Consider the following 94,047-nt stretch of genomic DNA (forward strand, 5'->3'; position numbering starts at 1 on the left):
CTTATATTCTATAAGTGGGTTTAAAGCCTCTGAGAGTAAAATATGATTATTGGGTTCATTATAAATATACCTACGAAGTTTAATGGTTGACTGTAATGCAGTAATTGAAAAAACAAGAAGTAAAGTTGTAAATATTAAACTAGTTATTTTAATTAAGCTAATATTGGGCTTAATTTCTAAGTTTTTAATGTTACATAATCGAATGATAGAGTAGATTATAGTAATAAAAACGATGAAATGTAATGTTGATTGGTAAAAAGGGTGTTCTGTTTGTGTATGCAAAAAAATAGGTAGTAGTATCAATAATAAGCAAGCTTTATAATTATTGATACCATTATAGATAAGGTAGAAAAAATAGCTAAATAGTACTAAAAAGCTCACAGCTATTAAAACCCCACCTTCCACTATCCAAAGTAGCAGTTCATTATGAGGGTGTGGGATTCTCTTTCCATAATTAATGTTTTCTCGAACAGCTGATTTTTTTGCTGAGTATTTCAAAATTTCATTATGGAAACTGCCGTACCCATGGCCAGTAAGCGGTTTCTGTAAAAAAAGTCCTAAGCTATCACTATATATATATAATCTAATTTGTGGTGTGCTAATCACATCTTTTTTTACTACGTATTCATTTCCTGAACTATTTGGAAGGTTTTTTGCTAAAAAATGAGCTAATAGAATAAGAGTTGTGAACAAAACAATAGATTTGTAGCTTTTCTCTTTTAAATAAGTAAACAAATAATAAAAAGCAATGATTGCGCCTGCCAACAAACCGGTTCTTGATTGAGTAAGAAAAAGAACCCAAATATTTACAAAAGCAATAGCCGTCAATAGTACCGTGAAATTACTTTTCTTAACTACCTTTAATAAATATAGTGCTATTGCCAACCCTGTTGACGTATAGCTTGCTAATACGTTTACTTGCTGAAATATACCAGTAGGCCTGCCATACTCAATTTTTATTGCAAAATAGCTATGCTTGGTCATTAGATAATTTTGATACAGAGAAAAGCAAGATGATATGAACGTTGAAATACAGATAACAAAAAGTAAAAGGGTTATTTGCTCTTTTGAAGGATTATATTGGCATAAAGAAAAATAATAAACCAAACCTAGGATTATAGTAAAAAAGCGCGGTAGGGCTTTGAAGGATTGAGCATTATCGCTCCAAAGAAAAGGGATTGTAATTGCAAGTAAAAAAAAACATGAAGCTATAAAGAATTTATCAATTGTGAATTTATTTTTTAGGCAGGCAATGTGTATTAAGGTAAATGTTACAATACCAAGGCTAAACAACGTAAAAGCATTAAACGGCAGAGAGTAGCCTGAACCACCAATGTTTGGTATGTAAAATAGAATACTAATAATAAAAAGAGGGGAAAAAATAAATGTTGTTCTATAGATGTTATTCAAACTTGATACCAAATAATAAGAGCGCAAGTGCGCTCTTATTCATTATACTAGTTACAGCTAGTTGGTTTATGTTCATCATCAGCATCTGTTGAACAAGTCCATGCACCAGCTGTTGAGCGAGTTAAAGTAACTATTTTACCGCTAACAGCTGGACCACCAGCTACGGTACCTTTGATTGTGCCTGCGCCATCAGCAGGTGTTGAAGCAATTACCGTTGCAGAACAAGCTTTATTGTTTATTCCCATTTGGGCTGCAGTCATAGTTGCAGAAGCAGTCCCTTCATTCATCTTTATTTCGAAAGCAGTTTTACCTGGTGATATTTCAGCTAAACAAGCCGTAACTTGTGATTTAGATGTGTAATTTTGATACGCAGGCAATGCAATTGCAGCAAGAATACCGATGATTGCTACTACAATCATTAATTCAATTAGGGTGAAACCCTGTTGTTTTTGAGTCATTGTTTTCATGTTTCCTCTCCTAAAGGATAGATTTTTGTAACTTAAATCACTTAAGCGACAAAATGCCTCACTTAATTTAACTGATTTACTTTACAGTTTTACTTAAAATTAATTTTATTACACTTTAGCTTTAGAGTATGAAACACAAAAGCCGTATGTGAATTCATTATGTTTAGTACTAACTATAAAAGTTTACTAAGTGCACTACATGTTGTAGCAACAAATAGTATAGGCATAAAGTAAGTAGTTTAGTTGCTTTAGTTTTTAATTATGTCTTTAAAAACTAAAGGTACTAGTTATTTATGACTACCTTTTAAAATAAAATAGTACAACAGAATTAGTCTACCATTTTATTTTAGTATTTAGCACGTATCTTCTTATAAAAAAGCGATTTTATTTAACAAAACGTTACAAAGTAAGCCTTTCGGGTTATTTAATGCTTTTTTACTTAACTTGTCAATCGATTAGCGGTATTAATTGGCAGTTGTTGCTTTAAAATTGTTCAAAACGCATCGATAAATCGATTGATTGTAAGTTTTTTGTTAACGCTCCGCTTGATATAAAATCGACACCGGCTTGTGAATAAGTTTTGAGCGTTTCGAGGGTCATATTGCCTGAAACCTCTAATTTTGCGCGCTTGTTGGTCAAAATTACGGCTTGTTTAATTTGCTCTACGCTAAAGTTGTCGAGCATTATTATGTCGGCGCCAGCTTCAATTGCTTGCTTAAGTTCAGGGAGTGATTCTACTTCGACCTCGACAGGTTTGTTTGGGTGGTTTTGTTTAGCTTGAGCTACTGCTTTGTTTATTGTGCCACAAGCCGCTATGTGATTTTCTTTAATTAAAAAAGCATCAAATAATCCAATTCGATGGTTTGCACCCCCGCCACATTTTACTGCGTATTTTTGAAGAGCGCGCAGACCAGGTATGGTTTTGCGTGTATCGAGTAGTTGCGTAGTTGTACCACTTAACTCTTTTACGTAATGCGCTGTAGTAGTTGCTGTACCCGATAAGGTTTGCACAAAGTTAAGGGCAGTTCGTTCGGCAGTTAATATTGAACGAGCCGAGCCAATAGCGGTAAATAATGTGCTGTTTGCTTTAACTGCGTCGCCGTCGTTTATTAGTACATTAACCTTAACGCTTGGGTCTACTTGTTTGAATACTTCAAGGATGATGTCTTTTCCACAAAAAATGCAGTCTTCGCGGGTAATTACTTTGGCGTTGGCTTGCTCGCTCTGAGGGATAAGCTGCGCGGTAATATCGCCTTCTTGCGCGGTTTGATAATTTAGATCTTCGTCGAGTGCAAGAGTGACAAGTTGGCTAACTAAAGAGTGCGGGATAGACATAATAAAAGCTCATAAGCGTTAATAAATTAAGCAAATTTTACTATGTTTATAAAAGAAAGAGAAGCGATTGCCTTTTCGCCAATATAAAGATAAGCGCTTGAAGTAAATTCGCACCTACGTGTGGGTTTGAATTATCTGTAGGTGAGGTTTTATACCTCGCTTGTTACTATCATTTTTATAATAAATCCATTAGCATCAGTGCTATGTATATCTTGATATTTATATAATAAACGTATCATGAAAATAGATTTAAGCGGTGTTTTAAGTACGGTAGCGCAGCGGCCTTGTTCGCATTTTGATGAGCGCCCTGATGAGGCTGATATTTCTTTATTGGTGATTCACAATATATCATTGCCAGCAGGGCAGTTTGGTACATCTTTCGTTGATGAGTTATTTATGGGTAGCATTGATTGCAATGCTCATCCGAGTTTTAGTGACTTAAATAATTTACGTGTATCGGCCCATTGCTTTATAAAGCGCACCGGTGAGGTTATACAATACGTGCCTTTTGAAAAGCGCGCTTGGCATGCAGGGCAATCTGAGTTTGAGGGGGTACCTGCTTGTAATAACTTTAGCATTGGCATTGAGCTTGAAGGTACCGACACCGCTCCATATTCTTTAGCACAGTACAAAACATTAACTATTATTAGTAAATCTATAATGCAACGCTATCCAAAAATTACCCCTTCGCGTATTGTTGGGCATTGCGATATTGCCCCTGGGCGTAAAACAGATCCTGGCAGTAGCTTTAATTGGCCATTGTTTTTTAATATGCTTGAACAACTAAGTTAAGAGAGTTATTCCCATGATTTTAGTTTCTATAATAATTGCATTAATACTAGAGCGCTTAGGCGCTCGGTCTAATTACTGGCAGATAAGTTATTACGCAAATGGTTATTTAAATCGCTCTAATAAATTACTTGGTGATAAGGGCTTATTTAGCTCAGCACCGGGCTTTTTAATTTGGCTTTTGCTTCCGGTGATTGCGATGGCGCTAATTTATTGTTTGTCAGATTTTGTATTGTGGCAGTTGGGCATTAATATCGCGGTGCTTTTGGTTTGCTTTGGTTGTGCTAAGCAGCGTGCTTTATATAAGTCGTACTTAAATGCGTTAACGCGAGATGACGGTACTGCTGCATCTTTATATGCGTTGCAAATAGGTCAAAAGCGTACAGAAGGCATCGATGGTGGTGAGACCTTTGGGCAAACATTGGCGTGGGTAAACTTTAGATTTTACTGTGCGGTTATTTTTTGGTTCGTTGTTTTAGGCGCGCCAGGCGCGGTTTTATATGCACTGGTACGTACTTTAGCTGATTTAGTACGAGAAGATCATAAAGTAATATTTGCTAAGCGTTTTAAACTTATACATAAACTACTGTTCTGGCTCGACTGGTTACCTGCACGCATTACAAGCTTTGGTTATTTAGTAATAGGTAACTTTAATAAAGGCACAAGCTGTTGGCTACGTTACGTACTTAACTTTAAATCTCCAAACCGAGAAGTAGTAACATGTACTGCACTGGCTGCAGAGCAAGTTGAAAAGCGTTATTACGGCTGTACCTACGAGGCCACTTGTATGATTAAGCTTGTTAAGCGCAATGTATTATTTTACTTAGTACTTATAGCACTACTTACATTATTTGGTGGACTGTCTTAAGTTAATACCTTTTTAATAAAGTACCTTATGCAATGTAAGGTGCTTTAATCTCTTCCTGCAATTTTTAAACACAATAAAATAGAGCTAATATTCTAATTCCTTCTGGTCAGACCAATTGTTTCCATCCTATTAACGTTATAACAATTTTTGTAAATTGCGCATTGTTTAATCTTCGTTCAAAATGCGTTACGCTACTTTAATTGCTCAAGCTACCTGTAAATTGACAGCTAATAAGGTTTTTGATACCGTATTGAAAATTTTTGGTATGACCAATTTACCTTTTGGGTAAATCATACTACTCAAAGCCCCGCTTTATGGGCTCTTGGTATTTATACAACGCGGACGTTGATTCATGTCTTTAAAGATCAAAGCAGCAAAGTTATCTGATGTTATTTTACAGCAACTCGAGAACATGATTCTTGAAGGCTCGTTAGCACCAGGTGAAAAGTTGCCACCAGAGCGTGAACTAGCAAAGCAATTTGAAGTGTCTCGCCCGTCACTGCGTGAGGCAATTCAAAAATTAGAAGCGAAAGGTTTAGTTACGCGTCGCCAGGGTGGCGGCACGTTTGTAAAAAATCAGCTCGAAGAAGGGCTTACTGATCCACTTTTTGATTTGATTAGTAAACACCCTGAGTCGCAGTTTGATTTACTTGAATTTCGTCATGCATTAGAAGGGATTGCTGCTTACTACGCGGCACTGCGCGGGACCAGCAACGATTTTAGCAAAGTGAAAGAAAGCTTTGATAAAATTGCCCTTGTTAATGATGATTTACAGCAAAAAGCAAAAGCAATTAATGCATTTCACTTTAGCGTGGCAGAAGCCTCGCATAATGTGGTGTTACTGCATTTAGTAAGAGGCATGAAAGCGCTGCTTGAGCAAAATGTATTGCAAAATTTAACTGTTTTATTAAAAAAGTCAGATATTAGCAGTCAATTAGCCCAACACAGGCGTTTATTAATGGATGCCGTTATTGACGGTAATCCAGAACAAGCCCGTTTAGCAAGTAATGCGCACTTAGCATTTATAGAAGAAGCACTACTTGAAGCAGGCAAAGAACATTCGCGAATTGAACGTAGTTTAAGACGCACTAAACAAAATTAAGTTAGTACATAACTACTTTGAACACACAAATTAAGTAGCTGTGATATTAAATTAACAATATTCGTATTTTAAACATAAGGAAACCTCCATATGTCTGAAGTCAATAAAATTGACGTAGACGCGCTAGAAACACAAGAGTGGTTACAAGCTCTTGAATCAGTTGTGCGCGAAGAAGGTGTTGAACGAGCTCAGTTTTTACTTGAGCAAGTATTAGAGCAAGCCCGTTTAGACGGCGTTGATATGCCAACGGGTATTACCACGAACTACGTTAATACTATTCCTGTAGATCAAGAACCTGCTTACCCGGGTGATGTAAATCTTGAGCGTCGTATTCGTTCAATTATACGTTGGAACGCGATTATGATCGTTCTACGTGCATCTAAAAAAGATCTCGACTTAGGCGGCCATATGGCGTCTTACCAATCATCTGCTGCATTTTATGAAGTGTGTTTTAACCACTTTTTTAAAGCGCCAAATGATGTAGACGGTGGTGACTTAGTTTATTACCAAGGTCATATTTCTCCAGGTATTTATGCACGTGCATTTGTTGAAGGTCGTTTATCGGCTGCACAACTAGATAACTTCCGCCAAGAAGTTGATGGCGAAGGCTTACCATCGTACCCTCACCCTAAGTTAATGCCTGAATTTTGGCAGTTCCCTACGGTATCAATGGGCTTAGGTCCTATTTCGTCTATTTACCAAGCACGCTTCTTAAAATACTTAGATGGTCGTGGCTTAAAAGATACTAAAAACCAACGTGTATACGCGTTTTTAGGTGACGGTGAAATGGATGAGCCAGAATCACGCGGTGCAATCTCTTTTGCTGCACGTGAAAAACTAGATAACCTTTGTTACTTAGTTAACTGTAACTTACAGCGTTTAGATGGCCCAGTTATGGGTAACGGTAAAATTATTCAAGAGCTAGAAGGCTTGTTTAAAGGCGCTGGCTGGAACGTAATTAAACTAGTGTGGGGCAGCGGTTGGGATATTCTTCTAGCTAAAGACACAACGGGTAAATTACTACAGTTAATGAACGAAACTGTTGATGGCGATTACCAAACATATAAAGCTAAAGATGGCGCGTACGTACGCGAAAACTTCTTTGGTCGTTACCCAGAAACAGCTGCACTTGTTGCTGACATGACAGATGACGAAATTTTCGCGCTTAAGCGTGGTGGTCATGAGTCATCAAAATTATTTGCTGCATTTAAAAAAGCAGAAGACACTAAAGGCCGTCCAACTGTAATTCTTGCTAAAACTGTAAAAGGTTACGGCATGGGTGAAGCAGCTGAAGGTAAAAACATTGCGCACCAAGTGAAAAAAATGGACATGTCGCATGTTGCGCATTTACGTTCACGCCTTGGTCTTGATGATTTAGTATCTGAAGAGCAACTTGCAGAACTACCTTATTTAGAGCTTGAAGAAGGTTCACCTGAGTATAAATATCTACATGCGCGTCGTGATGAACTTAAAGGTTATACACCTAAGCGTATTCCACGTTTTAGTGAAAAACTTACGTTGCCAGAAGTAGACGCGTTTAAGCCGCTACTTGAAGAACAAAAACGTGATATTTCAACCACTATGGGTTTTGTTCGTGCACTTAATATCTTATTAAAAGATAAAGGCATTGGTAAAAACATCGTACCAATTATTGCCGATGAAGCGCGTACATTTGGTATGGAAGGTTTATTCCGTCAAATCGGTATTTACAATCCGCATGGCCAAAACTATACGCCACAGGATCGTGATATTGTTTCTTACTATAAAGAAACTGTATCTGGGCAAGTGCTTCAAGAAGGTATTAATGAGTTAGGTGCAATGTCGTCATGGGTTGCTGCTGCAACTTCATACAGCACTAACGATTTACCAATGATCCCATTCTACATTTACTACTCTATGTTTGGTTTCCAACGCGTTGGTGACATGGCATGGATGGCGGGCGATCAACAAGCACGTGGTTTCTTATTAGGTGCTACTGCGGGTCGTACAACGTTAAATGGTGAAGGCTTGCAACACGAAGATGGTCACAGTCATATTCTTGCTAATACGGTTCCTAACTGTATTTCTTATGACCCAACTTACGCGTTTGAAGTAGCTGTTATTGTACAAGACGGTATTCGTCGTATGTACGGTGATGACCAAGAAAATATTTACTACTACCTAACGCTTATGAACGAAAACTACCATCAGCCAGCTATGCCAGAAGGCGCTGAAGAAGGTATCCGTAAAGGTATTTACAAGCTTGAAAGTTACGAAGGTAAAAAAGCCAACGTACAGCTATTAAGCTCAGGTACTATTATGACTGAAGTGCGTAAAGCCGCTACGATTCTAAGCGAAGAGTATGGCATTGCGTCTGACGTGTTCTCTGTAACGTCTTTCAACGAATTAACGCGTGAAGGTCAAGATGTTGAACGTTTCAACATGCTTAATCCTGAAGGCGAGCAAAAAACAGCATTCATCACAAGCGTATTAAACGACTCTGTGACTGTTGCAGCAACGGATTACATGAAAAACTACGCAGAACAAGCGCGTTCATTCATTCCAAGCAGCAACTACAAAGTGTTAGGTACAGATGGTTACGGTCGTTCTGATAGCCGTGAAAACCTACGTCGTCACTTTGAAGTTAACGCGGGCTACGTTGTTGTTGCTACGTTATCTGAACTTGCTAAACGCGGTGAAGTTGAGAAGTCAGTAGTTGTTGAAGCACTTAAAAAGTTCAACATCGACACTAACAAACTTAACCCACTGTACGCATAAGAGGTTTGCAATGAGTATTGAAATTAAAGTACCAGATATTGGTGACGATGAAGTAGAAGTAACCGAAATATTAGTAAGCGTTGGCGACAAAGTAGATGTGGACCAATCATTATTAAATGTTGAAGGCGACAAAGCATCAATGGAAATACCTGCTTCGCAAGCGGGTACAGTTAAAGAAATTAAAGTAAACGTTGGCGACACCGTTACAACAGGCTCTTTAGTATTTTTGTTTGAAGGCGAGAGTGAAAGCACTGGTGAAGAAAAAGCATCAGCCGCTGCTCCAGCTAAATCTGAAGAGGCAGCACCTGCTGCTTCTACAGGTTCTTCAACTAAAGAAGTAACCGTACCAGATATTGGCGATGATGAAGTTGAAGTAACTGAAATCATGGTTGCTGTTGGTGACACCGTTTCAGAAGAGCAATCTATCTTAAACGTTGAAGGCGACAAGGCAGCAATGGAAGTTCCAGCTCCATTTGCCGGTATAGTTAAAGAAATTAAAGTCGCCGCTGGCGATACAGTTAAAACAGGCTCATTAGTGTTTGTCTTTGAAGTAGCAGGAAGCGAATCTGCAGCACCGGCTAAAGAGTCGGCTCCTGTAGAAGCGCCAGCAGCTAGCTCAACAGCAAATGCAGCACCAAGTACTAAAGACGTTAATGTACCTGATATTGGTGGCGATGAAGTTGAAGTAACTGAAATTATGGTTGCAGTTGGCGATACGGTTGAAGAAGATCAATCAATCTTAAACGTTGAAGGCGACAAAGCTGCAATGGAAGTACCAGCTCCATTTGCAGGTACAGTTAAAGAAATTAAAGTAGCCGCTGGCGATAAAGTATCGACTGGCTCATTAATTTTTGTATTTGAAGTTGCAGGCAGCGCGCCAGTAGCAGCACCTGCACCAGCTGAAAAATCAGCACCTGCAGCTGCGGCTAAAACTGAGCCGGCACCGGCTCAAGCAGCACCAGCAAAAGCAAGTAATGAAAGCTTCACAGAAAACAACGCGTATGCTCATGCATCACCTGTTGTTCGCCGTTTAGCGCGTGAGTTTGGTATTAACCTGGCTAATGTTAAAGGCACTGGTCGCAAAGCCCGTATAGTTAAAGAAGACGTGCAAAACTACGTTAAAAACTTAGTTAAGCAAGTTGAGTCTGGTCAATTGTCAGCAGGTAGTAGCGCTGGTGGTAGCGAGCTTGGTCTTATTCCATGGCCTAAAGTTGATTTTGCTAAGTTTGGCGAAATTGAAGAGCAAAAGCTGTCTCGTATTCAAAAGCTATCAGGCAAAAACTTACACCGTAACTGGGTGCAAATCCCACATGTTACACAGTTTGACGAAGCTGATATCACAAGCCTAGAAGTATTCCGTAAAGAGCAAAATGTGCTTAGCGAGAAGAAAAAGCTGGGTGTTAAAATTACGCCGCTTGTGTTTGTAATGAAAGCAGCTGCAAAAGCACTTGCTGAATTTCCAAAATTCAACTCATCGCTTTCTGAGGACGGCGAAAGCTTAATCCTTAAAAAGTACATTAACATTGGTGTTGCAGTTGATACGCCAAACGGTTTAGTTGTACCAGTGTTTAAAGATGTTGATAAAAAAGGCATTATTGAACTATCACGCGAATTAATGGAAGTATCTGTTAAAGCACGTGACGGTAAGCTTACATCGTCTGATATGCAAGGTGGTTGTTTTACTATTTCTAGCCTTGGCGGTATTGGCGGTACGGCATTTACGCCGATTGTTAATGCACCAGAAGTGGCTATTTTAGGTGTGTCTAAATCTGAAATGAAACCTAAATGGAATGGCAAAGAGTTTGAACCAAAACTAATGGTTCCGCTGTCTATGTCATACGACCATAGGGTTATTGACGGAGCCTTAGCTGCACGCTTTACTGTGACTCTTGCAAGTTACATGAGCGATATTCGCCAATTGGTGATGTAATCGCTGGACAATGAATAGAATCAAATCCCAGCCAGTTGTTTTTAGCTGGGATTTTTACCATTTGCAATGATACAATCTTTGCACAAATTTGTGATCTGCTCTCACTTTCTGCCTTGCAGAAACATGGCAGTTAAACTTTAGGGCAGTGTCCCGTTCAAACAATTAAGGTAATAGCATGAGCAACGAATTAAAAACTCAAGTTGTTGTACTAGGCGGTGGTCCTGGTGGTTACTCTGCGGCATTCCGCGCTGCTGACTTGGGCTTAGAAGTTACATTGGTAGAATCTCGTGAAACATTAGGCGGCGTATGTCTTAATGTTGGTTGTATTCCTTCAAAAGCACTTTTACACGTAGCTAAAGTGATTGATGATGCAGCTGAAATGTCATCTCATGGTGTTACTTTTGGCGCACCAAAGATCGATCTTGACCAAGTTCGTACTTGGAAAGATTCTGTAGTTGGCCAGTTAACTGGTGGACTAGAGGGCATGGCTAAAATGCGTAAAGTGAAAGTTGTATCTGGTTACGGCAAATTCACTGGCAGCAATACTTTAGTAGTTGAAGGCGAGAAAGACTCTACAACTATCACGTTTGATAACGCGATTATTGCAGCAGGTTCTAAACCAGTTAACTTACCTTTCATCCCACAAGATGACCGTGTAATTGATTCAACTGGCGCGCTAGAGCTTAAAGATGTACCAGAAAAACTACTTGTACTTGGTGGTGGTATTATCGGTCTTGAAATGGGTACGGTTTACCGTGCACTAGGTTCTGCAATTGATGTTGTAGAATTTGCTGACCAATTAGTTCCAGCAGCTGATAAAGACATTATCAAAATTTACCAAAAATACGTAAGCAAAAAATTCAACGTAATGCTTTCAACTAAAGTTGTTGGTGTTGAAGCTAAAAAAGATGGCTTATACGTAACGTTTGAAGGTAAAAACGCACCAGCAGAACCTGTACGTTACGACAAAGTGCTTGTTGCAGTTGGCCGTACTCCAAACGGTAACTTACTTGATGCTGAAAAAGCGGGCGTAAACGTTGATGAGCGTGGCTTTATTAATGTTGATAAGCAATTACGTACTAACGTAAGCCATATTTTTGCAATTGGTGACTTAGTTGGCCAGCCTATGCTTGCGCATAAAGCGGTTCATGAAGGTCATGTTGCTGCAGAAGTTATTTCTGGTCAGAAGCATTTCTTCGACCCTAAATGTATTCCTTCGATTGCGTATACTGACCCAGAAATCGCTTGGGTAGGTGTTACTGAGAAAGAAGCAAAAGAGCAAGGCCTAAAAATTGAAACTGCGGTATTCCCGTGGGCAGCATCTGGCCGTGCTATTGCATCATCTCGTACTGAAGGTTCTACTAAACTTATTTTTGATAAAGAAAGTGGCCGTATAATCGGTGGTGCTATGATCGGTATTAACGCGGGCGAAATGCTTGGCGAAATCGGTTTAGGTATTGAAATGGGTGCTGATGGTGAAGACTTAGCGCTTACTATTCATGCTCACCCTACATTGAATGAATCAATCGGCCTTGCAGCTGAAATTTTTGAAGGTTCGATCACTGACTTACCAAACAAAAAAGCAGTTAAAAAGAAGTAATTTAACTTTTTAGCATTTGTTTGAAAACCCAAGCCTGGCTTGGGTTTTTTTATGGGTGAAAGAGCAGGTTTTAAATTACAGTGTTTTAATTATGCGTAGGTGCGGCTTTATGCCGCGTTTTTTAAATTCAAAAAATTGCGCGAGGTAAACTCGCGACTACGGGGGCGCTTGTTAAATTAAAAACTTGCGCGAGGTAAACTCCGCATACGGGTTTTTATTACTTTGTTGATGCCTAACCTGAGCGCTAGAATATCCATCTCACAGCCCTTACATATCTATTATCACCAAATATAGCTACAATGCGCGCCTAATTAATTGAAGGTAAATACAGTGAAAAACTCAGTTTTAGCATTACGCGCTCAACAAATAAGTGAATCCCGTCGAGAGTTTAATGCTCGAGGCGGTAAATTAGATCGCTGTGAGCAATGCTTAATAGCTAAGCACTACTGTATTTGTAAAGGTGTTGAGCATGCAGATTGTAAAGCAGCTGTGTGCTTATTAATGTATCACAATGAAAGTTTTAAACCTTCTAATACTGGGCGCTTAATTGCTGAAATAGTGCCAGATAACCATGCCTTTAGATGGGATAGAACAGACCCTAACCCCGCTCTTTTAGCTTTGATAAGCGATTCACAATATCAGCCAATGGTAGTATTCCCTGCTGAAGATGTAGAAGAGGGCAGGGCCATTACCGAAATAAGTATTGAAGAGGGTAAAAAACCGCTATTTATATTTTTAGATGGTACCTGGCGTGAAGCTAAAAAAATGATTCGCAAAAGCCCATACTTAGATAACTTGCCTGTACTTTCTGTTACTGCTGATAAACTATCTGATTATCGATTACGTGTTGCCCCTCATGCGCATCAACTAGGCACTGCTGAAGTGGCTATTATGGTGCTAGCGCTTGCGGGAGAAATGGATGCATCTTCTAAATTAGAACAGCATTTTATTAAGTTTCGTGATGCGTATTTGCTTGGTAAGCGCAATAAAGGCCGACCGCTAGAAGAGTAGTTTTACGCAGTTAAGCGAAAGCTTGCTGCTCTTTTAAGTGAGCAAGTGCTTTATTTTGAATTGCTCTGAAGCCTTCCTCAGATGTTAATTGTAAAACCGTATTATATAATTGGCTTACGCTATTGTGAGCCTGAATAAACGAGGTGCAGTCCTCACCAATCATATCCTTAGCCTCTTCGACTCGCTTTAAAAAGTAACAGCTAATATCGGTTTTTCCCTTAAAGTGAGTAGTCGCAATAGCGTTTGCTATTCTATTAAGCTGATAACTAAATTCATCAGGTCGAGAACCCTCACCCCATTTACTAATAGAAATATCGCTTTCTAACTGGATAATTACGTTAAGTATGTTTTTAAACTCACTCATTGGCATATTTAAAAAGTTATAACCTTTGGGGCTAAATAAAGCTTTATACGGATTTTCGTTGGGAGTTTGGGCACTAAAAACACCAATTGGTTTTGCTGTACTTGCGTCTGATACTTTACATAAAAAGGTATTGCTTTGCGGCATTTTAAAATTCATATCCATTGAGTATTTATGATCCTTGCGTTACTTAGTTATCGGCGCAATTAATGAAAAACTTAGCGAAATTTAAAATATTAATAAAGTATTTGAAGGTATTAATATTGATTAGCTGGGATGCAGTATTACCCTGCAAAAGTTAGTGGTAGTTGCTTAGAGCTTTACTAAACCCAAATTTTAGGCAAAGAAAAGCGCGCTCTATCTCTAGGCGCGCTTGCGGAATCTTCTAATTTTCTGCATCCTGCAATTGAACTTAATCAACTCCAATTTTTACTAATCCATGTTTATTACTATATTACTTTTTAGTTCTATGTAATGTAGACCATCCGGGCCTGTATCCTTAAATTCCTAAACATCCTGTAGGGTAAATACTATTACCAAATCCTTAATTACACTTCCTAGTGTATCCCTATTTTAACCAATCCATTGTGTTGCCTTAAAGGCCTGTCCATTTATTCCTTAAACATCCTGTTAAACAACTTAGCCGTGTTGTTATCCTTTTCGCATCTTCCTGACGCTGTCCTTTTTACAACATTGCGTTGTGATACTCATCCTGAGCCTGTCCTAAAATCCGTGTTGTCCTGGTAACCTAATCATTGGTTGGTTGAGTAAGCAGTCCATTTCCTTTTACTCAATAAGCGTCATTGCTTGGTTGATGCGTAAATTATAGTGCAATAGAGCAACTAAAATAGGGATAAAACTACGTTCAATTAGTATTTATGCAATAGTAATAATGTAAAAGTTCAATTAATACATGTTGTTAGGTTGTTTTTGTGTGTTTTTTATCTTGATTTTTACTCATTAGCTGTCACATCCGTGAGACATCTCTTACACTGCATTTCCTTTTTGGGCGTTATTTACATATTTACATTTATTTAAAGTGTGCACTTTTTGAATGAGCGCGGTAGAATTCGATGATAATAACAATTATTTAGGTGAAATAATGAAGACAGTATTTACACTTGTTTTAGGGTTAGCAGCATCGGCACCAGCCTTTGCAAGTGACGTTGTTAATATATATTCTTTTCGTCAGCCGTTTTTGATTCAGCCAATTTTAGACGATTTTACAAAACAAACGGGAATAAAAACCAATGTTGTTTTTGCTAAAAAAGGGTTAATTGAGCGTGTTAAACGTGAAGGTAAACATAGTAAAGCCGATTTAGTATTAACCTCTAATTTTAGTGCGCTTATTCAATTAGAAGATTTAAAATTAACACAAACTATAAAAAGTGACAGTGTAAATAATAACGTGCCTGCAGCTTTTCGTGACGGTGATGGCCAATGGGTCGCGCTTACTAAGCGAGTGCGTAATGTGTATTCATCAAAAGAGCGAATTGGTGCGTTACCTAAGCTCACTTATGAAGATTTAGCAGATCCTAAATACAAAGGACAAATTTGTACGCGATCAGGCAAACATCCATATAACTTAGGTTTAGTGGCTTCTATGATTGCACACCATGGTGAAGCGCAAACCAAAGAGTGGCTTGAAGGTGTTAAGGCTAATTTAGCACGCAAACCTCAAGGTAACGATCGTGCTCAAGTTAAAGCCGTTAAAGAAGGTTTATGTAACTTGGCATTAGGTAATAGTTACTACCTTGGTAAAATGCTAGAAGATAAAGAACAAAAAGGTTGGGCAGAGGCCGTAAATATTAACTTTCCGAATCAAACTAATCGTGGCTCACACATAAATGTTTCGGGTGCGGTTATTACCAAATATGCTAAAAACCCTGAAAATGCATTAAAGCTCATAGAATATATGACCGACAGCAAAGCACAAAACATGTATGCCTCATTAAATATGGAGTATCCAGTTAAGTCGGGTGTTGAACTATCAAGTTTGGTTGCCTCTTGGGGGAGTTTTAAAGAAGACAGCTTGCCACTTGATGAGATTAGTAAATATCGTCCGTTAGCGCTTAAGCTAATTGATGAGGTGAAGTTCGATCTTTAATGACTAATAAATTTAAGCTGTCTAAATGGCAGCTCTTTGCGTGGTCGACTGGCTTAATTCTATCGGCCCCGTTGTTTTTTCTTCTTTTTGAATCTCTACAAGGTAGCTCTGAGGTGTTTTCTCACCTGTGGGATACCGTGCTTTGGGATTACATAACCAATACCGTATTGCTTGTTTTAGGTGTTTGCGTCCTTAGCTGCGCCATAGCTTTGCCACTTGGATGGCTAACGGCTTACTGTAGTTTCCCGGGTAAAAAACAGTTTGAATGGGCACTTATGCTGCCCCTTGCTATGCCCACCTATATTATTGCCTATGTATACACTGATTTATTAGATTATGCGGGCCCGGTGCAAATAGCGCTGAGAGAATGGTTTGGCTGGCAATCGCCTAATGACTATTGGTTTTTTGATATACGTACATTACCCGGGGCCATCGTTATGATTGCCTTGGTGCTTTATCCGTATTTATTTTTGATTTTTAAAACGGCTCTTCGCGAGCAGTCATTCAAATTAGTACAAGCTAGCCAGTTAATGGGATTATCTCCTTGGCAAAGTTTCTTTAAAGTAAGCTTAGTACTCTCTCGTGGGGCTATTGTGGCGGCTCTTGCGCTTATAAGTATGGAAACCATGGCTGACTTTGCAACAGTGAGTTATTTTGCCGTAAGTACATTAACGACTGCCGTATACGATACGTGGTTTGGTTATTACTCACTTACAGCGGCAGCTAAAATATCGGGTGTGATGTTATTACTGTTATTTTTAGCATTAATGGCAGAGCGCTTTAGTCGTCGTAACCAAGCGGTATTTGAGCGCCAATCAAGTGTAAATAGTGAATCTCTCTATGTATTAAAAGGAAAGTCAGCTTGGCTCGCAACGGCATTTTGTAGCTTTATTTTACTTATCGCGTTTGTAACTCCTATTGCAGTACTTATAAATTACGCCATTACCTACTTTGATAAAGCATGGAATGTAGAGTTTTTTAGTTACGCTTGGCAAAGTTTAAAAGTGGCAGGGGTTGTGAGCCTAATAACGATTACGTTGAGTATTTTTGTCGTTTTTTATCAGCGTGTGGCAAAGCAAACGTATCCGCTTATTCCTGGGCGTTTAGCAAGCACAGGCTATGCGTTGCCTGGCACAGTACTCGCTATTGCGGTTTTGTTACCTCTTACATTGTTAGAGAACACCATCAACACAGCGCTCGAGCCGTATAACTTAGACATTGGCTTGCTGCTTACAGGTAGCATTCTTACTATTATTATTGCTTATATTGTTAGGTTTTACGCTATTGCACACGGAGCAATTGAGTCGAGTTTTTTACGTATTAGCCCATCACTTGATATGGCAAGCCAATCAATGGGTAAAAGCCAAGGACAAACACTGCGTTTAGTGCACCTACCTTTACTGCGAAGAGGATTGCTTACTGCTGCGTTATTGGTATTTATTGAGTGCATGAAAGAACTGCCAGCTGCGCTATTGCTCAGACCGTTTAATTTTGAAAGCTTAGCTACTCATGTATTTCAGTATGTGAGTGACGAGCAGTTAGAGCTTGCTTCTATATCGGCATTATTTATTGTTATTGTTGGGTTTATTCCTTTGTATTTTATTAATCGTTCTATGGAGCAGCGTAGTTAAATGAGTAGTTTAATTTTACAAGGCGTGAGCTATCACTATAACGGTACAAAGGTTATTCACGATTTAGATTTAACAGTGGGTAAAGATGAAATTGTTTGTCTACTCGGAGCGAGTGGGTGCGGCAAAACGACCACGTTAAAAGCGATTGCAGGTTTAATTGAAGCTAAGCAAGGGTCTATTTTTATAGACGGTAAATTAGTGAGTGATGAGCAATCGTTTGTCTCGCCTGAGCACCGTAACATCGGCATGATGTTTCAAGATTATGCGTTGTTTCCGCATTTGACGGTGGCAAATAATATCGCATTTGGGCTTAGTAAAATGAGTAAAGCTCAAAAGCAGCAACGCGTTGATGAAATGCTTAAGCTGGTACATTTAATTGGCTGTGCTGACAGGTTTCCGCATCAGTTATCGGGTGGCCAACAGCAGCGTGTAGCTATTGCTCGTGCATTAGCTTATAAACCTAGTTTATTGCTACTTGATGAACCTTTTTCAAATATAGATACGCAAGTACGCTTTGAATTAATTGCCGATATACGTCGAATTATTAAGGCAACCCAAGTATCTGCTGTGTTTGTTACACATTCAAAAGAAGAGGCGTTTGCCTTTTCAGATACACTTGCCATTATGCATCGCGGTAAAATTGAGCAACAAGGCACGCCTGAGCAGCTTTTTGCAGCTCCATGTTCAAAGGAGGTTGCAGAGTTTCTGGGTCAAGGCATATACTTGAGCGCAGAAGTATTAACAGCAACTGAATACAAAACACCATTTGGTTTAGTCGAATCTTATATTGAGAGTAAGCATAACGTAAGCGTAGGGCTTATATATGTACGCCCTCATCAAATAGAATTAGTGGCAGATAACCAAAGTGACAAATTCAGCAAGCGAGCTACAATCATAAGTCGTCGCTTTATTGGTTCGGCGTATGTTTATTCACTTGTTATTGATGAACAAGAAATTGAAGTTGCTGCACAATATGGCCAGTCATTTGAAAATAATGAACAGGTTATAATAAAAATAAAACCTCACACGGTGAATTTTTTCGAATCGTAATTAATTTGTTATTCGCTGTGTTTTTATCTGTAAAACTAAGGAATAACAATGGCGCAAGCGCAATCAGGGATTTGTGCTGAAGCAAACTTACACGGTTTGCACTTATTTTTTAATGTGTTTGATGGTCAAGATGAATCACTTCGCGCAAAGTTAAAACAAGTAAGCGCTATTGAAGAAGAATTTAGCGATCAATTTTCAGAATCAATGCTCTCTTGCATGGTTGCTATTGGTGCGCAATATTGGCCGCATATCCTCCCTGAATACATCCCAAGCGAGCTACAGAGCTTTCCTAATATAAACCATAGCGATCATCAAATGAGCGTACAACCGTGCGATTTATTTGTGCAAATTCGCTCTGACCGTGAAGACGTTAACCATTTATTTGCGCTGCAAATTTTAAAACTATTTGCTCCCGATGTTGAGCTGGTGGAGCAAATTCGTAATTTTCGCTTTTTAGATGGTCGTGATTTTAATGGTTTTATTTATGGTGGCGACACCGCACATGGAAGAAAAAAGCGCGCTACGGCTTTAATTAGTAACCCTGGTAATTTTGAAGATCAGGGGAGTTATATTCATGTACAGCGTTATAAGCATGACTTAACTATGTGGCAGCATTTATCATTGAGCGAGCAAGAACAAATAATGGGGCGTACGCGCCTTGATAACACGCTAATTACCCCTGCGATCGAAACCAGCCATGCTTCGCGAAGTGAGCTAAAAGACGAAGACGGACAACCGCTACTATTAAATCAGAGCATGCCTTATGGCGATGTGTATGAGCAGGGAATGTTATCAATTACATGCGCTTGTACGGGCACCGCATTTGAAAAAGTACTTAATAGTCGTTTAGGGGAAGGGGATCGTTACGACCACTGGCTTGATTTTACTCAAGCCGATATGGGTTCTGCTTTCTTTGCGCCTTCAGTCGGGTTTTTAAAACAAATTTAGTTTGCTATTAAACCGTATCAAATAAAATGCGAACACGTTCAAGTGTTACATCTATTTCAGATATTTTAGCAGGAGCGATAAAAATAGTATCGTCGCCTGCAATTGTTCCTAGTACGCCATCTGCTTTACCTAATGAATCTAATAAACGAGCGATAAGCTGAGCGGCGCCTGGACTGGTACGAATAATGATCATCATTTCGTTGTGCATAATGTCGATTACTAATTGGCGTAATGGGCTTTTAGCCGTAGGTACACCCATTTCAGCAGGTAAGCAGTAAACCATTTCTTGTTTGGCGTTACGTGTGCGTACAGCACCAAATTTACTTAGCATGCGCGATACTTTACTTTGGCTTATATTGTCAAAGCCTTGATCTTTTAATGCATCAACTATTTCGCCTTGAGAGCCAAAATTTTCTTCTTTTAATAGTGATTTAAATGCTTTTACCAGTGCTTCTTGTTTATCTTGTGGTTGCATAGTCTTTATTCGTTTTTGTTATTTATGCCGCAAATTCTACACAAAAATGAATAATTATGCAGCAGTTGTTTAGTTAACTTGCCAGTTTGATGCGTTAAATCACAAAAGTTTACGACTATGGTCGAAAATATACTTGAAATAGACAGGATAAATTTGTTTTTAGTCGCTAATTTCATTATCTTAAGAGCCACAAATGTTTCCTACCTCAAATTACGGAGAATTCCAATGAAAGTTGCTGTATTAGGTGCTGCAGGCGGTATCGGCCAAGCGTTGTCTTTATTATTAAAAACAGGCTTACCAGCTGGCTCTGAATTATCACTTTATGATGTTGCACCAGTAGTACCAGGTGTTGCGGTTGACCTTTCTCACATCCCAACAGATGTTAAAGTAGCAGGCTTTGGCGCAGACGAATTAAACAAAGCGCTTGAAGGCTCTGACATCGTTCTTATCCCAGCGGGTATGCCACGTAAACCAGGTATGGATCGTGCTGATTTATTTAATGTAAATGCTGGTATCATCAAAACTTTAGCAGAAGGCATTGTTGCTAGCTGTCCTAAAGCGTTAGTAGGTATTATTACTAACCCAGTAAATGGCACAGTTCCAATCGTTGCTGAAGTATTCAAAAAAGCAGGTACTTACGACGCTAAACGCGTATTCGGTATTACTACGCTTGACGTTATTCGTTCAGAAGCATTTGTTGCTGAACTTAAAGGCGTAGACGTAGCAACTGTTAAAGTACCAGTAATTGGTGGTCACTCAGGCACAACTATTCTTCCTCTACTTTCTCAAGTTGAAGGTGTTTCTTTCACTGATGAAGAAGTTGCTGCACTTACTCCACGTATCCAAAATGCGGGTACTGAAGTTGTAAATGCTAAAGCAGGCGGTGGTTCAGCTACGCTATCTATGGGTGCTGCTGCAGCTCGTTTTTGTATGTCTTTAGTTAAAGGCCTACAGGGTGAAGAAGTTGTAGATTACGCTTACGTTGCTGTTGAAAATGGCGATGCAGAGTACTTTGCACATCCAGTACGTTTAGGTAAAAACGGCGTAGAAGAAATTCTTTCTTACGGCGAACTAAGCGCATTTGAAACAAAAGCAAAAAATGACATGCTTGAAACACTGAAAAAAGACATCAAAGAAGGTGTTGATTTCATGGCGTAATAGCCAAAGTAGAATAACAAAAAAGCCTGCATTTGCAGGCTTTTTTATTGCTCAGAATTAATTTCACACTGTGTAACTGGTTAAAACTAGTGGTCGCGGTCAACCGCAATACGGGCAAGGCTTATGAGTGCTTGCTTATAGTCAGACTCAGCTAAAAAGTCTAAACACGCAATAGCTTTGTCAGCTTCAAGCTCTGCTTTTTGCATTGTAAATTCAAGCGCATTAGTTTGCTTTAGTGCAGATAAAATGTCTTCTAAATGCTCCATACCATTACTGTGCTCTATTGCATCACGAATAAGCTGCGTTTGCTGCTCGCTACCATGTTGCATGGCATAAATAAGTGGAAGCGTTGGTTTGCCTTCAGCTAAATCATCACCAATGTTTTTACCCAACTGCTCAGCATCTGCATTGTAATCGAGTACATCATCTACTAGCTGAAACGCAGTACCTAAATGCATACCATATAGGTTTAGTGCATCGAGAGTAGTTTGGTCTTGCTCAGTAATAATGGCAGCAAGGCCTGTCGCTGCTTCAAACAACTTAGCTGTTTTAGAGTAAATAACCTGCATATAACTGGCTTCGGTTGTATCTGGGTCGTTGCAGTTCATTAACTGCAATACTTCACCTTCAGCAATAATGTTTGTTGCATCGGCAAGTACTTGCATAACCTGCATTTTTCCAAGGCCAACCATAAGCTGAAATGAACGAGTGTAAATAAAGTCACCAACCAATACGCTAGCAGCATTACCAAATTCAGCATTTGCTGTAGGTGTGCCACGTCGTAAGTTTGATTCATCTACAACATCATCATGCAATAGCGTTGCTGTATGAATAAACTCAACAATTGTTGCAAGTGTTATGTGATCTTTACCCTGATAACCGAGCGCTTTGGCTGCTAAAATCGCGAGCATTGGACGAACGCGTTTGCCGCCACTGCTAACTATATATAAACCAAGCTGATTAACTAACGCCACATCTGAGCGCATTTGCGCATGTATAAGTTGATTGACGTCATTCATATCGCTTTCGATTAACGCCTGGATAGCTTTTATATCCATTGATCTCCGAGCCAATTTTTATGTGTGAACGGCGCAGATTGTACAACAAAAAATGCACTAGCTCGATATTTTGTGACGATTGATTGAAAAAACACTATTAAAGTACTTAATTTAGACTGAATTAGCCAAGATAACTGATTAATTGATAATCAATATACAGTTTATGGTGTGCTTAGATATTAAGCTGTGAGGGTCATATTTGAGTACATTAATTTATTTCGACTAAGAGTTAAAAAGCGCTTGGCAAAAGGGCTAATTAATATAAAATGGGGTAAATATTGAATTGCTCTCAAAGCAGCTACTTTTTATTCATTTTAATTACAAAATAGGCTTGCTAGTTATTTCGCGTTAGCGTAAACTTCGCGCCCTATCGAAGAATATTTTAGTTGCGCCGATTTGAGGGTGCACAGACGGAGTTAATTATGTACGCGGTTTTCCAAAGTGGTGGTAAACAGCATCGTGTGACTGAAGGTCAAACGATTCGTCTTGAAAAATTAGACGTTGAAACTGGTGCGGCAGTAGAATTTGATTCAGTACTTTTAGTTGCTGATGGTGAGAAAATCGAGATCGGTGTACCGTTCGTAAACGGTGGCAAGATAACAGCTGAGGTTGTTTCACATGGTCGCGGTGAGAAGATTAAGGTTGTTAAATTTAGACGCCGTAAGCATTCTCGTAAGCAAATGGGCCATCGTCAATGGTTCACTGAAGTTAAAATCACTAGCATTAGCGCTTAATTAGAGGTACTTAGAAATGGCACATAAAAAAGCAGCTGGTAGTACTCGTAACGGTCGCGATTCAGAAAGCAAACGCCTAGGTGTTAAGCGTTTTGGTGGCGAATCAGTTCTAGCGGGTAGCATCATTGTTCGTCAGCGTGGAACTCGTTTCCACCCTGGTACTAACGTAGGTATCGGTAAAGACCACACTATCTTCGCAAAAGCAGATGGTAAAGTTCAGTTTGAACAAAAAGGTCCTTTAAACCGTAAATACGTAACTATCGTAACTGAGTAATCAGTAAGGTAGTTAAAAACCCCGCCTTTGCGGGGTTTTTTGTTTTGTAGTCAGTCAAAATATATACCCAAGCCTGCATTTGTGTTGGCTTGGGTATATAATAGAGTTATTAAACAAGCCAATCCCTAAAGTGAGTAATCATGAAGTTTGTAGATGAAGTAGAAATTCGCGCAGAAGCTGGAGACGGTGGCAGCGGCATCGTGTCTTTCCGTCGTGAAAAATATGTTCCAGATGGTGGACCAGACGGCGGTGACGGTGGAGACGGTGGTAGTGTTTATCTACAAGCTGATGAAAACTTAAATACCCTAATTGATTATCAGTTTGAGCGCTTTCATAGAGCTGAACGTGGTACTAATGGTCGTAGCCGTAACTGTACAGGCCGAAAAGCCGATGACTTATTTGTTATGGTGCCTGTAGGCACGCGCATCATGGATGTTGATACCCAAGAGGGACTTGGCGACTTAACTCAAGATGGTCAACGAATTTTGGTTGCAAAAGGTGGTTTCCACGGCTTGGGGAATGCACGTTTTAAATCAAGTACTAACCGAGCACCTCGTCAAAAAACATTGGGCACACCCGGTGAAGTACGTAACTTAAAGTTAGAGTTACTATTATTAGCTGATGTAGGCTTACTAGGATTACCAAATGCAGGTAAATCTACGTTTATCCGCAGTGTATCTGCAGCAAGACCAAAAGTAGCTGATTACCCATTCACGACGCTTATTCCTAATTTAGGTGTGGTACGTCCAGAAGCAAATAAATCATTTGTTATAGCCGATATTCCGGGTCTAATTGAAGGTGCATCTGATGGTGCAGGCCTAGGTATTCGCTTCTTGAAGCATTTAGAGCGTTGTCGTGTGTTATTGCACATTATTGATGTAATGCCGGTAGATGGTTCAAACCCTGTTGATAATGCATTCTCGATTATTAACGAGCTACACCAATACAGTCCTAAATTAGCTGAAAAACCACGCTGGTTAGTGTTTAATAAAATAGATTTATTACCAGCAGATGAAGCAAAAGCGCTATGCGAAGCGATTGCAGAAGAGCTGGGCGAAACTGAAAATATTTATCACATTTCAGCAATTAATAAACTTAATACTCAACCTTTAATCCACAACATAATGACACTACTTGATAGCATGCCTAAAGAGAAGTTTGTACAAGTTGAAGATGAAGAAGTTGAATTCAAGTGGGATACCTATCATGAAAAAGCCACTAAAGGTAAAGGCAATGATGATGATTGGGACGACTGGGATGAAGATGATTACGACGTAGAAGTTGTCTACGAGCGTTAATTAAATAAAATTTATTAAAAAGGAGCTTATGCTCCTTTTTCTTTGTTTAAGAATAAAGTACTAGGTGTTTATTATGATAATTTCAATGATTGCAGCAATGGCAAATAACCGTGTAATTGGCCTAGATAATAAAATGCCATGGCATTTACCTGCGGATCTTCAGCATTTTAAAAAAATAACTACGGGTAAACCAGTGATCATGGGTCGTAAAACTTTTGAGTCAATAGGCCGTCCTTTACCTGGGCGTCGTAATATTATTATTACTCGAAACAGCGAATATACTGCACAGGGTATTGAAGTGGTAACTACACCAGAGGCCGCACTAGAACTAGTTTGTGCTGTTGAAGAAGTAATGATTATTGGTGGCGGTAATATTTATGAGCAATTTTTACCAAAAGCAGAACGCTTGTATTTAACCTTTATTGATTTAGATATTAAAGGCGATACACAGTTTCCTGATTACAATAAAGTTGCTAATTGGGACGTGAAAGAAGAGCAAGAAAACCTTCCTGATGAAAAAAACAAATCTAGTTATAAATTCGTAACTTTGTATAAAGAACATTAACATTATTGCGTAATTTTTGATAGATTGATATAATATTTGATAGTCTATATAAGAACAAAGTATTATAAAGGGTTTGTCATGTTTAAATTACCAAAGCTAGTTGCACTTACTGCTGTTGTCGCTGTAAGTTCTTTTTCGTATACAGCACCTGCAAATGCTGAAGATCAATTAGCAGTATCTATTTGTGAATATATTGCGGCAGACGATAAAAACCGATTACGCAGCAAGCTTAAAAGCTCTCGTGTAAAAATTCGTAATATTTATGATGCAGTACAATGTAATGGTAATAACTTATTACGTCATGCTGTTGCTAGTAATGCAGTGGATACTGGTGAGTATATAGTTAAAAACTTATCAAAAAGTGCTCTAACAGATGGTGCTGATATTGCTTGGGCTGAAGGCAACTTTGCTAGCTCACCACTTATTGCAGTGATTAAAGATCGCGCTGGTCTTTAATTATAAAAAGGTTTTATAACTCTACCTTCAGTAAGGTATTGTTAAATATTGATTAGTCTGAAGTTGTTATTAATAACAATCTCAGGCTTTTTTATTTAGCTAATGTAATCCCACCCCTAACAAAATCATTAATAAGTTCACTATTTACCTATCTATTTTATATTCCCAAAGTGTAGAGTCTTCACTTTAAAAGCAGCTTCAAATTTACTTCTTCAAAAGAGGTAACTTTATTCAGCTGGTATCTATTTTGTATCTGCTAGTTTATTTACAAACTTAATCACTAAGGATAGATATGAAAGCTGTAATTCCAGTAGCAGGCTTAGGGACGAGAATGCTCCCTATGACAAAAGCTATTCCAAAAGAAATGCTCCCTATAGTTGATAAACCTCTAATTCAATATATTGTCAGCGAATGTGTATCTGCCGGTATTAAAGATATTGTATTAGTTACACACAGCTCTAAAAATGCAATCGAAAACCATTTTGATACAAGTTACGAGCTAGAAGCTACTCTTGAAAAACGTGTTAAACGTGCTTTATTAGATGAGATTCGCTCTATTTGTCCGCCTGATGTCACCATTATGAGTGTACGCCAAGGTGAAGCTAAAGGGCTAGGGCATGCTATTTTGTGTGCTAAGCCAATAGTCGGCGATAATGATTTTGTCGTACTCCTGCCAGATGTGATACTTGATGCCTATACTGCCGATCAAGAAACTGAAAACTTAGCGGCCATGATTAAACGCTTTAAAGAAACTCAAGCAAGCCAAATAATGCTTGAGCCGGTAGCTAAAGAAGACGTGAGTAAATATGGCATTGCTGATATAAACGGTGTTGAGTTAATGCCAGGTAAAAGTGCTGCAATTAAAGCAATGGTTGAAAAACCTGATGCTGATTTAGCACCTTCGAATCTTGCTGTTGTAGGGCGATATGTACTGAGTAAGAATATTTGGCCTTTACTCGCAAAAACGTCTGTAGGTGCTGGCGGTGAAATACAACTTACAGATTCTATTGACGCATTAATGGCACAAGAAACCGTTGAAGCATTCCATATGAGTGGTCGCTCTCACGATTGCGGAGATAAGTTAGGCTACTTAAAAGCAATTGTAGAGTACAGCATGCGGGATAAAAAGTTAGGTAATGACTTTTCTCGCTTTATAAATGATTTGAATTTACCTTAACTACAGAGCAATAAATTTATGAAAACTATAGAAGCTAAAATAGTTTTCATAAAATGTAGTGAACTCGGTCTATAAACCTTTGCTAGACTACTCTGGGTTACTAAGTTAGTTACACTTTACCTACACTGTAATAGGTTACGTAGTATGATTGTTACTTATTCTGTATTGATCTTTTAAAGGAACCACCATGATTGAGCAAGGCCAAGAATTACCATCGGTTACGTTAACGCAATTAACTGACGACGGTATGCAATCTCTTACAAATAAAGAGTTGTTTGAAGGTAAAAAAGTCGTGTTATTTGCAGTGCCAGGTGCATTTACACCAACGTGTTCAAATGCACATCTACCTGAATTTATTACTCTTGCTGATAAAATTAAAGCAAAAGGTGTTGATGCTATTTACTGTGTATCTGTTAATGACGCATTTGTTATGAAAGCATGGGGCGACTCGCAAAACGCGCAAGAAATTACCATGCTTGCCGATGGCGATGGAAGTTTCACTAAATCGTTAGGGCTTGATAAAGATACCGCTAGTTTTGGTGGTTTACGTTCAACGCGTTACGCTATGATTGTTGAAAATGCAGTAGTAACTGGTTTATTTGTAGAGCAAGACAAAGAGTTTGTTGTAAGCCGCGCAGAATCAGTACTAGAGAAGCTATAACAGTAATAAAGTGTAGGTTTTAGCTTTAATTAATCAGCTACTTACTATTTAAAAACCGATGTTGGAAACAACATCGGTTTTTTATTTACGGCTCAAATTTTAAATTACGGTTGGTATTGTCCGCTAAGTGTTAAACCAGAGAAAGTGCTATAAGCGTTAACGCTTAAGTGCCAAGTACCTGCTTGTGGATTGGTAAATGTACATGTTTCTGCGTTGCCATTTTTATAAGGGCGACAATCGTACGTAGTGGTTGTTGGTTGGCTGCCATATTTTACAAATAAGTCTGCATCGCCACTTCCACCCGACGTTGTTACTGTAAACGTACTCATTCCTGAAGGTACATCTAACGTGTAATGTTTCCACTGACCAGTATTGGCTGTCACATCGCTTATAGTGCCGCCGCCAGCTTGTGGAGTGCCTGTACCGCCACCAGACGATGAACCACCAGTAATATTACCTACCAAGCTCACAGCTGAATACGCAGAGTAGCCGTTAAGCATTACGTGGTAAGTGCCCGCAGTAGGGTTATCAATAGAACACTCTTCGCTATTACCGCCTTTATAAGGGCGACAGTCATAGGTAGTAGTTGTAGGTTTACTGCCCGCACGTACGTATAAATCAGCATCACCAGTACCACCACTCATAGTGAATGTTACGTTAGTTGCACCACTTGGTACGGTCATAGTGTAAAACGCTTGTGCATTTGCAGCCCCACTTAAACCTGTTTTAGCTTCACCATTAATAAGCTCGCTATCACCGCCTGTAGGCGGAGTAGTGCCGCCACTTGCTGCTGCAACAGCTGCGGCTGCATCAACAATACCCGTACCACAGCTAGTACATGTAGCAGGGAATGAACGGGTTGTTGATTTTAAAATACTTTCTATTTCGTCAGGCGTTGCATCTGGTTTTGCTTGCTTAATAAGTGCCGCAACACCTGCTACGTGAGGCGCAGCCATTGATGTACCTTGCGAATAACCGTAACTGTCGCTTGAAGGTATAGACGAACCTGAATTGTAAGTTGATAGAACACCTTCAGAGTCGTTTGCAAAACTTTGCGCGCCACCCGGTGCTGCAACATCAATATTGCTACCGTAGTTTGAGTAATAAGCTCGACCGCCATTACGACCTACTGATGCTACGTTTACTACACCATTACAGTTACCTGGGTTGTAGTTTGCAGAGTTATCGTTATCGTTACCTGCAGCAATAACTACCACAGTGCCGTTACTACGCGCGGTGTTAATTGCATTTTGAGTTGTCGAGCTACATGAACCGCTGCCACCTAAACTCATATTTATTACATCTGCAGGGTTTGAGTTAGCAGGAATGCCTGAAACACTTCCGCCAGATGCCCAAATAATACCATCTGCAATATCAGAGGTTAAACCACCACACTTACCAAGTACACGAACAGGCACTACTTTTGCGTTATAAGCTACGCCTGCAACACCTTCACCGTTATTGGTTACCGCAGCAACTGTGCCGGCTACGTGCGTGCCGTGCCAGCTAGAGTTTTGTGCACCGTTAGTGCCACATTCATTCGCAGCAACTGCATCACCAGGATCACGTGCATCGCTATCGCGACCACCGCCATCGTTAGCTACTGATAGGTTAGAGATCATATCGTAACCCGGTAAAATGTTAGCATTTAAATCGGCATGTGGGCGGTAACCCGTATCTAGTACAGCTACAACTACACCGCTACCCGTTGCGGTATCCCATGCTGTAGGTAAGTTTAAACCACCGGCTTGCTCGTAGTAATGCCATTGGTCATCAAAGCGTGGATCGTTAGGAGTTGAAAACGGCTTTAACATTTGATCCACTTCAATGTATTCAACATTGCCTGAATCAACCATTTCTTGCATAAACTCTTGGGCCTCTGCCGCACTTAATTTTTTATCAGCACGCATTACGTGGTGGTTATTAAGTGCCATTGCACGAATATATTTTGCTTTTACTTTGCCTTTTTTAGAAGCGAAGTTTTTAACAAAGCTTTGTGCGCGCTTTTTCATGCTAGACGGGCTTGCGTCAGCAGTTGAAAAGCTCGCCATTTCGTTATTATTTTTATATTTAATAATGAACTGAGTTTCGAAACTGCCTTGGCTTTGTAGTTTAGCCGATGTTTCAGCCATTGAACTTGAAACTGATTGAGCCATGCCAGATGTTGCTGCAAAAAGCGTACTAACTGTAATTGCAATTGCGCATCTTTTAAAAGTTTTACTAGTTGTCATAATTATCCCTAGATTTTTATTTATTATTTCGTGATATAAGATCACGATGCGGGAACAAAAGTAAACGATCTGTTAACTAGGTTAAAATATCAATTTATTATGTACCTCTTTCATTTAGTTATAACCCAGGTTTTTAGCGGTTTACTCGTTGTTTAGTATTTGTCATATAAATTAAAAATAAGCATAAAGGGTTGTTTTATTGTGAGGGTAATTATTCCCTACTTATTAGTGATGTGTTTTTGTTGTGTTATTACTAATAATTCAAATGCTGCGTTGTTAGCTATTAAACTTTGCTATAATCGAGCAAATTTTTTAATGAGATAAATAAATGACCCAAGTAGATGTAATTGTAATAGGTGCGGGAGCAGCAGGATTAATGTGTGCAGCGCAAGCTGGATACCGTGGCCGAAGCGTTACAGTACTTGATATGGGGAAAAAACCAGGTCGTAAAATTTTAATAAGTGGTGGTGGGCGTTGCAATTTTACAAATGAAAATGCAACCCCGGATAACTACTTATGCACAAACTCTCATTTTGTTAAATCATGCTTAAGTCGTTATACACAGCATGACTTTATTGAGCTGGTGGACAGACATGGCTTGGCGTATCACCATAAAACACTAGGCCAGCTTTTTTGCGATAACAATGCACAAGACATTGTTGATATTTTACTAACCGAATGTGAGTGGGCCGGAGTAAATATAAAGCTACGCAGTGAAGTGATCAGTGTATCAAAAACCGAAACCGGCTATAGCGTTACCACAGAGCAAGAAACCTTAAGCTGTGAGTCGTTAGTTATAGCATCAGGTGGCTTAACCATGCCAAAACTAGGGGCTACACCAATAGGTTATAAAATTGCAGAGCAGTTTGGCTTAAGCGTGTTACCAACTATGGCTGCACTTGTGCCGTTTACTCTGCATCAGCATGATAAAGAGCGTTTTGAAGGGCTTTCGGGAATTAGTATTCCTTGTGAAGTTTCAAGCGAAGACGGCACCGTATTTAAAGAAAATATCCTCTTTACTCACCGAGGGTTATCGGGCCCTGCAATATTGCAAATAAGCTCATTTTGGCGAGCAGGGCAGGCTGTAACTATAAACCTATTACCTGAAATTGATTTAAGGCAGCAACTTGCTGATTGGCGAGAAACGCAAGCCCAAAAGTCCTTAAAAAATAGCCTTGCGACTATTTTACCTAAACGCTTTATAGAAATACTGCACGAAAGCAAAGCGATACCAGATTGTAATATTAATCAGCTTACACATGCCCAAATAGATGAGTTAGTAAATTACATTCATGCGTGGCAAATTAAACCCAATGGCACAGAAGGTTATAGAACAGCAGAAGTAACATTGGGCGGTGTAGATACCGACGAGTTGAGCTCAAAAACCTTTGAAGCTAAAAAAGCTAAAGGCCTATACTTTATAGGCGAAGTAACTGACGTAACGGGCTGGCTTGGGGGCTACAATTTCCAGTATGCTTGGAGCTGTGGATTTGCTTGTGGGCAGTACGCTTAGGTTGTGTAGAGACAATAAAGTTTGTAACCTTGGGGTGATCGCTTCACCCCTTAACCTTGGTAAAAAATATTATTTAAAATATGATTAAAAGTTAACCACTTGAATTTAATGTATCTTATTCCTTAAAAATAAAGTCATAATTTAAGTCATAAAAGCAATAAAATAGCGATTGAAAAACAAGCAAATAAGTCATATTTTTATTCTTTTTTTGACCTCATTTCTTTAATGAATTGTTCATGTTTAGCTAATTCTTCAGGTATTCGATCATAACAGGTTATATCCTGACTTTTTTTCTTGTTTTTAACTTTGCAAAATGACAACCATCTATCAAAAATATAAGATTTACGCCAGAGGGTGATTTTACTTTTAGCTTCCCTTCCAATAATTGTGGGAGCTATGGCTTTTACTGTATTACTATAAATGCTATTCGCTGGAAACTTATCGCTCATTTTTTTAACATAGTTTGAGTCATCTGTAGACCTAAAAACAATAAATGAGCCTCGACTCCTAAATTGAAGTTCATTTAGCAGATGTATATCTGGTAAGTTTTCAATTATGGTACAGGAACTATTTTTAGCTCCCATTTTATAGATCTTACTATCATATAAACATAAGGTAATAGTGCTTGATATTGGTAAGAAAACTTGCAATCCACATTTAGACAAACCACTGATATCTATTGAGTGTAAGTTACGAAGATACCAGTTGTAATGAACCACAGGATGATCTGATATCACAAACTCAGTGGCTGTTTCATTAATTAGTATGTGCCACTCTAAATCTAAGAGAAGAGGCACTTTGAGCGCAGCTTCCAGTGTTTGCAGTTGAAGAAAATATTTTGGGTTATCAAAAGAAACTTTTATACCGTCTAGAGCTTCTTTATCAAAACCATTTAATTGACCTAATTGATTTATTAATTCATTAAAATAATTGTCAATATTATCTAGCGAGGAAGAATATGCATTTGGTGTACGGCTTAATTGAACTAAAATAAACCGAAGAAGGTCTACTCGCCCTTCAAAATCCAATTGTCCATCAACTTCCCTTGTAATTATTTTTAAAGCCTGAGCGCCTGGCCCTTCAATATAATCACGCAAAAAATTTTCGATCGTGTTGTCTTTATCATAGAAGTTATTCTCGAATAGTTCAGCTCCAACATTAGATGGCCGTAACTTATTCCTAGTTGAATCGAATATATTAATAGCACCATCGTTATAGCTAAAGTTTTTAAGTAAACACCTGGGTACGAAGTGCTGCTTCCTTGTTATCTTTTTCATTTATATTTTCCCTACAATGTAGCGGCAATTATTAATAACCTCTAGCTATTTAATGCTAACGATCTTAGGTTTTGATTCTCGTAATAATCTAATTCTATCTTCTATATCTAGAAAATTCATCATCGCAGTTAACAGCATTGTTTGCTCTGCATATGCTTCATCTAGCCTTTGATTAGCAACATCTAACTCATGTCGGTATTTATCTTTTAGCCTTTTTTCTTTTGATTTATCTTCTTTAATTCTCTCCAAGTCAGTGCTAACAGAGCGTTTACGAGCCTTACCAGTTTTTTTAGCCTGAGTTTGTTTCTCTGATGAGATTGCATCCAAAACCTCAAGATACAAGTGGTACAGTGATTTTGGCCACCCATTAAGAAAAAAACCGCCAAACTGGCGGTTAAAAGGTCTACACAATACTGTAAAAGTTATAACTACATAGTTACTTTAATAGTTCGAGCACATCAAAACAGGCACCCATTGTATGGTAATCAGTTTTACCTATTGGGCTTTTCATCGTGTCTATTTTTTTATTGTCAGCGGTTAAAATTCTAAACCAGGCTCCGTATTTATGATCAACTAAATGCTGCCACGAATACTGCCAAATTTTGCCATACCATTGCTGATATTTTTCATCCCCTGTTGCTTGATAAAGATACGCGGCACAACACAGAGTTTCGGCTTGCACCCAAAAGTATTTATCGTCATCGCAAATAGCTTTATCAGGGGCAAAGCCGTAGCAAATACCGCCGTGTTTTTTATCCCACGCTACATTTATTGAGTTATCAAATAAGGCTTGAGCGCGTTCAATAAGCCATTTTTGTGGCTTATGCTTATTTAAAAACATAAGCAGTTTTGACCACTCTGTTTGATGTCCAGGTTGAAAGCCCCACGGACGAAATAAATTTTTAGGATCGTCTTTGTTGTACTCTAAATCGACCTGCCAATTTATATCGTAATGCTCCCAAATTAGCCCACCCATTAAATTAGCTTGGCGATTAACCATGTTGTCGGCAAGTGTGAGCGCACGGTTTAAAAATATTTCGTCTTTTGTGGCTTCATAGGCGGCAATAAGTGCTTCGCAGGTGTGCATGTTGGCGTTTTGGCCGCGGTATGAATCACATGTTGTGAAGTCACTGTTATGCTGATCTTTATATAAACCGGCTTTTGCATCCCAAAAATGTGTTTCCATTGTTTGAAATGTATCGTTTAGGTATTCGCGCGCCTCTGTAACGCCCACACGGTATGCCCAGCTGTACGCTAAAATAACAAATGCAAAGCCATAGCAATGATTGGTGTTATCAAGCACGGTAGCTTGAGCGTTTTCAACTTTTAATAACCAGTTGTAGCCACCTGTTTGCTCAACAAGGTGATGCTTACGAATAAACTCAATCCCCGATTTAACACGATTAAGATACTTTTCGTCATTAAAGGTTTGATACGCGCGTGCATAGTTAAATACAAAACGAGTAGAGCTTACTAAGTGGCGAGTGTGTTTATCAAATACCTCACCATTATCAGAAAAGTTTTGGTAAAAACCACCGTGTTCGTCGTCAATGTTTGGCTCATAAAACGCTAGTGTGTCGCTAATGTGCTGCGTTAAAAACTCACGGCTTTTAAAGTTATCAGGTGTACTTTTCATAGTGCGCTCCTAAAATCGTTAAGCGATTTTTCATTAGGTAAGGAGTTAAATGCCCCTTTGTAAGATGCGGCGTGGGCACCACATAACGAAGCAAATTCAAAAATAGTTGTTAGTATTTCAGGCGTGTTGCAAAGCTCGCTAAAAGAGCTGGGTGTCAGGTTTTGTAAGCCTAGTTGATACAGCAGTCCACCTACAAACGCATCTCCTGCAGCGGTAGCATCAACCATAGTAACCTTTTTAGGGTGAAGCGTTTGCTTGGCATTTTTTGTATACCAATGCATAGGGTTGCCTGCATCGGTAACTACAAATAGCTCACAACCGTTATTAAGTGTTTGGGTAATAAACTCATCGCTCGATTGCTCACCCGCTAAGTATTCAAGCTCTTCTTTTGAGGCTTTAATAATTGAGCAGTCTTTTAATAACGGTAAAATATGCTCGCGAGGGTTGGCATCGCTTGGCCATAAATTGAGGCGCAAGTTAATATCAAAGCTCACAATTGAGTTATTTTGTTTTGCAAATTTAACACCGTAAGCGGTGGTGTTTCTGATGTTTTTGTCGGTTAATGTGTTTGAGCAAATATGAAAAATATCGCATTGCTCAAACCATTCGCTACTAAAGTCATCGTTACTAAAGTGCAAATCGGCGGTGTTATCACGGTAAAACTCAAACGTGCGATCGCCATCGTTATCGAGTGATACAAACGCGAGAGCTGTTTTTGCTTGGTTGGTAAAACGCATAAAGTCGGTTTTTACACCTTGCTCTTTTAATGCATTATGTAAAAAGTCGCCAAAGCTATCAGTGCTTAGCATTCCTGCAAAGTAGGCATTACCGCCTAGCTTTGCAATGGCAACGCTTACGTTTGCAGGTGCGCCACCTGCAAACTTTGTAAACGCTTCGTGTTCGTTGCTGTTTTGGCTCAATTTATTTGAAAGTAAATCAACCAGTACTTCACCAAAGCATATTGTGTGTTTCATGATCTTGCCTTAGTTGTTAGTCAAGTAGCCAATGTAATGCTATTGCAGCCGTCCACGAGAAATCTTTACCACCACAGCCTGCACCTGTTTCTGGGTTAAAATATTCGTAGTAGCCTGACTTAACAACTAGGTTGCGAGTGTCATCTTGAATTTTTTCAGCCGTTGTTGCAAAGCCTGCTTCTTTAAGGCCTATGGCTATCATCCAGTTGATGTGTAACCAAATCGGGCCGCGCCAGTAGCGTTGTGGCTCGTATTTTTCCTCTTTAGGGTGAGTAGATGCCACACTAAATTGGCTCGATTCAATAAAATCTTCGGTGGCTGTATTAATTATTTTAGTTTGCTCATCGCTTGTTAAACCTGCATATACAGTTAATAGCGCGGCTGATGTTTTAACTTTAGCCAAGCTGTTAGTTAATACATCTCTGCAATAAAAGTACTGGCTTTGTTCACACCATAAAGTGTTTATGGCTTGCTCTGTTATTTGTAAGCGCTGTGCTAAGTAATCAGTGCGAGTATCGTTTAAGCCAAGTTGTTCACCCATTTTGAGTAAATCTTTGGTTGCACGGTGTAAAATAGCAATAATACCTAGGTCATTCATTTTGTACGGACAGGTTTCGTAAATTACTTTACTGTCAAAGTTGTTACGTTTAAAAAAGTCTACAAGGTATAAAAAGCGGTCGTACTCACTTTTATGTGGGCGCTGAGAAGAATCTACATGACTTGTATCACGGCGCGTATATTCCCAATCTACACATGGCACAGCATGAAGAGCATCATCCCACGATGGGCTGTTATCCATGCCCGATTCCCACGGGTGGTAGGTTACTACTAAGCCTGTTTTTTCAGGATCTCGATCGTTGTACCACCATAAATGATAATCAACTACTTGTGAAAATAACGCTTTAACTTTTTGTTCTGCAAGTGCTTTATCTTTAGCGCTGGCAAGCATTTCTTTCATTACGGTGGCGACTACTGGCGGCTGTGAAATAGACGTACTTTTAATTTTTTTATCCGAACCCCATACGTCAGGACCAGGAAAATAAGTATCAGAATCTTTATGAAACAAGATGTGCGGCACCATGCCATCATCCCATTGGCCTGAAAATAACACATCAATTTCTTGCCATGCGCGGCTTTCGTCTGATTTCATCCAGCCTAGTGCTGTAATGGCTGAATCCCAGTTCCACTGAAACGGGTATAGGCCATGTGTTGGTACTGTATAGCCACCTAAGTCATTTGCTATAAGTGTTTTAGTAGCAAGGTCTGCAAGCGATGAAGCCGTTGCTGAGTCAATTTTACCGCTGTTTATAGTAGTCATATTGGGTGCTCTTTGTGTGTTATTTCCGATTTGGATAATATTAAAGCACTCATTATGGGTTGTAAATGTTTTTTTTCTGTGCTTAAATCCTGTTCGAAGTAACAAAAAACTAACATGTTTACTTGATTATTTCGGCTTTGCTTAGCCACACTCTAAGTAAATACACACAGACAACTAGCACAATTGGAGAATACCCGTGAATAAAACAACGATCGCCTCTATTGTATCTTTATGCCTTGCACAGGGCGCTTATGCAGCAGAAGAAGCTGCACCAGATACAGCAAAAAAAGCTAACAACGTTGAGCGTATTATCGTCTCTGGTACCAGTAAAGGGCGTGTTATTTCAGACACTCCACAATCAGTAACATCTATTAGCGAAGACGAGCTGGTAAAGCTGTCTTCAAGTAGCCAAGCGGATGTGCTTCGCTATATTCCGGGTATTAAAGTAGAAGGCGGTGGCGGTGAAGTCGCTACTAACCTACAAGTAAGAGGATTACCTTCATCGGGTCAGTTTCAATTTACGCCGCTATCTTATGATGGTTCACCTACGCTGAGTGTTTTTGGTTTGAACTCATCGGCGTTTGATGTGTATTACCGTAATGATTTGGGTATTGAACGCGTAGAGTTTGTGCGTGGTGGTGTATCTAATTTATTTGGCCAAGGCTCTGTGGCCGGCATTATTAACTATATTTCTAAAACGGGCAGTGACGATCCGCAAAGCAACGTACAAATGGAGCTTTCTGATCAAGGGCGTACTCGCTTAGATTTTGCAACGAGCGGCCCGCTTAACGAAGACGGCTTATATTATGCGCTTTCTGGTTTTTACCGTTACGACGAGGGCCCTTTAGATACAGGCCTTGAGACTAAAGGTACACAGTTGCGTGGTAATATTCGTAAAGAATTTGATGATGGCTCTGGCTCATTTACTGTTTACGGACAGTACATTGACGACCAAGCGCAGTTTTACTTACCTATTCCACTTGATGGCGACAGCCGCGAGCGCTTAATTGGTAACGATGGTCGTGAAGTCGAATCACTGCAAACGGCGCAAGTATCTAACTTAACGTACGATACAGCAAATGGTCGTTATGAATCGCCAATCAGCGATGGTGTAGTTACTAAAGGTGGCTCTATTTCAGTGGTGTTTGAAAAAGAGCTCGCTAACGATTTTACCATTAATATGCGCAGTAAATACGCTAAATACCAACACGAATTTAATCTATTTTTAGACGGCGACGGTATTATTAATGTACCTGAAAGCCAAGACGACTTTTTAGCTAATAGAGGGCTAGGTGATGCAAGCGGTGCTGAGTTTTCTTATGTTAATTCAGGTGTCGCACTTGCAAGTGATGACTTACTATTTGCTAACCGTATTTTAGACCGCGATCGCCCAGCTGAAGATTTTTCTGCAGAGTTTAATATCATCAAAAGTATTTTTGTAGGTGATTTTAGCCACGATATTACAGTTGGTACATTTTTCTCGCACAGTGAAGCCGACGACGATAACGTTATTACAACTTATTTAGGTGAATTTAATAACAACCCTCGCTTAATCGACTTAACGTATACAGATGTTAATGGCGACGAGGTTCAGTACACACAAAATGGTATTAGTGGCCCAGGCATTTCTTATACTAATCAAACCATTAGCGCTACCCGCCGAGCATTGTACGTAGCGGATCAAATGGAAAGTGACGACTGGATTTTTGACTTTGGTGTTCGCTACGAAGAAATTGAAGGCAAAATTAGTCGCGAAGGCAGCCAAGTAGTTCAGATTTCTGATGATCCGACGCTTGCACCTAACTTACAAGTTAACACTACGGGCAGTGGTGTAATGACTTACGGCGAAGTCGACACGTCTGAGTTTGCTGTATCAGGGGCGGCGTTATATCGCTTAACTGATAATTTAAATGTATATGCCAATGCATCTCGCGGGTTTTTCTTCCCAGAAATTAGAGGTGTTCAGTTCAATGATTTAGGCGAGCCTGCCAGCTATGAAGCTGAAATTGTTGAGCAAGGCGAGCTAGGTGTTAAGTTTTTTGATAACGACTTTAGCGGCAGCATTGCGTTATTTAGAACTGACTTAAAAGACAGACGCAGCGTAGACTTTGTAAATGATGGTAATGGGGGCGTATTAGAGCTGCCAGTTATGCAATCAACTAAAGCAACGGGTGTTGAGCTTACCGGTCGTTACGATATTACCGATGAGTGGGCTGTTGATGCCAATATGACCTATACCGATCACGAATTTACTGAATTTGACTCAGACCCTTCTATTATTGGTAACGAATTACGTCGTAAACCAAAAATATTATTTAACTCATCTATTAGCTACACCGCAGATAACTGGGATGCATCGATTTACCATAACTTTACCGGTAAAAACTATGCTAACGACTCAAACTCGGTAGAACTTGATTCATTCCACTTATTTAGATTTGATGCAGGCTATAACTGGCAAGTTGCACCAGAGCAAACAGTACGCTTAAGCGTTGGGGTATTTAACCTGTTTGATTCTGACGGTGTTACTGAAGGTTCGCCTCGTCTAGGTAACAGCCAAACGGCAGATAACCCATACTTTGTAGGTCGCCCAATTCTCCCACGACGCGTTACTTTAAGAGTTAAATACGACTTTTAAATAAATGCTTTATGCCTATTAACTCACTTTGGGGTTAATAGGCTTTTTGCATTGTGATGCATTTTTCAGCTAAGTTAGCTACAGGTTTATCTTTTTAACTAGGCTCGTTTATTCAAAAAGGTAAGGGCAGGTAGCCGTTTGGTATTTTAATTTTGAAAAGGCGCAGTGTTTTCATATTGTGAATACGCGAATAAATTATGAATATATTAGATTTTTCAATAGTTGCTCTTTATCTTGGTGCCTTATTGGTAATGGGATTTATGCTACGCGAACAAACCAACAAAAGTGATTACTTTTTAGGGGGTAAAAGCTTAGGTTGGAAACCTTTGGCTTTGTCGGTAATGGCCACTCAGCTTTCGGCTATTAGCTTTATTTCGGCTCCTGCATTTGTTGGTTTGCGTGAAGGCGGTGGTATGCAATGGCTCTCGTATGAGTTGGGTGTTCCGCTGGCGATGATTTTAATTTTAGCGACTATTTTACCCAAGCTTTATAAAAGCGGCATTGTCAGTATTTACGATTATCTAGAAATGCGCTTTGGCCGCTCAACCCGTGTGCTTATTAGTGTGGTGTTTCAATTTAGCCGTGCGTTTGCGACCGGCATTATGATTTACGCGGTATCGCTTATTTTACAAGGCACCATGGGAATAGAAGCATGGCAAGCTATTGTATTAACGGGTGTTATAACCGTTTTGTATTCACTGCAAGGTGGGATGAAAGCTGTAGTATACGGTGATGCAATTCAAATGATCATCATTGTACTGGGTACTATTGCTTGTATTGGATTTGGACTATATCACTTAGGTGGGGTTGATACCTTTATTGCCAATGTTGATTCGAGCCGATTAGAAGCGATTAAGTTTGATTCATTTGGTTTTAGTGGTGATGGCTTTGGCTTTTTACCGATGATTTTTGGTGGTGTGGTACTTTACGCTTCTTACTATGGGTGTGACCAAACACAAGCGCAGCGTGCGCTCAGTGCAAAAGATCCTAAAAACCTACGCTACATGATTTTAGCAAATGGTGTAGTGCGCTTCCCTATTACTATTTTATATTGCGTGTCGGGTTTAATTGTTGGCACTCTGGCAATGAGTAACCCTGAATTTTTAGCAAAAATTCCAGCAGATAACCCTGATTGGATGATGCCTATATTTATTTTAGATTACCTACCGCATGGCTTAATTGGTTTATTGGTTGTCGCTATTTTGTCGGCAGCGATGTCGTCACTTAGTTCTGCAATTAATTCACTTTCGGCGGTAAGTATTGAAGATTACAGCCGTATATCTAATAAAGAGCTAGACCAACCATCTTACTTAAAGTTAGCTAAATACTTAGGTTTAGCATGGGGCGCAATTACCTTAGTACTATCACTTTTTGCCGGTGACATTGCGCCGACCATTATTGAAGCTATTAACAAAGTCGGCTCGTTATTTTATGGCCCAATACTGGCGGTATTTTTAGTTGCTGTATTAAGTAAACGCAGTGCTGCATTGCATGCCAATATTGGCTTAATTAGTGGTGTATTAATTAATTTGTTGGTGTCGGTATTTGCGCCTGATATTTTCTGGTTTTGGTGGAATTTTATCGGTTTTGTAAGCGCTGCGGTGATTATTTATGTTACGAGTCGTTTAATTCCAAGAGAGGTAAACGAAGTCACAAAAGTACAAAATGCCGAGACCGTATCAAACTCAATTTTAACTGGCAAAGATATCGTTATGCTACTTAGCATGTTTGTTGTGATGATATTAATTTGTTTAGCTATTCCTTCAATTTTTTCGTGAGCTGTGACTAATGGATTCTAAAAAGTCGTTTTTAATTGATTTATTTACCACTGCGGTAAATGCCTGTAAACCAAGTGCTTGCATGAGTAAGTATTTAGAAAATATAGATGCAAGCAAAGGTTTGTGTGTAGTAGGGGCGGGTAAAGCCGCCGCTGAAATGGCTGCCGAAGTTAATCGCTTTTATGGTGATAAATGTTTTGGCGCAGTGGTAACGCGTTATGGCTACGAAAGTAGCGGCGATACTGGGCGAATTAAAGTGCTTAGTGCAAACCACCCAACACCAGACGATAACAGCTTAGCAGCTGGCAAAGAGTTATTGGAGCTTGTAAAAAATAATCCGGCTGATATTCCTATTTTGTTTATTATTTCGGGAGGCGGTTCGTCGTTGATGTGCCTACCTGTTGATGATGTGCCTTTTTCACAAAAGCAAAAGCTTAATCAGTTTTTACTTAGAAGTGGTGCAAGCGTTGATGAAATAAATGTAGTGCGTAAGCAGTTGTCACTTGTTAAAGGCGGTAAGTTAGCGCAGGCCGCTAAGTCGGATTACGTTACGCTCATTATTTCAGATGTAGTAGGGGACAAACCAAGTGATATAGCATCAGGCCCTACTATTAGCGATGGCAGTACTAAAGCCGATGCACTGGCTATTTTACAAAAGTACAATTGGCCGGTAATTGCAGAGGTTGAAGCGCATTTATTAAAACCAGAGCAAGAACGAGTTGCTGACACCGTGGGTGAGTACTTTATTGTTGCAAATGCGCAGCATGCTATTGATAGCGCTATAAGTGTTGCACAGCACGAAGGCTGGGAAACCGAGGTACTAGGGTATGATATTCAAGGCGAGGCTAAAGAAGTTGCAAAGCAACATGCGGCTATCGCTCTTGATCAAAAAGCCCAAGGCAAGCGCGTTATGTTGTTCTCTGGTGGCGAGCTTACAGTAACCGTTGCTGATGTTTATGGCGATGGCGGGCCCAATCAAGAATACTTAATGGCGTTGGCTGAGGTACTTAATGGCGAAGCGGGTATTTACGCACTTGCTTGTGATACCGATGGTGTAGATGGTAGTAAAGATGTAGCGGGTGCGTATATAAATAACAGTACGATTGCTCGCGCACAAGATGCTGGCGAAAACTTACACGCACAGTTAGAAGGTCATAATAGCCATCAGTTTTTTAAAGCCATTGATGATTTAATCATTACTGGGCCAACTAACACAAATGTGAATGATTTTAGAGTGATAGTGATTGAGTAGGCGCAGTTTGCCCACTTGTTCTTTATAATGGTTTCACGTAATCTTGTGCTCCAATTTTGTTAGGGTTAATAGCTATGTTTTCGTTAAACAACAGTAACTTATTACGCTCTGGTTTTGAGCTTGGAAAAGGCGAAAAGCTATTTCAAGATATTGAGCGCGATATTATAAAAGTGGTGTTTTGGGAAAAGTGCGTAACTCAAAGTCATATTGTGAGCGCAACTCGTATTCCACAGCAAACTGTGTCGCGTTTACTTAAGTCGTTAACCCAACACGGTGTAATTGTACAAACTGATACGCTAATTCCTAATAAAAAAGGTAAGCCTGGGTTTGGCATTGCCCTTAATCCCGATTACGGATTTACCTTTGGCTTAGCTATTTTGCTTGATGCTATTTCGCTTGCTGTAATGGATTTTACGGGAAAGGTGGTTTACACCCATATGCAGCTAATGTCGGATATGAGCATTAATAATGTGCTTAAATGTGCACAAAAGCTGGTAGAAGATATAAGCGCTGAGCGTGACATTCCAAGTGAAAAAGTACTGGGAATGGGCGTGGGTATCTCTGGCTTTTTTAGCTCAATGGATGGGAAAATGAATACCCACCATATGCTAGAAGAGTGGTCGCAGGTTGATATTATCGATATTGTGTCGCAGCATTTTCAACTCCCTACTTGGGTTGTTAACGATGCTACAGGCGCAGCCGCAGGTGAAGGTGTTGCTGGTATTGGACGCGAGTATAAAAACTTTGTTTATATGTTTGTGTCGGCCGCATTTGGTGGTGGTATTGTAAATAATGGCGACGTACTGCGCGGTACATACGGAAACGCAGGTGAGCTTGGCGACATGCTACCGCCTAAATTATATGCCCACCCCAATCTTGAATTACTAAAACGTATTTTGAAAAAAAATGGCGTAGCGGTTACTTCTATTTACGACCTGCATGACAACTTTGACCCCGATTGGCCAGGTGTTGAAGAGTGGCTGTTTAAAGTTCAAGACTCATTTGATTTAGTGGCAACCTGTTGCTCTGCATTATTAGATGCTGAAGCGATTATTATTGGTGGCCATATTCCAAAAGAGTTGGCTGAAAAAGTTATTGCACGAACTGAGGTTTATGCACAATTTAGACGTGGCGCTAAACGCCCTATGCCAAAGCTGGTGGTGTCTAATATTGATAATTTTCCGGTATCAATTGGCGCAGCCACATTGCCATTTAGAGAGTTGTGTTTGTAGCTTAATACCAATCCGCAATAATACTTAATCATTTTGCGGGGCTAAACGTGTCGCTACCTGCGTTAAAAAATTCTCATTTACGACTGCATGGATGCAGAAGGTAGAGCAATGCAGGAGCAATTGCCGAGAACAACTAAATATCGAATTTTTTGCCTAGCTATCAACACGTTTTTCCAGCCTCAAAATAGCTTATTTAATTAAGCGAATTGGTATAAGAAATACACATTTTAAAAACGAAAAAGCCGATATCGTTTTATGTAATATCGGCTTTTTTGTGTGGGTTATTTACTCTTCAACGAATGCTTCGCCTTGTGTCATCCACTTTGCAGCTGGTTTGCCTTTTAAGTAATGATCAAAGTACTGCATCATACGTACTGAAAAATCGACCTGATTAGGAAACTTTTTCAAGTGGTGTGGTTCACCTTCGTATTGTAAAAAGGTTGCATCTTTACCAGCGCGGCGAAGTGCTAAGTAGTACTGCACGCCTTCGTGCCAAGGCACTGCATCGTCTTTATCGCCAAACATAATTAAAATAGGGGTATTTACTTTATCTGCAAAAAACACCGGTGAGTTTTCTATGTACAGTTCTGGTGCTTCAAATAAGTTTTTACCTATACGGCTTTGCCCTGTTTCGTATTGAAACTGACGAGCAAGACCTGATTTTAAACGTATGCCACTATAAGCACTGGTCATGTTTGATACTGGCGCGCCAGATACAACCGCTTTAAACATATCTGTTTGGGTTATCATAAACGCACTTTGATAGCCTGCCCAAGAGTGACCTTGTAAGCCTATTTTATCAGGGTCGGCTATGCCTAAATCTATTAATTTTTGGGTGGCGTTTATCATGGTTTGCGTTGACGATTTACCCGGGTGACCTATTTCAAAACGAATATCAGGTAAAAATACCGCATAACCATTTGAGGTAAACATAGGGAAATTAGGGCGATGGTTTAATTCCATTTTTGGAAAATCAAACATACGCTGGCTCATGTAACGGTAAAAATACACAACCACAGGCACTTTATCGCCTTTTTTATATCCCGCAGGTTTTATTAGTACGCCTTGTAAGTCTTCGCCATCAAAACCTTTATAGCTTATTAGTTCTGGCTTTTCGCCCCAGGCAAAATTACTAATTTGTGGGTTTAGCGTGGTCACTTGTTTTGGTGAACTAAAGCTAAAATCTGTTTGGTAGTAATCAGGAAATTGGCTATAAGTTTGCGAGGTAAATAAGTACTTGTCAGCCTTTTTGGCTTTTTTAACCATATCAAAGCGTTTATTACCGCTAAGCACCTTAGTTAGTGTGTTAGTGGTTAAGTCGAGCTTTGCAACTTCGCTTTGTTTAGTTTGTAAGTTAATAGCAGAGACAAGTAATGTATCGCCTTTTTTAAAGCCCACTCTGGTTTTATCAAGCTTAATAACACGGTACTGCGTATTGCTTTGCTTACCATTAGTTAGGCGTTCAGCTTGCTTAGTTTTTACATCAAACGCCCAAATATCGTATTTACTATAAGCAAGCACTTGGCTGCTATCGGTCATCCAACCTGCAAAACCATAACTAGGTTGAGTAGATGGGTAGTCGTGTTTATCATCAGCAAAGGTTGCCTGAATCGCTTTTGTAAGCGATGTTACTTTATTATTTTTTAAATCTTTTAACTGTATTTGGCTATCGCTAAAATAAGCCGCAAACTCACCATTCGGGGCAAGGCTCGGTCTAAACGGGTAGTTACTTATAATTGGAGTTTGTTTACCGGTGTTTATATTTACCGCAAAGTAATCAGCAAAAAAACCGCCGTACATAATTTTTTTTAGGTAGGGGATGTTAGATGAGCCAAGTAAAGATGCATCTCGCTGAGGGTTTAGTGCAACCTCAGGCATGTTTGGTGTACTAAGTTGCGCAACTTTTTGCGAGTTAACGTGATACACCGCACTGTAATGGCGATTTTTATTAACTTCGTTCCATTGCTGCTCTTCACGTGGTTTTATTTGCGCATCATTGTTGTGCCATACATTAAGACCTTTATGCTCACGTATGGTATCAAAGTCGTACAATGAAGCTTCGTCGGTATACTCTTTAGCTTTTACTTTAGCTGCTAATTTTGGATGGTTTTCAAAATATAAGCGCTCGCCATTTTCTGACCATTTAAGGGAAGCTGTTTTACCTAGAGTCCATGTTTTATTAGGTGAGGCTATTGTTGAAAGTTTATCGTTTTTATATAGCTGTAAAGTGTAGCTTCGACGGCGCGTGTCATCATTTACATAGTTGCCCAATGTAAACGCTGCAATATTGTCAGTGGGGTGCCACGCTATTTTATTTGCGATTACGCCCGGTTCATCAATTAATACGCTGCTATTAAAGTCACTGAGCTCAATTAACGCTATTTGGTTGTTATTACCATCGCTGTAACTTTGACTCACTAATAGCTGGCTGTTAGCTGAGTTAATAGCGTAGCTAAATACGTTTTCTATTGTATGAGTGCGTTTATCAGATAAATTTACGATAACAAGCGCATAGCTCTTATCTTTTTTATCGGGCGTGATAGCGTTGTCTTCTTCGTTTTTAGTGCTATCGGTTTTATCTTCTACTTTTGCGTCATCGTCTTTTTTATTTAAACGATAAGCAAGCCACATACCGTCATCAGATAACGTGTAATCTTTTACATCAGCAAAGCTTTGTTGGGCACCTGATTGTGTGTTTACGAGTACCAGGTTGTTTTGAAGTGTGTCTTTTTTTTTGGTTGTTTCTTTTTCAAGTAAGGTAGGTACTTGTGTAAAAGCGACCCAGTTAGCGGCTTTATTAATATGAGGCTTAGTGCCGCGTTCTACTTCTGCGATGAGTGTATTGCTTTGTAGTGAGTAAACTTGACCAGTTGCATTTCCACGATACGGCGTTGCACTAAAAGTGAGTACTTGACCATTGTCAGATAGTTGTGTGCTTTTAGCTGATTTAAAACTAAATACGTCTTTAAATTGTAGCGATTCTTTGGCGTGTATGCCGGTGCTAGTTAAGCTGGCAACGAGTGCCGTGCTTAATAAGGTGAGTTTTGTTTTCATTATTGATTCTCGTATTATGACATTGTTTCATTGTAACGAGTTTGGTTCATAATTCGAGCGGATCAGTTAAATGGCAGCTACATACGACAAAACGACCCGTAGGTCGTTTTTTGGTATTTAATTTATTAATTTAGCAAACATTACAGCCAAATTTTTTGTAGCTCAAGCCATTGTTTTTCAAATTGAACACTTGGCTTTGCTTTAAAGTCACTACGTACAAACTGATTCATTTTGCCTTCAACGTAGGCAAGTAAAAAGTTTGCAAGTGTAAGCTCATCACTTTGGAAGTTTTTACCTTCACGTAATTTACGCTCACGAAGTACTTGTTTAAACTGAGTTTCTAGTTTTTCAAACAGACTTTGTACCCGCTCGCGTAAACGTTCCTGCTCACCTTGTAATGCGTCGCCAGTTAAAATACGAGTAATGCCTGGGTTTTTTTCAGCAAAGGTTAGAAGTAATAATAGAATGTTATAAATGCGCGTTTGGCTTTCTTTTTCGTTTTCAATAATAATATTTATACGAGATAAAAGGGTATCTTCAATAAACTCAATTAAGCCCTCAAACATACGCGCTTTGCTCGGAAAATGACGGTATAGCGCAGCTTCAGACACACCCACCTCAGCAGCTAGTTTTGCTGTGGTGATACGTTGTCCTAAATTAGTTTCTAACATTTGTGCGAGTGCTTGCAGTATTTGCTCTTTGCGATTACTTCTTTTTGTCGCAGGCATGAACATTCCTTTTTATTAGTTATTCTTAGTGGCGCAGTTAAGAACCCTAGTCATTTTTTGTTCAAATGATTGGCGTATGTTAATGTTTTATTCAGTTTGTTTCCAGCCTTTTTATAGATGTTTAGCCAGCTGTTCGATCACCTTGCGAGCTATTTCTATTTTACTTGTAGTTGGTAATTCTAGTTGTTCGTTATGCCAGTACAGTGTTAAAGCATTATGATCGGAATTAAACCCTAAGCCACTTTTTGATACGTCATTAGCGCAAATCATATCTAGATTTTTATTTTGTAGTTTACATTTAGCATAGCTTTCTACATTTTGAGTTTCGGCGGCAAACCCCACAGTATAAGGACGGTTTTGTTTAAGGTTGGCAATAGCTGCAATTACGTCAGGGTTTTTAGTTAAAGTAAGAGTGAGTTCGTCGCCTTGCTTTTTCATTTTTTGAGTCGCAATGTTTGCAGCTCGATAATCTGCTACAGCAGCGCAGCCAATAAATGCATCTGATTGCGGTGCATAGGTAAGTGACTCAGTTAATAGCTCCTCAGCGCTTTCTATATTGATAAGGTTTACGCCAGTAGGGGCTTTTATAGTGACCGGACCCGAAATTAAATTAACCTTAGCACCGAGTTGCAAAGCGGCTTCTGCCAGTGCATAACCCATTTTTCCAGAGCTGTGATTTGATATAAAGCGTACCGGGTCGAGAGGCTCACGCGTTGGGCCTGCTGTTATTGTAATTGTTTTTCCTGCAAGTAATTGCGGTTGCTCTTTTGCTATACATAGCGCAACTAGCTCATGAGGCTCTAACATGCGTCCAGCGCCTATATCACCACACGCTTGCTCACCTTTACCCGGGCCCCAAATAAGTACGTTACGTGCCTTTAATGTGGCTAAATTAGCTTGTGTTGCTGCGTGTGCATACATTTGCTGATTCATGGCTGGTGCAACTGCGACTTTTGCAGGCGTTGCTAGCAGTAACGTTGTTAGTAGGTCGTCAGCAATGCCGGCTGCCATTTTAGCAATAATATTACACGTCGCTGGAGCAACTAAAATTAAGTCAGCCCATTTTGCAAATTCAATATGCCCCATTGAAGCTTCAGCAGAAGGGTCTAGTAATGAGTCAGAGACTGTTTCTCCACTAACGGCTTGCATGGTCAGTGGTGTAATAAAGTGTTTAGCTGATTCAGTCATAACTACTTTTACTTCACAACCAGAGTCTTTTAATCGCCTAACGAGTTCTGCACATTTATAAGCTGCAATACCGCCGGTAATACCTAGTACAATTTTTTTGTTTGTTAAGTTAGTCATGGATGTTCATCAGTTTTTATTAAATATTGGGCTTAAAATAACAAATCTTTACCCATACAGCGAAGTTTTTTAATTCGAAATAACAGGCTAAATTTCAAATTTGCATTACATTTATAAGACACTTTCGCCTCTCAAGGATGAATAATGCAACTTACTTCACTACCAAACTCACTTCGACCTCGTGAAAAGCTCATAGCAAAGGGGGCTAAGGCGCTGACTGACGCAGAGCTTCTTGCCATATTTTTACGAACAGGGTTACCGGGAATGAATGTAATTGAGTTGGCTCAGCATTTATTAAACGAAAATAAAACACTTCATAATTTGTTTAATGCCAGCATTGAGGAGTTTTGCTCTCAAAAGGGGTTAGGGACCGCTAAGTATGTTCAGCTACAAGCTGTGTTAGAGCTAAGCCAACGTTATATGCAGGAGCGTTGCCAACGAGACGCCGTGTTTAATTCGCCAAACTCAGTTTACGATTACCTAACAATTCAAATGCGAGGCTTGCAACAAGAAGTATTTATGGTGTTATACCTAGATAGCCAAAATAGATTAGTAAAAGATGAAATACTTTTTTATGGCACAATTAATTCTGCCAGTGTTTATCCGCGTGAAGTGGTAAAGGCTGCGCTTAAAAATAATGCAGCCGCTGTTATTTTTGCGCATAATCATCCAAGTGGTATTGCAGAACCGAGCCAAGCAGACAAACTTATTACTAATAAATTGCAGCAAGCACTGCAATTGGTCGACATAAGTGTGCTCGATCACATCATTGTTGGTGGAGAAACGTGTGTTTCGTTTGCCGAGCGAGGCCTGATTTAGCTTTGTTAGATACAGAAGTGTGTTAAAAATGAGCTGTTTAACGTGTTTTGGCAAATTAGTTTAATTTAAATGCAGTTTTTACTTTCCCTAAGGGCATTCGATCTTTATAATTAGCCGCTATCAAATTTACATATATGAGCTGATTGGATAGATCAGTGTTTGATCTTTGCCTGTAAAAGCTGTATAAAGAGCGCCCTTCGATTTATCTCTAGGGCGGAAATACACGGCCTTAGATTAAATTAAGCTCGAGCGAAGTTATTGGAGATATATAGACATGTCTAAAGTATGTCAAGTTACAGGTAAGCGTCCTGCGGTTGGTAATCACCGTTCACACGCGAGAAACGCGACTAGACGTCGTTTCCTACCTAACCTACAAACACACCGTTTTTGGGTTGAAAGTGAAAAACGTTTTGTAACATTACGCACTACTACTAAAGGTATGCGTATTATCGATAAAAAAGGCATCGACACGGTTCTTACAGAAATCCGTGCTCGCGGCGTTAAAGTTTAAGGATCTGAATCATGCGCGATAAAATCCGTTTAGTTTCAACTGCCGGTACTGGTTTTTTCTACACTACTGACAAAAACAAACGTAACATGCCTGAGAAGATGGAAATCAAAAAGTTTGATCCAAAGATTCGTAAACATGTTCTTTTTAAAGAAGCTAAAATTAAGTAATTTTAGTTCTTTTAGAATTTAAAAACCCAGCTTAGGCTGGGTTTTTTGTTTTTAAAAATATGATTAGTGAATTGATATAAAAAAACCTCGTTGGCATAACCAACAAGGCTTTTAAATCAAAAAACGTTATACCAATAGCATTAAATTAGTGAGCTATTTAATGCGATAAAATAATCATGTTTTTAATAAAACTGGTATCATTAGATTTTTGTGAATGCATCTTGTAGTGGTGGTACTACTTGCTTTTTACGGCTCAGTACACCATCTAACCATACTTTATCATTCTCTGGTTTTACACCGTAAGCCTGCTCAACTAAGTTTGCATCGTCAGATACAATTAGCATTTCTGAGCCTTCTTTCATTATATCGGTAAGCAGTAAAAATACAGAGTGGCGATTACCCTCAACTTTTAGCTTAGCAATATCGGCTGCAAGGTCTGCTTTAATATCGTCAAAAACAGCAAGGTCGATTACTTCTAGTTGGCCAATGCCTACCAGGTTACCGTTCATGTTGAAATCTTTAAAGTCACGCATTACTAAATCACGTGCTGGTGTGTCTTCTACCGCAGATTTAACGCGGAACATATCCATACCCAATTCTTTAAAGTCTTCGATGCCTGCAATTTCAGCTAGCGCTTCAACACATTTAATATCGGCAGTGGTACATGTTGGTGATTTAAATATGACTGTGTCGCTTAAAATTGCACACATCATAATACCCGCGATGTCTTTAGGGATTTCTACGCTGTAGAAGTCGTACATCATTTTAATAATGGTGTTTGAACAACCAACAGGACGAATCCAACATTCAAGCGGAGTAGATGATGTTAAGTCACCTAATTTGTGGTGATCTACCACGCCAACAACGCGAGCTTGGTCGATATCATCGGGTGCTTGTGTTTTTTCTGTGTGATCTACAATATACACATCTTCACCCGCGTAGCTTAATTTAAGCTCTGGTGCTTCGAAGCCAAATTTATCAAGGATAAATTGAGTTTCAGGTGAAATTTCACCAAGACGAGTTGGAATTGCAGGCTCATCGATTTGGTTTTTTAAATAAGCCAGTGCAATTGCACCACAAATAGAATCTGAATCTGGGATTTTATGGCCCACTACATACATAGACATTGACGGAACTCCTTTAAATTTGCCGATATTCTAACAAAGTCTGCGGCCTTTAACATATAGACAGCGCAATTAAGTTTTAGTTACACTTTAAAATCTTGAATTTACTAGGTGTATTAATATGCGACTGGGCCGTAAAGGTTGGAACAACGTTATAATATTTTCGATGTTGATTATGATCTTCTTCTTAAATGGCTGGCATAAGCAACTTTTGGGAGGGGAGGATAAACCAACATTACAAGCCGTACTCCCCCAGCAAAGTTTTGTACTGACACTGCAATTTGTTGATCAAAAAATTGAGCGAATAGGAACAAGCTGGCGTACAACCCCACTACAAAAAGACATACCGCTTGTGTGGCAAGCATCTGAGCAGCAACTTAGTGATTTAATTAACCAATGGCAAAGCGCGCAATTAATGGGCGTTAACGAATCTGTTGTTTTTAATCCTAATGCGCCTTTATATGTTGCTACATTTGAGTTGGCTGGCGAGAGTTTACCTTGGGTTTATTTGCTTTATAAAGGCGATGGGCAATATTACTTACTCGAAAAGAGTAGCCAACGAATACTCGCACTCGATTTGAAAACTGCACAGCAGTTATTTCCTAGTTTTGATTTTTCACAAAGTGAGTCTAATTAATGCCTGAATTACCAGAGGTAGAAGTGAGCCGAATGGGCATCACTCCCCACGTACAAAACCAAGTTGTTACAAAGGTAAATATTTACAATGCCAGTATGCGCTGGCCAGTGCCAGATGACGTGTATCAACTTGAAGGGCTAATTGTTACTAGTATTGAACGACGAGCTAAATACTTACTTTTGCACTGTGAGCTTGGGAGCACTATTTTACATTTGGGTATGTCAGGTAATTTACGTGTTGTAGATAAAAGTGAGCCGCTTAAAAAGCATGACCACGTAGAGTTTATTTTTGGCAACGGTAAAGCACTGCGCTTAAACGATCCTCGTCGCTTTGGTTGCTGCTTATGGCAAGAGCCAGGTGAAGTGCATAAGCTACTCTCTAAGCTAGGCCCTGAGCCGCTTACCGATGATTTTTTTGCTAAACGCGTGTACGAACAATCGCGCAATAAAAAAGTACCCGTAAAGCAATTTATTATGGATAACGCAGTGGTGGTTGGTGTTGGTAATATTTACGCGAATGAATCGTTATTTAAAGCGGGTATACATCCAAAGCGAGAAGCGGGAAAAGTATCGCTCAAACGTTATCAAGCACTTATCCCTATTATAAAAGACACGCTTGCTGCGGCCATTATGCAAGGTGGTACAACGCTTAAAGACTTTGCACAAAGTGATGGTAAGCCTGGGTATTTTGCTCAAGAGTTATTAGTATATGGGCGCAAAGGCAAGCCATGTATGACGTGTGAAAATGAATTGGAAGAAATTAGATTGGGGCAGCGCAGTACTATTTTTTGCTCAAATTGCCAAAAGTAGTTATCTAGGGCGTGTTGACCTTTCGTGATTGATTTTGCAGCAGACTGTTTGGTATTTAGGCAAGGCAGAGCCTATGTAGTGTGGTTATTCCCCATAAATTGGCGATAACGCAGCATAAATGCCAAACATGCGCTGCCCTTTGGGTTCTTTCTAGGGGCGATTAACTCTTTGTTGCTCGATTTTTACTTAGCCCGCTAGGTTACAAGCCTCGCGCCGCGATTAAATCGCCCCTAGATTGAACAAATTTCAATCCACAAAGATCAACACGCCCTAGTTATTTAAATTTTATCGATTCTAAATTTAATGATATTTAAGGGCCAGCTTTAAAAGCGGGCCCTATATTTTAAAGCTCGAACGGTGCTACACCGACCGCTTTCATTTTATATCCTACCTGCGCTATTTCGCCCGACCATGTTTCAGTACTTATTATTCCAGTTACAACAATTGCGTCGTATAGGCTATCTATTGGTACTCCACCTTTAATTGTTACATGGACTATTTGATTTGGCGGTGGCGGTGGTACGTGTATACAGGCGCCAAAATAAGGAACGAGTAAAAACTCGGTAATTACTTCGCTATCGCCCTCAAGTGGCACAACAAAACCAGGCAAACTCACCGATTGGCCATCAAGTGCCTTTACCACTGGAGCATCTAAATCGGGTTGCACCCAGTTTTGATCACTACCTTCGTGATTAGCTTGTGCTTGAGTGTCTATTTGCACGTGGTTTTTAGGGATTAAGTCTTCCCAAAAAATTTCTTTTGGTGGATTAGCATAACTCGCTACGCTTACAAATAATAAGCCAATAGCAGCAATGTACTGAAAAGCTGTTTTAAAAAATGTCATAAAATACCTAAAAATTATGCTTTTATACTCATACCATCGCTGAGTGAATAAAAATAAGCGCGAGTAGCGGGTATTAAGCCAATAATAAAACCGGCTGCCATAATAACGCCGATTAAGCCCAGTTCATAGTAAGAGAGTATTGTGATATTTACGCTTATACCGGCATGGCTTTGTAAGTAACCGCCGGCTGAAAAAATAACTAAATAGTAAAGCACACTACCTACTAGGCAACCAAGTAAAGTAGTCAGTAGTGACTCAATACTTATAAGTGTAAATAAATGCCAAGGGCGAGCGCCTACCGAACGTAATATAGCAAGTTCGCGACGACGCTGACTTAAATTTGCAAGCAATGTCGTTAGCATGCCAAGTAGGCTTACTAACACGACAACAGCTGAGAATAGCAAAAGTATTTTTTCTACTATGGCGAGCATTTCCCATAACTCTTTAAGTGTTACGGTTGGCATAATGCCAAGCAGGGCTTCTGGCTTATATTGATTTATATTGCGCCTAATTTGTAATGTGTACAAAGGCGAATTAAATCCCATTAAAAATGCTGTAATTTGCTTAGGGTGACCAGCTAGGCTGTTATCTTCGTCATGCTCATGCTCATGCTCATGCTCATGCTCATGCTCATGCTCATGCTCATGCTCATGCTCATGCTCAAGGCTAGCTTTACCGCCGTGAATTAAATCGATTGCAGCCAAAGGAATATGCAGCGTTTTATCAACAGGCGTGCCAGTAGGGTTTAAAATACCGACGACTTTAAATGGGTTATCGTCATGATGATGAAAGCTGGTGTTCCCCATACCGTGCGATATAACAATAGAGTCGTTAAGTTTATAACCTAATTTATTTGCAACTTCACTACCTAGCACCACTTCGTTAATTGCAGCAAAAGGGTGGCCTTTGTTAAAGGTTAAATTTTGTTTTTTTGCAAAGCGATAATGGCTAAAGTAATCAAGTGTTGTGCCTAGTACCGCTTGGCCTTTATGGCTGTCGCCTAGGCTTATAGGTATGCTCCATTTTACGCCTCGCTGACTTGTTATGTATTCATAACTTTTCCAGCTTACGCCGTTATTAGTATGGCCAATTCTAAATACTGACGAAAGCAGCAACTGTATGTCGCCGGTACGCGCACCAACAATTAAATCAGTGCCCGAAATAGTATTACTAAAACTACTTTTAGCATCAATTCGTACACGCTCAATACTTAAAAGTAACATTACACTAATTGCGATAGTAAATAATGTAAGCAGTACACTTGCGCGGCGGTTTAATAAGCTTTTGTAAGCAAGTTTAGCGAGAATCATACTTGTTCCTGCAAGCTTATAAGGTCAATGGAGCGGTCAAATAAAGGCTTTAGTGTTTCATCGTGGCTCACAAATACCAGCGTACTATTAGATAACTTTGCTTGTTCAAACAGTAGCTTTATAAAGCTCTCACGGTTATTTGTATCGAGTGCAGAGGTGGGCTCATCAGCAATTATTAATTCAGGGCTGCCTATAAATGCGCGAGCTGCAGCAACGCGCTGTTGCTGTCCAATACTCAATGTCGCTACATCTTTATGGTGATACTGCGCAGTAAGGCCTAAAGCATTTAATAACCGCATCGCTTCTTTTTGTAAGGCAGAGTTTTTATTTGATGATTGCTTTAATATTTTTTGTTTTCGACTTTTTGAAAACTCACACCCAAGCGTTATATTTTCAATAGGAGTTAAATAAGGAAGCAGGTTAAAGTTTTGAAAAATGTAGCCAATGTGATCCGCTCTAAAAACATCACGGGTAGTATTGCTTAATGTAGTTAGGTTTTGGTCTAAAATTGATACCTCACCGCTGGTGGCTGTATTAATACCAGCAAGAATCGCTAACAATGTCGATTTACCTGAGCCACTAGGACCGTGTAAAAAAATATGCTCACCTTTTTCTATAACTAACTCTTTTATGTTGAGCGTGGGTGAGCTATCGCTTTTATGCCACTTAAAAGTTACGTTTTTTAGGTTGATCATTACTTTATTTTACCATTTCCAATAATTGAGGTTTCTGCGCGTTTTAAATTGCCTAATAATATTAAATGGCTTAGGTTTTAGTTTATCTTCACTTAATAAAAACTCATTTGTTGCAGCAACTACGCGTTCACTCGACTGCCCATCAGTATATGGATGAAGCTCTTGGCAATAGTTTTCAATGTTTTTCATAAGTGTTTTAGGGTACGTGAAAGCCTGCTCTAAGGCTTCTTCAACTTTATTAGGGTCTGTTACATTAAGTAGGTGTTCCTCAGGAGCATTATTACAAAAGGTGACCACAGGTTTTCGTTGGACTAAAAACATTAAAAGTACTGATGATGTATCGCATAACATAACATCGGCTGATTTTAATAAAGGGACTACGTCGTCGGTCTCAATAAACGTTAAATTTTGATTGCTTAATGCCTTATATTTGCTTACCAATTCAGTTGGCATTTTTGGATGAAATTGCATTAAAATTCGCCATTTTCCGGTTTCACTAAAATGTTTTATTTGCTCATATAGCTTTGGTGCAAGCGATAGTCGCTTTGAAAATGTAGAGCAGATTAATAAGGTTGGTCGGGTGTCTGATTTATTTGTATAAGGCGTTTCGGTGATGCCATCAAATAATCGGTCAAGAGGAGGCCAGCCAGTTTCTGTTACCTTGAAATAGCCTAGTTTTCTTTGTAAGGCTTTAAATGGGATTGTTGTATTTGGGCCTTGTGTACAATACAGGTCGAAACAACCTCTAGCTTTAAGATGATCGTTATTCCCTTTTTTATCTAGCTTACCTGCATCAAAGCCATGAAACACACCTACTTTGATACCAGGGAAAAAAGTGGGTATTAAATTAGCCGGTGCAAACGTTGCATCGGGTTTCCATTCGTGAATATCTTCTATTGTATTAAGCCGTTTTTCTTCTTTTTTTAAAAAATTAGGATTGACTGCCAAACCTTGTAAAAACCAGCGCACTTCACCACCATGAGCTAATATTGCAGCCTGAATAGGCCTCAAAATAGCATATGAATAATTTTGAGAAATATACATCAAGTATTTTTTATTTTTAGTGGCAGTTAAGTAGTTCAAGCTATCTCCTCAGGCTGGTTGGCACATTAAGTTTACCCCATTGCGACTCGCTTATAAATATATGCCTTTATTTGTTTTAAGCATCCGATTGAGCTTTGAGGTTGGCTAGATTATTATACAGCCCATATAACCCCATACCATACTTTGCTCAAAGAGCATCCCTAACCCCGGAGATAGCATGACTAGCTATAAAGTTTTAGACGTAAACGATGATTTACCCATTCGTACCAAAGGTGAAGTACACAGCGGTAAAGTTCGTTCAGTTTATTGGTTAACTGATGAAGACAGCGCACGATTAATTAAAGACAAAGGCTACCAAGTACCGACAGGTACTGAGCTTGCGATTATGGTTATTTCAGACCGAATTTCTGCATTTGATTGCATTTGGCAAGGCGAAAACGGTTTAAATGGCGTACCAGGTAAAGGTATAGCGCTAAACTCAGTTGCAGCCCATTGGTTTAAGTTATTTGATAAAGCGGGTCTTGCGGGCAATCATATTGTTGATATTCCACATCCGTATGTGTGGATTGTACGCAAAGCCAGTACAGTAAAAGTAGAGGCAATTGCTCGCCAATATATTACGGGTAGCATGTGGCGTGACTACGCTAAAGGCATACGTAACTTTTGTGGTATTGACTTGCCAGAAGGCTTAAAAGCGAACCAAAAGCTTGATAACGTTTTAATTACGCCATCAACAAAAGGTATTATTGAAGGCGTTGCTGATATTCCGCCAGTTGATGATGTAAATATTACTCGCGCTAACATTACTAATAACTTAGATGTATTTAACTTTAAATCGGCAGATGACGTAACCAAATACGAAAAACTGTTAGTTGAAGGTTTTAAATTAATTAGTGATGAGCTAGCGAAGCTTAACCAAATTTTTGTAGATACAAAATTTGAGTTTGGTTATGTAGAGGATTTAAATGGCGCGCAACAGCTTATATATATTGATGAAGTAGGCACGCCTGATTCGTCACGTATTTGGGATGAAGAAGCATACAAAAATGGTAAAATTGTTGAAAATTCTAAAGAAGGTTTTCGCCAATTACTTATTAATAATGTGCCAGAGAGCGACGTATTATTAAATAAAGATCGCATGAGTGAGCGTGAGCAATTAGCAAAAGATTATATTTTACCAGAATCAGTAATGCTTGAAGTGTCAAATACCTATGTTGGCATAGCGAGCAAAATTGTAGGTAAAGATATTGTGATCCCAGAGAATCCTCGCCAAGAAGTAATTACTATTTTAGATAACGATTACGGATTAATTGTTAAATAGCAGCACTTAAGTGCTAACAAAGCCAGTAACTAAGTCTTTATTTTTAGTTACTGGGCTATAATTCTTGCAATTAGTGCTCGTCTCTAATTAACTTAACCTAACATTAATATTTAGGTGTTGTTATGTTTGAACGGGCATTTCAAAAGTTTGCTAAAAGTCATTACTTTTTAGCTATAGGTTTGTTTTTTAGTCAGTTTGCTTTAAGTGCGAATATTGAATTAGTAATAGAAGATCAGCACGGCCAAAAGTTATCAGGTGCAGTGGTTGAGCTTAATATTGCTGACAAACAAGCCACACCATCAAATTTGCCCATTGCTATAATGGATCAAGTCCATAAGCAGTTTTTACCCGAATTATTAGTTGTACAACAGGGTCAAAAAGTTAACTTTCCTAACAGCGATAATATTCGCCATCATGTTTATTCTTTTTCACAAGCTAAGCCTTTTCAACTAAGATTATATTCAGGGCAACCAAAAGAGCCCATTACGTTTGAGCAACAAGGGGTTGTTGTTTTAGGGTGTAATATTCATGACTCTATGGTTGGCTATATCTATGTAGCGAGTAGTGAATCCGTATATAAAACAGATAAAAAAGGCTATGTTAGTTTGCCTATTAATACGCTGCCTGCACAAGTGAGTGTGTGGCACCCTTTACAAACAGCGCCATTGGAGAATAAAAAAATGATAACAATTAATTCTCAAAAACAGTTACAGATAACAGTAAACACATCGACCCCAGCACCTAGAAATACCTTTGGTAGTAAGTTTAAGGCTGGTAATGACTAATAGTTTACGAAATCGCATAACCATTTTATGTGTTGGCTTAGTGTTATTAACCACTATGGTCAGCTTGTTTAGTTTTTGGTGGTCTACGAGTAAGTTTCAAGAAGAAAAAGTAAATCAAGACATTACCGTAGCGCAAAATGTTTATAAGCAATATTTAAAATCAAAAGAAAGCCTACTACTAACCGCAGCAAAAGTACTCACCTCCGACTTTGGTTTTAAGCAAGCTGTAGCAACGCGGGATGCCGGGACAATAAGCAGTGTGTTGTTTAATCATAGCCAACGTATTGATGCCGAATTAATGCTGTTACTTGATTTATCGGGTAAGCTAATTTCCGCCAATACTGACGAAGACGCTTTTGCACATAACTTAAAGCCGTTAATGGAAGAGCTTTTAAGTGCGCCAGAAGAGTCTAGTTTTGTGGTGCTAAATAACGAGCTTTACCAAATTATTTTATTACCTGTGAGAGCGCCACGTACAGTGGCATATAGTTTGGTGGGTTTTAAAATTGATGACAATGTAGCCCATGAACTAAAAAGCTTAACAGGCATGGATGTGAGCTTTATAGGTAGCGCTGACGATATTGTTATTAGTTCATTAGCTAATCGCCCTGAGCAATTTGAACCTGTTAGCTATTTTAGTACCGTAACCACTTCGCGGTTTTTTGGTGAGTATTTGGTGTATCGTAACCGAGATATAGATTTACCATCGTTGTTGACCCATCCTATAATTATTTTACTGAGCGCCGATTTAACACAAAGTTATAGTGACTTCGAAAAACTTCTTTTTACACTTATTATTTTAGCTATTTTAACTATGTTTGTAGGTGTTATTACGAGCAGCATATTTGCAAATAATTTAACTACGCCACTTACTCAACTAGCTGTAATAGCAAGGCAATTTGCACAAGGTAATTATACATTTGAATTTAAAGGGCGAAGGCAAAGTACCGAAATAGACACGCTAGTCGCAGCGTTTGATAGCATGGGTAATGATATTAATCAGCGCGAGCAACAAATTAGCTTTCAAGCCAGACACGACTCCCTAACAGGCTTTTATAACCGCTCAGCCATGCTTGAGGTGCTTGATGATGAGTTAGATTCATCAGCCGAGTACACGCTCGTTGCAATAGACATAAAAGGTCTTCGCCATATAAACGATAAGCTCGGTCCGCGTATTGGTGATGACTGCCTAAAGGCGGTTGCTTGCAGAATAAGTGAGTTTTCGGATGAGTTAGGGGGCTTTCATGCTCGTATTGGCGGCGATGAGTTTTTAACTGTGTTTCCGACTGCGGCAGCGCGCGAACACAAAAGCGGTATTGTTGGCTTAATGGCACAATTACAAGCGTGCTACACCATTCAAAAACTAAAAATTAACTTACGCTTTAGTGCGGGCATTGTGCAGTATCCTACGCAAGGAATTGCAAGTGATGACTTAATGCGCCGCGTGCTAATTGCTGTTGAAAGTGCTGCAAACACACAAGAGAGCATACATTATTATCAAAATGGTGAAGACGAGGCGCACTTAGAGCGCTTAATAATGCTTGATGAATTAAAGCAGGCTATTAGTGATGATGATGGTCAGTTATTTATGACCTATCAGCCAAAATTACACATGAAAACGCAAAAAATAGATAAAGTTGAGTCGCTTATTCGCTGGCAGCGAAAAGATGGTAGTTGGGTTAATCCTGAACTGTTTATTGACTTGGCTGAGCAGTCGGGCCTTATTGTTGAACTTACAGGGTGGGTTGTTAATACGGTTGTAGCACAAGTAGCGGATTGGCAGTTTAAAAATATAAACTTACAGGCTGCAATAAATGTATCTGCGCAAGATATAGCATTTCCGGGCTTTCATGCTGCATTAGTTCGTACGCTTAAAAAGTACAAAGTAGATCCTAAGCTGATCACTATTGAGCTTACTGAGCGCGATATGATCGAAAACGAAGAAAAAGGTATTAAAGCGCTCGAAAACCTAAAGGCAATTGGCGTTAAAATATCATTAGATGATTATGGTGTAGGGCAAACATCACTTGGTCGATTAAAAATGTTACCGATTGATGAGCTTAAGCTAGATAAGTGCTTTATCCTAAAACTTGATGAATCGCAAAAAGATCAATTTATAGTGCAATCATCAATTACGTTGGGGCATCAGCTAGGTTTCTCGGTTGTAGCTGAGGGGGTTGAAACACTTGGCTCATTAAATTTACTTAGAGGTATGCAGTGTGACCATGCACAAGGCTATTACTTAAGTAGGCCTTTAAAAGCAGAACTATTAGAAGAATGGCTGGAGGAATACTATGAAAAAAATTAAATACTTATTAGCAAGTTTGTTTTTAATAATTAGTGTACCGAGCATTGCAAGCAATGGAAAACTGCTAGCTACGCCGGGAGTTTCTCAAATTGAAGGCAGTGGCGGCGGTGGTATTGTACCGTGGGCACAACTTGCTGGGTACGCAAGTGATGACGAATTTTCGGTAAATGGCTTTTGTAGCCGCGCAGATGTAACCGACTACACACTTGACGTATGTGGTGCACAACTTAATTTATTTAATCGTGTTGAGCTCAGTTATGCCCAACAGCGCTTTGATGTACCAGCACTTGATGCTGAAATAGAGCAGTCAATTACAGGTGCTAAAATACGTTTATATGGCGATATTGTTTACAGTGATTGGCCACAACTTAGCTTAGGTATTCAGCATAAATCACTGGATGATGGCAGTATTGCAACACTTGTAGGCGCAGAAGATACTAGCGGCACTGACTACTACCTCGCTGCTAGTAAGTTACATTTGGGGGCTATTGCTGGTTATAACTGGTTTTGGAACGTAACTACACGATACAGCGAAGCTAATCAACTTGGTTTGCTTGGCTACGGTGGAGAAAATGGTAGTGGTAAAGTGCTATTTGAAGGCAGCACAGCTATATTTTTTAGTCGTGAAGTCGCCGTAGGTGTTGAGTATCGTCAAAAATCAAATAACTTAAACTTAGGCGAACAAGATTGGAAAGACTTATTTGTAGCATGGATGCCTAATAAGCACGTAAGTGTGACAGCGGCTTACCTTGATTTAGGAAGCATTGCAGGAGCTGACGATCAAACAGGTTGGTATTTATCGGTAACAGGGTATTGGTAATGAAAAGCGTTGGTATTTTTATAGTATGCGTAGGATTGCTTTGTAGTTGTGCTAGCTCAACACAATTATCGCTTTATCAAAAGCTCGATGGTAAAGCGGGGATAGGCAGAATTGTTGATAGCTTTATCTATCAAATAGGTAATGACGAGCAGATAATTCATTACTTTGAACACAGCAATATAGCGTACTTTCGCCAAGGGTTTATTACTCATATGTGTATGTTAGTAGAAGGCCCATGTACATACGATGGCGACTCTATGGTAGCAATCCATACAGGTATGCATATTACAGAGAAAGACTTTAATCATGTGGTTGATTTACTTATAAATGCAATGAATGAGCAGAACATTAGCCATAGTTTGCAAAACGATATTCTCTCTAGAATGGCACCACTTCGTGGTGAAATTATAAAAATGTAATCACTTTGTTTTTGTTATGCTCCTTTCAAGGTAGAATATAAAGAAAAAATAATAGTGATCCTATATGAATATAATTTTTGATACGCAAAGTCTTTACTATCTCCCTCAGTATATCCCTGTATATAAAGAATTATGTAAAAATGGCATCAAAAGTAAATTTGTATTTTATAAAAATAGCCATGAACATTTAATCCAGCGTGTTATAGATGACTATGACTTAGAGCACATCTGGGTTAACGAACAACAACAATCAATTGCTTATTACGAAAATGAAAAAGCTGATTGGGTTTTTTTTGCTAACTCTTTTTGTTACCTAGACCGCTTACATAAAGTATCTAAAAGCGCTCAGCTCGGACATGGAATAGGCCCTAAATCAAGTTACTATACTAAGTCTAGTCAAGCAATGACAGTTAGATTTGTTGAAGGTCAGTACAGACTAAACCGTTTAAAATCAATGTATCCAAATGATGAATTTGTTGATGTAGGCTTTTGCAAATTAGACCCTATTTTTAATAAGGAAAAAATTGATGGCACGTTAGAATTAACTAACTTTGATAATAAAAAACAAACTATTTTATACGCTCCTACATTTTATCCAAGCAGCTTAGAGTTATTTCCTGAAAATTGGCCGGAACATTTTGGTGATTACAACATCTTAATAAAACCTCATTACTTTTCTATTAGTAAAGAGCGTTATAAAAAACACGTGAAATTGCTAGATCATTGGTCAACGTATCCCAATGTATATTTAGCAAAAGTAGAAGATTATTCGTTAGTGCCTTTTTTAGATAAAGCAGATTTATTGATTAGTGATGCATCATCAGCTTTATTTGAATTTGCTCTGTTAAACAAGCCAGTCATTTGGTGCGATTTTTTGAAGTTGCGGTGGGGATACAAAGGAATATTTTCATATCGTTTTAAAAAGCGAATGGATCAAGATTATGGTGAGTATGCGAATGTTGCTATACACGCCAAAAAATATAAAAACCTTAAAAAGTTAGTTGAACAACAACTGGCTGAACCAGAAAGCTTAGCTAATATTAGATTGTCTTTATCAGAAAAGTTAGCGGGTAAAATGGACGGTAAAGCAAGTAACAGAATTGTTCAATATTTAATAAAAAATAAGTAACTATTACAAAAGTATTTGGATGTAATCGAACTACTAAAAGGATTTATAAACTCTAAATTATAATTGGGCTTTAGAAATGAAAAAAATTGGATATACAACGGGTGTTTTTGACTTATTCCACATAGGTCATTTAAATATTCTGAAAAGAGCCAAATTAGAGTGTGATTACTTAATTGTGGGTATTACTACCGATGAGTTAAGCAAGTCAGCTAAAAATAAAGAGCCAGTGATTCCTTTTCAGGAGCGTATGGAAATAGTTGAAGCAATAAAATTTGTTGATGAAGTTGTTCCCCAGGTTAACTATGACAAAGAAGAAGCCTGGAACAACTTAAAATTTGATAAAATGTTCGTGGGTGATGATTGGAAGGGCACCGATAAGTGGAACCAAATAGAAGCTGACTTTAAAAAGTTTAATGTTGAAATATGTTATTTCTCTTATACCTCTCATACATCTAGTACAAAATTAAGAAACGTATTAGACAAAATATGTAGTGCTAAATAATTAATGAAAAACCTAATTAGCTGTCAGCAATTACACGATCAACTTAATAATCCTGCATTAGTGATATTTGATGCAGGTATGCTGCGCCCAGGTGTTTTGGGTGCTTATTCGCCGCAAGCAATGCTGCCTAGCGCTAAACGTTTTGACATAAAAAACGAATTGGCCGATAGATCAAATCCCTTACCAAGTATGGTATGCAGCGAGCAGCAGTTTACCCACGTGATGCAAAATGCAGGTGTAAATAACGACTCGTTTATAGTTGTATACGAAGATGGCGGTTTATTTAGTGCAGCAAGAGCGTGGTGGATGTTTAAAGCTATGGGGCATCACAATGTTAAAGTACTCAGTGGTGGCCTTAAAAAGTGGTTAGAGAGCGGTTACGCCATACAACAAGGTTATAGCAAAGCGTCAGGTAAAGGTGATTTTACGGCAAACTATAATTCTGAGTATTTTATTAATAGCCAACAAGTGGTTGACGCAATCGATGAGCTTAACACTGTATTGCTAGATGCACGTGCTTATAAACGTTTTACAGGCGAAGAAAGTGAACCCCGAAAAGGTATGCGTAGCGGGAATATCCCAAATAGTCGATCGTTACCTTTTATGGATTTACTTAATAAAGGTGAAGCAAAACCACTTACTGAAATTAAAGCGATATTTAATGACGTGGTCGGTGATGCGCAGCAGCTACAATTTAGCTGTGGCTCAGGTATTACAGCCTGTGTTTTAGCGTTATTTGCTACCGAGTGTGGTTACAGTAATTTAAGTGTTTATGATGGCTCGTGGAGTGAGTGGGGCGCAAGTGATTCATTGCCCATCGCCACGGGAGAAAAGTAGACATGTTGCATATGTAAAGCTTGCTCACGTTAAAAGCGCAGCGCCTCAAAACCTCTTTGTGAATAATTGCATTTAAAAATATTACTCACAAGGAGAAGTGAAAGAGATGAAAATGAGAAGATAAAAACCAGTGCTTACTCGTATTTGAATACTGTTTTTATACAATAACTTACTCTAAAAGCGCAGCGCCTCTAAACCTCTTTGTGAATAACAGTACTTAAAAATATTATTCACAAGGAGAAGTGAAAGAGAAGAAAATGAGAAGATAAAAACCAGTGCTTACTCGTATTTGAATACTATTTTTATACAATCGCTTACTCTAAAAGCGCAGCGTCTCTAAACCTCTTTGTGAATAACAGTATTTAAAAATATTACTCACAAGGAGAAGTGAAAGAGAAGAAAATGAGAAGGTAAAAACCAATGTTTGTTCGTATTTGTATTAAATAGCTTTTACTTTCTAAAACCATAAGGGCAACTTTTACAACCATTTTTGCAGCACGAACCACGCTTTAAAAAAAACCACTTACTAAATATCATGTAACCACTTTGCATGGTGTAGTCGAGCCCTTCAATTAAATTTTCGTTATCTCTAAATTGTTTTGCAAAGTCTATTTGAGTTTTAATAGGTTGTGTATAAACACCCTTTAAAAAAGTATTTATTTTATTAAGCGTGCACTTGCGGCATAAACAACTTGTTGCTGTGATATCAAGCGGTAAAATAGCCGGCAGCTCATTGCACCAACACGCTGATATATCGTCTACATTACACGTTAGAGTACTGTGGCATTGAGCGCAGTTAAGTTGAGTCATTATAATTCTTTTTAGTAACAGTGAGCCAAGAATAACAAATATTATGAATACACAAAAAGCATTAGCTGAATTTATTACATTTGGTGAGCAAAGGGACGAAGCTATATCGGTTATCGTTTCAAGCCCTGCTGATAGCAATAAAACTCATTATACTCTCTCAACCGAGGTTTTAATTGATGTTCTTAAGCGCTGTTTAAGTAACGAAATAGACTTAGATGATTTAGAGCTTTGGGCAAACGTAATTGAATCGCGAGATGACATTGATTGTGCTGAGCATGAAGGTTTTATTTATGCGCTCAGTAATAGCGAGCAAATGGGGGAGCTTAACCATCAAAAGCTTGCTCAAATAGTTGCGTTAGTAAAAGTTTAAAAAGCGAGGTGTAAAACCTCACCTACAATATGGAACATAAACTTGTAGGTGCGAATTTACTTCGCGCTCATGTAACGTGGCTTTGGTGTTTAAAAAGCGAGGTATAAAACCTCACCTACAATATGTGCAACCCTGTAGGTGCGAATTTATTTCGCGCTCATGTAACGTGGCTTTGGTGGTTAAAAAGCGAAGTGTAAAACCTCACCTAATAAAAAACCGCACTTCAATTGAATGCGGTTTTTTGAATTGAAGACAATCGTTTTAAGCGATTATTTATGATATCCCAAGCACGTTTCGACTTCGTTTTTAGAACCTAAAATAACGGCTACTCGCTGGTGGATTGCATCAGGCTGAATATCCATAATACGCTCGGTACCGGTTGATGCGATGCCGCCAGCTTGCTCTACTAACATAGCCATTGGGTTTGCTTCGTAAAGTAGGCGTAATTTATTTGGCTTTTTAGGATCTTTAGTGTCGGTAGGGTAAGTAAATAAACCACCACGGCTAAGTACGCGATGCACGTCGCCCACCATTGCTGCAATCCAGCGCATATTAAAGTTTTTAGCGCGAGGGCCTGTATCACCTGCTAGCAAATCATTGATATAGTTTTGCATAGCTGGCTGCCAATGGCGTTGGTTAGACGTATTAATGGCAAATTCGTTTGTATCAGCAGGGATTTCGGCAAAATCTTGTGTAAGTAAAAAGCTGCCTTGTGTTTTATCAAGGGTAAACATGCGCGTGCCTTTACCTGTAGTCAGCGCAAGCATTGTTGACGGGCCGTAAAGTACGTAACCTGCTGCAACTTGCTTGTGGCCGGGCTGCATAAAAATGCTTTGATCAGCAGCGTCTGAGCCTTCAGGCGCTTCCATAATAGAAAATATAGTACCCACAAGTGAGTTAATATCCGTATTTGACGAGCCATCGAGTGGGTCAAATGCCACTATAAATTTAGCGTCTGGGTTACCTGCTACTGTGTAGTCTTCTTCTTCAGACGCGATTGCTTTAACAGTACCTGATTCCAGTAAAATATCTTTTAACAGCTGATTAGATAATACATCGAGCTTTTTTTGAGTTTCGCCTTGAATGTTTTCATCAAGGGTTGAGCCTAATACGCCAGAAAGCGCGCCTTGACCAACGCGAAACGAAATTTCTTTACATGCTGCTAAAATTGTTCGAATTAATGATAAAAGTTCTCTTGAACAACCATCTTCAAGTAATACTGGAGGGAGTCTACGCATTCTATTTTCCTGATAACGTGTTAAAACCAATCATAATGTGAGAGAGATTAGCTTAGAGCGCTGAAATTCGTCTTAAATAACTGTATTGTTTAAATAGCACCCTATAATGGGACCACCTAATCGTACTTAAAACACAAATAACAAAGATAAGATTATGAAAAAAATACCACTACTAAGTTACATATTCTTTACTGTGCTGTGCTCTATCATAACTCAAGCGCACGCAGCAATTAAGTCAATTGATGAATTTACTACGCAAATGAATCATTTTCCGGGCTATTATTCGTTTTTTTACGATACCCAAAACGGAAAAGTATATTTAAAAGTTGATAAGTTTGAACAGCAATTTTTACTGCAGCAAAGCTTGCCTTACGGTATTGGCTCTAACGACATAGGTCTTGATAGAGGTCAGCTTGGTAATACTCACCTTGTGCAGTTTGAGCGTTTTGGCGACAAAGTAATGCTGCGGGCTGTAAATACTTACTATCGTGCCAACACAAGTAACAAGGCCGAACAGCAAAGTATTAAAGAGGCGTTTGCATCAAGTATACTTGCTGGTTTTAAAGTGGTCGCAGAAGATAAAGCCACAGCACTTATTGATTACACACCTTATTTATTAAGTGATGTACACGGCGTAAGCCGAACGCTTGCGGCGCGTAAGCAAGGTAACTTTAGCCTTGATGAGTCACGTAGCGCCGTTTATATGAATCGCTCAAAAGCATTTGTAAAAAACACCGAGCTTGAAGCCGTACTTACATTTAAAGGCACAAAACCAGGTGAATTTGTTCGCCAAGTAAGTGCCGACCCATACTCACTTACCGTACACATGCACCATTCACTTATTCAATTACCAGACGATAATTACACGCCGCGCAAGTTTAATCCTCAATCAGGTTTTTGGAGTATAGAGCATAAAGATTACGCAGCGCCGCTTGGTGACTCTATGTACGTGCGTTATATACCGCGCCATCGTTTAACTAAAAAGGATTCAAGCTTACCTATTAGTGAGCCTGTTAAACCAATTGTTTATTACCTTGATCCTGGCGTTCCAGAGCCCGTTAAAAGCGCTTTGCTTGAAGGTGGAAAGTGGTGGAACGATGCATTTACTGCTGCAGGATATAAAAATGCATTTATAGTAAAAGTGCTGCCAAGTAGCGCCGACCCTATGGATATTCGTTACAACGTCATTCAATGGGTACACCGTGCAACGCGTGGTTGGTCATACGGAAGTTCGGTAATCGACCCACGTACAGGTGAAATACTTAAAGGGCATGTAACACTCGGCTCATTGCGTGTTCGCCAAGATATTTTAATAGCTGAAGCACTCGCTGCTCCTTATTTAAAAGGCAATGAAGTTGCTAAAAACTTGCAAGCAATGGCGCTTGATCGTATTCGCCAATTAAGCGCACATGAAATTGGCCACACGTTAGGTATTTCTCATAACTTTGCAGCATCGGTAGGGGATAGAGCCTCAGTAATGGATTATCCACATCCGCTACTTAGTTTTAATGAACAAGGTAAGCTTGATGTAACGCGCGGCTATGCAACAGGCATGGGCGTGTGGGATACCCAAGTAATTAAATATGGCTATAGCAATTTTACTAACCAAGATGAAAGCGCAGAACTTGCTGCTATTTTAAAAGAGAACAAAGCCAAAGGCCTTGAGTTTATATCAGATAGCGACGCTCGTGCTAAAGGTGGCGCGCATCCAACAGCTCATTTATGGGATAACGGCACTAATCCTTCGCAGGAGCTTTTAAGAGTACTCGACGTACGTAAAAAAGCGCTTTCGCAGTTTGGTATTAATAATATTAAAACGGGCGACTCATTATCGCAATTAGAAGAAAAACTAGTTCCGCTTTATCTGTTTCACCGTTTTCAGGTTGAGGCTGCGGTTAAGCTTATTGCCGGTGTTGATTACGAATACGAAACACGCGGTGACTCACCCGTAAAAGGCGCACAAGTCGTTAATAAAAAAACACAGCAAGAAGCGGTAAACGCTATTTTTGCAACACTTAAGCCAAGTAACTTATTACTTCCTGAATCTGTGTTATCGCTAATTCCGCCAAAAGCATATGGCGAGTCTAAATCGCGCGAGAGCATAGTTGGGCGCACAGGGTTAACGCTCGATGCAATGGCATTACCCGAGGTTGCAGTGCAGCACAGCTTGTCGCTTTTATTAAATGCACAGCGTTTAAATCGCCTAGCGCAGCAACAAGCACGTAGTAATGACTTTTATAGTTTAGATGAGTTACTTGAGGATCTATATAGCCAAGTGTTTAACGTGTCATCACCTAATACAATGACAGGTAAAATCACTCAGCGCGTGCAATTTTTAACAGCAAAAGCTATGGCTGATTTAGTAGCAAGCGATAGTGCAAGCCCTGAAGTGCAAGCGCAGTTACGTTACTACCTAGTTAAGTTGAGTGAAGACTTTAACCAAAACTCAATGCTGAGCCATACAAGTACTGGCGAGAGTGCGTTTAAGCAATATTTAGCTGAGCAAGTAAATCAGTTTTTAATTAAAGGGCAATGGCCAAACAACTTTAAAGTGCTGCCAATCCCACCGGGCTCACCAATTTAGAATAAAAAGTAGAAGCGCTTATTTTTAATCAATCATTTAATCAATCATTTAATCAATCATTTAATCAATCATAAAGCAAAACACCGAGTATATTTATACTCGGTGTTATTTTATTCTAAAAACGAATACGTACTTTAAGACTTTATTTGCACTAAATCGTAATCGGCCATACCAGGTACTATTGCCTGTAAGCGAGACTCGGTTACATCGAGTGCATTTAAACATTCGCAATATTCAGAAGCTTTAAGCTCTAATTGATGCGCCTTTTTTTGTAGCGACTTATCAATTTCTCTTGAGATAATATCCATGCGTTGCCCCATGTCGTTAATACGATCTTCTATATTACCTTCGCGCGATTTAAACGCATCTCCAAGTGATACCAAAATAGCACCTAACGATCCATGCACTGCAGAGTGAATTTGCTGGCTGATCTCTTTAGTAAAAAAATCATCTATTTGCGAAAGTGATTGAGGGGCTATAAAAAAGAAGTCATCGCCGCGCTTAAACTTATCCATTAGCGCGCGCTCTACATACTTTAGTTGTGTTTTAAGTACTTCAGGTTCTTTGTCTGACATACCTTCAACTACGTGTTCAATAGCGCTTAAACCTAAGTTAACACCATCTGTAGCCAGATTTACTAATTCGGGGACTGTGTGGCGAATACCATTACTAAACTGTTCGAGTACTTTGCTTTCGTCATCGCTTAAATCAACCCAATAACCGCGAATAAATAGTTGGTTATTGTTATTAATTTGTACACGAGTCTGGCCTTTATCTAATATGCGAATCGCATCGTCAGTAATAATTAAACCATGACGTAATTCAACATCGCATTGGGCTTGAGCAAAGACACTGCTGCTTGAGAGCGCTATGGACAACGCCAATATCGAACGAGATAGAAACGCCATAAACACCTCAAAAAGACTAAAATGGAAGGCGAGTAGGTTAACAAAAAAACAACTTTATGCAAGGGAAAATAAACCTATCAACTATCTCAAACAATAGCTGTATAGGGCGTAGCTTGAGTTTTTAGATACGGCTATGTTGAGTAAAATCAACAGTACAACAAAGGACTTAGTATAAAGCTAAAGAGGTAGTGTTAGCTCACATCTAAATAAGAACACGTGGTTTTAAAAATGAAGTTTAAAAAGATACAGCTATTTAGTTAATTAAGCTTTTAATAGCTGACTCCAAATTTACTCTGGAGTCAGCTTAAAAGGCTAGCGGTTAAAAGCCAAAATCTCTAGTGTGAAACCACTATTAATCGAATTGCATCAAGTTGTAACTGCGTTTTTTCAATATACGTAGTTAGGTCGTTGCGTTGCTTATCGTAGAAGGTAATTTCTTCTTGGCGAATATTCGGGTTAATTTGCTTAAGGGCAACAAGTCGTTCTTGCTCTTCACTGAGTGACGTTTGCATTTTAACAAGCGACGCTGCACGAATAACTTCAAGTTTTTCTTGTGCCATATCTTTAGCGGTAGTAATCATAGGGTGAACAGCACTTTGCAATGCGCCCGCAAGTTTACTTGCTGTTTGGCGGCCAACGGCTGATAACTGCTGATTAAAGCCTTCAAATGCCACATTCTCACCTAAATTATTACCTGCTTTATCTAGCAATATACGAATTGGTGTAGGCGGTAAAAAGCGACCAACTTGTAATACTTTTGGTGCCATTGCTTCTGCAACAAAAATAAGCTCAACAAAAAAGGTACCAGGCGGTAACTTTTTGTTTTTAAGCAATGCAACCGATGCGCTACCAAAGTCGTCGTCACAAATCATATCCATGGTGCCTTGCACCATTGGGTGATCCCAACTAATAAAGTGCACGTCTTCTTGCGAAAGTGCCGTGTCGCGATCAAAGGTAACGGTCATACCGTCTTCTTTAAGCGATGGGAATGATGGGTTTAACATATGTTCAGTCGGCTTTAAGATAATGGTATTTTCGCCTTTATCTTCTTGGCTTACGCCAAATGTGTCGAACACGTTGATCATGTAGCTTGGTAATTCAAACTGATTGTCGAGTTTTTCGATTTCAGCTACAAGTGAATCTGCAGCACCTTGACCCGATGAATGTAGCTCTAGTAAACGATCTCGTCCGCTTTCCATTTTTTTACGCAGTACTGCATTTTGCTGTGCTACTTGCTCAAGTAATGGATCGAGTTCGTCTTCATCGCAGTTATGCGCAGAAATATATTCAAGTAGATCATCACGGAACTCTTTATAAAGCATTTGGCCTGTTGACGAGGTAGATTCGAATGCGTCTAGACCTTCGTTATACCAACGTAGCAGTACTTCCTGAGCGGTGTTTTCAAAATATGGCACATGAATGTTCACATCTTGCGTTTGACCTATACGGTCTAATCGACCAATACGCTGCTCTAGTAAATCTGGGTTCAGTGGTAAATCAAACAGTACTAAGTGATGCGAGAACTGGAAATTACGACCTTCTGAGCCAATTTCTGAACACAGTAATATTTGTGCATTATCGTACTCATCTGCAAAAAATGCAGCAGCCCGGTCACGCTCAATAATAGACATGCCTTCGTGGAATACCGATGCTTTAATTGCTTCGCGTTCACGCAGTATTTGCTCAAGACTGATAGCTGTTTCAGCTTTAGCACATATAAGTAGTACTTTTTCGCGCTTAAGCGTTTTAAGTGTTTCGATTAACCAATCTACACGTGGGTCAAATAAACCCCAGCTTGCGCTTTCGCCTTCAAACTCTTGAAATATTTTTTCAGGGAAAAGAGCACGGTGTGCACTTAGTTCAGGGTTTTGAATGCCACCCATGTTGCCTAGTACCGACATAGCGGTTTTATATTGTTTTGGCAATGCCATTGGGTAGGCGTGTAATTTACGACTTGGGTAGCCATCAATGCCGCTGCGGCTATTTCTGAATAATATACGACCTGTGCCGTGGCGATCGAGCAGCATGTTAAGTATTTCTTTACGTGCTGGTAAATCACCTTGCTGTGCTTTTTCAAGAATATCAGTAATATCGGTTTCTTTTAATAGCTCAATTAGCGTGGCTTTGGCTGTGTCGTCTAGCCCTTGCTCTTGCAGTAATTGATTTGCAGCTTCAGCAACGTCTTTATAATTTGCTTCTTCTTCTTTAAACACGTCGTAGTCGTAAAAACGATCTGGGTCGAGTAACTGTAAACGTGCAAAGTGGCTGCTGTGACCAAGTTGGTCAGGCGTTGCGGTAAGTAAAATAAGGCCAGGAATATCTTGGCTAAGCTCTGCCATACGTTGATACTCTGAGCTTGGCTTGCCGTTATTTATACTTAGGTGATGGGCTTCATCTATAACTAGTAAATCCCAATCAGCAAGCGTTGCTTGTTCAAACCAGCGTTTTTTCTTGGTTAAAAACTCAAGACTGGTAAGTACTAGTTGCTCTGTATCAAACACGTTTGGAGAATCTGCAAACGCTTCGTCGCAACGTTCTTCATCAAAAATAGAAAAGTGTAAGTTAAAGCGGCGTAGCATTTCTACTAACCATTGGTGTTGTAGGTTTTCTGGTACAACTATTAATACGCGACTTGCACGACCACTAATAATTTGTTGGTGTAAAATCATGCCCGCTTCAATTGTTTTACCAAGGCCTACTTCATCTGATAAAAGTACGCGTGGTGCAAAACGTTTACCCACTTCTTGGGCAATATAAAGCTGGTGCGGAATAAGATTAGCACGCTGACCAATTAAGCCTTTAATAGGCGATTGTTCACGTTCAAATTTATGTAACCACGTTTGGTAGCGAAGTGTATAGCGATCAAAACGATCGACTTGGCCCGCAAATAAACGATCTTGTGGTTTATTAAACTTAATAAAATGATCTAAAAAGGTTTCTTTAAGCTTGGCAGTTTCGCCGTTATCAACACGGGTGCCGTGATAACACAGTAACTCGCCTTGTACTTCAATAGACTCTACTTCTAATTCCCATTCTTCAACGCTTTTGATCACATCGCCAGGATTAAATGCCACACGGGTAACAGGTGCTTCTGCCGAAGAATAAACACGGCTCTCACCACTGGCAGGAAATAATATGCTGACCTGACGGCCTTCAATGGCAACAACGGTGCCTAATCCTAAATCTGACTCTGTATCACTGATCCAACGCTGACCTAAGGAAAAATTCATGTATGTCTCGTCTATGATGAAAAAGGCGGCTATGTTACCTGTAAGCTAACACCACTGCAAGGCGCTATTTGGCTCACTTTTAATTAATTTTGTAAGTGTTAATTATTACTATTAAAACAACTTGTTTATGACTCTTTTTTAGGTAAATCAAAACTAATTACAGTTTGTAATAAAACGGACTTTTATGACAAATAGACTAAACTTACATTATGCCTTGGCAATTAAGTATTGCAGGTTTAAGTTTTGCCCGTTTTACTTAGTTATTTTGGTATAGCATAAAAATCATAAAACGTAAGGAAAGTGCTATGGAAAAAGCTTCGAACCTTGAAAGTAAAATGTATGTGCTAGATACCAACGTACTACTTCACGAACCCCTCGCTTATTTGTCTTTTCAAGAACATGACGTTGTAATTCCGATGACAGTGCTTGAAGAGCTTGACCACATAAAAGACAGAAAACACGACGTAAGCCGCGATGCGCGCGTCGCTATTCGTGGATTAGATGAAGTACTTAAAAATGCAACGCCCGAGCAAATGCTACAAGGCGTGGCGCTGCCGAGTAACAAAAAGGCAAAAGCGAGCTCTGCGGGTACGCTTATTATTGTAAACGACCATTTATTTGCCGACTCCATTTCTGGTTTGCCGGGTAACGAAAACGACCATCGTATTATTAATTGCGCCGTGTATTTACAAAAGCAGCACAGTGATTCAAAAGTTATATTAGTAACAAAAGACATAAACATGCGTTTAAAGGCCAAAGGCGCAGGGCTTAAATATGTTGAGGATTACCGTACCGACCAACTTATTGACGATATCAGCTTACTCACTAGTGGTTATAAAAAAATTGAAGGTGATTTTTGGGACCATGTAGGGGAATGTAATACGCAGCAACACGGACGAGATACGTTTCATCATGTGCCTAAAAACTTAATACCTGATGTATTTTGTAATGAATATTTACTTGATGGAGGGGATCAGTTTGCGGCGCGTGTTAAATCGTACGATGACGAGCACATAACGCTAAAAGATATTGGTGTTGAGCGTTTAATGCATCAACAAGCATGGGGCGTTAAGCCCAAAAATATTTATCAGGGAATGGCGCTTGATGCGCTGTTAGATACAAGTATTGAACTTGTTATTTTAACAGGACCAGCAGGGTGCGGTAAAACCTTGTTAGCACTTGCCAGCGCTCTTGAAATGGTCATCGAAAAAGGTATTTACGATAAAGTAATAGTCACTCGTAATACCCCAGAAATAGCAGAGTCCATTGGCTTTTTACCCGGCACCGAAGAGGAAAAAATGGCGCCATGGCTTGCAGCCATTACCGATACGCTGGAGGTATTGCACAAAGGCGACGAAAATCCGATATCAAGCCGAAACTACATTATGGAGAAGGCTAATGTTCAGTTTAAATCGGTTAACTTTATGCGTGGGCGTAGTATTCAAAATGCGGTGGTAATTTTAGATGAGAGCCAAAATTTAACGGCATCTCAACTTAAAACGATTATTACTCGCTGCGGCGAAGGTACTAAATTAATTTGTACGGGTAACTTGGCGCAAATAGATAGTAACTATTTAACGCCAGTAACATCGGGCTTAACGTACATAGTAGAGCGCTTTAAAAACTTTGAAGGCAGCGCAACTATAAACCTCAACGGTGTTGTACGTAGTCGCTTAGCGTCATTTGCAGAAGAAAATTTATAACTTGCGCTTAACAAATTGGCTCGATAGTCTATCGATTGATTTTCGAGCCAAATGGCAGGCAGTACATTGAATTTTTTACCTCTGAAGCATTATTATCGTTCATTATTTATTGCGCTTTTAGTGCCATTGATTGTCGCTTTTTTACTGTGCTTGCACTTATATAATATAAAGCTTGAGCGGGCGGTTGAAAAACGCGAAGCCGATTTTACGAATGTTTCAGCACAGGTTACTCACGGGATGGAGTCGGTGAGTAATCTACTCATCACCATGTTTAGCTTATACGAACAAACGACCTATCCAAAAGTAAACCAAAGCTTACTTGAGGGCATAAATCAATATGATGGTTACTATTACCGTCACTTTAGTGAGCAAGGCACTGAAATTGTAGGTAAGGGGGAGTTTGCGTTATCTGCTAAGGCATTAATGCAGTGGCAGCAGGCTATTACATTAGGGCCTTCGTTTAATACAACGCTTGCATTAATGCAGTCGTTGTCTGCTGTAGCGTATGTTGATAATAATGGCTTTGCTTATGTAAGCAGGCGCAACAAAAGCCAAAGTTTAATGCTTACTGAAATTCTAAATGGAAAATTCAAGCCAAAATTTTCACCAAACAAACTTACTTCAAGTCCCATTGTTAAAGTGAATGATAAATCGTATTTTGCTATTGGCCGACAACGAAGCACTGGCTCAGCCGATTACATTATTTTGATTTATGATGTTCAGGCAATTTCTGGGTGGTTAAAAAAGGTTTCACCGAACAGTGGTGAATACGTTTTTATGAACCAATCACATCAAGTTATCGCCAGCTCTAAACAGTTAATAGAGCAAGCAACAGCATTAAAAAATTATTGGCCTGATTTGGCCCAGCACCATAGTAAAAAAACAGTCTTAACTAGTGATAGTAATTACTTTATGCAGCCAATGGATGAGTTACCTATTCACGCAGCATTTTACGAGCACAAACCCCAACTAATAAGCCCAATTAAGTATGAAATACTATTAGAGTTTGCATTTTTAACGCTATTTTTAAGTATTATGTTTGGCGTGTTTTTTTGGTTAAGTCAGCGCATTTTTATTAAGCCAATGACTCACTTAATGTCGTACCTAGAGAGTAACGGTACACAGCAAGAAGTGCAGCTCGATTATAAAGTACCGCTGAGCTGGCAGCCTTGGTTTTCTAAAGTGAAGCGTGTATTTACTAAAAACAAACAGTTAGTTGATTCATTACAAAGTGCAAATAAAGCTCTGGACGACCAGGTTCAGTTGCAATCAGAAAAACTAAGCCGCAGTTACGAAGCAAAAGAGCGCCACTTGGCTTTGCTCAACACTATGCTAAACAGTGTGCCAGATCTTATTTATTTTAAAAATATTGATGGATCATTCTTAGGATGCAATAAAGCATTTGAGGCGTACATCGGTAAAGATCAAACTGCATTAGTCGGTAAATATGTAGATGATTTAGGTGATAACGATCAACAAATAAATGCGCTTGAAAAACAAGTATTACAAAATAGAAACAGTGTTGAACAGCGAATAGAAACCGATAAAAAAACGTACCAACTGACTATTGCACCTTTTTATAACGAGCACCAACATCTGTTGGGGACTATGGGTATTGGTCGCGATATTACCGAACAGCAACAAGCATTATTGGCCTTAAAAGCATCAGAATCTAAATTTAGAAGTGCGATTGAATTTGCGGCTAACTGTGTGGTTTTACTCTCGCTTGAGCACACAATATTACAAGTAAATAAAGCGGCAAGAAAGCAGTTTTTTGAACAGCCAGTACTGGTTGGTGAGCAGTTAAAAGCATTGTTTGACGATACTCAATGGCAGCAAATAAAAAGCACTTTAGCGCAATTGCTAGATGACAAAAAACGCGTATACCACTTAACGCTTGCTCAAGGGCGCTTAACAAGTTGGTTGCAACTGAGTGTATCGCTTGTATGGGATGAAAACCGCGACCCAGCTTATTATGTTATTCACATTCAGGATGTGAGCGCATTAACTAAATCAAAACTAGATGCCGAACGAGCAACCCTTGCTAAAAGTCGCTTTATAGCCAATTTAAGTCATGAAATACGCACTCCTCTTAACGCTGTTTTAGGGCTGCTTGATATGCTTATTGAGCAAGGATTAACGCAAAAGCAATTACAACAAACGGATCAAGCTAAGCATGCAGCACAAAGCTTGTTGCTAATGCTCAATAGAATGCTTGATTTTGCACGCATAGAAAGTTCGCAAACCGATTTAAAACAAGCATCTTTTAGTATGGTTGAGCTGGTGGATATTTGTGAAAGTTTAACGGCTCCATTGTGCGAAGGAAAAGGTATTGAATTTGTTATTGATATTGACCCGTTAATAGCGCCTGATTTGATATGCGACAGCATTCGCTTACAGCAAATATTAGGTAATTTATTAACAAATGCTGTTAAGTTTACAAAAACAGGTTCTATCACTTTAAAAATGGAACTTATTGAAAGTGATAGCCTAGAGCAACAGCATATTTGCTTTAAAGTAATTGATACCGGTATGGGCATAGATGAAGCCGATCAGAGGCGTTTATTTGACGCCTTTACGCAAGGTGATGAGTCTTCAACACGTATACATCATGGTGTTGGGTTAGGCTTAGCGATTGTTAAACATGCGGTGTCATTAATGGGAGGGGAGATTGCTTTAAAGAGTAAAAAAGGTCATGGCTGTGAGTTTTACTTCAGTGTTAGTTTTTTGGTTGATACCACTAAAAATACAATGTTACCGACTAATACATTGGCTATTTTATCGGATCAAAGCAAAGAGCTTAAGCAAGTAACAAATGCTTATGCAAAGCTTGCTAATATTAATTTAGATGAAGTACTCAAATACCCAATTAAGCTCTCCAATACTCAGCAAATAATAATCGATGCGGCCGATTTACCTGCACTTTTAAATGTTGAAGCAATTAATGATTCGTTATCAGCTAAAGAAACATCGGTAATTATTATTAATCATCAGCACACACTTAATTTACCAACAAGCGAGCACTTAGCTGCGCATCACGTTAAAGCATCGGCATTGGGACAAAGGCTATTTAGCTTGAACTCTCAGCAACAGCCTAAAGCTAGTACCAATGCCGTAATATATAATATTGCTGAAACTAAAGTTGATATATCGGGTCTACTTGTATTAGCCATTGATGATAATCAACTTAATTTAGAAATAATTAGCAGTGTATTACGCCAAGCAAACGTAAGTGTTGTTACCGCTTTAAGCGCATCTATCGGCATGGAATTATTGCAAGTTTTAAAGCCTGACTTAATATTGATGGATGTGCAAATGCCGCAAATAGATGGCTGCCAAGCTACGGCTTTAATTCGTCAACAGTTTGACGCAAAGCAACTGCCTATTTTTGCTTTAACGGCTCATTGTGAACCCGCTGATATTGAACGTTCTTTAAAGTGCGGTATGAATAAGCATTTAACTAAACCGGTTGTTGCTAAGGTACTTATTGATGCAATTGCCGATTTAAACTTAGTTAAACCAAGCTTTTTTGAAAAATCATTCGCATTAACGCAGTTTAGTATGGATGAAAAGCTCCTCAATACAATGATTGATAAATTTGCTAATTTGTGCGAAACCCAGCTATTGCAAATAGAAGAAACAACCAATAAGGATGATTTGGTACGCTTAGTGCATAGTATAAAAGGTGTAGCAGGTAATTTAGGTTTTAGACGATTGTCTCACTGCGCTTTATTGTGTGAAAGAACACTTAAAACAACTAACAAGCCTGTTGAAATAACACTGAAAGAGCTTATTATGCAGTTAGAACAGGTAATTGTTTTTATAAAAGGGGTAGGGGCTAGGGATGTCGAAAAGAGCTAAAGTACTTATTGTAGATGATGATCCAATCAACAGATTAGTACTTGAAAAAACACTTAAAGTAGAACACGACGTATTCTTAGTTGAAAGTGGTGAAAAAGCACTGACCTTTGTAAAAACTGCGCAAGTTGATTTAATTATCCTTGATGTGATTATGCCAGGAATTGACGGCTATGAAGTGCTTGTGCAACTTAAAGAAAATCCGATAACTCAATCGATCCCCGTTATATTTATATCAGCTAATCGTAGCCATGACGACGAAGCTAAGGGCCTAGAGCTCGGTGCTATGGATTATATCACCAAGCCATTTAGCCCTTCTATTGTGCGTGTTAGGGTTCGTAACCAATTACTTATAAAGCAAAAAAATGATCTGCTAGAGATGCTAGCCTCAATCGACGGCTTAACTGAAATCCCAAATAGACGCTACCTAGACGAAAACTTAGCTCGTGAATGGCGCCGAAGTAAACGCAGTGGAACCCCGCTATCGGTGTTACTTATGGATATAGACCACTTTAAGCGTTACAACGATTGCTACGGACATCGTGCTGGCGATGAATGTTTAAAGGATGTTGCACAAGCACTCGCAGCTCAATGTGAACGTGGTAGTGACTTTATAGCTCGTTATGGTGGTGAAGAATTTGCAGCTGTATTACCTGGAATGAATAGGCATGAAGCTATGGAGTTTGCTAACAAATTACGCAATGCTGTAAATGCTTTGAATATAGAACATAAAGGCTCATTAAATGCAGACCACATCACTATTAGTATAGGTATTGCCACTACTCAAAGTGGAAAAGTGTATGCTGAGCAAGCGTTATTAGAAGAGGCCGATTTAGGCCTATATGCCGCTAAAGATGCAGGGCGAGATAGAATAGTTGCACTCTAAAAACTTAATATACAAAAACGCCAATATTCATATATTGGCATTTTTCGTATTAAACACTTTTTATACCAATTCGCTTAATTAAGTGATCTATTTTGAGAATGGAAAAACGTGTTGATAGCTAGGCAAAAAATTCGCTATTTAGTTGTTCTCGGCAATTGCTCCTGCATTGCTCTACCTTCTGCATCCATGCAGTCGTAAATGAGAGTTTTTTAACACAGGTAGCGACACGTTTAGCCCCGCAAAATGATTAAGTATTATTGCGGATTGGTATTATAGGTTACTGCGTGATCATACCTAAAGCGGTTTCACCAATGCCCACTAACTTATCATTTTTGAATACAAGTGGCGTACATTCATCTTTCGTTGTTTTAGAATCTGAATGCTTGCTATGGGTTACATAAAAAAGTACTTGGTATACATCGTCATCTTTTTTTAATAGCTCTGTGAAATTAGGCGTTTTTAATTGCGTCAAAACAGATTGGTAACTGCTATCCATTTTTAGCTCTGATATAACTTCACGATTATTTTTATGTTGTGCTTGCCAGCTAGATGAATTCTTACCAGCCCAATGAGTCTCAGCTTCACCATCTGATACGGCAATAACACAGCCTGTTAAAAATGGAGCGATTAAAGCGGCTGCTAAAAGTGATTTTTTCATTTTTATTTACCTTAATAAGATTTTTAATTGGTTATTAGCTGTATTAAAGCAAAGAGTAGACCATATTTATAAGTTGTTATTAATCAGTTTGTTAAGTGGGTTAAGCTGTTTTTATCTAATAAAATATTAAATGTATTAGTAAAAACAGCCATTTTTTAGCTTATTTGATTACTACAATAAAATCACTACACCAAGCGGTTGCGTGATTCGCCTTTATTAAATGCAGCAATATTTAAACTTACTTCATTAATTAAACGCACAATAGATTCGGTGCTTGCCCATGCTATATGTGGAGTAAGTAAAAGGTTATTACCTTTGTAATTAGCAAGTGGGTTTGAAAGCTCAGCTGGTTCTTTAGTTAGTACATCAACACCGGCTCCAGCAATTAGGTTTTGCTCAAGCGCTGTAGCTAAGTCGGATTCGTTAATAATTCCACCACGTGCTGTATTAATAATTATAGCGCTTGGCTTCATCATTTTAAGCTCATTAAGTGCAATTAAATCACGTGTTTCATCTGTTAGCGGACAGTGTACGCTGATTATATCGGCTGTTTTAATGACGTCTTCAAAAGGCGTACGACCGTCGCGACATTTAACACCTTTGCGCTCTGCAACAATAACATTTGCGCCAAATGCCTCAGCCACTTTAGCAACGCCTTTACCTAGCGTACCACCGCCTATAATGGCAAATGTTTTACCTTGTAAGTCGTTAAAGCTGTAATCGAGTATGCAAAACATTTCACTTTTTTGCCACGCGCCTTGCTGGCAATCCGCCTGATAGCGGTGTGTGTTACCCAGTAAGTTAGTAATTAAAGAAAACGTATGTTGAACAACAGAAGGTGTTGAATAGCCAGCTACATTAGTTACGGCAATACCAAATTCTTTAGCGGCTTCTAGATCAACATTATTAGTACCAGTTGCACTTACACAAATTAATTTAAGCTGTGTAAGTTTGCTAATAGTGTCGCGATTTAAAACGGCTTTATTAGTGATTAATACATCAGCACCTTGGCAATGTTCAATAACTTGCTCTGGGCTAGTAAGTTCATAAGTCGTTAATTTACCAAGTTGTTCAATACCAGTAAGAGACGTTTTAGCTAACGTTGCGTTATCAAGAATAGTAATGTTCATTATGAGCCCTAAAATAAGTGGATCTGAAAGAGTTAAAATCGTAAAAAGATGCCTACGATCCATCAAAAATCTAAAATACGAGCTTAAGGTACTACGAAAGAAAGGCTTTGTTAATGGTATTACTACCAAATGATTAGAGGGCTTTGTATTAGTGGTCTGCCCACTAGCAGATTGAGAACATGGTATTTTGCTAGACTGATCAGATTTTTGCACTTTTAAGCAAGCTCATGGTCATAGAAGGTAATTAAACTCGGCTTTAAAGCAAGTTGCTAAAAATAAAAATCGTTTTTTTGGTTATTTCGCATTTTAGATTGGCTGAGTTATAATCGGATATAGACATAAACGGTGCGCTTTGGCGTACCGTTTTTTAACACTGTAGATGTAGTAATGAGTGAATTAGAAGATAAATACGCAGATATACGCCCATACAACGACGACGAAGTTGCGGCGTCGCTTACACGTTTAATTAACGATGATGCGTTTATTGATGTAATAGCAAAGTATAATTTACCGCGCTTTTTATCGGCAGTGCCTTTTATTGCGCGTCCAATGGTAAGAAGTCAGTTACGCAAAAAATGGGGCAAAGTAAGCACCGTTGAAGATGTGCAAAATGAAGTGGCACAATACTTAGATAAACTAGTGAAACGCACCACATCAAAAGTTACCTTTTCTGGGTTAGAACAGTTAGATGCTAACCAGGCCTATTTATTTATTTCAAACCACAGAGACATAGTGCTTGATCCTGCATTAGTTAACTGGGGTTTATACCAACATAAAATGAAAACAGTGCGTATTGCTATTGGCGATAATTTATTGCAAATACCTTACATTACTGAGCTTATGCGTCTAAATAAAAGCTTTATAGTTAAGCGCTCTGCTAAAGCACCAAAAGAGATGTTAAAAGCACTGACTCAATTATCGTCATACATTTACGATTCTGTGGTCGGTGGAAATTCTATTTGGATTGCGCAAAAAGAAGGGCGTGCAAAAGACGGTTTTGATCAAACTGATCCTGCGCTTTTAAAGATGCTGCAATTAAATGGGCGTAAACAAAAGAAAGAGTTTGGCGATTATATTAAAGAGTTAAAAATAGTGCCTGTTTCTATTTCTTATCAATATGAGCCGTGTGCAATTGCTAAAGCCAAAGAGCTTTACCACAAGCAACATCATGGTGAGTACGTTAAATCGGCTGGTGAAGATATTGCGAGCATTGTTGAAGGCTTTAGTACTGCTAAAGGGCACGTGCATTTAGCATTTGGGCAACCAATTGAATCTAAATGTGATAGTGCTGAAGAGCTTGCTAAAACAATTGATAGGCAAATTGTTGATTCGTTTTATTTACACCCAGGCAATTACATCGCTGGTGGTTGTAAAGATGCGGTAATAGACTCTCCTGATACAGCGACATTTGAACAACGTTTAGCCTGTGTACCTGAAGAGTTAAAACCATTAGTGCTAGCTATGTACGCTAAGCCATTTCACCGTAAAACAGAGATAAATACTAATAGCTGTGAACATTAATACTCACAGCTCAATGAAACTAAGCAGCAATTAAATTGCTGCTTTTTTTTTGCTCAAAAATAACGCTATACTAATACCTCCTCTTCAACTGGGCGGTACTTATGCATGCAACAAATTGAAATATTTGATATTCCAAGTCCTTGCAAGAGTATTTGCTTAGTTAATAACAGAGGGTATTGCAAAGGGTGTTATCGTAGTCGGGATGAACGCTTTTCGTGGAATACCTTAACCAACGACCAAAAAAAGAAGGTGCTTAGTTTGTGCCAGCAGCGCTACAAACGTTATCTTCAAAAAAAGCAGCAAAATGCAGTGCCAAGCACACAGGCGCAGCAGCAAGGGTTCGACTTTTAAAAGCTTAATCCATACTTGGCTCTTAGTGCGTACACAGTGCCATTGTTAGTTAAGTTAATTAATGACATTTTAAGCTTTTCTACCAAGTTTTCATTACGCTTATTTAAATAATGATAAAGCGGATAAGTATTCAGCACTTCTTTTACAAAGCAACCTTGAGGTGACGGGAGCTCATTGTTTTGCATTATAAAATTAATCATTAAAGCTCCCTGTACTTTTTTCTGAGCAAGCAAATTAAGTTGGGTATTCATGCTTTTAACTTTAATAATATTCCCTGCAAACTGTGTGCTTGCTAAATAATGTTCTTGGACAGGGTAGCCATCAACAATTGCGACGCTATCGAGCTGTTCTAAACTGCTAGGTAAACAGTTTTTATATAATACTAAGTCAAACTTAAATAGCTCATAATCGACCCTAATTAAGTTTTCGTAATTTTCTTCAACGCTTGCATCTCTTCCTAACTGCCCATCAAGTACGCCATTATTTGCAGCTAGCAAAGCATTTTGGTGGCTAAAATCGATTATATGTATTTTAAAACCGATATCTGCGTATGCTAACTTTAATAACTCTAAGGCATAATCAGCTTGTGGTGTACTTTGCGGACGATTAAAAGTGAGGTTGTATTGATGACTAAAACAAGAGGCACTAAAAAATAAATTTACCAATAATAACAAGATACTAAAATGTCTATTCATTATCAGTTCCAATTACTACAGAAATAAATAAAATAAGACGCGTATAATAACAAGGAGATTACCTCTTGCCCAGTTTCGGGGTTAATCAAATAATTTTAAAAGCGAATGAGGAAGTATTGTGAGTTTTAATTTATGCCTATTGCCACGTGAAGAAAAATACCAAATTCAGTTAGATTATGAAGCGTCTTTTTGGGCGTATCAAATTAAGCGAAATAAAAAAACGAGAGAGCAAGTTTATAATACAATCCATAGCCGTCCAATGGCTGAACAAATGGTTTTGAAGCAAAAATTTGAGCAATATTTAGCGCTAATGCTTAGCTAAGTGTTGATATAAAAATGTATACAGTTGAGTTGCTGGATGGGCTAAAAGTTCCACTCGTTAATAAATTTTATAAAAAACATAATGTAAGAGGGCGGGCTAATAAACAAGATAAGGTATGGGTTACTTACTATAATAATGAAATAGTTGCAGCATGTAGGCTGCAAGATAAAACAGAGTTTTTATTTTTATCTACCGTGTTTGTTGCGCTGGAACATCGCGGTAAAGGTGTTGCTAAACAGCTATTATCAACACTCTTAAAGTCGCAAGATAAGATGATTAATACCTTCGCATATAAAAACGTAGTTGATTTATATTGTGCTATTGGTTTTAACCAGGTGTTAACATATACTCTTGCTTTACAAGTACTTTTTGATACTTACAAACATCGAAATATAGTCGCTCTAGAGTACCCATAATAATAAATAATAATATGGAATAAGCATGAGTAAATGCGTTAATGGGATCATTAGTTGCTTTGTAGTTTTAATAACTATCCTAAGTTGCCAAGTAGGCGCACAAGTAAAACGTTTATCTCCAAGCGAAGGCTTATCGCAAAGCTACGTTAATACAATGCTTATCGACACTAATGGTTACCTTTGGCTTTCTACTGAGGCTGGGCTTAATCGTTATGATGGCTATCAAGTTATTCCAATAAACGGCCCTAATGGTGAATTAGAAGAAGCGATCATTGATCGTATTTATCAAGACCCTCAAGGGCACATTTGGATTGCCTCGTTACTTGCAGGCCTATTTAGGTACGACCCCGTAACAGATTCATATCAGCAATTTCTAGAAAAACCTACCAGTGAAGAAGAGATTATCAATCAGTCTGTGTTTAGTATGGTGGCCGTTGATAAAAAAACACTTTGGATTGGGCGAGGCCGCGACTTTGCAAAGCTTGATATAGCAACCGGAAAAATCACAACTATTTTTGAGCTTCCGGCTAAATATAAAAATACCCTTGTGAGAAAGCTATTTGCTTACAATGGTTATATATTTATAGGTACAAGCCATGGCGCATACGTATTTGATATTGCTACAGAGCAAGTTAGACCCCTGCAGCACTTAAAAGGTGAAGCTGAGCATATTTACCAAAATAATGTTAAGTCGTTCGCATTAGGTGAAAATAAACAGTTGTTAGTAGGGGCGGTCCAAGGTTTATACGAAGTTGATATTAGTAACTTATCAAAAATGTTTGAACGCCCAGATTTACCTTTTGAAAGCAAGGTAATACTAAGCGATTTAAATGTGTGGAGCATAGTAAACGAACACGGAAAAATAGATTTAGCTACCGATAAAGGTTTGTTTAAATTTGATTTAAACACCGGGGAGATGATTAAAAACACTCGAATAGCCCAAAGTAAGTACACACTTGCCGATACCAGTATTATTGATATGGCAAAAGATAAATCGGGTGGTACGTGGGTTGCGACTAAAACCGACGGTGCGTTTTACTTATCTCATGACAGCTATCATTTTAATAATGTCGATGGCACTTTGCTCGGGGGGGATGGTTTATCGCATCACTCTATCTGGGGAATTACCGAATATAAAGACAAGCTTTGGCTTGCAACGCATAACGGTATTACCGAGGTTGATTTAAAAACAAATATTGGTAAAGCTTATTTAAAAGATTACAAAGTCGACTTACTCACCACTGAGTTTACCGTATATGAAATAACGCCTTATAAAAATAATTTATGGCTTTATACAAATCGTGGTTTGTTTATTTTTGACCCTGTAACGCATCAAGTTAGTGAACCTAAAGTACATAACCCTGCTAATCAGGAGCTAATTACCGGTAGGGTACATGGCGTTACATTAATGCCAAATGGCGATCTATACTTTGTGCACTCAGATCATGGGGTATTTATATACAATATAGATTCTCAAGTAATAACGCGTTTGGGTGGTCAGTTTGATCAATTTGAACCCTTTTTAGCCCATGGCTTTTTACCTGCGCTGAGCAATAAACCAGATTCACCATTATTTTTTAATGCCGGTATTTTATACCAAGTAAACCCAAGTGATTTAGCACTTAAAATGATTTATAAAGTGCCAAAACAGCATGAAAACGTAGCCATTAGTGTGCTTTCTTACTTAATTGATAACAACAATATATTGTGGATATCACTTTCTAATTTCGGCTTAATAGGCCTTGACGCATCTACTTATCAATTAGTCCATACAATCGATTTAGAGAGGAATAAATTAGGCACTCTGCTATACGATATGGTGCTAGATGATGATGGCATGATCTGGATGAGTAGCCATAAAGGCATTTGGCGATTAAACCCAGAAACACTTCATTTTCAGCAATTTTCTACATCAGAAGGGCTACTCTCTGCTGAGTTCAATAGCAACGCCATGGCACAGCTTAAAGATGGCCATATTGCGTATGGTAGCTTAAAAGGTTTTACTTATTTTCATCCAATGGAAAACCAAAACTATCAGTCGCTTATTGATCACGTAAATATTACGCGAGTTGATTTAATGTCACGAGATTTATCGCTTGATTTAAAACAACCGCTCAACGAGGTTGTGTTAAACCATGATGATATAGGGCTTGAAGTTGCATTTTCGGCCATGGCATTTAGTAATCAAGAACGCATCATTTATGAGTATCAACTCGATAACGGACAAAAAAGTTATACCCGAAATAACAACCGTGTATTGTTTCCAAAATTGAATCCAGGTAATTATCAATTAAAAGTTTGGGCTAAAGACCCCCTGACTGGCGAATATACCTCGCCTGCTATTTTAAAAATAAAAGTAAAGTATCCGCTTTGGCGTGCACCTTATTTTATGGTGCTTTACGGCATGCTGTTTATTGGCTTTGTTGCTATGTGGGTTATGCGCCGTAATAAAATTCAGCGTATTTTATTGGCAGCAAATAAAGAAAGTAAAGAAAGCGAAGCCCGTCTAAAGCTAGCGCTTGAAGGTAGCGAATCGGGTGTTTGGGATTGGGAATCAAGCAATCCAAGTATTTATCAACCTCGCTTAGCGAGTGAGTTAGGCTACGAAAATGAAACCGTGAGCCTTGATGAATATTTATCTAAAATTCATCCGCAAGACAAACAGCTATTTCGCTTAGAGTGGCTTGAGTTTTTATCTACCGATAAAGGTTACTTTAATTGCACCTACCGCCTGCGCCATGCAAAAGGCTATTGGCGCTGGTATAAGGATTTTGGAAAAGTAGTTGAGTGGGATGATAAAACGCCACAAAAAGTAGCGGGTACCTACACAAATATGACCCGTGAGATGGTGTTTGAAGAACACGCTTTACTATTTACGGCAGCATTTGAGCAAACACGTGATTGGGTGTTTATCCTCGATAAAAATTTAAATATTCGGGCTTCTAATAAATCACTGCAAACTGCCTTTAATTTCTCTGCTGAGTCGTTATCTAGTCGAGCATTAAATTTAGGTATATCGCGCAGCAATCGTTTTGATTATTTACGCATAATGCAAAAGCTATCTATTGGAGAACACTTTTCGTGTGAAGACAGTGTAGTTTTAGCAAGTGGTGAGTCGCGTCATGTACTTGTGAAAATAAGTGCAGTGGCCGATAACGAACAGCGCCTTAATAGTTATGTCATTATTTTAACCGATATAAACGCACAAAAATCAGCCGAAAACGAGCTGCACTTATTGGCCAACTACGATGCCTTAACAGGGTTGCCAAATCGTACATTATTTAATGACCGCGTTGAACACGCCCTTGAGCAAGCAAAATTTCACGAATGTAAAGTCGCTTTATTACATATAAATATTAAGCGTTTTAAATACTTTAATGACTCTTTGGGGCATGCAGTTGCTGATGAGCTAATTAAAGAAGTCGCTGAGCGTTTAAAATGCTCCTTGCGTCCATCTGATAGTGTTGCTCGATTTGGTGGCGATGAATTTGTAGTACTGGTGGAAGATATTCAGCAAATCGAACAAGTACTCATTATATGCACTAAGTTGATGGATTGTGTGAATCAAAATATTACGATTAATGGCCAAGTTGTAAACGTTAATTTAAGTATTGGTGTGTCTATATCACCAGATGATGCACAGCAAGGCTCTGCGCTTTTAAAAGCTGCGAGCATAGCGTTATATCATGCAAAAGACTCTTTAGAGGGGCGTTATCAGTTTTATAAGCAAGAGATGAATCAGCATGTTCAAAGAGCGTTGCATCTTGAGTCTCAGCTAACTAAAGCGTATCAAGAAGAAGAATTTTGTAATTACTACCAGCCTATCATTAACGCTGAAAGTCAAAAAACAGAAGGCTTTGAAGTACTGCTGCGTTGGCCTGAAAATAAGCTTGTGCAAACTCAAGAGTTTTCGGTGGCAGCAGAAGGTATAGGTCTAATTACAAAAATTATGCTGCAGACTTTTGCGCGCGCTTTATTGGAGCTAAAAGAGTGGCGAAAAGCCTCACCTAGCCTGTATTTATCTATCAATTTATCGGCTCTTGATTTTGAGTTTAAAGACCTTGTTCCTGAAATTAAAAAAGCGTTAAGTAATTCAGGAGTATCGTCTGAGGCAATTGTTTTTGAAATAACCGAATCAATATTAATGCGTGATTCAAAAGAAGCGCTACACAGCATGGAACAACTTAAAAAGTTGGGCTGTAGATTGTATATGGATGATTTTGGTACAGGTTACGCATCGCTTACTTATTTAAAGCGTTTTCCTATTGATGTATTAAAAATAGATCGAAGCTTTGTACAAGATATAGGCATAGATTCTGACGATGAAGCTATTATTCAATCAATACTCGCGCTTGCAGATAGTTTAGGTAAAGAATGTGTAGCTGAAGGCGTAGAAAGCTCGCACCAACTCACCTTTTTAAAGGCGCGAGGATGCATGCATTTTCAAGGGTACTTATTTAGTAAACCGGTACCTAATACCGAAGTACTCCCGCTTATTAATCGTAATTGGAGTGATATATTTAATTAATAATAGCAGTACTTATTTAAGGCCTTTTACCGCAGTGCCTGCAAAACAAATGGCTATTATGCTCATTCAACTGCGTTTTAATGGCCTTATTAGCTTCTAGTTTACTCAAGCCTAATTTATAGCGTAGTTCTTCTAGGTGTTCTTGTTGAGTATCATTAAGAGTGCCATCTTGAATTTGTTCATGTACGGCATCTTCAAAAAATTGGCGGCGTTTACGTATTTGTTCTGAAAAACTAGACGCCAGTAAACCGGTAGGTATCGCAACCATTCCCATGCTCAGTAGTGTTATAACACCGCCGAAAAACTTACCCAATGGCGTTATAGGTACTACATCGCCATAACCAACGGTTGTTAATGTTGCCATTGCCCACCACATAGCCGCAGGAATAGAGCCAAATTTATCGGGTTGTATGTCGTGCTCAATTAAGTAAATTCCGCATGAAGCTAAAATAAGCACGACGGCCATAATAAAAAAAGCAGCCATTAATGAACTACCTTCATCGTTAAAGGCTTTTAAAAGTAGCTGCATGGCGCGTGAGTAGCGAGTGAGTTTAAATACCCTTAATAGTCGGAGCACGCGTAAAAAACGTAAATCGAGAGGAAATAAAAACATCATTAAGCTTGGTAAAATCGCAATTAAATCAACAATTGCCAAAGGAGAGAAAAAATAGCGAAGCCGACGTTTGGTATGAGATCCTTCCATTGCTGCATATTGTGTTTTATCTACGCAAGCCCAAAGCCTGGCTAAGTACTCAATAGCAAAAATAGCGACCGAGACAATTTCTAAAACTAAGAATTCGTTGTAATACTGCTCTGCCACACTTGGGATTGACTCAATAACAATGGCTACAACGTTGATCATTATTAAGCTAATGAGTGCAATATCAAGAATATGTCCTGCTCGATGGTACTGGCCTGTGCCTTCAAACAGGCAAGCCATTTTTTGTCTTAAAGTGTGTGGTTCATTCATTATTTAAGTTTAAGTACCATATTAATACTGCCTTCTTCAAAGTCGCGACTAATTTTAAAACCTAACTTACGGGCAAGCTCAATCATCCCTGTATTCTCTGGTAAGGTTATGCCTTCAATCGATTCCACACCTTGGCGTTTACAGTGGTTAATTGCTGCACTCATTAGTATGCGACCAAGCCCTAAACCTTGGCAATCTGAGCGTACTACAATGGCAAACTCAGCATGCAGGTTATCGGGGTCCATAATGACGCGAGACACACCTAATGTGCGAGTTTTACCTTCAAAGCGTTGGCAAACAATAAACGCCATTTCACGGTCGTAATCAATTTGCGTCATTTTCGCGAGTTGATCGTGGTTAAATTGTGGTAGTTCGCCAAAAAAGCGTTTATATCTGTCTTCTTTATTAAGTGACTCGTCAAATGCTTTATGAGCTTGTTCATCTTCTGGCTTTATTGGTCTGAGCGTAGCTTGGGTGTCGTTTTTAAGTGTTACCACTTCAACAAGTTCTATAGGGTAGGGACGAATAGATAAGCGCTTACGATTGCTCTGAGTTTGATAACGGCTAAGTGTCATGGTGGCATCGAGCACTAAAAACTGTCCATTACTGGCAAGTATAGGATTAAGTTCCATTGAGCTTATGTCAGGTTGATCAATAACTAACTGAGAAATACGCGTTAGCAGTGCACACAAACGATACTTATCAACTTTTTCGGGTAATATGCGCTCCTTTAGTACGCCTTTATCGTGCGCTGCGGCAATTAAATACTTTGCTAAGTTCATATTTAGTGGAGGCAGAGCAACGGCGGCTTGCGCATATTCAAGGCCGGTGCCTGCTTCACCTAATAATATAACAGGACCAAAATTAGGCTCGGTTTTAATTGCAATTCGCAGCTCATTTGCGCCTGCTCGCGGCGCCATTTTTTGTAATGAAAACCCTTCAATAACAGCATCCGGATAAGTGTTTTTAATACGGATAAGCATTGCAAAAGCGGTTTGTTCAACCTCGTTGGCGTCGTTTAAGTTAAGCACCACACCACCTACTTCAGACTTTGAAGCAATACTTGGGCTAATAAGTTTTAACGCGACCGGAAAACCAAGTTCTATGGCTTGCTCTCTGGCTTCTGTTGGGGTGTAAGCCACCTCAGTTTGAATGCATGTAATACCATAGTGATTTAATACTTGGCTTGCCTGATGGGTAGGTAAGTAGTTTTGTCCGTCATCTAAAAACTCATTAATAAGCGCTTTAGCTGCTACTTTATTTATTTTTGCGTCATCTGTATTCGACTCAGGTGTTTGCGTTAAATGCTTTTGGTTACGGCGATACGTTACCAAGTGCATAAACGCGCCAACAGCACCCTCTGGTGTTCTATAAGTTGGTATTGCGTTGTTTGAGCACACTTTTCTGGCGGCGTAAGATGCGTCTTCACCCATAAAATTAGTTATAACGTAAGGGCGTGCCATTTTGGGTAATGTTTGTAAGGTTTCTACAATAATGTTGGCGTAGTCTTCGCTGGGCGCAAGCGCTGAGGGAGTATGGATAATCAGTAAGTTTTTAACTTCTTTTGCGTGCAGTAAAATTTCTAATGCTTGCTTATAACGCGCAGGTGCTGAGTCGCCAAAAATATCCACAGGGTTTGAGGTGGTTTCTGATTGCGGAATAACTTTATTTAGCGCATTTCGGGTTTCAATGCTTAGTTCTGCTAATTTACCGGAGCTTTGAATTAGCTCATCAACGGCCATAACACCCGGGCCGCCACCATTAGTTAAAATTGTCAGTTGCTCTACTTTTAATAATTTTGGATGCATGGCGAGTGTTTGTGTCGCTGCAAATAGCTCTCGTAAATCATTTACGCGCAGCATACCCGCTCGTTGAAATAACGCATCGTAAACAGCATCAGAGCTTTGCTTTCCACCGGTGTGAATTTCGGCTGCAAGTGCGCCTGCACTTGTTTTACCTGTTTTAATTGCAATTACAGGTTTACTAAAGGCCGCGGCTCTTGCTGCTGATATAAAGCCACGAATATCTTCAATGTTATCAATGTAGAGTAAAATAGCTTTGGTTTTAGCATCACGACCTAAAAAGTCGAGTAGTTCATTAAAGTTTATATCAAGGCAATCACCTACCGATACAAAATATGAAAAGCCAATTTCTTTGTTTTTAGCCCAATCTAAAATGGTTGAGCATACAGCTGCTGATTGCGATACAAATGCAATTTTACCTGGGCTCGCCACGGTATGTGAAAAGCTCGCATTTAAACCAATATGAGGGATCAGCAAGCCCAAACAATTGGGTCCAAGCAAAGTAACCTGTTTGGCTTGAGCGCATGCTTTAAGTGCGCTTTTTTGCTCTCCAGAAAGCCCATCTGCAATAACAATAGCCGTTTTACAGCCAAGCTCTCCAAGCTGCTCAATAATATCAATTAAGGTATTTTTGTTAGTACAAATAACAGCAAGGTCGGGTACTTTTGGTAAGTCAGCAATAGAGGGGTAAGCAAGTACGCCATGTACTGCGCTATGGCTTGGAGTAACGGGCATTATCGGCCCTTTAAAACCGCCTTGAAGTAAGTTGCGCATAACCACAAAACCAGCACGAGTTGATATATTAGAGGCACCAATAACGGCCACTGAGCTTGGGTTAAAAAACTGGGTAATGCGCTTAAGGCTCATGGTTTTTCCTAGGCTGATTAAATTTTGCGTTATTTATAGTCTCAATGTACCCTGTTTACTGTGTTATTTCGAGCGTCTAGATGCTTATTATTGATATCAATCAAGGAGATTATTGTGAATAAAACCCCCGGTTTTTACATTGTTATAGCGGCTATTTGTTTAAGTATAGGCTTAATTAGCTTAGGGTTTATTTTAAAGAGCACAGCTCTCAGTGTAAAAGAGATGGAACGTACTGTGCAGGTTAAGGGATTGGCCGAGCGAGAAGTTATAGCCGATACGGTAATTTGGCCTCTGCAATTTAGTGATGCCGACAATAATCTTGAAAAATTAGTCAGCCGAGTTGAGAAAAAAAATGATGCTGTAACTGCTTTTTTAAAACTGCATGGTTTTGACGACGATGAAATAACAATAGGCAGCCAGTCAGTTATTGATAAGCAAGCACGTGAATACAGTAATGAAAATCAGCAATTTAGATACATAGTGCGCTCAAATATTATTGTTTATTCTGATGCGCCAGATAAAGTGCAAAACGCGCTGAGCAAAGTGAGCCAACTTGCTAAACAAGATATCGCAATAGTGCAGGACAGCTACGAAACAAAAGTTGAATATATTTTTACTGGCCTCAATGATGTAAAACCTGCGATGGTGCAAGAAGCAACTGAAAAAGCGCGTGAAGTCGCTAATAAATTTGCTAAAGACTCTAATTCAAAATTAGGCAAAATAAAAACAGCTCGCCAAGGGCAATTTAGTATCAGTAATCGAGATTCAAACACACCGCAAATAAAAAATATAAGAGTGGTAACCAGTGTTGAATATTATTTAAATGACTAGGGCCTGTTGACTTTTCAGGATTAAAATTTGTTCAATCTAGGGGCCGATTTAATCGCGGCGTGAGGTTTGTAACCTAGCGGGCTAAGTAAAAACCGAGCAACAAAGAGTAAATTGCCCCTAGGCAGAACCC

General features: G+C 39.1%; 77 protein-coding genes. 48 read left to right on the plus strand and 29 right to left on the minus strand.

The features are described 5' to 3' along the window. From CXF64_RS00050 to nadC, 3 genes are all read right to left on the minus strand, one after another. A partial coding sequence (locus tag CXF64_RS00050) for an O-antigen ligase family protein (RefSeq protein WP_157823654.1) occupies positions 1-1,410 on the minus strand: 1,410 nt, incomplete at its 3' end. Positions 1,411-1,457: 47 nt separating this feature from the next. Next, positions 1,458-1,877, minus strand: a complete 420-nt coding sequence (locus CXF64_RS00055) for a pilin (protein ID WP_101215988.1) — start codon at positions 1,875-1,877, stop codon at positions 1,458-1,460. 483 nt (positions 1,878-2,360) lie between these two features. Beyond that, positions 2,361-3,212 carry a carboxylating nicotinate-nucleotide diphosphorylase gene (gene nadC / locus CXF64_RS00060; protein ID WP_101215989.1) on the minus strand — a complete coding sequence of 284 codons (852 nt, stop codon included), beginning with the start codon at positions 3,210-3,212 and terminating at the stop codon, positions 2,361-2,363. 237 nt (positions 3,213-3,449) lie between these two features. On the opposite strand from nadC, the gene ampD reads away from it, so the two are divergent. The 7 genes from ampD (at position 3,450) to CXF64_RS00095 (ending at position 13,269) form a co-directional block, all read left to right on the plus strand. Next, complete coding sequence (gene ampD / locus CXF64_RS00065) at positions 3,450-4,004, plus strand: 1,6-anhydro-N-acetylmuramyl-L-alanine amidase AmpD (protein ID WP_101215990.1); 555 nt, start codon at positions 3,450-3,452, stop codon at positions 4,002-4,004. A gap of 13 nt (positions 4,005-4,017) precedes the next feature. Then, on the plus strand, positions 4,018-4,869 hold the full coding sequence (gene ampE, locus CXF64_RS00070) for a beta-lactamase regulator AmpE (RefSeq protein ID WP_101215991.1): 852 nt from the start codon (positions 4,018-4,020) through the stop codon (positions 4,867-4,869). 352 nt (positions 4,870-5,221) lie between these two features. After that, positions 5,222-5,971: a pyruvate dehydrogenase complex transcriptional repressor PdhR gene (gene pdhR, locus CXF64_RS00075; protein ID WP_007586129.1), complete on the plus strand. Its 750-nt coding sequence runs from the start codon at positions 5,222-5,224 to the stop codon at positions 5,969-5,971. Between the two features lie 90 nt (positions 5,972-6,061). After that, positions 6,062-8,728: a pyruvate dehydrogenase (acetyl-transferring), homodimeric type gene (gene aceE, locus CXF64_RS00080; RefSeq protein WP_010553346.1), complete on the plus strand. Its 2,667-nt coding sequence runs from the start codon at positions 6,062-6,064 to the stop codon at positions 8,726-8,728. A gap of 10 nt (positions 8,729-8,738) precedes the next feature. Continuing rightward, positions 8,739-10,658 carry a pyruvate dehydrogenase complex dihydrolipoyllysine-residue acetyltransferase gene (gene aceF / locus CXF64_RS00085; RefSeq protein WP_101215992.1) on the plus strand — a complete coding sequence of 640 codons (1,920 nt, stop codon included), beginning with the start codon at positions 8,739-8,741 and terminating at the stop codon, positions 10,656-10,658. 175 nt (positions 10,659-10,833) lie between these two features. Then, on the plus strand, positions 10,834-12,258 hold the full coding sequence (lpdA, locus tag CXF64_RS00090; protein ID WP_007586124.1) for a dihydrolipoyl dehydrogenase: 1,425 nt from the start codon (positions 10,834-10,836) through the stop codon (positions 12,256-12,258). 330 nt (positions 12,259-12,588) lie between these two features. Continuing rightward, on the plus strand, positions 12,589-13,269 hold the full coding sequence (locus tag CXF64_RS00095) for a tRNA-uridine aminocarboxypropyltransferase (protein ID WP_024590630.1): 681 nt from the start codon (positions 12,589-12,591) through the stop codon (positions 13,267-13,269). Positions 13,270-13,279: 10 nt separating this feature from the next. Here CXF64_RS00095 and CXF64_RS00100 read toward each other — a convergent pair whose 3' ends face one another. Then, the gene (locus CXF64_RS00100) at positions 13,280-13,795 is read right to left on the minus strand and encodes a hypothetical protein (protein WP_007586114.1); all 516 of its coding nucleotides are present in this window, start codon (positions 13,793-13,795) and stop codon (positions 13,280-13,282) included. 937 nt (positions 13,796-14,732) lie between these two features. Here CXF64_RS00100 and CXF64_RS00105 point away from each other — a divergent pair. Genes CXF64_RS00105 through CXF64_RS00120 form a run of 4 tightly spaced genes read left to right on the plus strand, consistent with a single transcriptional unit; the run spans position 14,733 to position 19,366 of the window. Beyond that, positions 14,733-15,737: a Fe(3+) ABC transporter substrate-binding protein gene (locus CXF64_RS00105; RefSeq protein WP_101216020.1), complete on the plus strand. Its 1,005-nt coding sequence runs from the start codon at positions 14,733-14,735 to the stop codon at positions 15,735-15,737. Further along, entirely contained in the window at positions 15,737-17,368 is a 1,632-nt protein-coding gene (locus CXF64_RS00110) for an ABC transporter permease (RefSeq protein WP_101215993.1), read from the plus strand. Before CXF64_RS00105 ends, CXF64_RS00110 begins: the two co-directional genes overlap by 1 nt. Next, positions 17,369-18,418: an ABC transporter ATP-binding protein gene (locus tag CXF64_RS00115; RefSeq protein ID WP_101215994.1), complete on the plus strand. Its 1,050-nt coding sequence runs from the start codon at positions 17,369-17,371 to the stop codon at positions 18,416-18,418. It abuts the gene before it with no gap. A 48-nt stretch (positions 18,419-18,466) separates the two neighbouring features. Further along, on the plus strand, positions 18,467-19,366 hold the full coding sequence (locus tag CXF64_RS00120) for a Dyp-type peroxidase (RefSeq protein WP_101215995.1): 900 nt from the start codon (positions 18,467-18,469) through the stop codon (positions 19,364-19,366). Between the two features lie 7 nt (positions 19,367-19,373). On the opposite strand, the gene argR is transcribed toward CXF64_RS00120, so the two are convergent. Then, complete coding sequence (argR, locus tag CXF64_RS00125; protein WP_002957753.1) at positions 19,374-19,841, minus strand: transcriptional regulator ArgR; 468 nt, start codon at positions 19,839-19,841, stop codon at positions 19,374-19,376. Positions 19,842-20,066: 225 nt separating this feature from the next. Between argR and mdh the strand changes: the two genes are divergently transcribed. Next, entirely contained in the window at positions 20,067-20,999 is a 933-nt protein-coding gene (mdh, locus tag CXF64_RS00135; RefSeq protein WP_007586102.1) for a malate dehydrogenase, read from the plus strand. Positions 21,000-21,085: 86 nt separating this feature from the next. Here mdh and ispB read toward each other — a convergent pair whose 3' ends face one another. Then, positions 21,086-22,057: an octaprenyl diphosphate synthase gene (ispB, locus tag CXF64_RS00140; RefSeq protein WP_007586099.1), complete on the minus strand. Its 972-nt coding sequence runs from the start codon at positions 22,055-22,057 to the stop codon at positions 21,086-21,088. Between the two features lie 422 nt (positions 22,058-22,479). Between ispB and rplU the strand changes: the two genes are divergently transcribed. The 7 genes from rplU to CXF64_RS00175 all read left to right on the plus strand — a co-directional run bounded on the left by rplU (position 22,480) and on the right by CXF64_RS00175 (position 27,222). After that, the gene (rplU, locus tag CXF64_RS00145) at positions 22,480-22,791 is read left to right on the plus strand and encodes a 50S ribosomal protein L21 (RefSeq protein WP_002957748.1); all 312 of its coding nucleotides are present in this window, start codon (positions 22,480-22,482) and stop codon (positions 22,789-22,791) included. A 16-nt stretch (positions 22,792-22,807) separates the two neighbouring features. Next, a complete protein-coding gene (gene rpmA, locus CXF64_RS00150; RefSeq protein WP_002957747.1) occupies positions 22,808-23,065 on the plus strand; it encodes a 50S ribosomal protein L27 in 258 nt (85 codons plus the stop codon). A gap of 140 nt (positions 23,066-23,205) precedes the next feature. Continuing rightward, entirely contained in the window at positions 23,206-24,363 is a 1,158-nt protein-coding gene (cgtA, locus tag CXF64_RS00155) for an Obg family GTPase CgtA (RefSeq protein ID WP_010553337.1), read from the plus strand. 73 nt (positions 24,364-24,436) lie between these two features. Then, positions 24,437-24,928 carry a type 3 dihydrofolate reductase gene (gene folA, locus CXF64_RS00160; protein WP_024590638.1) on the plus strand — a complete coding sequence of 164 codons (492 nt, stop codon included), beginning with the start codon at positions 24,437-24,439 and terminating at the stop codon, positions 24,926-24,928. Between the two features lie 78 nt (positions 24,929-25,006). Then, entirely contained in the window at positions 25,007-25,384 is a 378-nt protein-coding gene (locus CXF64_RS00165) for a DUF3718 domain-containing protein (protein ID WP_007586082.1), read from the plus strand. Between the two features lie 292 nt (positions 25,385-25,676). Further along, positions 25,677-26,561, plus strand: coding sequence for a UTP--glucose-1-phosphate uridylyltransferase GalU (galU, locus tag CXF64_RS00170; protein ID WP_010553334.1), 885 nt, complete (start codon positions 25,677-25,679; stop codon positions 26,559-26,561). A gap of 187 nt (positions 26,562-26,748) precedes the next feature. Further along, positions 26,749-27,222: a peroxiredoxin gene (locus tag CXF64_RS00175; protein ID WP_007586078.1), complete on the plus strand. Its 474-nt coding sequence runs from the start codon at positions 26,749-26,751 to the stop codon at positions 27,220-27,222. 104 nt (positions 27,223-27,326) lie between these two features. Here the strand turns inward: CXF64_RS00175 and CXF64_RS00180 are convergent, their stop codons facing one another. Then, complete coding sequence (locus CXF64_RS00180; RefSeq protein ID WP_101215996.1) at positions 27,327-29,453, minus strand: S8 family peptidase; 2,127 nt, start codon at positions 29,451-29,453, stop codon at positions 27,327-27,329. A 328-nt stretch (positions 29,454-29,781) separates the two neighbouring features. Here CXF64_RS00180 and CXF64_RS00185 point away from each other — a divergent pair, with 328 nt between their 5' ends. Next, positions 29,782-30,966: an NAD(P)/FAD-dependent oxidoreductase gene (locus tag CXF64_RS00185; protein WP_101215997.1), complete on the plus strand. Its 1,185-nt coding sequence runs from the start codon at positions 29,782-29,784 to the stop codon at positions 30,964-30,966. Positions 30,967-31,163: 197 nt separating this feature from the next. Here CXF64_RS00185 and CXF64_RS00190 read toward each other — a convergent pair whose 3' ends face one another. The 5 genes from CXF64_RS00190 to CXF64_RS00210 all read right to left on the minus strand — a co-directional run bounded on the left by CXF64_RS00190 (position 31,164) and on the right by CXF64_RS00210 (position 36,171). Continuing rightward, positions 31,164-32,243, minus strand: coding sequence for a DUF4238 domain-containing protein (locus tag CXF64_RS00190; RefSeq protein WP_024608050.1), 1,080 nt, complete (start codon positions 32,241-32,243; stop codon positions 31,164-31,166). A gap of 45 nt (positions 32,244-32,288) precedes the next feature. Continuing rightward, positions 32,289-32,570, minus strand: coding sequence for a hypothetical protein (locus CXF64_RS00195; protein WP_133120271.1), 282 nt, complete (start codon positions 32,568-32,570; stop codon positions 32,289-32,291). A gap of 109 nt (positions 32,571-32,679) precedes the next feature. Further along, a complete protein-coding gene (locus tag CXF64_RS00200; protein WP_101215999.1) occupies positions 32,680-33,879 on the minus strand; it encodes an AGE family epimerase/isomerase in 1,200 nt (399 codons plus the stop codon). Continuing rightward, positions 33,876-34,853, minus strand: coding sequence for a carbohydrate kinase family protein (locus tag CXF64_RS00205; protein WP_101216000.1), 978 nt, complete (start codon positions 34,851-34,853; stop codon positions 33,876-33,878). The genes CXF64_RS00200 and CXF64_RS00205 overlap by 4 nt, the downstream gene beginning before the upstream one ends. Before the next feature lie 16 nt (positions 34,854-34,869). After that, complete coding sequence (locus CXF64_RS00210) at positions 34,870-36,171, minus strand: MGH1-like glycoside hydrolase domain-containing protein (RefSeq protein WP_101216001.1); 1,302 nt, start codon at positions 36,169-36,171, stop codon at positions 34,870-34,872. A gap of 196 nt (positions 36,172-36,367) precedes the next feature. On the opposite strand from CXF64_RS00210, the gene CXF64_RS00215 reads away from it, so the two are divergent. The 4 genes from CXF64_RS00215 to CXF64_RS00230 all read left to right on the plus strand — a co-directional run bounded on the left by CXF64_RS00215 (position 36,368) and on the right by CXF64_RS00230 (position 43,071). Then, positions 36,368-38,809, plus strand: coding sequence for a TonB-dependent receptor (locus tag CXF64_RS00215; protein WP_101216002.1), 2,442 nt, complete (start codon positions 36,368-36,370; stop codon positions 38,807-38,809). Between the two features lie 197 nt (positions 38,810-39,006). Further along, positions 39,007-40,587, plus strand: a complete 1,581-nt coding sequence (locus tag CXF64_RS00220) for a sodium:solute symporter (protein ID WP_101216003.1) — start codon at positions 39,007-39,009, stop codon at positions 40,585-40,587. Positions 40,588-40,597: 10 nt separating this feature from the next. After that, the gene (locus CXF64_RS00225; protein WP_101216004.1) at positions 40,598-41,839 is read left to right on the plus strand and encodes a glycerate kinase type-2 family protein; all 1,242 of its coding nucleotides are present in this window, start codon (positions 40,598-40,600) and stop codon (positions 41,837-41,839) included. Positions 41,840-41,913: 74 nt separating this feature from the next. Beyond that, positions 41,914-43,071: an ROK family transcriptional regulator gene (locus CXF64_RS00230; RefSeq protein ID WP_002957728.1), complete on the plus strand. Its 1,158-nt coding sequence runs from the start codon at positions 41,914-41,916 to the stop codon at positions 43,069-43,071. Positions 43,072-43,356: 285 nt separating this feature from the next. Here CXF64_RS00230 and CXF64_RS00235 read toward each other — a convergent pair whose 3' ends face one another. The 3 genes from CXF64_RS00235 to coaBC form a co-directional block, all read right to left on the minus strand. Continuing rightward, positions 43,357-46,125: a S9 family peptidase gene (locus CXF64_RS00235; RefSeq protein WP_101216005.1), complete on the minus strand. Its 2,769-nt coding sequence runs from the start codon at positions 46,123-46,125 to the stop codon at positions 43,357-43,359. 140 nt (positions 46,126-46,265) lie between these two features. After that, a complete protein-coding gene (slmA, locus tag CXF64_RS00240; protein WP_007581932.1) occupies positions 46,266-46,853 on the minus strand; it encodes a nucleoid occlusion factor SlmA in 588 nt (195 codons plus the stop codon). Between the two features lie 111 nt (positions 46,854-46,964). Next, entirely contained in the window at positions 46,965-48,158 is a 1,194-nt protein-coding gene (gene coaBC, locus CXF64_RS00245) for a bifunctional phosphopantothenoylcysteine decarboxylase/phosphopantothenate--cysteine ligase CoaBC (protein ID WP_101216006.1), read from the minus strand. A 144-nt stretch (positions 48,159-48,302) separates the two neighbouring features. Here coaBC and radC point away from each other — a divergent pair, with 144 nt between their 5' ends. The 3 genes from radC (at position 48,303) to rpmG (ending at position 49,655) form a co-directional block, all read left to right on the plus strand. Next, positions 48,303-48,977, plus strand: coding sequence for a RadC family protein (gene radC, locus CXF64_RS00250; protein ID WP_007581936.1), 675 nt, complete (start codon positions 48,303-48,305; stop codon positions 48,975-48,977). 274 nt (positions 48,978-49,251) lie between these two features. After that, positions 49,252-49,488: a 50S ribosomal protein L28 gene (rpmB, locus tag CXF64_RS00255; RefSeq protein WP_004335549.1), complete on the plus strand. Its 237-nt coding sequence runs from the start codon at positions 49,252-49,254 to the stop codon at positions 49,486-49,488. 11 nt (positions 49,489-49,499) lie between these two features. Further along, positions 49,500-49,655, plus strand: coding sequence for a 50S ribosomal protein L33 (gene rpmG / locus CXF64_RS00260; RefSeq protein ID WP_004335545.1), 156 nt, complete (start codon positions 49,500-49,502; stop codon positions 49,653-49,655). Between the two features lie 200 nt (positions 49,656-49,855). Here the strand turns inward: rpmG and CXF64_RS00265 are convergent, their stop codons facing one another. Further along, complete coding sequence (locus CXF64_RS00265) at positions 49,856-50,782, minus strand: manganese-dependent inorganic pyrophosphatase (protein ID WP_101216007.1); 927 nt, start codon at positions 50,780-50,782, stop codon at positions 49,856-49,858. Positions 50,783-50,900: 118 nt separating this feature from the next. On the opposite strand from CXF64_RS00265, the gene CXF64_RS00270 reads away from it, so the two are divergent. Further along, positions 50,901-51,416: a hypothetical protein gene (locus tag CXF64_RS00270; RefSeq protein WP_007581940.1), complete on the plus strand. Its 516-nt coding sequence runs from the start codon at positions 50,901-50,903 to the stop codon at positions 51,414-51,416. Next, positions 51,416-52,225: a bifunctional DNA-formamidopyrimidine glycosylase/DNA-(apurinic or apyrimidinic site) lyase gene (mutM, locus tag CXF64_RS00275; protein WP_007581941.1), complete on the plus strand. Its 810-nt coding sequence runs from the start codon at positions 51,416-51,418 to the stop codon at positions 52,223-52,225. The genes CXF64_RS00270 and mutM overlap by 1 nt, the downstream gene beginning before the upstream one ends. Before the next feature lie 343 nt (positions 52,226-52,568). Here the strand turns inward: mutM and CXF64_RS00280 are convergent, their stop codons facing one another. The 4 genes from CXF64_RS00280 to CXF64_RS00295 are packed head-to-tail and all read right to left on the minus strand — an operon-like array spanning position 52,569 to position 56,157. Continuing rightward, on the minus strand, positions 52,569-53,069 hold the full coding sequence (locus CXF64_RS00280) for a DUF3299 domain-containing protein (RefSeq protein WP_101216008.1): 501 nt from the start codon (positions 53,067-53,069) through the stop codon (positions 52,569-52,571). A 14-nt stretch (positions 53,070-53,083) separates the two neighbouring features. After that, positions 53,084-54,379, minus strand: a complete 1,296-nt coding sequence (locus CXF64_RS00285) for an ABC transporter permease (RefSeq protein WP_101216009.1) — start codon at positions 54,377-54,379, stop codon at positions 53,084-53,086. Then, positions 54,376-55,074, minus strand: a complete 699-nt coding sequence (locus CXF64_RS00290; protein WP_024590649.1) for an ABC transporter ATP-binding protein — start codon at positions 55,072-55,074, stop codon at positions 54,376-54,378. The genes CXF64_RS00285 and CXF64_RS00290 overlap by 4 nt, the downstream gene beginning before the upstream one ends. Positions 55,075-55,083: 9 nt before the next feature. Further along, on the minus strand, positions 55,084-56,157 hold the full coding sequence (locus CXF64_RS00295; RefSeq protein ID WP_024590650.1) for a CDP-glycerol glycerophosphotransferase family protein: 1,074 nt from the start codon (positions 56,155-56,157) through the stop codon (positions 55,084-55,086). Positions 56,158-56,335: 178 nt separating this feature from the next. On the opposite strand from CXF64_RS00295, the gene CXF64_RS00300 reads away from it, so the two are divergent. The 8 genes from CXF64_RS00300 to CXF64_RS00335 all read left to right on the plus strand — a co-directional run bounded on the left by CXF64_RS00300 (position 56,336) and on the right by CXF64_RS00335 (position 64,239). Then, a complete protein-coding gene (locus tag CXF64_RS00300; protein WP_101216010.1) occupies positions 56,336-57,439 on the plus strand; it encodes a phosphoribosylaminoimidazolesuccinocarboxamide synthase in 1,104 nt (367 codons plus the stop codon). Positions 57,440-57,561: 122 nt separating this feature from the next. After that, positions 57,562-58,224 carry a methylamine utilization protein gene (locus CXF64_RS00305; RefSeq protein WP_101163688.1) on the plus strand — a complete coding sequence of 221 codons (663 nt, stop codon included), beginning with the start codon at positions 57,562-57,564 and terminating at the stop codon, positions 58,222-58,224. Beyond that, on the plus strand, positions 58,217-60,532 hold the full coding sequence (locus CXF64_RS00310) for a bifunctional diguanylate cyclase/phosphodiesterase (RefSeq protein WP_101216011.1): 2,316 nt from the start codon (positions 58,217-58,219) through the stop codon (positions 60,530-60,532). The genes CXF64_RS00305 and CXF64_RS00310 overlap by 8 nt, the downstream gene beginning before the upstream one ends. Further along, positions 60,519-61,352: a DUF3034 family protein gene (locus tag CXF64_RS00315; RefSeq protein ID WP_024606990.1), complete on the plus strand. Its 834-nt coding sequence runs from the start codon at positions 60,519-60,521 to the stop codon at positions 61,350-61,352. The genes CXF64_RS00310 and CXF64_RS00315 overlap by 14 nt, the downstream gene beginning before the upstream one ends. Then, on the plus strand, positions 61,352-61,771 hold the full coding sequence (locus tag CXF64_RS00320; protein WP_007581961.1) for a group I truncated hemoglobin: 420 nt from the start codon (positions 61,352-61,354) through the stop codon (positions 61,769-61,771). Before CXF64_RS00315 ends, CXF64_RS00320 begins: the two co-directional genes overlap by 1 nt. A 64-nt stretch (positions 61,772-61,835) precedes the next feature. Continuing rightward, the gene (locus CXF64_RS00325) at positions 61,836-62,900 is read left to right on the plus strand and encodes a CDP-glycerol glycerophosphotransferase family protein (RefSeq protein WP_024592822.1); all 1,065 of its coding nucleotides are present in this window, start codon (positions 61,836-61,838) and stop codon (positions 62,898-62,900) included. Between the two features lie 76 nt (positions 62,901-62,976). Continuing rightward, positions 62,977-63,402, plus strand: a complete 426-nt coding sequence (locus CXF64_RS00330) for an adenylyltransferase/cytidyltransferase family protein (RefSeq protein WP_004335499.1) — start codon at positions 62,977-62,979, stop codon at positions 63,400-63,402. 3 nt (positions 63,403-63,405) lie between these two features. Further along, positions 63,406-64,239 carry a sulfurtransferase gene (locus tag CXF64_RS00335; protein ID WP_101216012.1) on the plus strand — a complete coding sequence of 278 codons (834 nt, stop codon included), beginning with the start codon at positions 63,406-63,408 and terminating at the stop codon, positions 64,237-64,239. Between the two features lie 450 nt (positions 64,240-64,689). Here CXF64_RS00335 and CXF64_RS00340 read toward each other — a convergent pair whose 3' ends face one another. Next, positions 64,690-65,049, minus strand: a complete 360-nt coding sequence (locus CXF64_RS00340; protein ID WP_101216013.1) for a DUF5522 domain-containing protein — start codon at positions 65,047-65,049, stop codon at positions 64,690-64,692. A gap of 43 nt (positions 65,050-65,092) precedes the next feature. Between CXF64_RS00340 and CXF64_RS00345 the strand changes: the two genes are divergently transcribed. Then, the gene (locus tag CXF64_RS00345) at positions 65,093-65,419 is read left to right on the plus strand and encodes a hypothetical protein (RefSeq protein ID WP_039488300.1); all 327 of its coding nucleotides are present in this window, start codon (positions 65,093-65,095) and stop codon (positions 65,417-65,419) included. Between the two features lie 269 nt (positions 65,420-65,688). Here CXF64_RS00345 and CXF64_RS00350 read toward each other — a convergent pair whose 3' ends face one another. Further along, the gene (locus CXF64_RS00350) at positions 65,689-66,657 is read right to left on the minus strand and encodes a class 1 fructose-bisphosphatase (RefSeq protein WP_033038639.1); all 969 of its coding nucleotides are present in this window, start codon (positions 66,655-66,657) and stop codon (positions 65,689-65,691) included. Positions 66,658-66,811: 154 nt separating this feature from the next. Here CXF64_RS00350 and CXF64_RS00355 point away from each other — a divergent pair, with 154 nt between their 5' ends. Further along, positions 66,812-69,241, plus strand: a complete 2,430-nt coding sequence (locus tag CXF64_RS00355) for a zinc-dependent metalloprotease (protein ID WP_101216014.1) — start codon at positions 66,812-66,814, stop codon at positions 69,239-69,241. Positions 69,242-69,375: 134 nt separating this feature from the next. Here the strand turns inward: CXF64_RS00355 and CXF64_RS00360 are convergent, their stop codons facing one another. Both CXF64_RS00360 and rapA read right to left on the minus strand, forming a co-directional pair. Next, positions 69,376-70,149 (minus strand): YggN family protein, encoded by a 774-nt coding sequence (locus tag CXF64_RS00360; protein ID WP_007581974.1) that lies wholly within the window; start codon positions 70,147-70,149, stop codon positions 69,376-69,378. 335 nt (positions 70,150-70,484) lie between these two features. Then, positions 70,485-73,379 carry an RNA polymerase-associated protein RapA gene (gene rapA / locus CXF64_RS00365; protein ID WP_101216015.1) on the minus strand — a complete coding sequence of 965 codons (2,895 nt, stop codon included), beginning with the start codon at positions 73,377-73,379 and terminating at the stop codon, positions 70,485-70,487. A 305-nt stretch (positions 73,380-73,684) separates the two neighbouring features. Between rapA and CXF64_RS00370 the strand changes: the two genes are divergently transcribed. From CXF64_RS00370 to CXF64_RS00380, 3 genes are read left to right on the plus strand one after another with little or no spacing between them, the layout of a single operon-like run. Further along, on the plus strand, positions 73,685-75,082 hold the full coding sequence (locus CXF64_RS00370) for a PhoH family protein (RefSeq protein WP_101216016.1): 1,398 nt from the start codon (positions 73,685-73,687) through the stop codon (positions 75,080-75,082). A 51-nt stretch (positions 75,083-75,133) separates the two neighbouring features. Continuing rightward, entirely contained in the window at positions 75,134-78,943 is a 3,810-nt protein-coding gene (locus CXF64_RS00375) for a PAS domain-containing hybrid sensor histidine kinase/response regulator (RefSeq protein WP_101216017.1), read from the plus strand. Continuing rightward, positions 78,927-79,826: a diguanylate cyclase gene (locus tag CXF64_RS00380; protein WP_007581985.1), complete on the plus strand. Its 900-nt coding sequence runs from the start codon at positions 78,927-78,929 to the stop codon at positions 79,824-79,826. Before CXF64_RS00375 ends, CXF64_RS00380 begins: the two co-directional genes overlap by 17 nt. Positions 79,827-80,103: 277 nt before the next feature. On the opposite strand, the gene CXF64_RS00385 is transcribed toward CXF64_RS00380, so the two are convergent. Then, complete coding sequence (locus CXF64_RS00385) at positions 80,104-80,484, minus strand: DUF3192 domain-containing protein (RefSeq protein WP_007586943.1); 381 nt, start codon at positions 80,482-80,484, stop codon at positions 80,104-80,106. Positions 80,485-80,669: 185 nt separating this feature from the next. Beyond that, positions 80,670-81,614: a D-2-hydroxyacid dehydrogenase gene (locus CXF64_RS00390; RefSeq protein WP_007586942.1), complete on the minus strand. Its 945-nt coding sequence runs from the start codon at positions 81,612-81,614 to the stop codon at positions 80,670-80,672. A 387-nt stretch (positions 81,615-82,001) separates the two neighbouring features. Between CXF64_RS00390 and CXF64_RS00395 the strand changes: the two genes are divergently transcribed. Together CXF64_RS00395 and CXF64_RS00400 are read left to right on the plus strand one after the other, a co-directional pair. Beyond that, positions 82,002-83,135, plus strand: coding sequence for a 1-acyl-sn-glycerol-3-phosphate acyltransferase (locus CXF64_RS00395; RefSeq protein ID WP_024590668.1), 1,134 nt, complete (start codon positions 82,002-82,004; stop codon positions 83,133-83,135). Between the two features lie 105 nt (positions 83,136-83,240). Continuing rightward, complete coding sequence (locus CXF64_RS00400; protein WP_007586940.1) at positions 83,241-83,486, plus strand: DUF1289 domain-containing protein; 246 nt, start codon at positions 83,241-83,243, stop codon at positions 83,484-83,486. On the opposite strand, the gene CXF64_RS00405 is transcribed toward CXF64_RS00400, so the two are convergent. Further along, on the minus strand, positions 83,483-84,181 hold the full coding sequence (locus CXF64_RS00405) for a substrate-binding periplasmic protein (RefSeq protein WP_007586939.1): 699 nt from the start codon (positions 84,179-84,181) through the stop codon (positions 83,483-83,485). The genes CXF64_RS00400 and CXF64_RS00405 overlap by 4 nt on opposite strands. Positions 84,182-84,299: 118 nt before the next feature. Between CXF64_RS00405 and CXF64_RS00410 the strand changes: the two genes are divergently transcribed. From CXF64_RS00410 to CXF64_RS00420, 3 genes are read left to right on the plus strand one after another with little or no spacing between them, the layout of a single operon-like run. Then, entirely contained in the window at positions 84,300-84,503 is a 204-nt protein-coding gene (locus CXF64_RS00410) for a DUF3283 family protein (RefSeq protein WP_002962585.1), read from the plus strand. A 14-nt stretch (positions 84,504-84,517) separates the two neighbouring features. Then, positions 84,518-84,919, plus strand: a complete 402-nt coding sequence (locus CXF64_RS00415) for a GNAT family N-acetyltransferase (protein ID WP_024592829.1) — start codon at positions 84,518-84,520, stop codon at positions 84,917-84,919. Positions 84,920-84,944: 25 nt separating this feature from the next. Further along, positions 84,945-89,447: an EAL domain-containing protein gene (locus CXF64_RS00420; RefSeq protein ID WP_101216018.1), complete on the plus strand. Its 4,503-nt coding sequence runs from the start codon at positions 84,945-84,947 to the stop codon at positions 89,445-89,447. Between the two features lie 16 nt (positions 89,448-89,463). Here CXF64_RS00420 and CXF64_RS00425 read toward each other — a convergent pair whose 3' ends face one another. Together CXF64_RS00425 and CXF64_RS00430 are read right to left on the minus strand one after the other, a co-directional pair. Continuing rightward, positions 89,464-90,417 carry an ion transporter gene (locus CXF64_RS00425; RefSeq protein ID WP_010553301.1) on the minus strand — a complete coding sequence of 318 codons (954 nt, stop codon included), beginning with the start codon at positions 90,415-90,417 and terminating at the stop codon, positions 89,464-89,466. Then, complete coding sequence (locus CXF64_RS00430; protein WP_101216019.1) at positions 90,417-93,086, minus strand: bifunctional acetate--CoA ligase family protein/GNAT family N-acetyltransferase; 2,670 nt, start codon at positions 93,084-93,086, stop codon at positions 90,417-90,419. Before CXF64_RS00430 ends, CXF64_RS00425 begins: the two co-directional genes overlap by 1 nt. A 114-nt stretch (positions 93,087-93,200) precedes the next feature. On the opposite strand from CXF64_RS00430, the gene CXF64_RS00435 reads away from it, so the two are divergent. Beyond that, complete coding sequence (locus tag CXF64_RS00435; RefSeq protein WP_024590673.1) at positions 93,201-93,917, plus strand: SIMPL domain-containing protein; 717 nt, start codon at positions 93,201-93,203, stop codon at positions 93,915-93,917. Positions 93,918-94,047: the final 130 nt, after the last annotated feature.

Source organism: Pseudoalteromonas sp. GutCa3 (assembly GCF_002836155.1).
Lineage (GTDB): Bacteria > Pseudomonadota > Gammaproteobacteria > Enterobacterales > Alteromonadaceae > Pseudoalteromonas > Pseudoalteromonas arctica.

What these genes read in the sequence shown, in the direction of transcription:
- CXF64_RS00055 (WP_101215988.1), bottom strand. Translation starts at nt 1,877, where the DNA reads ATGAAAACAATGACTCAAAAACAACAGGGTTTCACCCTAATTGAATTA.
- nadC (WP_101215989.1), bottom strand. Translation starts at nt 3,212, where the DNA reads ATGTCTATCCCGCACTCTTTAGTTAGCCAACTTGTCACTCTTGCACTC.
- ampD (WP_101215990.1), top strand. Translation starts at nt 3,450, where the DNA reads ATGAAAATAGATTTAAGCGGTGTTTTAAGTACGGTAGCGCAGCGGCCT.
- ampE (WP_101215991.1), top strand. Translation starts at nt 4,018, where the DNA reads ATGATTTTAGTTTCTATAATAATTGCATTAATACTAGAGCGCTTAGGC.
- pdhR (WP_007586129.1), top strand. Translation starts at nt 5,222, where the DNA reads ATGTCTTTAAAGATCAAAGCAGCAAAGTTATCTGATGTTATTTTACAG.
- aceE (WP_010553346.1), top strand. Translation starts at nt 6,062, where the DNA reads ATGTCTGAAGTCAATAAAATTGACGTAGACGCGCTAGAAACACAAGAG.
- aceF (WP_101215992.1), top strand. Translation starts at nt 8,739, where the DNA reads ATGAGTATTGAAATTAAAGTACCAGATATTGGTGACGATGAAGTAGAA.
- lpdA (WP_007586124.1), top strand. Translation starts at nt 10,834, where the DNA reads ATGAGCAACGAATTAAAAACTCAAGTTGTTGTACTAGGCGGTGGTCCT.
- CXF64_RS00100 (WP_007586114.1), bottom strand. Translation starts at nt 13,795, where the DNA reads ATGGATATGAATTTTAAAATGCCGCAAAGCAATACCTTTTTATGTAAA.
- CXF64_RS00105 (WP_101216020.1), top strand. Translation starts at nt 14,733, where the DNA reads ATGAAGACAGTATTTACACTTGTTTTAGGGTTAGCAGCATCGGCACCA.
- CXF64_RS00110 (WP_101215993.1), top strand. Translation starts at nt 15,737, where the DNA reads ATGACTAATAAATTTAAGCTGTCTAAATGGCAGCTCTTTGCGTGGTCG.
- CXF64_RS00115 (WP_101215994.1), top strand. Translation starts at nt 17,369, where the DNA reads ATGAGTAGTTTAATTTTACAAGGCGTGAGCTATCACTATAACGGTACA.
- CXF64_RS00120 (WP_101215995.1), top strand. Translation starts at nt 18,467, where the DNA reads ATGGCGCAAGCGCAATCAGGGATTTGTGCTGAAGCAAACTTACACGGT.
- argR (WP_002957753.1), bottom strand. Translation starts at nt 19,841, where the DNA reads ATGCAACCACAAGATAAACAAGAAGCACTGGTAAAAGCATTTAAATCA.
- mdh (WP_007586102.1), top strand. Translation starts at nt 20,067, where the DNA reads ATGAAAGTTGCTGTATTAGGTGCTGCAGGCGGTATCGGCCAAGCGTTG.
- ispB (WP_007586099.1), bottom strand. Translation starts at nt 22,057, where the DNA reads ATGGATATAAAAGCTATCCAGGCGTTAATCGAAAGCGATATGAATGAC.
- rplU (WP_002957748.1), top strand. Translation starts at nt 22,480, where the DNA reads ATGTACGCGGTTTTCCAAAGTGGTGGTAAACAGCATCGTGTGACTGAA.
- rpmA (WP_002957747.1), top strand. Translation starts at nt 22,808, where the DNA reads ATGGCACATAAAAAAGCAGCTGGTAGTACTCGTAACGGTCGCGATTCA.
- cgtA (WP_010553337.1), top strand. Translation starts at nt 23,206, where the DNA reads ATGAAGTTTGTAGATGAAGTAGAAATTCGCGCAGAAGCTGGAGACGGT.
- folA (WP_024590638.1), top strand. Translation starts at nt 24,437, where the DNA reads ATGATAATTTCAATGATTGCAGCAATGGCAAATAACCGTGTAATTGGC.
- CXF64_RS00165 (WP_007586082.1), top strand. Translation starts at nt 25,007, where the DNA reads ATGTTTAAATTACCAAAGCTAGTTGCACTTACTGCTGTTGTCGCTGTA.
- galU (WP_010553334.1), top strand. Translation starts at nt 25,677, where the DNA reads ATGAAAGCTGTAATTCCAGTAGCAGGCTTAGGGACGAGAATGCTCCCT.
- CXF64_RS00175 (WP_007586078.1), top strand. Translation starts at nt 26,749, where the DNA reads ATGATTGAGCAAGGCCAAGAATTACCATCGGTTACGTTAACGCAATTA.
- CXF64_RS00180 (WP_101215996.1), bottom strand. Translation starts at nt 29,453, where the DNA reads ATGACAACTAGTAAAACTTTTAAAAGATGCGCAATTGCAATTACAGTT.
- CXF64_RS00185 (WP_101215997.1), top strand. Translation starts at nt 29,782, where the DNA reads ATGACCCAAGTAGATGTAATTGTAATAGGTGCGGGAGCAGCAGGATTA.
- CXF64_RS00190 (WP_024608050.1), bottom strand. Translation starts at nt 32,243, where the DNA reads ATGAAAAAGATAACAAGGAAGCAGCACTTCGTACCCAGGTGTTTACTT.
- CXF64_RS00200 (WP_101215999.1), bottom strand. Translation starts at nt 33,879, where the DNA reads ATGAAAAGTACACCTGATAACTTTAAAAGCCGTGAGTTTTTAACGCAG.
- CXF64_RS00205 (WP_101216000.1), bottom strand. Translation starts at nt 34,853, where the DNA reads ATGAAACACACAATATGCTTTGGTGAAGTACTGGTTGATTTACTTTCA.
- CXF64_RS00210 (WP_101216001.1), bottom strand. Translation starts at nt 36,171, where the DNA reads ATGACTACTATAAACAGCGGTAAAATTGACTCAGCAACGGCTTCATCG.
- CXF64_RS00220 (WP_101216003.1), top strand. Translation starts at nt 39,007, where the DNA reads ATGAATATATTAGATTTTTCAATAGTTGCTCTTTATCTTGGTGCCTTA.
- CXF64_RS00225 (WP_101216004.1), top strand. Translation starts at nt 40,598, where the DNA reads ATGGATTCTAAAAAGTCGTTTTTAATTGATTTATTTACCACTGCGGTA.
- CXF64_RS00230 (WP_002957728.1), top strand. Translation starts at nt 41,914, where the DNA reads ATGTTTTCGTTAAACAACAGTAACTTATTACGCTCTGGTTTTGAGCTT.
- CXF64_RS00235 (WP_101216005.1), bottom strand. Translation starts at nt 46,125, where the DNA reads ATGAAAACAAAACTCACCTTATTAAGCACGGCACTCGTTGCCAGCTTA.
- slmA (WP_007581932.1), bottom strand. Translation starts at nt 46,853, where the DNA reads ATGCCTGCGACAAAAAGAAGTAATCGCAAAGAGCAAATACTGCAAGCA.
- coaBC (WP_101216006.1), bottom strand. Translation starts at nt 48,158, where the DNA reads ATGACTAACTTAACAAACAAAAAAATTGTACTAGGTATTACCGGCGGT.
- radC (WP_007581936.1), top strand. Translation starts at nt 48,303, where the DNA reads ATGCAACTTACTTCACTACCAAACTCACTTCGACCTCGTGAAAAGCTC.
- rpmB (WP_004335549.1), top strand. Translation starts at nt 49,252, where the DNA reads ATGTCTAAAGTATGTCAAGTTACAGGTAAGCGTCCTGCGGTTGGTAAT.
- rpmG (WP_004335545.1), top strand. Translation starts at nt 49,500, where the DNA reads ATGCGCGATAAAATCCGTTTAGTTTCAACTGCCGGTACTGGTTTTTTC.
- CXF64_RS00265 (WP_101216007.1), bottom strand. Translation starts at nt 50,782, where the DNA reads ATGTCTATGTATGTAGTGGGCCATAAAATCCCAGATTCAGATTCTATT.
- CXF64_RS00270 (WP_007581940.1), top strand. Translation starts at nt 50,901, where the DNA reads ATGCGACTGGGCCGTAAAGGTTGGAACAACGTTATAATATTTTCGATG.
- mutM (WP_007581941.1), top strand. Translation starts at nt 51,416, where the DNA reads ATGCCTGAATTACCAGAGGTAGAAGTGAGCCGAATGGGCATCACTCCC.
- CXF64_RS00280 (WP_101216008.1), bottom strand. Translation starts at nt 53,069, where the DNA reads ATGACATTTTTTAAAACAGCTTTTCAGTACATTGCTGCTATTGGCTTA.
- CXF64_RS00285 (WP_101216009.1), bottom strand. Translation starts at nt 54,379, where the DNA reads ATGATTCTCGCTAAACTTGCTTACAAAAGCTTATTAAACCGCCGCGCA.
- CXF64_RS00290 (WP_024590649.1), bottom strand. Translation starts at nt 55,074, where the DNA reads ATGATCAACCTAAAAAACGTAACTTTTAAGTGGCATAAAAGCGATAGC.
- CXF64_RS00300 (WP_101216010.1), top strand. Translation starts at nt 56,336, where the DNA reads ATGACTAGCTATAAAGTTTTAGACGTAAACGATGATTTACCCATTCGT.
- CXF64_RS00305 (WP_101163688.1), top strand. Translation starts at nt 57,562, where the DNA reads ATGTTTGAACGGGCATTTCAAAAGTTTGCTAAAAGTCATTACTTTTTA.
- CXF64_RS00310 (WP_101216011.1), top strand. Translation starts at nt 58,217, where the DNA reads ATGACTAATAGTTTACGAAATCGCATAACCATTTTATGTGTTGGCTTA.
- CXF64_RS00315 (WP_024606990.1), top strand. Translation starts at nt 60,519, where the DNA reads ATGAAAAAAATTAAATACTTATTAGCAAGTTTGTTTTTAATAATTAGT.
- CXF64_RS00320 (WP_007581961.1), top strand. Translation starts at nt 61,352, where the DNA reads ATGAAAAGCGTTGGTATTTTTATAGTATGCGTAGGATTGCTTTGTAGT.
- CXF64_RS00325 (WP_024592822.1), top strand. Translation starts at nt 61,836, where the DNA reads ATGAATATAATTTTTGATACGCAAAGTCTTTACTATCTCCCTCAGTAT.
- CXF64_RS00330 (WP_004335499.1), top strand. Translation starts at nt 62,977, where the DNA reads ATGAAAAAAATTGGATATACAACGGGTGTTTTTGACTTATTCCACATA.
- CXF64_RS00335 (WP_101216012.1), top strand. Translation starts at nt 63,406, where the DNA reads ATGAAAAACCTAATTAGCTGTCAGCAATTACACGATCAACTTAATAAT.
- CXF64_RS00340 (WP_101216013.1), bottom strand. Translation starts at nt 65,049, where the DNA reads ATGACTCAACTTAACTGCGCTCAATGCCACAGTACTCTAACGTGTAAT.
- CXF64_RS00345 (WP_039488300.1), top strand. Translation starts at nt 65,093, where the DNA reads ATGAATACACAAAAAGCATTAGCTGAATTTATTACATTTGGTGAGCAA.
- CXF64_RS00350 (WP_033038639.1), bottom strand. Translation starts at nt 66,657, where the DNA reads ATGCGTAGACTCCCTCCAGTATTACTTGAAGATGGTTGTTCAAGAGAA.
- CXF64_RS00355 (WP_101216014.1), top strand. Translation starts at nt 66,812, where the DNA reads ATGAAAAAAATACCACTACTAAGTTACATATTCTTTACTGTGCTGTGC.
- CXF64_RS00360 (WP_007581974.1), bottom strand. Translation starts at nt 70,149, where the DNA reads ATGGCGTTTCTATCTCGTTCGATATTGGCGTTGTCCATAGCGCTCTCA.
- rapA (WP_101216015.1), bottom strand. Translation starts at nt 73,379, where the DNA reads ATGAATTTTTCCTTAGGTCAGCGTTGGATCAGTGATACAGAGTCAGAT.
- CXF64_RS00370 (WP_101216016.1), top strand. Translation starts at nt 73,685, where the DNA reads ATGGAAAAAGCTTCGAACCTTGAAAGTAAAATGTATGTGCTAGATACC.
- CXF64_RS00375 (WP_101216017.1), top strand. Translation starts at nt 75,134, where the DNA reads ATGGCAGGCAGTACATTGAATTTTTTACCTCTGAAGCATTATTATCGT.
- CXF64_RS00380 (WP_007581985.1), top strand. Translation starts at nt 78,927, where the DNA reads ATGTCGAAAAGAGCTAAAGTACTTATTGTAGATGATGATCCAATCAAC.
- CXF64_RS00385 (WP_007586943.1), bottom strand. Translation starts at nt 80,484, where the DNA reads ATGAAAAAATCACTTTTAGCAGCCGCTTTAATCGCTCCATTTTTAACA.
- CXF64_RS00390 (WP_007586942.1), bottom strand. Translation starts at nt 81,614, where the DNA reads ATGAACATTACTATTCTTGATAACGCAACGTTAGCTAAAACGTCTCTT.
- CXF64_RS00395 (WP_024590668.1), top strand. Translation starts at nt 82,002, where the DNA reads ATGAGTGAATTAGAAGATAAATACGCAGATATACGCCCATACAACGAC.
- CXF64_RS00400 (WP_007586940.1), top strand. Translation starts at nt 83,241, where the DNA reads ATGCAACAAATTGAAATATTTGATATTCCAAGTCCTTGCAAGAGTATT.
- CXF64_RS00405 (WP_007586939.1), bottom strand. Translation starts at nt 84,181, where the DNA reads ATGAATAGACATTTTAGTATCTTGTTATTATTGGTAAATTTATTTTTT.
- CXF64_RS00415 (WP_024592829.1), top strand. Translation starts at nt 84,518, where the DNA reads ATGTATACAGTTGAGTTGCTGGATGGGCTAAAAGTTCCACTCGTTAAT.
- CXF64_RS00420 (WP_101216018.1), top strand. Translation starts at nt 84,945, where the DNA reads ATGAGTAAATGCGTTAATGGGATCATTAGTTGCTTTGTAGTTTTAATA.
- CXF64_RS00425 (WP_010553301.1), bottom strand. Translation starts at nt 90,417, where the DNA reads ATGAATGAACCACACACTTTAAGACAAAAAATGGCTTGCCTGTTTGAA.
- CXF64_RS00430 (WP_101216019.1), bottom strand. Translation starts at nt 93,086, where the DNA reads ATGAGCCTTAAGCGCATTACCCAGTTTTTTAACCCAAGCTCAGTGGCC.